This is a genomic window from Sinorhizobium sp. RAC02 (assembly GCF_001713395.1).
GTDB lineage: Bacteria > Pseudomonadota > Alphaproteobacteria > Rhizobiales > Rhizobiaceae > Shinella.
The window spans coordinates 623,756-738,011 of record NZ_CP016450.1 but is presented as its reverse complement, the minus strand read 5'-3'; the positions used below and the strand labels follow the sequence as shown (position 1 = coordinate 738,011).

Here is a 114,256-nt window from a genome sequence, read left to right as displayed (position 1 = left end):
GCGCGCCTCCTTCCAGATGCGCGAATTCGAAGACCGTTTCGTCACGCTCGGCCTGAACTACCGCGTCATCGGCGGCCCGCGCTTCTATGAGCGGCTCGAAATCCGTGATGCCATGGCCTATCTCCGCCTCGTCAGCCAGCCAGCCGACGACCTGGCTTTCGAGCGCATCGTCAACACGCCGAAGCGCGGCCTCGGCGACACGACGATCCGCAACCTGCACGACTATGCCCGCGCCCGCGATATCCCGATGCTGGCCGCCGCCGCCGACATTATCGAGACTGACGAATTGAAGCCGAAGGCGCGCAAGGCGCTTTTCGACGTCGTCACCGATTTCCGCCGCTGGCAGTCGCTGCTGGAAACCATGCCGCATACCGAGCTTGCCGAGCAGGTTCTCGACGAGAGCGGCTACACCGCCATGTGGCAGGCGGACAAGTCTGCCGAAGCCCCGGGACGTCTTGAAAACCTGAAAGAGCTCATCCGCTCGATGGAGGCCTTCGAGTCGCTGCGCGGCTTCCTGGATCACGTGTCGCTTGTCATGGATGCCGAGCAGAACGCCGAACTCGATGCCGTCTCGATCATGACGCTGCACTCGGCCAAGGGTCTCGAATTCGAGACCGTCTTCCTGCCCGGCTGGGAGGAAGGCCTGTTCCCGCACCAGCGCGCGCTCGACGAGGGCGGACGCTCCGGCCTGGAGGAGGAACGCCGCCTCGCCTATGTCGGCATCACCCGCGCCAAACGGCGCTGCCACATCTGGTTCGTCTCGAACCGCCGCATCCACGGCCTCTGGCAATCGACCCTGCCGTCGCGTTTCCTCGACGAATTGCCGGAAGCGCATGTCGAAGTGGCCGAGGTCGAGCAATCCTATGGCGGTTACGGCCGTGGCGGCTACGGCCAGTCGCGCTTCGACAAGCAGGAGCCGTTCCAGAACAGCTATTCGACGCCCGGCTGGCGTCGTGCCCAGACGAACCGCACGGATGCGACCCGAGATAACTGGGGTTCCCGCTCCGGACATGCCGTGGAGCGCATCGGCTATGGTGAGTCCGGGCCGCGCTCGCGCACCATCGACGGCGAACTGGTGGCGAAGTCGACCACCACCGAACCGTCGAAATTTACCGTCGGCGACCGTGTTTTCCACACCAAGTTCGGCAATGGCAATGTGGCGGCGATCGAGGGCAACAAGCTGACGATCGATTTCGACCGCGCCGGCCAGAAGCGCGTGCTGGACGGCTTTGTCGAAAAGGTCTGACGGGACCGCCTGGCGGCCCCTTCATCGGAACATCAGGATGCCCTGCGCATGCCGCCGAGGCGGGCAGTGCGTTCTTCCGGTGTCCAGATTTCGCTTCCGTCGCGGCGAAGGGCACGGCGATTGAGCTGGAAGCGATTCACCAGCTCGCTCAGCGTTATCGCGCCTTCGGCAAGCGACTGGCTGGTGGAGGTGGTGTGCTCCACCATGGCGGCGTTTTCCTGAGTGATGCGGTCCACGTCGCTCACAGCCGCGCTGATTTCCTCCAGCCCGCTCGCCTGTTCGGCGGCAGAGGTCGCGATGGCATCGACATTGTGATCGATCTCTTCGACGAAGCTTCCGATTTCACGCAGCGCCCGGCCGGTCTCGCCGACAAGACGCACGCCATCCTGAACCTCAGCGCTGGAATTGGTGATCAGCGTCTTGATCTCGCGGGCCGCCTTGGCCGAGCGCTGGGCGAGTTCACGCACTTCCTGGGCCACGACGGCAAAGCCACGCCCCGCCTCACCTGCCCGCGCTGCCTCGACGCCGGCATTGAGTGCCAAGAGGTTGGTCTGGAAGGCGATTTCGTCGATGACGCCGATGATCTGGCTGATCTCGCTCGAGGCGGACTCGATCCGCTGCATGGCGCTGACCGTGTCGTTCACGACATTGGCAGAGGTGTTGGCGGAGGCACGGGCATCCTGCACGAGCTTGCGGGTTTCCCGTGTGCGATCGGTCGAGGAGCGCACGGCGACGGTCGCCTGCGTCAATGCTGCAGCCGTCTCTTCGAGGGCGACAGCCTGCCGGCGGGTACGCTCGGAAAGGTCCTCGGCAGCCTTGCGCATGTCCTGGCCACTGCGGTTTTGCATATGCGTCTGGTCCAGCACCTGCGAGAGGGTTTCCTGGAACGCGCTGATCGAGTTGTTGAAGTCGCGGCGCAGCGGCTCGAATTCGGGCACGAACTGGTTGTCGATCGTCATGCGGATATTGCATTCGGCAAGCCGCCCAAGGCCCGCACCGATCTCCTCGATTGCCCGCACCCGCTGCGTCATGTCGGTGGCGAACTTCACCACCTTGAACACCTTGCCGTCGGCATCGAAGATCGGGTTGTAGGAAGCATGGATGTGGACCTTGCCACCACCTTTGGCGATGCGGGTGAACTGGTCGGAAACAAAGTGGCCTTCGGCCAGCCTTTGCCAGAAATGTTTGTATTCCGCGCTCGCCACATAGTCCGGCGCGCAGAACAGCGAATGGTGGCGACCGACGATCTCGGACAGGTCGTAGCCGAGCGCCGACAGGAAGTTCTGGTTCGCCGTCAGGATATCGCCCTTCGGCGAGAATTCGATAACCGCCTGCGCGCGGCCAAGGGCCGTGAGCTTGCCCTCGTCCTCCAGCGCTTTCCGCTTCGCCGCGGTGATATCGGTCGCGAACTTCACCACCTTGTAGGGCTTCTTGCCGCGGAAGACCGGATTGTAGGATGCCTCGATCCAGATCTCGCGGCCGCCCTTGGCGATGCGCTTGTACTGGCGCCGGTCGAAATGCCCCTCGGCAAGGCGGCCCCAGAAGGCGGCATAGTCCGCCGATTTGGCCTCGGACGGTTCAACGAAGATGCGGTGATGCTGACCGACGATCTCCGAAAGCTGGTAGCCGACGGCTTGCAGGAAGTTCTCGTTGGCATGCAGGATTTTGCCCGTCAGGTCGAATTCGATGATCGCCTGAGAGCGTTTCATCGCAGCAAGCACGGCGCGGGCATCCATTCCAAAGTCGAAAGCGGTCACGTGTCATCCCCAGCAGGAAACAGTCACAGAGCCGGCCAATCCGGCAGTCCTATTAGAATTGGCTGAAAATTCTTAGCAATTGCTAAACCAAACTGGTGTTCGGCGTAACATTCAGAAAAAAATCATATGAATGCGCGCTGGAAAGAGCGCGCATAAAAAAACCGGCGCACACGGCGCCGGTCTCATCACAAATATCCGTAAATCTCAGGCGCCCGCCTTGCGGTAGAGCGCCGCGAGCCGTGTGCGCGACGACGGCAGTTCCGGTACCACGACCATCATGGTGATGTGGCCACGCTTGAAGGCATTGAGGAACGGCTCGTAGTTCTGGAAGGCGACGCAGCCGTGCGAGCCCTTCTGACCGCGCAGCAGGTTGGTGTGCGTCAGCAGTCCCGTGCGGTTCTTCGGGTCGCGGCCGTCGATCGATGTCATGCGGATCGCCTCGACGCCATGGAAGCGCCGCTCGCGCATCTTCAGGCGGTAGATGCCAGCCGGCGTCGGGCCGGTCATCTTGACGTGCTCGTAGTCCGGATTGTCACGCATCTTGCCGATGCCGGAATGGGCGCGCAGCTTCGTGCCGTCGGGCATGTAGACGGTCGCGTTGGAGACGTCATAGATCGCCACCCGGGTGCCCTTGCCCGGCCAGCCGGTTGCGCTGCCCTTGCTCTTGAAGAAATCGTTGAACAGCGAGCGCTCCGGCTTCGCGATGGCGACGTCTTCCTTGTCGTCCTGTTTTTCGCGCCGCGTGCGGGCGACCGGCTTTTCTTCCACCGGCTTGCGCTCGATGGTGACGGTCTCAAGCGCCGGCTTGGCTTCCGGCAACGGAATTTCGCTGAGGATGCTCTCCTCGTCGGTCTCCGGCTTCTGCATGACGAGGCCGAAGGGCTGGATATTCTTGCGGGCGGATTCGTCGGGAAGCAGCGCCGTCACCATGGTCGGCTGACCGGTGATCGCCTTTTCCTGCTCGACGGAGCGCTCGGCGCGCGCAACGGCCGCCTCGATGAGCGCCGCCTTGGCCTTCTCGCGTTTGACGGCTGAGGCCAACTGGATGGAAATGCGGCGCTGGTGCGCGACCTGGACCGCTTCGGCGGTCAGCTGCTTCTGGCGGCGTTCGCTTTCAGAAGGCTGCGAAAGCCGGGAGAACTTTGCGATCTTCACCGTGCGCTCGGCACGGTTCCTGTCGGTGACTACGGACTTGCCGTGAAGGGACGCGGCAATCGCCTTCTTGCCTTCCGAAAGCGAGGACACCGCATCCTGCATCGCGCCGAGCGTGGAGACGACGGCCCAGGCGGACCCGGCGATGACGCCGCAGGCAAGCAATGCGCTGAGAAGGATACCCCCGGAACGACCCCGACGGGATTTGGACGCGGAACGCGCGGACTCGTACACAGACGCCATGATACTCGTTACCCGAAACTCGTTACTCGACGCGGCCGCGGAAATGACGCTCCGAAAGCCGTTACGCTGGCGGCGAGCGGCGCGACCTGCGCCGGACCTCTGCCGAACGAGCAAAGAATGACGAAATATGGTAAGCAATTCCTAAACGGCGCCTCGTGTTTTTGAAGGAATCCGCCGGAAGGTCCTCAACATCCGGCAAGGCTGCCTGTCACGAGAATGCGGCAATGACGTGTCGGACCGCCCCGCCTCCCTAGAATTGGGGATGCTGGCCAAGCCAGTCGGTCGCCTTTTCGTAGCTTGCCGCCGCTGCAAGCACGTCACGGTCAGCCCGCGCCCGGCCGATGATCTGGATGCCTGCCGGCAGTCCATTCGCGCCGAAACCGGCCGGCATAGCGGCGACGGGAAGCCCCGCCAGCGTCGGGCCGATCACCACTTCCATCCAGCGGTGATAGGTATCCATCGCCCGCCCGTCGATGGCCTTCGGCCAGTCCAGCTCCGCGTCGAAGGGGAAGACCTGCGCCGACGGCAGGATGAGGAAATCGTAAGTCTCGAAGAGGCCGGCGACATGGCGATGCCAGTCGCTGCGTGCCAGCGAGGCGGCATAGACGTCGTTGGCGGACAGCTGCTGACCGTTCTCGACCTCCCAGATCATCTCCCGCTTCATGCGTGCGCGCCGCGCCGGATCGGCATAGTCCTCCGCCTGCCCGTTGGCGACGAGGAAATGGCGGAGCGTGCGCCAGGTCTGCCACAGCCGCGCCATGTCGAAGCCGGGCGCGACCTCCTCGACCGTGCAGCCAAGCCGGCGGAAGACGTCGAGCGAGGCGCGGCACAACTCCAGCACGCCAGGCTCGAAGGGCAGATAGCCGCCGAAATCGCCGAGCCAGCCGATACGGGCGCCGGAAAGGTCGCGATGCGCATTCAATGAAAGGCTTTCGTCGGTCAGCGACAACGGATCGCGCGGATCATGCCCCGCCTGCGTGGCGAACAGTGCCGCGACATCGGCGACGCTGCGCCCAATCGGGCCGTTCACCGCGAGTTGGCCGAGGAAAAGCTCGTTACCCAGCGATGGCACGCGGCCGAAGGACGGGCGGAAACCGACGACATTGTTGAAGCCGGCAGGATTGCGCAGCGACCCCATCATGTCGCTGCCATCGGCGACCGGCACCAGCCGTGCCGCAAGCGCTGCCGCTGCACCACCGGAGGAGCCGCCAGCGCTCTTGCCCGTATCGTAGGGATTGCGGGTAACGCCGAAGACCGGATTGTAGCTGTGCGAGCCGAGGCCCATTTCCGGCGCATTGGTCTTGCCGATGATGATGGCGCCCGCCGCGCGGATGCGCTCGACATGGATGTCGTCATAATCCGGCACGAAATCCGCATAATTCGCCGAGCCGAAGGAGCAAAGGATGCCCTTGGCCTCGGAGAGATCCTTCACCGCAAACGGCAGGCCGTGCAGCCAGCCGCGATACTCCCCCGCCGCCAGCGCCCCGTCGGCCGCCTCTGCCTCGGCCAGAAGGTCTTCGGCGGGGCGGAGGCTGACGATGGCGTTGATGCGCGGATTGATCGCCTCGATGCGGGAAAGGTAGGCCGCCATCACGCTGCGGCAATCGAGCCGGCGTTCGGCAATGGCGGCGGAAAGGGCAAGGGCGGAAAGGGCGGTAATGTCCTGCAAGGTCGGCTCCGGCATTGGTCTGACAGAAGAGCTAGCAGGCCCGACGGAGGAGCGCCAGCCCGCCTCAGAGCCCTTGGCGGAAGGCCAGCGCGAAAAGCCCGACCGCGGCGAGCGAACCAAGCGTGCGCACATGGTTCCACATCGTCCAGACATCGAGATAGCGCTGCCAGAGAGCCGCCTGTTCGGAGCTGCCGGCGGGGGCCGCGGCCAACGCATTGTTAAGCGGCACGTTGAAGACGATCGTAACGCCGATGACAGCAACGAGGAAGATGAGGCCGCCCGCCGCCGCCATCAGCCCGCCGGCCCCGCCCTGCATGAAACCGAGGACAGCCAGCACCAGCGACAGCAGCGCGCCGCCGAAGAAGGCCGAGAAGAACCAGGGGTTCTGGATGACGACATTGATGGCGTTCATCGCCGCAGCCCCTTCCGCCGGCGTCAGGCGCGCGAAGGCGGCCATGATGCAGACGGAGAAGATGAAGAACAGGCCGGCGTTCAGCGCCGTCGCAAGGATGGCGAGGAAGGTCAGGATGGGAAAGGCGCTTGCCATGATCAGGTCCTCCAGAAACCGGTTTCAGCCACGTCGCGGGCGAAATCCGCAAAATCGCGCGGCGGTCGGCCGAGCACGCGCTCGATGTCATGGGTAAGCGCCTCGTTACGGCCGTCGAGCACCGAGCCGAACAGATAGGTGACGAGCCAGATGACATCCTCCGGCATCTGAGCCTCGCGCAGCATGGCAGCATATGCGTCGATCGTGACTGGCGTATAGGTCACCGCGCGCCCGCCGGCCGCGGAAAATTCCGCCGTCGCCTCGCGGAAGGTCATCAGCCGCGGGCCGGTCAATTCATAGGTCTTGCCGGCATGCACCTCCTCCGTCAGCGCCGCCACCGCAACGTCGGCGATGTCGCGCGTATCGATGAAGGGTTCGCGTACCGTCGCCGAGGGCAGGACCAGTTCGCCGGCAAGGATCGGCTCGGCAAACAGGCCTTCGCTGAAATTCTGGAAGAACCAGCTGCCGCGCAGCACCGTCCAGGCGATGCCGGCCTCCTTCATCGCCTCCTCGCTGACTTCCGCGGCATCCTCGCCGCGTCCCGAAAGCAGCACGAGGCGCGTGACGCCCGCTTCCGCGGCCAGGCGAGAGAACCGGCGAATGTCGTCGTCCGAGCCAGGTACGGCGAGGTCCGGCTGATAGGCGATGTAGGCGGCCTCGACGCCCTCCAGTACCGCCGACCAGCCGGAGGCGTCGCGCCAATCGAACGGGATCGCCGCCGAACGCGACCCCATCCGCACCTCATGCCCCTTTTCGCGCAGCCGCTCGGCGATCGGCCGTCCCGTCTTGCCCTCGCCACCCAGAACCAGAATGCGTGTCATCCGTTCATCCTCCAAAATATGAGCAATACTCATGTTTGCAAAATGTGAGGAATCCTCGTATTTGTCAAGCGTGATTTGAATGGGCCGTGGAGAAAGCGATGAACGACACGCAGATGCGCCGCGCGCCGAGCCAGAAGCGCAGCCGCGAACGGGTGGACGCCATCCTTGCCAATGCGACGGGGATGATTGCCGAAACGGGCAGCGACGCGCTGCGCATGAGCGAGCTTGCCCAGCGCACGGGCATCTCGATCGGCTCGCTCTACCAGTATTTTCCGGACAAGAGCGCCGTGGTGCGAGCGCTGGCCGAGCGCTGCAACGAGGACAGCCGCGCCTGCATCGCCGAAGGTCTCGCCACCGTGACCAGCATGGACGATCTCGCCACCGCCTTCGGCGCGCTGATCGACACCTATTACGCGATCTTCCTTGGCGAACCCGTCATCCGCGACATCTGGTCCGCCGTGCAGGCGGACGGTGCGCTGCGCGTCATGGAGGTGGAGGAAAGCCGTCGCAACGGCACGCTGCTTGCCGAACGGTTGAAGGCACTGCAGCCGGCCGGCGATCCGCAGACGATCGACGCAACGGCCCTCCTCGTCATGCATCTCGGCGAAGCGACGATGCGCCTTGCCGTCTCGGTCGCGCGGCCGGAGGGTGATGCGCTGGTCGAAGCCTACAAGCACATGGCGATCCGGCAATTGACGACGCCGTAAGTCGCGCGCCCGGACGCTCGATACGTAGCTAGCCGGGCTTTCGCCCTTCCAGAACCTCCGCCGCTTCGAGCAGCGTGGCGAAGAGATAGGACATCTGGTCGCTGCGCGTTTCGCCATACCATATCTGCGGCACCATCACCCTGAACCGGGTTTCGAGCAGGTCGGCGAGCGCTTCGGTGTCGCCCATCCATTCCAGCGTGTCGGCATAGAGGTTCATCACGCTCGGCGCGGGAAAGCGGGCGAGCAAGTCCTCGAAGCCCCGTTTCACCAGATCGGGATCACACAGCGTATCGGCAAGTTCATGGTCGCCGACATCGGTGTTCGCCTGCTGGATCAGTGCATAGAAGCCGAGGCCGAAACGGTCCTTCGTCCGCTCCGCGGCACGCCGCGCAAAGTCTTCCAGATCCTGTGCGTCGCGGCCGAGCCAGCGCGGCATGATCATGCGGGCATGCGAGCGGCAAAGGTCTATGTTGTAGCGGTCGAGCAGCAAGGCCCGCTCGAAGCGCGCCTTGAATGTTTCGAAATCGCCCTCGTTGGCCGAGCGTCGATAGTCGCTGATCCGCCAGCTGAAATTCTCGGGATCGGCATGGCCGTCGAGCACGTCGTCGGCCTCCTTCAGCAATTCCTCATAGCCCTGCCACTGGTCGGCCCGCACATCGCGCCCCCAGCCGGTGCCGCGCCGCACGAAGGCGGTGACGCGCAGGGCATCGGCATAGGTGGCGGCGGAAAAGGCCGAGGGGCTGCGATGGAAGAAATCCCGGAACGGTTTCAGCATGTCTTCATGCTCCGGCGCAGCCGCCTCATCATCCGGCAGCGCCATGAAAGGCTCGAGGAACCAGTCCTTGACGAGCGAATAGAGTGGCTTGCCGTTGTCCGCGATGACGCCGCTTGCCCGCGCGGCCTCGAAAGCCTGGTGGTAGACCTCGAAATCACCCCTGTGCCAAGCCGCGCGCATGGCATCACGCTGTGGAATGAGGGCCGGCATTTCGTCATGCAGATCGATGAGGTAGAGGTCGTAGTCGCGGACCAATTGCTCTTCCGGGGAGAGTGGCGTTGCCGGTGCGGCGCCTGCGCCTGATATCCTGCTGCGAAACCTGGCAAAAATATCCTTGAAACCCATGTGATCCGTTCTCTGCTCCAAGCGGCAAGCCCTGTTCGGCACCCGCAGTCGCGGGTCATAAGGCAACGGATGCGACCCGCGCACTATTCGCCGGCCATCACCGATTTTTGAAGAGCACGTACCCTTTCCAACCGTCCATCGTGCACCATCTAATGAATGGGATATGCACGGATGGGTGATGGTCATGCTGACGACGCTTGCCTTGCTGATGAGCCTGACGGCTGGTGTCGAGATCGCCGCTACCTCCGCGGAGGAGGTGGATGTCGAACTGGTGCTGGCGGTTGATGTGTCCGGATCCATGGATCTGGAAGAAGCGCAGGTGCAGCGCGCCGGCTATGTGGATGCACTGCGGCACCCCGATTTCGTCAATGCTGTACGCGAGGGCCTGACCGGCCGTATCGCCATCAGCTATTTCGAATGGGCGGGCACGATCCAGGACAGTTCGCACCTGCCCTGGCAGATCATATCCAGCCCCGAGGAAGCCAATGCCTTCGCCGCACGGCTGGAGGCGCGCCCGATCGCCACGCGCCGCGGCACGTCGATCTCGGGGGCCATCGCCTATGGCGCAAAACTGTTCGATGCCAACAGCTATTCCGGCATGCGCCGCGTCATCGATGTTTCCGGCGATGGCCCCAACAATTTCGGCCCACCGGTGACACCGGCGCGGGATGCCGCGACCGCACTCGGCATCATCATCAACGGGCTTGCCATCATGATCCGGCCCTCGGCCGCCTATGGTTCGCTCGACGATTACTACTCCAACTGCGTTATCGGCGGTCCCGGCGCCTTCGTGCTGCCGGTGCAGGAGCCCGAGGACTTCGCCATCGCCATCCGCCGCAAGCTGATCCTGGAGGTCTCCGGCGTCGAACCGCCCGCCCGCGTCATCCGCACCGCCGGTACGGACGCCGATTGCATGATCGGCGAGAAACTGCGGCCGAGCAGTATGGACCGCTACTATCCTGAACTCGACCGATAAAGGCCTGTTCCACCCGAAACAGCGCCGCCCAGTCCCTTATGCGACAGTGAACCTACGGATGAAATGGTTCATCCCTTCACTGGAAGAGAGGAGACTGAAATGCGCAAATTCCTCATGTCCGCCGTTGTCGCGACCATCGCAGCGGTATCCTTCGCAGCCCCGTCGCAGGCCGGCGGCTTCTACTTCGGCTTCGGTGGCGACCACGGCTGGGGCGGTCATCACCGCGGTTATGTCACCCACTACTACGGCCACCACCGCCACTGCTTCTGGAAGAAGATCAAGCGCTATGACAGGTGGGGCAACCTCATCGTTAAGCGTTTGAAAATCTGCCGTTAAGATCAGGCGCCGCCGCGATTTTCCATCGGATATCCGCCCTGCCCCGGCCGCGCTGCGACCGGGGTTTTCCCATTATCGAAGCGGAGTGTTTTCTCAAGCTATTCCTTTTGCACGGAAATCGTGCTTATATTGAATGAACGTTCAGCAAAATAAGGGGAGCACCATGAACGAGATGATCCGCGATATCAGCGTTCCGAATGACTGGGACAGAAGCGGGCTTCCGGGTTGGTGTTATCATAGCCCTGCCCTGCTGGACCTCGAAAAGCAGCATGTCTTTCGCGAACACTGGCAGATCGCCTGCCATGTCTCCGATATTCCGGAGCCCGGCAATTACCTCACCATGGATGCCATCGGCGAACGCGCGCTCATCCTGCGCGGGCAGGACGGCGAGGTCCGCGCTTTCCATAACATCTGCCGCCACCGCGGCTCCCGCCTCGTCGCCGACGACAAGGGAACCTGCCGCAACGCGCTGGTCTGTCCCTTCCACGGCTGGGTCTACAATCTCGACGGCACGCTGCGCGGTGCCGCGCGCCCCAAAAGCTTCCCGCCGCTCGACAAGAACGAGTTCGCGCTGAAATCGCTCGAATGCGAGATCTGGCAGGGTTTTGTCTTCGTCCGCTTCGCGCCCGGCCCGCAGCCCTACGTCGCCGAGCTGATGAAACCGTTCGAGCAGGAGCTTTCCCACTACCGCTCTGAAGACATGGTGCCGGCTGGTGAAATCTGGACGCAGGAGACACCGGTCAACTGGAAGTCGGTGCGCGACGTCGACAACGAGGGCTATCACGTCGCCATGGCCCATCCGGCTTTGCAGGACCTCTACGGCTCCACCTACTATGACGAGCCTTTCATCAATGGTCTTTGCCGCTCTTTCGCGACCTACAATCCTCATGCCGGCCGCCGCTGGAGCGTGCGCAACTATGTGAAGATCTCGCAAGAGAATCCGCACCTGCCGGAACAGTTGCGCAAGGCCTGGATCTATTTCGGCCTCTTCCCGAACTGCGTCATCGCCGTCACGCCGGAGACCGTGCAATTCTATCAGGAATTTCCCGTCGCTGTCGGCAAGACGATGCTGCGCGGTGGCATCTACCGCCACCGGGAAGAGGATCGCGCACATCGCCTCGCCCGCTACCTCGCCTTCCGCATCGATCGCGACACGCAGGCCGAAGACGTACAGCTCACCGTCTGGTCGAACGAGGCCATGACATCAAACGCCTTTGCCGGCTTCTACCTCTCCGACCTCGAATACGGCGTGCGCACCCATCATGACCACCTGCGCAAGGTGCTGCCGGTGATGACCCTGAAGGACGCGCCGGAGGAAAAGGCGATGGCGGAAACCAATGCCGGCCTGAAAAGCCCGGACTAGGTTTTACGAAGGACGGGACTTCGGCAGGGGCACATCCTCAAGATGCTCGCTGGGCCAGGTGGCGATGGTGTGAACCTGCTCGGTTACCCGGTCCTTCAAATAGCTTTCCTGCCCCGGCAGACCCATCGGGTAAAGGGCATCGCGGCTCGCCTCATAGGCCGCACTCTTGTCGGTGCACAGACGAATGCGCATGTCTTCCGGCGCCACACCGGTTTGGTTCTGCAGGCCCTCGACAAGCCCTGCGCCTGCGGGCAGGCGGCCATCGAATGCCTGCGTCAGGTATTGCGCAGAGCGCTCGTTGCGCTCGCGTTCCGTCGTCGCACCCAGGATGACCACCATCATGCGCCGTCCGTTGCGTGTCGCCAGCCCGACAATGTTTCGCCCGGAGGCGCAGATGAAGCCCGTCTTCATGCCGATCGTGCCGTTGAACCGGGTCAGGAGCAGATTGTTGGACTTGATCTCCTTGCCATCGATCGTGACGGAAGAGGCCTGGAAAAAGCGCCTGTATCCGGGAAACACCCGGTCGACCTCCATGCCCAGGATCGCGAGATCCCGCGCGGTCGTATAGTTCGTCTTGTCGAACAGGCCGTTCGGATTGGAATAGTGGGTGCCGGTGAGGCCAAGACGCGCCGCCGTCCTGTTCATCCGCACAACGAAGGACGCCTCATTGGATGCCACGGCTTCGGCAAGGGCTACGGCGACGTCATTGGCCGATGCGGTAATCACGGCATAGAGCGCGTCTTCGAGCGTCATCGTCCGCCCGAAGGTCAGGCCCGACTCGAGAAATGCCTGCTTTGTGGCATTGCGGGTCATCACCACCGGCGTCGACATGGTCACTTCACCGGCTTTCAGCGCTTCGAACACGACGAGCGCCGTCATCAGCTTGGTCGTGGAGGCAGGATACCACGGCGCGCCGGCATCCTCCTGGTAGAGCACCTGGCGGCTGTCGGCATCGACGACGAGAACGGGCGTGGCCTTGGCCGGTGTGGCGGCGGCAAACGGCGCCCACGCAAAAAGCGATGCGATAAGGACCAGTCGCGCCCACGGCCGCCTTGCTGTTGTGTCGTTGCTCATGTGCCATTCTCCGAAGAAGGAGCCCTAATGCCATCATGCGCCGCATGAGCGCAAGCCTTTGCTGCGGCGCCCGAGCCGGCGGGTCGGCCGGTCTCCCTGTGGAAACGGCGCACAAAAAAGAGGCCCGCTTTCGCGGGCCTCAACCGTTTGGACCGGGGAATGGTCGCTCCAAACGTACTTTCTACAGAAGGGCTTAGCCCTTCCAGAGCCCCTCGCGGACAAGATCGTCCATGGTGAGCTCAATGCCCTTGCGCAGGATCGCCGTCATGTCGTCGATCTGCGAAAGCGAGATGGTGAGCGGCGGCGACATCACGCACATGTTAATGAGCGGACGCACCAGGAGGCCGAGTTCCTGGCAATGTTTGTCGATGCGTTTGCCGACTTCGAGGTCGAGTGTCAGCGGATTGTTGCTGGCGCGGTCGGCGACACATTCGACGCAGGCCATCAGCCCGAGACCCCGCACCTCGCCAACCAGCGGCAGGTCCTCCAGCGCCTTCAGGCTTTTCTGGAAGTGGTCCGACATCGCCAGCGTATGCTCCAAAAGCCCGCCCTCCAGAATATCGAGGTTCTTCAGCGCCACGGCGCAGCCGACCGGGTGGCTGGAGTAGGTGAGCCCGTGTGCGAACATCGCTTCGGAATGGTTCGACCGGCGCAGTTCCTCGAAAAGCCGTCCGGCGATCATCACGCCGCCGAGCGGGAAATAGCCCGACGTGACGCCCTTGGCGAAGGTGATCATGTCCGGCTCGATGTCGAAGACATCCTTCGAAGCAAAGACATGACCGAGCCGCCCGAAGGCCGTCACCACCTCGTCGGCGATGAACAGGATATCGTTTGCGCGGCAGAGCGCGTGCATGCGCTTCAGGTAACCGGGCGGCGGCACGATGACGCCGCCGGAAGCCATGACGGGCTCGGCGATGAAGGCGCCGATCCTGTCCGCGCCTCTCTCCTCTATGACCTGCCGGAATTCCTCGACGAGGAAATCGCAGAAAGCCTCGACGCTCATGCCTTCAGGCCGGCGGAAAGGGTTCGGGCAGGAAAGCTTCACGACGAGGTCGGACGCGCTGTCCATCCAGTCATGGTCGCGCGGCCGGCCGTTGAGCGAGGCCGAGAGAAAGGTCGAGCCGTGATAGCCGCCCTGTCGGGAAACGATCAGCTTCTTCTCCGGCCGGCCCTTTACATTGTTGGCGAACTGCATGAAGCGCAGCGCCGTCTCGACCGCCGAAGAGCCGCCCGTCGTGTAGAAGACATGGTCGACACCATCCGGCGCATGCTTCGCCAAGCGCGCCGACAGCACGGCAGAGGGCGTGTTCGTCGTATACCAGGGCGAATTGTAGGAAAGCTCCATGGCCTGCGACGCCATGACGTCGGCCAGCTCCTTGTTGCGGTGGCCGGCATTGACGCACCACATGCCGGCAGGACCATCGATCAGCTTGCGGCCGGCGGCATCTGTCACATAGATGCCCTCACCGGATTCGATGCGCCCGCGCGCCTCCGCGCCGATGGAGCCGGAGACCGGCCAGGGCTGCACCAGATGGCGCTCCGCAAGCCGGGTGAGATCGTCGACCGCCTCGTCAGCCTGCTCGTTCGCCGTCTTCAGAATTGCCGCCATATCCCTCTCCATCATGTGTTTGCGAAAAGATTCTGCGCACAACAATATGAAAGAATTTAAGTTTCCCAATCATATTGAATGTTCGTTCAATCAATATTGCAGAAACAGGGCTTGATTTCAACGGGGATTTGGGCGCATGTTTCGTTTCGGGAACACACCAAGCCGAAAAGGCAGGCGTACATGGAAACGGGAAAGCTCACGCTTTATGAGAGTTGTCGCGGCTGGAGTTCCGCACGATGACGGCGACGGCGTTCGAGAGGATCGACGACGCACCCTCCCCCTCCAGGCGCCGGGCCTGGATGCGGAGCGAAGAGGCCCGCGGCCTCGCCATGGTATCGCCGACCTTCCTCTACGCGCTGGCGCTGCTCTTTCTCCCGGTCCTCATCGTCATCGCCTACAGTTTCTGGACGCAAAACTATCTCGACATCGACCGCACCTTCACGCTGGAAAACTACCGGCAGGCGCTCACCGAGCCGATCTACCGCGACCTTTTCGTCCGCTCGCTCTGGATCTCATTGACCGTCAGCGTCGTGACCGTCGTCTTCTCCTATCCGGTCGCCTGGTTCATTTCCTTCCATGGCGGCGTGCACAAGAACCTCTGGCTCTTCCTCGTCACCGTGCCCTGCTGGACCAGCTATCTTCTGCGTGTCATGTCGTGGAAGATCATCCTGGGCTATGGCGGCGTCATGAACACCGGTCTCATCTCGATGGGCCTCATCGACAAGCCGGTGACCTCGCTGCTCTACAACTCCAATGCCGTCGTCATCACGCTGGTGCACAGCTGGGCCGCCTTCGCCATCCTACCGATCTATGTGTCGCTCCAGAAGGTGGACCGCACATTGATCGAAGCGGCGCGCGATCTTGGCGATAGCCGCATCCGCGCCTTCTTCCGCATCACGCTGCCGCTGTCGCTGCCGGGCGTCATCTCGGCCTTCCTGATCGTGATGATCCCGACGGTCGGCGACTACGTGACGCCGCGCCTCGTCGGCGACAAGGACGGCGTGATGATCGCCACCGCCATCCAGGCACAGTTCGGCAAGGGCGCGAACTGGCCGCTGGGCGCGGCCCTTTCGGTCACGACGATGATCCTCGTGTCGCTCGTGGCGGCCGCCGTGGTTCTCGCCCTGAAGTTCACCGTGCGGAGGATCAAATGAGCCTTCTCACGCAGCGCCTTCGCTTCATTCCCTGGCTGCCGGTCTATGTCGCGGTTTATTTCCTGTTCCTCTACCTACCCATTCTGCTGCTGCCGGTCTTCTCCTTCAACAATGCGGCCACCACCACCTTCCCGCTCGCCGGCTTCACGACCAAGTGGTACGGCTCGCTCGCCGGCAATTCGGTGATGATGGAGGCAGCCTGGAACAGCCTCGTCGTCGGCATCTCGGTCGCGCTGCTGTCGACCATCCTCGGCATCTGCGCCGCCCGCGCGATCACGCGCTACCGCTTTCGCGGCCAGCGCGCGGCGACAGGCCTCATCATGGCGCCGCTCTTCCTGCCGGAGATCATCGTCGCCGTCTCGCTTTTGATGATCGTGCTGGCAATGGGTGTCGAACTCTCGCTCTTCACCGTCATTCTCGGCCAGACGGTGTTCTGCGTGCCCTATGCCATGTCGGTGCTGGTCTCCGGCTTCGAGGGCTTCGACCGCAGCCTGGAGGAAGCCTCCTACGATCTCGGCGAAACCGCCATCGGCACCTTCCGGCGCGTGACGCTGCCGGTGGTGGCGCCCGCCATCGTCTCCAGCCTGCTCGTCACCTTCACCATTTCGCTCGACGAGTTCATCCTCGCCTTCTTCCTGTCCGGCACCGAGCCGACGTTGCCGGTCTACATCTGGGGCCAGTTGCGCTTCGCCGCCAAACTGCCCGGCGTGCTGGCGCTCGGCACCATCATGCTCGTTGCCTCCATCCTCATGCTGACCCTCGCCGAAATCCTGCGTCGCCGTGCTGAACGCCGCACGCAGATGGCGCTCATGCTGCCCTAGGAGCCATCCATGCCCGACCGCGCGATGATCCAGATCGAAAACGTGTCGAAGTTCTACGGCATCTACAAGGCGCTCGACGACGTGTCGCTGTCGATCGCAGAGGGCGAATTCTTCTCGCTGCTCGGCCCCTCCGGTTGCGGCAAGACCACGCTTCTGCGCTCCATCGCCGGCTTCGAAACGCCGACGGCCGGCGAGATCTATATCGACGGCGTGCCCTCTCTGGCCCTGCCGCCGAACAAGCGGCCGACCAACATGGTGTTCCAGAGCTACGCCATCTTCCCGCATCTCGACGTAGGGGAAAACGTCGCCTACGGCCTGAAACGGCTAAAACTTTCGCCGGAGGACGAGAAGAAGCGCGTCGGTGACGCGCTCGATATGGTGCGCCTGTCGGGTCTCGGCCAGCGCAAGGCGCACGAACTCTCCGGCGGCCAGCGCCAGCGCGTGGCCCTCGCCCGCGCCCTCGTCATGCGCCCGAAGGTGCTGCTGCTCGACGAACCCCTCTCCGCCCTCGACAAGAAGCTGCGCGAGGAAATGCAGGTGGAACTGCGCACCCTGCAAAAGGCGGTTGGCATCACCTTCATCCTCGTCACGCATGACCAGTACGAGGCCTTGGCGCTTTCCGACCGCATCGCCGTCATGTTCGGCGGCCGCATCGCCCAGATCGCCAGCCCCAAGGAAATCTACCAGCGCCCACGCACCCGCAAGGTCGCCGACTTTCTCGGCGGCATGAACTTTTTGAAGGCCAAAGTGCTCGGCGAGCAGGCCGATACCGTCTCCGTCGATGCCGCGCGCTTCGGTGCCGTCAATCTCGTCAAGCCGCAGGGCTTTGCCACCGCCAACGGCCATGTCACCGTCGGAATCCGCCCGGAGCGGCTGTGCTTGCTGTGGGACGACGATCGCGCGCCACACGAACTCACCGGTCGCATCGAGAACCGTGCCTATTTCGGCGAGGTCACCCACCTGACAGTCGGCATTGACGGGCTGGAACAGCCACTCTCCATGGTCGAGACGAACAATTTTGGCGCAGACGACCTGCCTGTCGGCGCAGAAATCCGCCTCGCCTATGATCCCGATGCCTTCGTGCTTCTGGCGGAGGACCCGCCGGTTTCGCGGGTGTAACGCCAGAGCCTACTTTTCGCGCACGAAAACGTCAGCCTCGACGGCTGCGGCGATGAAGGCGTTGCGCGCCTCGGAGGGCGGCTTCCTGCCCTCGAGCACGGCTGCGCAGGTCTTTCGTGCCGCCTTGAGTTGCCGTCCCTTCTGGAGAGGCCAGTCATTCACAAGCGCCCGCACCGCCTCCTGCGTGCTGACGATCGTTCTATACTGGCCAAGATGCGGCGTCTCGAAAGTGATCGGTTTGCTCCAGCGTTTCGGGTCCATGACGCAATACCTCACGCGATATTGAACCGGACTCAACGCAGAGCGCTCCCGGGTCGTTCCGGGAGCGGACGGGCGATCTATGGCAGGGGGCGCTTAAAAGCGCTTAAAAGTCCTCAATAGCCCGATTTGATCTTCTCGAACTCGGCGATCATCTTCTGCCGCAACTCCGTCGGGATCGGCGCCTGGAAGAGCGTGTTGGCGACGAATGAGTCGACATCCGCATAGCCCTTGGCGGCAAGGATCTTCGGGTCGACGACAGCCATGCCCTTGGCATTGGAATGGCCATACCCCCAGCTTTCGACCATATAGGCGGCGACGGCAGGGTCCGTGACGGCGTTCAGATAATCATAGGCAAGATCAGGGCTGCCTTCGGCACCCTTGAGCCGCGAGTAGCCGCAAACCCAGGTGGAAAGCCCCTCCTTCGTGTCCTTCTTGATGGCGACCGGCTGGCTTTCCGCCTGCAAAGTGGTCGCCGTCTCGTTCCAGGCCCAGGCGAGATCGACTTCGCCGCTGGCGAGCGCCTGGCTGAGATCCGTGTTGTCCGTCCAGTAGAGCCGTACGTTCTTGTGCACCTCGCGCAGAAACGCCGAGGCCTCCTGGAACTGCGCGTCCGTCATCGCCGTCAGGTCCTTGAGGCCGATGGCGAGGCCCGCCAGCGCATAGGCGTCGTCGACATTGTCACCGATCGACACGCGGTCCTTGAACTTCGGATCGGCAAAGGCTTTGAGCGAGGCGATTTCTTCCGGCTTCACCGTATCCGTGCGGTAGGTCAACACCGTGTTGCCCCACTCGAAGGGAAGGAACCACGCCGTGCCGTCTTCCGACGTCATCAGGTTCTTCATCGTCTTGAAATTCGGCAGCATGTCGTTCCACGACGTCAGCTTCGACGTATCCAGCGGCTCCAGCAACCCGGCCTCACGCCATTTCACGATGCTCTGCGCGCAGGGATGCGCGATATCCGCCTTGAAGCCCGACCGTAGTTTCTGGAACGCTTCTTCTTCATCGCCGAAGAACGAGAAATCCGGCGAACCGTTGTGTTTCTCCGTATATTTGGGATGAAAAGCGGGGTCCTCGTAGCCGGACCAGTCGAAGACGGTGAGCGTATCGGCGGCGAAGGCAGGGAGTGCGGTTCCGAGAGCGAGGAAGGCGGCCAATGCCGTCGTGGTGTACCGCTTGGCCGTGTTTGTTGTCGTCATGCCGTGCTCCTTCCCCGTTTTCGGGTTCCCTATTGTGGTTTTGGTCCTTGCAAAGTCAGATGGTTCGGGAAAACCGTGACGACGAAGGCGATTGCCGCCTCCAGCGCCTTCTCCCGCGTGGTGCCGTCGCCCATCATCAGGCGAAGCCACAGGCCCTCCAGCATGGCGCAGAGCGATAGCGCCATCGGCTCCGGTTCATAGGCATAGCCGCCCTCCACCTTCAGCTCGGCGCAGAGCGCGATCACGGTTTCCTGGTATTTGACGTCGCGCGCACCGCACAGCGCCTGGTAGGTCGGGCGCGACTTCGCCTCACCCCAGAAGGCGCACCAGGCGGCAAGTTTGCGCTTGGTGCAGATCTTGCGGTCGAAATCGGCATGCACGACGGCCCAGATGCGGCTCGCCACGCTTGGGCCGGCTTTTTCCAGCGCCGCATTCCAGTGGTCGCCATACTCTTCCGACATGAATTGCAGCGTGGCGACGAGCAGGTTTTCCTTGCTCTCGAAATGGAAATTGACGATGCCACGGGAAAGGCCAGCACCATCCGCCACATCTGCCAGCGTGGTATCGGAATAACCGCGCTTGGCGAGCGAATCGATTGTCGCCTCGATGAGCTGCTGCCGTCTCGTTTCCTTGGAGGCCTTGCGGCCCCGCTTCTCGCCATCACCCGAGCCCTGTTCAGCCCCGCCTGCCCGCATCTTCACCGTCACCTTGCCTTTGGGATTTTTCATGAGCACGGTCACGGGCGTTCTCCCGCGGCCGGCTTGTTTGCGCGCAGATGAGTGGGACAATGCTCCCCGCTGTCAAGAACCTTCTGCATGGCGGTCCAGGTGCGGATATTCTTCTCGACATAGGCCTCGCCGACAGCTGCGACAGCCTCGTCATAGAGCGGACCTTTCAGACGTGCCAACTCACCGCGCGCCACCTCGCGATACCAGCCGTTGCGGCTCTCGGCGGTGCAATCGACGAACCCCGCCGTCGCCATGGCCCTCAGATAATGGCGCGACGAGGCCATGCCGAAGCTCAGTCCCTCGGCGGCGATGTAGTCCTTCATGTCGGGGCTCGGCTCACCGTCATGGCCGATCAGCCAGTCGGATGCAGCGAAGACGCCGCCGGGTTTCAGGACGCGGAAGAGTTCGGCAAAGAGCGCCTGCTTGTCCGGCACATGGATCATCGCATCCTTGGAGAACACGGCATCGAATTCATCAACATCGAACGGCAGACTACCCGGCGAACTGGAAACGAAACGCACGATGGAGGAAAGCCCCTGCGTCACCGCCGCCGCCCTCGCCCGTTCGATGACAGGCTGCTCGACATCATAACCGACGATCTCCGCAGGCCCTTGAGTCCTGGCAATATGGAGGGTTATGCCGCCGGCGCCGCAGCCGAAATCGAGAACGCGTCGCCCCTTGAGATCGACACCCGCCAGCACGCGATCGACCTCTGCCGGCCCGCCGGGCGAAAGATAGCCCTCGCCCCACAACACGCCGAGGAAACGGATCGCCGCCTCGTCATATTCCGGCTCTGACGCCGTACCATCCCCGTCTGTTGCCACCATGGCAATCCCTGCTCCAGCGGCCACAGAACCGGCGCGCTTGTCCATAGGTCGAAATTCTAGCGCATAATCAGGCGATTGCAAGATACTTGCTGAATGATCATTCAGAATATCTGGACAACATTTTGCTTTTGATGCAGCTTTTAGAAACAAGGGAGACATCAAAAATGCAAAAGTACGATGCCCTGATCGTCGGTGGCGGCCACAACGGGCTGGTCACGGCGTGTTATTTGCAGCGCGCCGGCCTCAAGGTCGTGGTGGTGGAAAAGAACGGCTGGGTCGGGGGTGCCGCGACCAGCCGGGAGTTGACGCCCGGCTTCCTCTATTCCAACTGTTCCTATGTCTGCTCGCTGTTTAGGCCCGAGATCATGCGCGATCTCGAACTGCCAAAACACGGCCTCCAGGTCATCGCCTATGAGGGCGGCGCGGTCTTCACCCGCGATGGCGACTACCTCGCCTCCTACCGCGACCACGACAGCCACCGCCGCGAATTCGCCCGCTATTCGAAGCGCGACGCCGAGGCTTACGAGCGCTACGCCCGCGACGTGACGCGCCAGTGCCGCTTCATCCAGCCCCTCTTGATGCGCACCGCGCCGGATCCGTTCGGTTTTCGCCCGCGCGACATTTCGGAGTTCCTCTACCTCGCCAAGAAATTCGGCGAGTTCAGCCCGCACGAAATGGCCGAGACGCTGCGCTTCTGGACCATGTCGATTTCCGATTATCTCGACGAATATTTCGAGACGGACGTCATCAAGGCCTATCTCGCGCTCTCCGGCATCATCGGCACGGCGCTCGGCCCGATGTCGCCGGGCACGGCCTACGTCCTGCTCCATCACTACATGGGCGAAGTGGACGGCTCCGTCGGCGCCTGGGGCTATGCGCGCGGCGGCATGGGCGCGGTGACGCAGGCGCTCGCCCGCTCCTTCGAGGCCGTGGGTGGCACGATCCGTACCGATGCCGAAGTCTCGAAAATCCTCACCCGCGGCGGGCGCACCACCGGTGTCGTGCTGGCGAACGGAGACGAGATCCGCGCCGACCTCGTCGTCTCCAATGCCGACGTGAAGCGCACCTTCCTGAAACTCGTCGACGAGGACGCCCTGCCCGGCGAATTCGTCCACCGGGTCAAGCACTTCAAGATGCGCGGCTCGTCGGGCAAGGTGAACATCGCGCTCGACAGCCTGCCGGAATTTCCGGCCCTGCCGGCAGGCTCTTCCTGCATGCGCGGCGACATGCACTTCACCGATTCCATCGAGCGTATGGAGCGCGCCTATGACGACTGGAAGGACGGGCGATGGTCGGCCGATCCGTTCCTCGACATGGTGATCCCGACGACACTCGACCCGACCATGGCCTCGCCCGGCAAACATTTCATGAGCTGCTTCGTGCAGTACTGCCCGCCGAAAGTGGAGGGCCGCGACTGGACGGATGCCGACCGCGACGCCTTCGCCGAAACCGTCATCAGCCAGATCGCCGACTATTCGCCCGGCTTCCGCGACCGCATCGTGCATATGGAAGTGCGCACGCCACGCGAGATCGAAAATGAGGTGGGTCTCACCGAGGGCAACATCTTCCAGGGTGAGCTCACCTTCGACCAGCTTCTCTTCAACCGGCCGGTGCCGGGCTACGCCCAGTATCGCAGCCCCATCCACGGGCTCTACATGTGCGGCTCCTCTACCCATCCGGGCGGGGGCGTGATGGGCGCACCCGGCCGCAACGCCGCCGCCGAAATCCTGCGCGACCTGAAGCGCACCCCCGAACAGATGAGCAAAGCCCATGACGTCATTTGATGCGATCGTTATCGGCGCCGGCCACAACGGGCTCGCCGCCGCCACCCGCCTCGCCAAGGGCGGCCGCAAAGTGCTGGTGCTGGAAGCGGCGAATGCTCCGGGCGGCGCGACGCGCGGGCATGAATTTGCCCCCGGCTTCCGCTCCGCCGGCCTTGCGCATCTCGTCAACCGGCTCGATGCGGACGTCGCGCGTGATATTGGCCTCGACCTCACCGGCGACGGGACGCTGCTGCCCACGACCGTGCTCGATGGCTCCGGCAAGGCCATCACGCTGCATGGCGCCTACGGCGAGAGCATCGCCGGTGTCTCCGCCGAGGAGGAAGCAGCGTTCGCAGCCCTGCGCAAAAAACTCATCTTCCAGGCCGGCATCCTGAAGCGCTTCCTGCGCCGCCCGCCGCCGCAGATCGGCGCGATCTCGCTTGGCGATCTCTCCACCTTCGCCGCCGCCGGCTTCGGGCTGATCCGCAAGGGACGCAGTGAAGGCCGCGATTTCCTGCGCATGCTGCTGATGAACGTCGCCGACGTTTCGGACGAATATCTGAGCGACGACCGGTTGAAAGGGCTGCTCGCCTTCGATGCAACGCTTGGCATCCATCTCGGCCCCCGCTCACCGACCTCGCTCCTTGGCCTCTACTATCGCCTGACAGGTGACGTCGCCGGCGAGATCGGCGGCCAGTTCGTGCCATCAGGCGGCATGGCAAGCGTCGCGCCCGCCTTCGTGCACGCCGCGGAAAAAGCCGGCGTCACCGTCCGCTGCGGCACACCCGTCGGCCGCATCCTGGCCGATCGCGGCAGGACGAGCGGCGTCGTCACGCGTGACGGCACGGAGATCACCGCCCCGATCGTCGTCTCGGCGATCCATCCGCAGACGACCTTCCTCAACCTCGTCGACCCCGCGGAAAGCGGCACCGGCTTCGTGCGCTCGGTGAAGAACGTGCGCAGCTATGGCAATGTCGCCAAGCTCGACCTTGCACTCGATCGCATTCCGAACTTCGAGGGCCTGCCGGTGGATGCCCGCACCGGGCGCATCGTGCTGGTGCGGTCGATGGAACAGGTCGAGCGCGCCTTCAACCCCGCGAAATATGGCGAATTCTCTCCCGATCCGGTGATGGAATTGACGCTGCCGAGCCTTGTCGACCCGTCGCTTGCGCCCGCGGGCGGCTGCACGCTTTCCGCGCTCGTCCAATACGCCCCCTATCGCCTCAAGGCAGGATGGGAGGCCGGCAAGCCGGCATTCCTGAAGATCATCCTGGAAACCTTGGAGCGTCACGCCCCCGGCATCGGCAAATCCGTCGTTGCAGCCAACCTGATGACGCCCGTCGATATCGAGGCGGAGTACAATCTGCCCGGTGGCCATTGGCATCATGGCGAATTGCAGGCCGACCAGTTGCTGATCAACCGGCCGACAAGTGCCGCCTCCGGCTACACGACGCCAATCGAGGGCCTGTATCTCGCCAGCGCCGGCGCGCATCCGGGCGGCGGCATTTCCGGCCTGCCGGGCTGGAATGCGGCCCGCCACATCCTTTCGGGAGCGAAAGCATGAACGCCATGACGAAATCCGCCGCCGAACTGCGCCGCGCCGCCCGCGACCATATCCTCGCGCCTCGTCTTGAAACGCCGTTCCATGACCGACTGATGGCGCTGAGCGAGGTCAACGACTGGTACAATTGGGCCGGCTACAAGGCGCCGCATTCGCTGTTCGACAGCGAACTCGAATATTTCGCCATCCGCTCCACCGCCGCCCTCTTCGACATATCGCCGATGGTGAAATACCGCATCACCGGCCCGGATGCCGAACGCTACTTCAACCGCCTGACGCTGCGCGACGTGCGCAAACTCGGCGTCAACCGCGTGCAGTACACCGCCTGGTGCGACGACCATGGCCATGTTCTGGACGACGGCACGCTCTTCCGCCTTGGCGAGCAGGAATTCCGCCTGTGCTGCCAGGAGCGCCACCTCCCCTGGCTGCTCGACAGCGCCTTCGGCTTCACCGTCGATATCCGTGAGGAAACAGAGGAAATCGCAGGCCTCGCTTTGCAGGGTCCGACCAGTTACGCCGTACTGCGCGACGCTGGCTTTGCGGGCGCGGAAAGGCTGAAACCCTTCGATATCGCCACCTTCCCGCATGAGAATGGCGAGGTGACGATTTCCCGAACCGGCTTCACCGGTGACCTCGGTTACGAACTCTTCGTGCCGCGTGCCAAGGCGCTCTCGCTGTGGGATCGCTTGTGGGCCGCCGGGCAGGAGCACGCCATACGCGCCATCGGCTATGGCGCGCTCAACCAGACACGCATCGAAGCCGGCTTCATCGTCGCCAATGCGGATTTCGTTACCGCCGAAGGCTCGCTTCGCGCCCAACGCGTGCGCATGCCCGACGAAATCGGTCTCGACTGGCTGGTCAATCCGGACAAGCCGAACTTCAACGGGCGCCGGGCGATCCTCGATGCACGTCGGAATCAAACTCTTAAGCACATCCTCGTCGGCCTTGAAATCGAAGGAAATATTCCCGCCGAGCATGCCATCGTCTATCATCGAAAAAAGCACGAGGCGGGCCTCGTCACCGCCGCGATCTGGTCGCCGACGGCCAAGCGCAACATCGCCATCGCCAGCCTCGAACGACCCTACGGTTCAAAATTCACCGATGACCTCTGGGTCGAAATCTATGCAATGCGAGAGCTGAAGTATCAGAAGATGATGAAGCGCGCGAAGATCGTGCCACGGCCCTTCGTCAAGCTCGCGCGCCGCACGGTAACGCCGCCCGGCCTGACATAACATGGACGAGGAAACGCGCCGCAACTGGGAGATCATCACCACGCCACCCGGCACCGAATGGTCCGGGCGCGCGCGCTATGCGGCGGCGATGTATTTCTGCCAGCGCGGCGACATGGCGGCGGAGGTACTGGAAATCTACCGCATCTGTTCGAGGCTCGATGCGGAAGATCCGGTTTCGGTGCTGAGGCGGTGGAAGCTCGGCGAAGAGTGGATCGCGCGGCTGGAGGCTTTCCGCAAGGGATCAGGTTGACGCCGCGGGCGTGCCATAGGTGGCGAACAGGCGGTGAAGGGCGTCCTTGCCTTCGCTGGCGATGTCGAAGCGACGGCCGAAGAGCAGCCACTCCGAGCACAGGCCCTTGATCACCCAGCGCAACGTGGAGGCGGCCGAGCGCGGCGTCCAGGCTCCGCCAAGCTTGCCCTGCCCTTGCGCCTTCAAGAAGGCCGCTTCCAGCGCCTGCATGTGCTCGTCGTCGATGTCGTTCTGGCGTTCGGAGATGACGGCGAATTCGCCGGTATTGTCGCAGCGCAGCAGGATCGAGAGGATACGCTGGCGGTGCTCGTCCGTTGCGAGCATTTCGAGCCATTCCCGGCCCACCCGTTCGAGCACGCCGAAAACGTCGGCATTCTCGGCTTCCAGTTCGCGGGCTATCAGCTCTTCCTGCGGCATGGGAAGCGAATTGTAGAGTTCCAGCACGAGGTCCGCCCGGTTGGCGAAGTGCCAATAGATGGCGCCGCGGGTAACCCCCGCGGCGCGCGCCACATCCTCCATCGAGGCATGGGCGACACCCTTTTCGTAGAAGACCTTTTCTGCCGCCAGCAGGATCTGCTGGCGGGTTTCCTTGGCCTCTGCCTTCGTCCGGCGCATGGTGCCTACTCCGCCGGGCTGGTTGCCGCCGAAGTCGGCTCCTCCTTCTTTTTCCCGTAGCCGAACAGCTTCATCACGAAGACGAAGAAGACCGGAACGAAGAAGATCGCGAGCACGGTGGCGGTGATCATGCCGCCCATCACGCCGGTACCGATGGCGCGCTGGCTGCCCGAGCTTGCACCCGTCGCGATCGCGAGCGGCAGAACGCCAAGCGTGAAGGCAAGCGAGGTCATCAGGATCGGGCGGAAGCGCAGGTGGCAGGCCTCGATCGTCGCATCGATCAGCGACTTGCCGTCCTCCATCAGTTCCTTGGCGAACTCGATGATCAGGATCGCGTTCTTCGCCGACAGGCCGATGATCGCGATCAGGCCCACCTTGAAGTACACGTCGTTCGACATGTCGCGCATCGTCACCGCAAGCACGGCGCCGATGACACCGAGCGGCACCACGAGGATGACCGCGAACGGGATCGACCAGCTTTCATAGAGCGCTGCAAGGCACAGGAACACCAGGAGGATCGAGAGACCGACGAGGATCGGCGCCTGCGAACCGGACTGGATTTCCTGCAAGGACTGGCCCGTCCACTCGTAACCGAAGCCTGGCGGAAGCTGGGAGGCAAGCCGCTGCATCTCGGCAATCGCATCACCGGATGAGAAGCCCGGCTTCGTATCACCGCTGAAGCGAACGGACGGATAGCCGTTGTAGCCGACCGTCTGGGTCGGCGCCATCGTCCACTCCGCGGTCGCAAAGGCCGAGATCGGCACCATGCCACCGTTCGCATTGCGCACGTTGAGGTTCAGGAGATCGGCCACCTGCATGCGTTCGTTCTGGTCCGCCTGGACCGTCACGCGCTGCATGCGCCCGGCATTCGGGAAGTCGTTGACATAGGTCGAGCCGAGATTGGTCGAGATCGTCGAGTTGATGTCGGCGAAGGTCACGCCGAAGGTATTGGCCTTCTCGCGGTCGATGATGACATTGACCTGCGCCGCATCCGGCATGCCTTCAACGCGCACGCCCGCCACGACATTGCTCTGGGCCGCCAGGCCGAGAAGCTGGGCACTTGCAGCCGAGAGCGCCTGCTGGCCGAGGCCGGCACGATCCTGCAGACGGAACGAGAAACCGCCCGTCGTGCCGAGACCCTGGATCGGCGGCGGCGACAGCGCGAAGCTGATCGCATCCTTGATCTGGCTCATCGCCATGCTGGCGCGTCCGGCAATCGCCTGCGCCGAGTTTTCCGGCCCACGCTCGCTCCAGTCCTTCAAAGTCACGAAGGCAAGACCGGCGTTCTGACCCGAACCGAAGAACGAGAAGCCGTTGATGCCGACGATCGTCTCCACGGCCGGTTCCTGGCCGAAGATGTGCTCGACCTGCGACAGCACCTCGTCGGTGCGGTGTCCCGTCGCTTCGGAGGGAAGCTGCATCATGACGATGGCAAAGCCCTGGTCTTCGTCCGGCAGGAACGACGACGGCAGCTTCATGAACAGGTAGCCGAGGCCGGCGAGGATGGCGAGGTAGATCACCATGACCCGGCCGGTGCGCCGGATCAGCCAGCTGACGCTGCCGCTATACTTCCTCGATGTCTTGTCGAAGCCGCGGTTGAACCAGCCGAAGAAGCCACGCTTGACCTGGTGATGCCCCTTCGGAACCTGCTTCAGGAAGCTACCGGCAAGCGCCGGTGTCAGCGAGAGTGCAAGGAAGGCCGAGAACAGGATCGAGACGACCATGGTCAGCGAGAACTGCTGGTAGATGACGCCCACCGCACCCGGGAAGAAGCCCATCGGAATGAACACCGAGGCGAGCACCAGCGTGATGCCGATGACGGCGCCGGTGATCTGCTTCATCGCCTTGCGGGTCGCCTCCTTCGGCGGCAGGCCCTCTTCCGACATGATGCGCTCGACGTTCTCCACGACGATGATTGCATCGTCGACGAGAATGCCGATGGCGAGCACCATGGCGAACATGGTCAGAACGTTGATCGAGAATCCCATGGCGAGCATGACGGCACAGGTACCGAGCAGTGCGACCGGAACGACGAGCGTCGGGATGATCGTGTAGCGGATGTTCTGCAGGAACAGGAACATCACGAGGAACACGAGGCCGACGGCTTCGAGCAGCGTGTGCAGAACCTTCTCGATCGACACTTTCACGAAAGGCGAGGTGTCATAAGGCGTCGAGTATTCGATGCCCGGCGGGAAGAATTTTGACAGCTCTTCCATGCGAGCCTTGATCGCCTCGGACGTCGCCATGGCGTTGCCCGTCGGCGAAAGCTGCACGGCAACGGCTGCCGAAGGCTGGCCGTTGAGGCGCGTCGAGAACGAATAGCTCTCGCCGCCCACTTCGACCCGCGCGACGTCGCGCAGGCGCACGGCCGAACCGTCCGCATTGGCGCGAAGCACGATGGCGCCGAACTCTTCCGGCGTCGTCAGCTGGCCCTTGATGTTGACGGGAGCCGCAACCTGCTGGGTGATCGGGTTCGGCTGCGCGCCAATCGAACCTGCGGCGATCTGGGCGTTCTGTGCCCCGATAGCGGCATTGACGTCCGCGGCCGTCAGGTTGAGGCCGAGCATCTTGTCCGGATCGAGCCAGATGCGCATGGAACGCTGGGTGGCGAAGAGCTGCGCACGGCCGACGCCCGGCACGCGCTGGACTTCGCTGAGGATGTTGCGGTTGACGTAGTCACCGAGGCTGATGGCATCCATCGAACCGTCGGTGGAGGTCAGCGCGACGATCAGGAGGAAGCCGGAACCGGCCTCTTCGACCGTCACGCCCTGGCGACGAACCGCATCGGGAAGACGCGGTTCGACGCGGCTGACGCGGTTCTGCACGTCGACCGACGCCTGGCTCGGATCGGTGCCCGGCGCGAACGTAATGTTGATCTGCGCGGACCCTGCGGCATCGGAGGTCGACTCGAAATAGAGCATGCCCTCGACGCCGTTCAGCTCATCCTCGATGAGCTTGGTGACACTCTGGTAGGTATCCTGCGAGGATGCGCCGGAATAGGATGTCGACACCGTGATCTGTGGCGGCGCGACGTCCGGGTACTGCGCGATCGGTAGAAGCGGGATGGCGATGGCGCCGGCGATCATGATGAAGATCGCGACGACCCAGGCGAAAATCGGCCTGTCGATGAAAAAACTGGGCATCGTTCAGATCCTTACTTCGCCTGTTCGGTCTGTTCGGTCTTTGCAGCACCCTCGCCGCCTGCGGCCTTGTCAGCTTCGCCGGTCTTTGCAGCACCGTCGCCACCCGCAGCCTTGTCGGCCTCGCCGGTCTTGGCAGCACCTTCACCGCCTTCGGCCTTGCCAGCCTCGCCCTCGGCGGCTTTGGCCACTGCATTCGGGTCCCAGTCGGTCGGCACGACTTCACCGCCCGGCTGAACCTTCTGGAAGCCTTCGACGATGATCTTCTCACCGTCCTTCAGGCCGTCCGTGATGACCCAGCGCGTGCCGGCTGCGCGGCCGACGCGAACGTTGCGGGTGCCGGCCTTGTTGTCAGCGCTGACCACGTAGACGAGCGCGCCGCCGGCGCTGTCGCGCTGCACGGCCTGCTGCGGCACGAGCACTGCGTTGCGTTCGATGCCCTGCACGATCTGCACGCGCACATACATGCCCGGCAGAAGATCGCCGTCCGGGTTCGGGAATTCGCCGCGCAACGTCACCTGGCCGGTCGTCTCGTCGACGGCGGCTTCGGAGAACAGCAGCTTGCCCGAATGCGGATACTCGGAACCGTCATCGAGCATCAGCTTGACGTCGGCGGAATTGTTTTCGGCCATCAGATCGCCGTCCTCCAGCGCCTTGCGCAGGCGCATCAGGTCGGTCGCCGACTGGGTGAAGTCGGCATAAACCGGGTCGAGCTGCTGGATCGTCGCAAGGTTTTCCGTGCCGTTGGCCGAAACCAGCGCGCCCTCGGTAATGAGCGCGCGACCGATGCGGCCGCTGATCGGCGCCTTGACGTCGGTATAGGCGAGATTGAGCTTGGCCGTCGCGAGGCTGGCCTCTGCGATGGCGACATCGGCATCAGCCTGTGCGAGCTGAGCAACGGCGTCGTCATAAGCCTGCGCGGAGGCGACATTCGACTTGCGCAGCTGCTCCTGGCGATCGGCCGTGTTGCGCGCCTGGGCCTGGACGGCCTTGGCACGACGCAGCGTCGCCTCGGCGCTGTTGACCTGAACCTGGAACGAGGCCGGGTCGATGCGATAGAGCACGTCGCCTTCCTTGACCTGCGAGCCCTGCTCGAAGATGCGCTCGATGATGATACCGGTCGCCCGCGGACGGACCTCCGCGGTGCGGGTCGCAGCAATGCGGCCCGGCAGGTCGTTGGTGATCGGCACATCCTCGGCCTTCACGGTGGTGACAGACACTTGCGGCGGCGGAAAGGCAAAGCCCGCCTGGGGCGCCTGCTCGTCCTGGCAGCCGGCGAGAATCAAAAGGGCGCCAAAGGTCACAATCGAAATCGGTCTCGTGAAACGCATGGGTTCTTCCATAGGCAATGCCGGCTGGGATGGCGGCAGGGTGCAAAAAACGAGTCGATGCGGTGATCGCAAGACCACCGCATCGCAACATACAAACATCGCTGTATGTTAGTTTCTGACGTTTGACAACCGTAGACCACAGCGTGATTTGCTGCAATCCACTCCGATCACGGACTTGTTATGAGGGGCCTCAACGTATTGCCTGGCCATTCGCATCGAAGCGATGGGTCTGGCCGGCCGCCGGCGTGGCGAAGACGATGTCGTCCACCGCATAGTGATGCTCGCCGAACAGGCGGACCGTCACCAACCCTATCTTTTCCGATTCGAGATAGACGATGGTGTCAGCGCCAAGATGCTCGACATGCACCACCTTACCCTGCCACTCGCCACTCTCGCGCGACAACGTCAGGTGTTCCGGCCGCATCCCGATGGTCTTCGCATCCGTCACGCCGACCCGACCCGCGTCGATGAAGTTCATGCTTGGCGAACCGATGAATCCGGCGACGAACAGGTTGGCCGGACGGTTATAGAGTTCCATCGGCGAGCCGATCTGCTGGATGACGCCAGCATCCAGCACCACGATCTTGTCCGCCAGCGTCATCGCCTCGACCTGGTCGTGCGTGACGTAGATCATGGTGGCCTTCAACTCCCGATGCAGCCGGGCGATCTCAAGGCGGGTGTTGACGCGAAGCGCCGCATCGAGGTTCGACAGCGGCTCATCGAACAGGAAGAGTTTCGGTTCGCGCACGATGGCGCGGCCGATGGCGACGCGCTGGCGCTGGCCGCCGGACAGTTCCGCCGGGCGACGGGCCAGGTATTTTTCCAGCGACAGCATGGCCGAAGCCTTGTCGACGCGCTGCTCGATCTCCGCCTTCGGGGTGCCTGCCTGCTTGAGGCCGAGACCCATATTGTCCTTCACCGTCAGGTGCGGATAGAGCGCGTAGGACTGGAACACCATGGCGATACCGCGCTTGGCCGGCGGCACGGTCACGACTTCCGCGCCATCGATGGTGATCGAGCCGGATGTCGCATCCTCGAGGCCGGCGATGATGCGCAGCAGCGTTGACTTGCCGCAGCCCGAGGGGCCGACGAAGATGACGAATTCACCGTCCTTCACGTCGAGATCGATGCCCTTGATCACGTCGACGGTGCCGAAGGACTTGCGTATGGATTTAAGTTGAAGAGAGCCCACCTGATTTCCCCTTAAAGCTTGACCGTTTGACCGGTTCTGACACTTTCGTCGGCCGCCAGGCAGATCCTCAGCGACTGCACTGCATCGTCCATGTGCCGCGAGAGGTCGATGTCCTCACGGATGGCTTTCAGCACGAAGGCCTGCTCCCGGTCGCAGAGTTCCTGGTGGCCGGGTTCACCCGCCATTTTCAGGTCCTCGTCCGCTGACAGGAACTTGCCGTCCGGCCCCGTCGCCGCGTTGTGAACGCGGATAACCGCCGTCTTGGTATGCGTGTCGATGTCGTCTGACTTGGCATTCGGATCCATGACGATCGAAACCGAGCCGTTCGGCGACATGACATCCTTCACGAAAAAGGCCGTTTCGGAGATCATCGGGCCCCAGCCCGCCTCGTACCAGCCGAGCGAACCATCGTCGAACAGCACCTGGAGATGGCCGTAATTGTACATGTCCGGCGCAATCTCGTTGGAAAGCCGCAGGCCCATGCCACGCACCTCGACCGGCTTGGCGTCGGTGATCTGGCACATCACGTCGACATAGTGCACGCCGCAATCGACGATCGGCGGGGTGGTGTGCATCAGCGCCTTGTGGGTCGCCCAGGTCGGTCCGCTCGACTGCTGGTTCAGGTTCATGCGGAACACGTAGGGACCGCCGAGCTTGCGGGCCTCCTCGATGAGCCGCACCCAGGACGGATGATGGCGCAGGATGTAGCCGACGACGAGCTTGCGGCCGTTGGCTTTCGCGCAGGCCACGACCCGCTCGGCATCCGCCACGGTCGTCGCCAGCGGCTTTTCGAGGAAGACATGGGCGCCGGCTTCCATCGCCGTAATCGCGTATTCGGCATGGCTGTCCGAATAGGTGCTGATCGAGCAGAGTTCCGGCTTGAACTCGGTCAGGGCATCCAGGAACGACGGATGGATCTCGTAGCCTTCCAGGCCAGCCGGCACCGGAACCTTCGAACGGTTGACGAGCCCGACGATCTCGAAACCCGGATTTTCATGATAGGCGAGCGCGTGGCTGCGGCCCATATTGCCGAGGCCGGCGGACAGGACGCGGATTGGGGTATTGGCAGAACTCACTTGACTGCTCCCGAGGTAATGCCGCGGATCAGCTGCCGCGAGAAGATGAAATAGAGGATGAGCACGGGCAGGATCGCCAGCGAGAGCGCCGCGAGCACCGCATTCCAGTTGGTGACGAACTGGCCGATGAAGATCTGCGAGCCCAGCGTCACCGTCTTGGTCGCCTCACTCGGCGCCAGGATCAGCGGGAACCACAGGTCGTTCCAGATCGGGATCATCGTGAAGACCGCAACCGTCGCCATGGCCGGCCGCACCAGCGGCAGCACGAGGCGGAAGAAGATCGAATATTCCGAAAGCCCGTCGATGCGCCCGGCATTCTTGAGGTCGTCGGAGACGGTCCGCATGAATTCCGACAGGATGAAGACCGCGAGCGGAATGCCCTGCGCCGTATAGACCAGCACCAGTGCGGTCAGTGTGTTGACGAGACCCGTCGCCACCATTCCCTGCAGGATTGCCACCGTGCCGAGGCGGATCGGGATCATGATGCCGATGGCAAGGTAAAGCCCCATCAGCGTGTTGCCGCGGAAGCGGTATTCCGAGAGCGCGAAGGCAGCCATGGCACCGAACAGCAGCACCAGCGCGATGGAGACCACCGTCACGACAAAGCTGTTCTGGAAGTAGGTGGCGAAATCACCCTGCCCCAGCACCGTGTAGTAGCCGACGAGATCGAAGGTCTTCGGCGTCGGGATCTGCATCGGGTTGCGAAAAATCGCGTTGCGATCCTTCATCGAGTTGATGAGCGTCAGGAACACCGGGAAGATCGAAATCGCCGCGTAGCTGAGGAGCGCCAGGTGGACGAGCCCCGTGCGGGTCAGCGAAGTGCGTGCTTTAGACATGTCAGCCCCTCCCGATCAGAACTGGTAGCGGCGGATACGCCGCTGGATGACGAAGAGATACAGCGAGACGCCGGCGAGGATGATGAGGAACATGACCGTCGCGATCGTCGCGCCCATCGAGCGGTCACCCAACTGAAGCTGGAAACCGAAGAAGGTGCGGTAGAGCAGCGTACCGAGGATGTCCGTCGCCCCGTCCGGCCCGGCAAGCGCGCCCTGCACGGTGTAGACCAGGTCGAAGGCGTTGAAGTTGCCGACGAAGGTGAGGATCGAGATGATGCCGATGGCGGGCAGGATCAGCGGCAGCTTGATCTTCCAGAACTGGCTCCAGCCGGTGACACCGTCACATTCGGCCGCCTCGATCACCTCTTCCGGGATGTTGAGCAGCGCGGCATAGATCAGCATCATCGGGATGCCGACATATTGCCAGACGGAGATCAGCGAGACGGCGATCAGCGCCGAGTTCGGCTTGCCGAGCCACGGTGCGAAGAGCGACTTCAGGCCGACGAGGTCCATCAGGTAAGGCGAGACGCCCCAGATCGGCGAAAGGATGAGCTTCCAGATGAAGCCGACGATCACGAAGGACAGTAGCGTCGGCAGGAAGATCGCCGTGCGATAGGCGGCGGCAAAGCGCAGCTTCGGCAGCGACAGCATGGCGGCGAGCGCCACGCCCATCGGGTTCTGCACCAGCATGTGGATGATGAAGAAGATGACGTTGTTCTTCAGCGCATTCCAGAAGTCGTCCGCCCAGCGCTCGTCGCCAAACAGCACCTGGAAGTTGCTGAGCCCCACGAAGGTCGACTGGCCGTCGACCGTGTTGAACAGGGACAGGCGCAACGTCTCGATGAGCGGCAGGATCATGACCGCCGAGTAGACGATGAACGCCGGCAGCAGGAAAACACCGATATGCCAGCGCGTCGGGCGTTTGATCGGCCCTGTCGCTTCATGGGTGGAAGGTATGTCGCTCATGGCCCAGCCTGCCCCTCTGATGGTTGTTCGTTTAAATCCGCATACGCGAACGCCTTGCGCGGCGGCTTCACCGCACATGACAATTTCAGCATACACATTAGTAACGGGGTCGCGCCCCGAATTTGCCCTTCGGCACCCTCTGTCCACCGGGACAAGGAGGGATATGGCATGCGCCGGTCATTTCAAGCCGCGCCGCCTAAAGTCCCTCCCCCCGGAATGGTGCGGGGAGAGGACCGGAGCAGGGAAACCCTGCTCCTGAAGCAGAATTCAGCGACTGGAACCGGCGCTTACTTGGCCGGCTTGTACCAGCTGTCGAGACCCTTCTGGAGCTTCTCGGCAGCCACTTCCGGCGTATCGGTGCCGTTGATGACGTTGGCCGATTCGGTCCAGGTCTCGTTTTCAAGGTTCGGCGTGCCGCGCGACAGGATCTGGTAGGTCGAGCGGATCGTCGGCTTGCACTTTTCACGCCAGGAAACGAATTCCTGCGCCAGCGGATCGGCCATCTTCACCGCGGTCGAATTCAGGCTGAAGAAGCCCGGCAGCGAGTTGGCGTAGATGTCGGCAAATTCCGGCGAGGCAATGAAGGTCAGGAGCTTCTTTGCTGCTTCCGGATTGGCGCCCTTTGCGTTGAGGCCAACGCCGATATCGTTATGGTCCGAGATGTAGCAGGTGTCACCGGCATTCTTGACCGGCGGCGGAAAGGCACCCATCTTGAACTGCGCCTGCGTGTTGAACAGGCCGATTTCCCACGAGCCGGCCGGATAGATGGCAGCGCGGCCGAGCGTGAAGAGGTTCTGGCTGTCCGGATAGGTCTGGGCTTCGAAACCGTCGCCGAGATAGTCCTTCCACTTGGCGAGAACGCGGAACGGCTCGACCCAACCCTCGTCGGTCAGCTTCTGCTCGCCCTTGATCAGCGCCTTACGGCCTTCCTCACCCTTCCAGTAGGTCGGGCCGATGTTCTGGTAGGCCATGGTTGCGGCTTCCCAGAGATCCTTCGTGCCCATCGCCATCGGGATGAAGCTGCCTTCGGCCTTGATCTTGTCGAGGGCTGCGAAGAATTCGGCTTCCGTCGCCGGAACGGTGATGCCGAGCTGGTCGAAGGCATCCTTGTTGTAGATGAAGCCGTGGATAACCGAGGCCATCGGTACGCAGAACGCCGTCGCACCGTCGTCCGTCGTCCAGGCGGCCTTTGCCACGTCGGAGAAGTTCTCCATGCCCGGCAGATCGTTCAGGCTGGCAAGGTGACCCTTGTTGAAGAGTTCCAGCGACGCGTCGAACGGACGGCAGGTGATGAGATCGCCTGCGGAGCCGGCGTCGAGCTTGGCGTTCAGCGCCGCGTTGTATTCGGTCGGCGCGGTCGGCGCGAAGACGACCTTGATGCCGGGGTTCTTGGCTTCGAAGGCCGGGATGATCTTTTCCTGCCAGATGGCAAGATCGTCATTGCGCCAGCTTTCGACGGTCAGTGTGACGTCCTGTGCCTGGGCAAACCCGGCCGTGCCGAGGATGCTCGAAGCAAGGAGCAGGCCCTTGATTGCGTTGCGTGTCATGTCATTCTCCCCTTTTATGCGCCGCAGCGCGTTTTGAGACTTTTTATCCGAGAGCCTTGAGGGCGCGCCGGAGACTTTGCCCCGACCGGTCCAGCGCCGCCTGAGCGGCACCGGCATCCTCGGCTCCCGCAGCGAGCAGCACGGCCGCCTTGACCGACCCCTCGGAGCGCGCGAGAAGGCGCTCCGCCTCGTCGAGCCCGACACCGGAAATGTCGGAGACGATACGGCAGGCACGCCCCTTCAGTTTGATATTGTCGGCCTTGAGATTGACCATGTGGCCATCGTGCACATGGCCGAGATGGATGCCGACCAGCGTGGAAAACATGTTAAAGGCGATCTTCTGCGCCGTGCCCGCGCCCATGCGCGTCGAGCCGGAAATCACCTCCGGCGGCGTCTGCAACAGGATCGCGACGTCGGCACCGTCAAACAGCCGGGCACCGGGATTGTTGGCGAAGGAAACGACGTTTGCGCCCTTCTCCTTCGCGTAAGCCGCGATGGCGAGCGCATAGGGCGTGCTGCCGCTGGCGGAGACAGCAATCACGCAGTCGCCGGGGCCGATACCGGCCTGCGAGGCATCGGAAACCGCCAGGTCGCGGTCATCTTCATATCCGCCTGCAAGGTCTTCGAGGCTCGCGGCACCGCCGGCGAGCAAAATGACGATGCGATCTCGCGAAATGCCATAGGTACCGGGAAGCTCGAGCGCGTCGGCCATGGCCATCAGGCCGGAACTGCCGGCGCCCACATAGACAAGGCGGCCGCCGGAGAGCAACGCATCGGCGGCAAGACGGGCAGCAGCGGCAATATCGCCAAGCGCGCCGTCGACCACGGCGGCCGCGGCCTTCTGCCCATCCGCAAGCACTTTCAGTACATCCACGGGCTGACGTTCGTCGAGCCCGCTTGCCTGATCGTGCCTGCCTTCAGTCTTGCCTGCAGCCATCGTTGTGTCTCCTCTGCTCGAAATTAATGCCAAAAAAATACCAATTGTCCATAGGAAATTAATTTTTGAGACCACTTTTTTGCAGTTCAATATTTTTATATCGTAAAATCAATAATATAGAAGAAAGCTTATTTTCGATACCACCATACCCCTTGGTTAATGGTATTTTTTTGGTATCGTTGCTCATGGAGGTGCCCATGACGGATTACATTCTCGGTATCGACGGCGGAGGGACGAGTTGCCGTGCGGCGGTCGCAAGACCGGACGGCACGATCCTCGGGCGCGGCAAGAGCGGCGCGGCCAACATCCTGACCGACCCCAACAATGCGATCATTTCCATCACGGAAGCCGCCAAGGCCGCCTATCGCGACGCCGGGTTCGATGAGGCCAGCGTCAATGGCGCCTCGGCGTTTCTCGGTCTTGCCGGCACCAATGTCGGCGACCTCACACGCTATGTGCACGACCGCCTGCCCTTCCGTCACACCGACATCGATTCTGATGGCCTGATCGCCCTGCAGGGCGCGATCGGCGACGAGGACGGCGCTGTGGCGATCCTCGGCACCGGCTCCATCTACATGGGCCGCAAGAACGGCACCGTGCGCTATATCGGCGGCTGGGGCTTTACCGTCGGCGATCTCGGCGGCGGCGCGCGCATCGGCCACGCCCTCTTGCAGGAAGCCCTGCTCGCCCATGACGGCGTGCACGCACGCTCTCCGGTCACCGAGGCCGTGCTGGAAGAGTTCAAACACGATCCGCGCGGCATCGTCGAATTCGCACGCCTCTCGAAGCCCGGCGATTTCGGCCGGTTCGCGCCCCTCGTCTTCGATCATGCGCGCCAGGGCGACCCACAGGCCATCGCCATCGCAAAGGCGGGGGCAACGGCGGTCAACGAATCCCTCGATGCCATCATGGCGCAAGCCGGCGCACCGCGCCTCTGCCTGCTGGGCGGGCTGGCGCCGCTCTATCCGAACTGGCTGTCCGAGCACCATCGCGCCATTCTGGTTGAAGCCCAGGCCGACGCCCTGACCGGCGCCGTGGCGCTCGCCGCCAACCGCCGCAGGGAACGAACGGGAGCCGCCGCATGACCACGCCGCTCACCACGATCCTTTCGCCCGAAAGCCTGCAATCCGGCGTGCCCGGCCCGCTTTACGTCAAATTGCGCCAGACGCTGGAAGAAGCGATCACCTCCGGCAAGCTCAATTACGGCGATGCCCTGCCGGCCGAGCGCGATCTCGCCGACCACGCCCATGTCAGCCGCGTCACCGTGCGCAAGGCGGTTGATGATCTTGTCAAGGACGGCCTGCTGGTGCGCCGCCATGGCTCCGGGACCTTCGTCGCAAAGCCTGTCTCCAAGGTGCAGCAATCGCTCTCGCGCCTCACCTCGTTTACCGAGGACATGGCGCGGCGCGGGCTCACCACCCGCGCCGAATGGCTCGACCGCGGCCTGTTCCACCCCTCGCCGGACGAGATGATGATGCTCGGCCTGCCGCCGGATGGGCTCGTCGCCCGGCTCGGCCGCCTGCGCGTTGCCGACGACATGCCGCTCGCCATCGAGCGCGCCTGCATTTCCTCCGAGTTCCTGCCGGATCCGATGCAGGTGCAGGGATCGCTCTATGCGGCGCTGGAAAAACATGGCTGCCGGCCGGTGCGCGCCGTGCAGCGCATCTCCGCCTACAACATGAAGGATCCGGACGCCGCCATGCTCGGCGTTCCCGCCGGCTCCGCCGGGCTCTCCATCGAGCGGGTATCCTATCTCCGTACCGGCCGGGTGGTGGAATTCACCCGCTCCATCTATCGCGGCGACGCCTACGATTTCGTCGCCGAACTCACGCTCTCCGAGACGTGAGCGCCAACCGCAAAGGGACTTCCATGCAGACCAACATGCGCAAAGAAATCAAAGAGATCCCCGAAGCGGCTGCCCGGCTGCTGAGCGGCTCGGCAAGCGCCATTGCGGCCGCCGGCAAGGCGCTGCGCGAACGGGATCCGCAATTCTTCGTCACGGTCGCGCGCGGCTCCTCGGATCATGCCGCACTCTTCCTGAAATACGCCATCGAACTGACCGCCGGCCGGCCGGTCGCCTCGCTCGGCCCGTCGCTCGCCTCGATCTACGGCGCCAAACTAAAGCTCGGCGGCGGCGCTGCCATCGCCATCTCCCAGTCGGGAAAAAGCCCTGATATCGTTGCCATGGCGGACGGTGCGACGAAGGGCGGCGCGGTCTCGATTGCGCTCACCAACACCTTGCCCTCGCCACTTTCGGAGGCCTGCTCGCATTCGCTCGACCTGTCCGCCGGTCCCGAACTCAGCGTCGCCGCAACAAAATCCTACGTGAACTCCATCGTCGCCGGCCTCGCCGTGCTGGCAGAATGGACGGGCGACGACGCGCTCGACCGCGCGGTGAAAAACCTGCCGGAACAGTTCGCCAAGGCCGTCGCCCTCGACTGGTCCGAGCTTGCCGGCGATCTCAAGGACGCCCAGTCGCTTTACGTGCTCGGCCGCGGCCCCGGCCTTGCCATCGCCAGCGAAGCCGCGCTGAAGTTCAAGGAAACCTCCGGCATGCATGCCGAGGCCTATTCCTCGGCGGAAGTGCTGCACGGCCCGGTCGCCCTCGTCGGCCCATCCTTCCCGGTTATAGCGCTTGCCGCCCGGGATGCTGCGGAAGCTTCCGTCACCGGCATGGCAGATAGCCTGGCCGAGCGCGGCGCCTATGCCTGCGTCACCGGCGCCGGCGCGAAAAGCGCGCGAAAACTGCCCTTCGTCGCCACCGGCCATCCGATCACCGATGCGCTCGCCCTCATCGTGCCCTTCTACGGCTTCGTCGAAGCCTGGTCGCGCGGCAAGGGCCTCGACCCCGACAAGCCGGTCAACCTCAAGAAAGTGACGGAAACCCGATGACAGCGCTCACCGCCATTACCGGCGCCCGCATTTTCGACGGCGATCTCTGGCACGAGAACAGCGCGCTGCTGATCGATGACGGCAAGGTCGCCGCCATCGTACCGCGCCGTGGCGCACCGGCCGATGCCCGGGCCGTGCCGATGGACGGCCTGTCGCTGGTCCCCGGCTTCGTCGATTTGCAGGTCAATGGCGGTGGCGGCGTGCTGCTCAACGAGCAGCCCGACCTCGAAGGCATCCGCACCATCTGCGCGGCCCACGCCCGCTTCGGCACGACCGGGCTGCTGCCGACGCTGATCACCGACAACCGTGCTGTGACGACGCAAACCATCACCGCCGGCCTCGCCGCACAAAAGGCGGCGGTTCCGGGTTTTCTCGGCCTCCACCTCGAAGGCCCGCATCTCTCCGTCGCGCGCAAGGGCGCACACGACCCGGCGCTCATCCGCCCGATGGAGGACGCCGACCTCTCCCGCACCATCGACGCCCGCAAGGGCCTCGACGCCCTGCTGATGACGCTCGCGCCGGAAAACGCCACCAACACGCAGATCGCAGCGCTCCATGCGGCAGGCGTCACCGTCAGCCTCGGCCATTCCGATTGCGGCTATGACATCGCGGCCGCCGCAGTCGAGGCAGGCGCGCGCATGATGACCCACTTGTTCAATGCCATGAGCCCGCTCGGCCACCGGGAGCCCGGCATGGTCGGCGCGGCACTCGATCTCGGCCATCTCAATGCCGGCCTCATCGCCGACGGTTTCCATGTCCACCCGGCCTCTATTGCCGCAGCCCTACGGGCCAAGCGTGGCCCCGGCCGCATCTTCCTCGTCACCGATGCCATGTCGACCATCGGAACGGACATGACGAGCTTCTTCCTCAACGGCCGCGAGATTTTCCGCGAGGGCGGCCGCCTGACGCTCGCCGATGGCACGCTCGCCGGCGCCGATATCGATATGGCCTCCTGCATCCGCTACATGCGCGATCATGTCGGTCTCGACCTGGAAGAAGCGCTGCGCATGGCGTCGCTCTACCCGGCCGAAGCGATCGGCATGACGGGCCGCAAGGGGCGCCTGACCCACGGCCACGATGCCGACTTCGCCGTCATCGACGACGACGTCAACGTCCTCTCCACCTGGATCGGCGGCACGCCGGTCTTCGCCGCCTGACGAGGACGCCACGGTCCTTGCAGGCCGCGGCGGAATCGGCTCTACCGGCCGGGCAAGGATAGGAGCGACACATGCAATTGATCTTCGACGGCCACAACGACGTTCTCCTGCGCCTGTTGGAAAACGCGCGAAAGGGCGCCGATCCGGTCGCCGAATTCGTGGACGGCACCGACAAGGGCCATATCGACGCCCCGCGCGCCAAAAAAGGTGGCCTCGCCGGTGGTTTCTGCGCCATGTTCATCCCGCCGAACGAGGACTACCCCGCTCGTGAGGTTGACGAGAACGGCCATTACAATATCCCCATGGTCGGCCCGCTGGAACAGCCCGCAGCCCTCAACACCGCCATCGAAATGGCCGCCATCGCCTTTCGCCTGGAACGCGTCGGGGCACTTGCCATCTGCCGCTCCACTGCGGACATCCGCTCCGCCATGGCGGCCGGCCGCTTCGCCGCCGTGCTGCATATCGAAGGCTGCGAGCCGATTGCCGAAGACCTTTCCACGCTGGAGGCGTTTTACGCAGCCGGCCTGCGATCGCTCGGCCCGGTCTGGAGCCGCCACAATCGCTTCGGCCACGGCGTGCCCTTTGCCTATCCCTCCTCGCCCGACACCGGCCCCGGCCTCACCGATGCCGGCGTCGAACTGGTCAAGGCCTGTGATCGCCTCGGCATCATGATCGACCTTGCCCACATCACCGAGCAGGGCTTCTGGGACGTCGCAAAAACCAGCACCCAGCCGCTCGTCGCCACCCATTCCAACGTCCATGCCCTGACGCCGATCTCGCGCAACCTCACCGACCGCCAACTCGACGCGATCCGCGAGCGCAAGGGCATTGCCGGCCTCAACTACGCCACCACCATGCTGCGCGCGGACGGGCTCGAAAACGCCGACACGCCGCTGTCCGACATGGTGCGCCACGTCGACCACATGGTCGAACGCATGGGCATCGATTGCGTGGCGCTCGGCTCGGATTTCGACGGTGCAACGATCCCTGCCGCCATCGGTGATGCCGCCGGCAGCCAGGCGCTGGTCGAAGCACTGCGTTCTGCCGGCTATGGCGAAGAGGATCTTGCAAAGCTCTGCCGCGAAAACTGGCTGCGGCTCCTGAAAACCGTCTGGCGCGAAGCCTGACCAAACTGCGGAAGCGACCATGACCAAGCCCCTCATCGAACTCTGCGTCGAAGGCATCGACGGTTTCCTCGCCGCCCAGGAGGCGGGTGCCGACCGCGTGGAACTGTGCGCGAGCCTCGTGGAGGGCGGCCTGACGCCGAGCCTCGCAACCATCCGCGCCGCGGTAAAGGCGGCAAAGATCCCTGTCCATGTCATCATCCGCCCGCGCGGCGGCGACTTCCTCTATTCGGACACCGAGTTCGAAACCATGGTCGAGGACATCAAGGCGCTGCGCGACGAGGGTGTTTCGGGCGTCGTCATCGGCTGCCTGACGCCGGATGGCAGGATCGACGAGCTGCGCACGAAAGCACTGGTCGAGGCCGCGGGGCCGATGTCTGTCACCTGCCACCGGGCCTTCGACATGACGGCGGACGCCCGCGAGGCGCTGGAAGCGCTGATCCGTTGCGGCATCGACCGCGTGCTCACCTCCGGCCAGCGCGACACCGCTGTCGAAGGCGTCGCAATCCTGAAGGCAGCCGTGGAACAGGCCGACGGCCGCATCGTCATCATGGGCTGCGGCGCGCTCGATGCGGGCAACATCCAGACAGTCCGCGACGAGACTGGCCTCACCGAAATGCACTTCGCGGCACTTACGACCGTTCCAAGCGGCATGGCCTTCCGCAACCCGCATGTCGGCATGGGCGGCAGCGAGAAGGACCGGGAATACGAACTGACCCTGACCGACAAGGACGCCGTGCGCGCAACCATCACCGCCGCAAAATCCTGACGGACGTCTTGCAAGCTGCCGGCGGTCCCTTACGTGTAAGCGAAACAAGGAGTTCCGCCATGCCGCTCAAGCCATCCGTTCTCCGCCTGCGCACGCTCGTCGCCGCCGGCCTTCTGGCGCTCGCCGCCCTGCCGGCCGCCGCCGAAACCGTTGGCAAGGTCGGCGTCGACTGGATCGGCAACGATATCTATATCGACGCGGTGACCGATCCGGAGGTCTCCGGCGTCACCTGCCACGTTACCTATTTCGACCGCAGCGTCATCGATCGCCTGAAGAAGGGCAACTGGTTCGAGGATCCGTCGAACAATGCCATCTCCTGCCAGCAGACCGGACCGATCACCATCGGCGACATCGAACTCGACCGCGAAGGCGAGGAAGTCTTCAAGTCCGGCCTGTCGCTGATCTGGAAGTCGCTGATCGTCACGCGCGTCTACGACAAGAAGAATGACACGCTGATCTATCTCGCCCACTCGCGCGAATTGACGGAGGGGTCCGCAAAAATGTCGATCTCCACCGTACCGCTCTACGGCGAAACCGTCACCTGGACCAACGGCAAGCCATAAAAAATGCCCCGGCACCTGAAGGTCCGGGGCATCTTTTTGCGGTGAATGGCGGCTTACTTAACGTAGACAATCTTGCCGCCCGTTGCAGATGTCTTGATTTCGACGACGTTCTGAAGCTGGACGTCCTTGGATGCCAGCGTCTCAAGCAGGGCCGGGTCTGACTGCAATTCAGTCTGGACCTTCTCCATCTGCGAAGGATCGTTTGCCTTCAGCTTCAGGCGCTCGGCCTCGGCGGTCTCCGTTTTGTCATCCTCCAGGGTGGAAATCTGGACGATGCTCACATCGGCGGCGGCAATTGCGCCGGTCGCCAGACCATCCGAGGTCATGGGCGCTGTGGCGTCCTGAGCATAGGCGATGCCCGCAACCGGCGACACGGCAAGAAGCGAAGCAAGAGCGATAGTAACAGTCTTCTTCATAACGTTTCTCCAATGTTTCTCTTACGGGAAGCATGGGTAAAACGGTAACGTCTTCGGTTGGTTCCGAATAAAATGGCACGTTGGCGCGCGCCGCAGATGCTTGATATACGATAGTGCCCTGAAAAAGAGCTTTAGACAGCCGAAAGCACCCGGCCGAAAATCGGCCAGGTGCTCAAACCCGAATTCCGTCCCTGCCCGCGAATTAGGCGGCCTGGGCGAGTTCGTCGGCGATGACGGTGTCGAGGTTGAGGAAGCAGACCATCGACTTTTCCAGCGCCACGATGCCGCGGCAGAAGGCGCGCTGGGCTTCCGGAATGATTTCCGGCGCCGGCTGCAGGGCCTCGCTCTTGATGGTCATCATGTCGGAAACCTGCTCGACCAGCAGACCGACCAGCTTGCCGGCAATGTCCGTGACGATGATGGCGGAGCGCTCGGACGGCTCCGTCATCTTCATGCCGAGGCGGCAGGCCATGTCGATGACCGGGATCACCGCGCCGCGCAGGTTGATGAGACCGAGAACGTAGGGCGGCGTATGCGGCATCGGCGTCACCGGCGCCCAGCCGCGGATTTCGCGGATGGCCATGATGTCGATGCAGAATTCCTGCTCCGCGAGGTGAAAGGAAACGATTTCGAGATAGGCGCCGGACTGCTTAATGGCGTTGGACATGTCAGAATTCTTCCCAGTTTTCTGCGACGGTAAGGGAGTTCCCCTTCACCGCGGCATTGCTTTTGAAGGCCCCGGCAACCTTGGAGACAAGGTTTCTTGCCGGAGACGGGGCGGGACGGGAGGCGGCGGAGGCCGCCCTCGGGCTACCGACGGAGGCGCGCACGCCCTCGTGGATCTGGAACTGGCCGACGAGACGGGTAAGGTTTTCCGCGTCCTGGGCCAGCGTATGGCTTACGGCATTCGACTGCTCGACCATCGCGGCATTCTGCTGCGTGACATGGTCCATCTGGTTGACGGCGACGTTGATTTCCTGGAGGCCGCTCGCCTGTTCGCGGGCAGCGGTAACGATGGAAGCCATGTGCTCGTGGATACGCACCACATCGCCGCCGATGCGGCCGAGCGACTGGCCGGTCGCCTGCACAAGGCGCGAGCCGGTCTTCACCTCTTCCGAAGAGCGGGTGATGAGGCCCTTGATATCCTTGGCGGCGCCGGCGGCGCGCTGGGCAAGCTCGCGAACCTCCTGGGCCACGACGGCAAAGCCCTTGCCGGCCTCCCCTGCCCGTGCCGCTTCGACACCGGCATTGAGCGCAAGCAGGTTGGTCTGGAAGGCGATTTCATCGATGACGTTGATGATTTTGCCGATTTCGCTGGAGGCACCTTCGATGCGCTCCATCGCCGACATGGCGTCGCTGACGATGCGTTCGGATTCCACCGCACTTGCCTTGGTGGAATCGATCATCTGGCCGGCCTCTTCGGCGCGGGCGGTCGCCGTGCGCACGGTCGTCATGATCTCTTCGAGTGCGGCGGAGGTCTCTTCGAGCGAGGCCGCCTGCTGCTCCGTGCGTTTTGCCAGATCGTCTGCCGCCGCCCGCATCTGGCCGCTGTTCGACTGGATGGAACCCGTATTGTCCTTCACATCGGCCATGACGTTGCGCAGGCGTTCGACGGTGTTGTTGAAGTCGATGCGCAGTTGTTCGAGGTCGGTGCGGAACGGATCGAGCAGCGCGACCGTCAGGTCGCCTTCGGACAGACGGTTGAGGCCACGACCGAGCGCTTCGACGGCCACGCGCACCTGCCGCTCGTCCTCGTGGGCCGCGGTCTCGCGACCATGCCGTTCGGTTTCGATGCGGGTGCGGCTGTCTTCGTTCGCCTGTTCCAGGGCGCGCTTTTCGACGGCGGCTTCGCGGAAGGCTTCTGCGGACCGGGCCATCTCGCCGATCTCGTCGCCCCGTTCAGTCGCGGCGACTGGCGTATTCACGTCGCCGGAAAGGATGCGCTTCATGCTATCGCGAACCGCGTAGATACCATCGCGCAGTTTCTTGCCATGATAGACGATCAGGCCAAGCAGCATGATCATGCCGAGAAGGCCGATACCGATCTGGTATTGCAGGGACTGTGCGGACGCGAGCTGCGCATCGTTGACGCGCGCTTCGAGCAGTCCGGAGCCTTCTCCGGCGAGCGTTGCCAGTGTTGCCGTCATACGTTCGCCGCCACCGTCGATGGCGTCGTCAAGTGCTGCGAAGGCCTCGAACGGCGCACCATCCTCGATCATCTTCTTGAGATCGACGGAAATCGCCTTCTCGACCTGCTGCAGATCCGCCTCGAACGAATCGAGCATGGTCGGCTTGCCAAGTTCGACGGCCAGCGCCTTGGCTGGGCCTGCGCCTTCCTTCAGCGTCTTCAGGGAGCCTTCGATGATCTTCAGCCGCTCCGGCTGGATGGCCTTTTCCTCGCGGTCGATGATGCTGTCCATCGCGACCAGGACGAGATCGACATTCGCCAACCGCATCGCCTGAACGACATTGACCTTGGTCTGGATGCCGACGGCGGCCTCGGAGGCGCCGCGGATCGTGGCGCCGCCGTGCCAGCCGGCCGTGAGCATCGTGCCGAAGCCGAGGAAGGCGGCAGCGCCGAGAGTTGCGAGACGGGAACTGACGGAAAGGGTCCGACCCTTTGCTGAATTTTCGTGAGACATGATGCGGTTCGCCCGATCGAGCCCGGCCCTCGCCGCGGCATCCCTTCTGGATCCTGGGTGAAATACGCTTCTCGCCGTCTCCCCCGGTCGGCGGACATCATGTCCGGTGAGCCGATTCCGGCCCTTTTGCGTGTTCGAACCGTGACAAAGAGAGATTAAACAAAACCTAAAGATATCCCGACCAACCGCGCATTTTAGCAAAATTTGATGAATTCCGCGCCGCCGGAATACCTGACGTTGCAGGAGGCAGCCCCCGTTCCAAAACCAGCCGTTTCATGTTATGCTCAGTGTATGGACAAACGCCGCCGATATACGACCCTGCTCGCCGCGCTGATTGCGCTCGGCCTCGGCGTTCTCGCCGCCCGAGCCGCCTTTGCCGGCTGGCTTGAGCACGGTCCGGCGATCTTTCTGAGCCTTGCCGAGTCCGGCATGTCCTGGTGCTTCTGATCACAATCCCGCGAGCCGACCAGCTTGCCTGCCGTTGCGGCAATTGGCGCGTTTGCGCGACCCGGCACGAAGGACTATGAAACCGGCAAGCGGCGACAGCCGCACCGTGCTCTCGAAGGACTGCCATGAAGACCCTGCGCCTCGTACTCTGGATCGCCGTCGCCCTCGTTGCGGCCCTGCTCGGCTGGCTGACCCTGGAAATGACAAGGAACAAGGACCAGGTCGCCGGCGGCCCGTTCGGCGTGCCCTTCGAACTCGTCGCACAGGATGGAAAGCCGATCACCGAGAAGGCGTTTACCGGCAAGCCGACCGCCCTGTTCTTCGGCTTCACCCATTGCCCGGAAGTCTGCCCGACGACGCTGTTCGAACTCGACGGCTGGCTCGCCAAGGTCGATCCTGACGGCTCCAAGCTCCAGGCCTATTTCGTCACCGTCGATCCGGAACGCGACACGCCGGAACTCATTGGCCAATATGTCGGCAACGTGTCGAAGCGCATCACCGGTATTTCCGGCGCACCGGACAAGGTGCTGGAAATGGCAAAGGGGTTTCGCGTGTATTACCGCAAGGTGCCGCTCGACGAGAAGAAGCCCGACGGCGACTATACGATGGATCACTCGGCCTCGGTCTTCCTGCTCGACGCCGGCGGGCGCTTCATCGGCACGATCGCCTATGGCGAGAACGCCGAGGTTGCCGAAGAGAAGCTTGCCAACCTGATCAAGAGATAAGCGCCAAGGCAGATAAGCATGAAGGCGGGCAATCCGCCTTTGCCCTCGGCTTTCGGACATGCTAGGCGGACCTGAAACAACAGGGACCCGAGCCGTGGCCGAAATCCGCCTCTATATCTCCACGACCGAGAAGCGCTCCGAGATCGCGCTTTCGCTGATGAGCGACGCCTTCGAAGAAGAAGGCTACGCTATCGCGACGATGGAGGTCGATGAGAAAAACGATATCTGGGAAGCCTCCGTCTACATGTTCAAAGAAGACGAGGCGGAGATCCATGACCGCTTCGCCGCCCTGCTCGCCGCGGATTTTCCCGATGCGGCGATCGAGCGCGAGGTACTGCCGGATATCGACTGGATCGCCAAGTCGCTGGAGGGCCTGAAGCCCGTGCGTGCCGGCCGCTTCATCGTGCATGGCTCGCATGATCGCGGCACCGCCCGCCCCGGTGAAATCGCCATCGAGATCGAAGCCGGGCAGGCTTTCGGCACCGGTCATCACGGTACGACGGCGGGCTGCCTTGAGGTGATCTTCAGCGTGATGCGGTCACGCAGAGTCAAGCGCGTGCTTGACCTTGGGACAGGCAGCGGCGTGCTGGCGATCGCCGCGCGCAAGCTCGCACCCGCCCGCGTTCTCGCCACGGATATCGACCCGATCGCCACCCGCGTCGCGCGCGAAAACGTGCGCCTCAACGGCATTGCCTCCGGCGTCACGCTGGAAACCGCACCCGGCTTCCATTCCACCGCCTTCCGCCGTCACGGCCCCTTCGATCTCATCATCGCCAACATCCTCGCCCGCCCGCTGATGCGCATGGCGCCGCAGCTTGCCGCCCAGCTCGCACCGGGTGGCGATGTCATCCTGTCGGGCATCCTCGCCTCGCAACGCTGGAAGGTGCTGGCCGCCTATAACGGCGCGGGCCTGCGCCATGTGCACACCATCTGGCGCAACGGCTGGGTGACGATCCACCTCGACAACAGACGATAGGCCGATGATGGCAGCGGGATGGTCACATTCCGCTGTCAGGTGCCGGAAAAGCGGGCAAAATAAAAGGCGGTGCCAGAGGCACCGCCTAGGGGTCGGCAAGCCGACCTGCCCGCGAGCTTGAGGAGGAGGAGCGCTCAAGCGGGCCTATGTGTTCCGAGCGCCTTCCCGGAGGAGGGAGGAGGAGTGACCGGCAAGACGCCTGATCGGAACACCTAGCTGTTTGCGATTCGAAGGACTGGAGGAACGTTCACTTCATTTCGCTTGAAGCGCGTTTTACGTTCGCTTCGTTGGCGCCGCTTATAATCGATTCGGAAATTCGAGAAAGCCGTCTTGGCACATGGGTGCCATGCGCAAAGTGCATAAGTCCAATTCCAGACCTCTTTGAACCCTCCCGAGGCGACTTGGCCATGGCTGCGATCATCATCCCTCTCCTCGCTCTGGCTGTCATCCTCTTCGTGCTCTGGACGGCCATTCGTGCCACGATGGCTTCGGGCAAGCCGCCGCTTCACAGCGATAACACGACACAGTCGGAGGAGGAACGTCATCGCATCGCCGTTTCGCTGCGCGACCGGCTGAGCCGCGAACCGCTTGGCGGGCCGCTTGCCGAACACGTCTGGCGCAAGCTGCTTGATGAAACGCCCGGCAACGGCGTGATCTACGACCATCACCGGGATTTCTGCGGCCACGGCCTCATCCGCACGCAGGACGGCGTCATGCTTGCGGACGTGCAGGACGGCGGCCTGTATTTCGGAGCGCCCATCGCCGTATGGACCACAGAGCCGGATTTCGTCACCTTCCTCGCCCGCCAGTCGGATTTTTCGATGAGCGGCTGGGATAGGGCAGAGCCGGCATTCTTCACCGAGGATGACTGGTATCGCAACAATCAACGCCTCACCCGCGCGGTGCTGGAACGCTACCTCTCCCGCCTTTGACGCGGGGGTCCGATGGGCTAAGTTACCATCGCGATTCATTACATCATCGAAAGCCTTCCCATGTTCCAGAGTTTCGACGTCAAATCCACGCCCCAGTTCGGCCGCGAGCGCGCAGACGCGCTGCGTGCCGCCTTCGATGTTCTCGGCATTGACGGCTTTCTCGTGCCCCGTGCCGACGAATACCAGGGCGAATATGTGCCGGCGTCCGCCGAGCGCCTGTCGTGGCTGACCGGCTTCACGGGCTCGGCGGGCGTGGCGCTCGTCATGCGCAATCAGGCGGTGGTTTTCGTCGATGGTCGCTATGTGACGCAATTGGTCGAGCAGGTGGACGGCAGCGTCTTTACCAGCGGCGACCTTGTCGGCGAGCCGCCGCATCTCTGGCTGCAGAACCACGCCCCGAAGGGCTTCAGGCTCGGCATCGACCCGTGGCTGCACACAGGTGCCGAAGTTCGACGGCTGGAGAAGGCGCTGTCGGGCGTTGGAGGCGCGCTCGTCCTGCTGCCCCACAATCCGCTCGATCGCATCTGGACCGACCGTCCGGCTGAGCCGCTCGGCCGCGTCGTCATCCAGGCCATCGACCAGGCCGGGGAACTCGCCAGGGACAAGCTGGCGAAGATGGCTGAAGCGACGGCTGTCGCTGGCGCCGATGTCCTCGCCGTCACCGACCCCTCTTCGATCGCCTGGATCTTCAACATCCGCGGCAGCGACGTGCCCCACACGCCGCATCCGCTGGCCCGCGCCATCATCCCGGCAGATGGCCGCCCGCTCCTCTTCCTCGACAAGCGCAAGACCGGCATCGAACAGGAAGCCTACCTCACCCAGCTTGCCGACCTCGTTCCGCCGTCGCAGTTCGACGAGCGCGTCGCCACGCTGGCGGCCGCGGGCAAACGCATCCTTATCGACCCCGACCAGGCCCCCTTCGCACTCGCCGAGATCGTGCGCGCGAAGGGCGGCACGCTGGTGGAAGCCATCGATCCGGCCCGCTTGCCCCGCGCCTGCAAGAACGCCGTGGAGCTTCAGGGCTCGGCCCGTGCCCATCTCCAGGACGGCGCGGCGATGGTCGAGTTCCTGGCGTGGCTCGACAGCACGACACCCGGTTCGCAGACCGAGATAGCCGTCACGAGGAAGCTGGAGGAGGTTCGCCGCAGCGTCGGTGAGCGCCAGCAGAACCCGCTGAAGGACGTCTCCTTCGACAGTATCGCCGGCGCCGGCGCGCATGCCGCCATCATGCACTACCGCGTGACGACCGATAGCGATGCGACCATCGAGCCCGGCACGATGTTCCTCATCGATTCCGGCGCGCAATATATCAACGGCACGACGGACATTACCCGGACCGTCGCCATCGGCGCGGTGCCGGAGGAGCAGAAGCGCTTCTTCACGCTGGTACTCAAGGGCATGATCGCCATCAGCACGGCGCGCTTCCCCAAGGGCACGCGCGGCTGCGATCTCGATCCGCTCGCCCGCATCGCGCTCTGGAAGGCAGGGGCCGACTACGCCCACGGCACGGGCCACGGCGTCGGCTCCTATCTGTCCGTGCATGAGGGCCCGCAACGCATTTCGCGGCTTTCGACGCAGGAGCTGCTCGAAGGCATGATCCTCTCGAACGAACCGGGCTATTATCGTCCGGGCGCATTCGGCATCCGCATCGAGAACCTGATCCACGTCCTGCCGGCCGCGCCGGTGGAGGGTGGCGACATCGATATGGCGAGCTTCGAAACGCTGACTTTCTGCCCGATCGATCGCCGCCTCATTCTGACGGCACTGCTGACGGACGAGGAACTTGCCTGGCTCAACGCCTATCACGCGCAAACGTGTGAAAAGCTCCTGCCGCTGCTGTCGGATGACGCAACGAAAACCTGGCTCGAAAAGGCGACGGCTGCAATCAGCCGATGACGTGACGCAGGACCATGACGACGATCCAGCCGACGCCCAGCATCGGCAGGAGCGAAAGGCGCAGGCCGACGAGGAAGGCAATCGCCATCGTCAGGCTCACGTCGAGTCCACCCGTTACGGCAGCCGGCGCCACCAGCGTGGTGAGCACGGCGGCCGGAACGGCGTTCAGCGCCGCTTCCGCCCGTGGCGGAATGCGCTTCATGCGCGTGATGAAGACATAGCCGCCCACGCGGGTCAGGTATGTCGCGATGGCTCCGGCCGCGATGATCAGGAGCGTCTGCATGTGGAACATGTCTTCCATTTTCACGCCTCCCCTTCTGCCGTCTTGCCGACCGGTGTTTCAGTCTCCTTGCCGTCGAGCGGCATGAGAGCGGCCACGAGGACTCCAGCGAGCGCGCCCAGGCTGACATGCCAGGGCGAGCCGACGAAATGCATGGCAAGGATAGAGCCCGCCGCCGACGCGATCACCACGGGCAGCCAGTTCGCCCGGCTGCGGAAGCCGAGCACGAGACCCATGAAGTAGATCGGCAGCAGCACGTCAATGCCGATCGCCTTCGGGTCGCCGATAAGGTTGCCGAGGAAGCCGCCGACGATCGTCAGGCACAGCCACGGCACATAGACGCTGAGGCCGAGCACCATGGACCAGACATAGCTGACGCGGATGCCCGCATCGGCGCGGCGCTCGGTTTCGGCGAATTGCGGATCGGTGAGCAGGAAGAGCGAGGTCGCCTTCTGCCAGAAGGTCAGGTGGCGGATATGAGCGGCAATGGCCGCCGAATAGAGCACATGCCGGAAATTGACCGCGAAGATCGACAGCACCACCAGCCACGGTGCGACATTGTGGTTGAAGAGTTCGACACCGACGAGCTGGCTCGCGCCGGCATAGAGTGTGGCGCTCATCAGCGCCGCTTCGGCGATGCTCAGCCCGTTGTCGACAGCGACCGCGCCGAACAGCACGGCAAACGGCGCCGCTGCGATCGCGACGGCAATGCCACGCCGGAAGGCGTCGCGGATTTCATCTTTGGTGGCGGGGGTCATGGGTCTGCTCTGTGTTGCAACGGCGCAGCCATAGAGCAGCAACGGTCCACCGGCAAACCAATATGGCTGATGGACCGTTCAGTATCATTGATCGATCAGCGCCGGTCGTCGCCTGGCGCTGATCGATAATCAGCCTTTCTTGAGCTGGAACGTGTGCTCCGGTGCCGGGAAGGTACGCGCCTTCACCTCTTCGGCATAGGTCGCGAAGGCTTCGCTCATCACGGGTGCCAGATTGGCGAAATGCTTGACGAAACGCGGCTTGAAATCCGTGAAGATGCCGAGCACGTCGTCCACCACGAGCACCTGACCGTCACAGGCCGGCGATGCGCCGATGCCGATGGTCGGTGCCTTGACCTTGCCGGTGATCTCGCGCGCCAAAGGCTCGACCGTGCCCTCGATGACGATGGCGAAGGCGCCGGCATCGTCGATGGCGGCAGCATCGCGGCGGATCTTTTCGACTTCCTTGTCATTGCGGCCGAGCGAGCGATAACCGCCGGTCGTGTTGATGAGCTGCGGCATGAGGCCGACATGGCCCAGAACCGGAATGCCGCGCTGGGTCAGGAAATCGACCGTCTCGGCCATTTCCGCCCCGCCTTCCAGCTTGATGGCAGAACAGCCGGTTTCCTTCAGCACGCGGGCGGCCGTGGTGAAGGCCTGTTCCTTCGATGTCTGGTAGGAGCCGAACGGAAGGTCGACGACGACGCAGGCGTTGGACGAGCCGCGCATGACGGCCTGGCCATGCGCGATCATCATCTCGATCGTCACGCCGACGGTGGAATCGAGGCCGTAGAGCACCATGCCGAGGCTGTCGCCGACCAGCATGAAATCGACATGCGGGTCCATGAGCTTGGCAACCGGCGTCGTATAGGCGGTGAGGCTGACAATGGGGCGTTCACCCTTGAGGGCCTTGATGTCGGACGGCGCCAGACGGCGTTTCGCAGTGTGTACGCTCATGTCACGCTACCTTTGCAGTTTTCACGTTTTTTGGGTCGATGACCCGGTTATCGAGGAGTTTCGTGCCCCCAAAGCGCACGAAAAGCAACAAAAGAACCGGCTTTTCGCCGATCGTGTCGATTTCGGCCAGTGTTTCCGGATCGCGGATAGCAACCACTTCCGGCCTGGCCAGCGGCTCGGAGCGGATGAAGGCGGTTACCCCCTCCTCCACTGCCTTCGTGGTGGTTTCGCCCGCAGCAATCAGCCGTTCGGCCTCGTCCAGCGCACGCGGCACGATGGCCGCGGCGGCCCGCTCTTGGGCCGAGAGATAGACATTGCGCGAGGAACAGGCGAGCCCGTCCGCCTCGCGCACCGTCGGTACGCCGATCACCTCGACGGGCTGGGCGAGGTCTGCGACCATGCGGCGGATGATGGTGAGTTGCTGGAAATCCTTCTCGCCGAAATAGGCGCGGTCCGGCCCGGCAATGTTGAAAAGCTTGGTGACGACCGTCGCGACGCCCGCAAAATGGCCGGGGCGCACGGAACCTTCCAGCTCGGCGCCAAGCGTCGGCACGTCCACCACGGTTTCCATCGGCCGCGGATACATGTCCGCAACGCCGGGGGCGAAGAGATAGTGCACGCCTTCCGCTTCCAGCATCGCCTGGTCGCGGGCGAGATCGCGCGGATACCGCGCAAGGTCCTCGTTCTGGCCGAACTGCAGCGGATTGACGAAAATGGTGGCGACGACGATGTCGTTGTCGGCACGCGCGCGGCGGGCAAGCTCCATATGGCCGACATGAAGATAGCCCATGGTGGGCACAAGGCCGATCGTGCGGCCGTCGAGGCGGTGCGGCGCCAACGCCGCGCGCAAATCCGCGATGGTGGTGAAAGTCTGCATCGACGGCTCCTCCTTGCTCTCGCCCTCTCCCGCTGGCGATGCCACCCACGCGGTCTCTGCGGACTGCTTCAAGGGGCGCCGTTTTCTATCTTGTGCAGCGCAAAAAGACAATCGGCAAACGGTTTTGTCACCTATCACCCAAGCCGCTGGGCAGCTTTGCGTTTTGCACACTGTACATTTCACCCAATCCCGAGTAGAGAGCGCGTCAGCACACCCGATACGAACGGGCGCAGAGTGCGGCGCCAGATCGCCGCGGAACCCGAATTCCGAAAGACCCCATATGACGAGTTTTGCAGGCCTCGCTCCGGCGATGGCAAAGGCGTTGGACAAACGCGGCTATACCACTTTGACGCCGGTGCAGATCGCCGTCTCCGATCCGAAGATCGGGAATACCGATGCGCTGGTGTCCGCCCAGACCGGTTCCGGCAAGACCGTCGCCTTCGGCCTCGCCATTGCCCCGACGCTGCTTGAGGGCGAGGAGCGCTTCGATCGCGCCGCAAGCCCGCTTGCCCTCGTCATCGCCCCGACCCGCGAACTTGCCATGCAGGTCAAGCGCGAGCTGGAATGGCTCTATGAAATGACCGGCGCCATCATCGCCTCCTGCGTCGGCGGCATGGACGTGCGCAACGAGCGGCGTGCGCTGGAACGCGGCACCCACATCATCGTCGGCACGCCGGGTCGTCTTCGCGACCATATTACCCGGGGCAACCTCGATCTCAGCGCCATTCGCGCCGTGGTGCTCGACGAGGCCGACGAGATGCTTGACCTCGGCTTCCGCGAAGACCTTGAATTCATCCTCGAAGCAGCGCCCGAAGATCGCCGCACGCTGATGTTCTCGGCCACCGTGCCGAAGGAAATTGCAGCACTCGCGAAAAACTACCAGCGCGACGCCATGCGCATCTCGACGGCCGCCGAGCGCGAACAGCATGTCGACATCGAGTACCGCGCCCTGCTCGCCGCCCCGGCGGACAGAGAAAACGCGATCATCAACGTGCTGCGTTTCTACGATGCGCAGAACGCCATCGTCTTCTGCTCCACCCGTGCGGCCGTGAACCACCTGACGGCCCGCTTCAACAATCGCGGCTTCTCGGTCGTCGCTCTTTCCGGCGAACTCAGCCAGAACGAGCGCACCCACGCGCTCCAGGCGATGCGCGATGGCCGCGCCCGCGTCTGCATCGCGACCGACGTCGCCGCCCGCGGCATCGACCTGCCGAACCTGGAACTCGTGGTCCACGCAGACCTGCCGACCAATCCGGATACGCTGCTGCACCGCTCCGGCCGTACGGGCCGCGCCGGCCGCAAGGGCGTCAGCGCGCTCATCGTGCCGCTCAGCGCCCGCCGCAAGGCAGAACGCCTGCTCCAGATGGCAAACCTCAAGGCAGACTGGGCAAAGCCGCCGTCAGCCGAGGACATCCTGCGCCGCGACGACGAGCGCCTGCTGGCCGACCCGATGCTGACGGATACGATCAGCGAAGACGAGATCGAAACCATCGACGCCCTCGTCGCGCGCTTCGATGCCAAGCAGCTCGCCGCCGCCGTCGCCCGCTTCTTCAAGGCAGGCCGTTCGGCCCCGGAAGACCTGATCGAAGTCTCGCTTGAACAGCGCAAGCCGCGCGAGCGCGGCAACGACTTCATTCCGACGGAAACCAAACGCCCACGTGATTCTTTCGGCTCCAGCGTCTGGGTCTCCGTTTCGGTCGGCCGCAAGCAGCGCGCCGAACCGCGCTGGCTGATCCCGATGCTTTGCCGCAACGGCAACATCACCAAGAACGAGATCGGCGCAATCAAGATGCAGCCGGAGGAGACCTATGTCGAGATCTCCGCCGATGCCGCCGATGGCTTCCTCGGCGCCCTCGGCCCGGCCAGCATGCTGGAGCGCGGCATCCGCGTGACCAGGCTGGAAGGCCAGCCCGACCTCGCGCCACAGCCCTATAGCCGCACGCCCGGCGAGAAGACGCAGCGTTATGACAAGCCGGTCCGCAGCGAAGAGCGCCGCGCCGACTGGAAGCCCAAGGGCGAATTCGAGAAGAAGGGCGGCTTCGACAAGAAGCCCCGCTTCGAGAAGAAGCGCGACGGCGACAAGCCGGACGGTGCAGCGGCAGCAAAGCCGCACTGGAAGGACCGCGACGACAGCGCCAAGAAGCCCGCAAAGCCCTTTGCCGGCGCAAAGCCCTTCAAGGGCAAGCCGGGGGAAAAATTCGCCAAGCCGGAAGGCGGCCCGAAAAAGCCGAAGACCAAGAAGCCGGACCGCTTCTGACAACATCCGTGGCGCGGAACTTTAATCTCCGCGCCACGTTACCCTCGCGCTTCTGCGGGGGATTTCATGGCACGAGATGCGGCGCGCGCCATCGGCGACAGATCGGGCGACGGCAAGGACGAATTCAATCGCTTCGTGACCGGCCTCGGCCGGGGTGTTGCCGGCGCGCTCTTTCTGGCGCTGCCCATGCTGATGACCATGGAAATGTGGTATCTCGGCTTTTACATGGCGCGCGAACGCCTGCTGTTTCTGCTCCTCCTCAATATCCCCCTGCTTATCCTGCTTGCCCATCGCATCGGCTTCGAGGAAACGTTTACCTGGCGCGAAGCGGTCCGCGACGCGATCATCGCCTATGGCATCGGCATCGTTACCAGCCTCGTGGTTCTGACAGCGCTCGGCCTCCTGCGCGGCGGCATGCCGGCGAGCGAACTCGTCGGCAAGGTCGCGCTGCAATCGGTGCCTGCCAGCATCGGCGCCATGCTGGGCCGCAGCCAGCTCGGCCATGACGACGGAGATCGAGACGACGCAAGGGAGACGCGCTATCACGGCGAACTGCTGATGATGGCCGCAGGCGCGCTCTTCCTGTCACTCAACATCGCCCCGACCGACGAGATGATGGTGCTCGCCTACAAGATGACGATCTGGCATGCGCTTGTCGTCGCCCTACTATCGATGGCCCTCATGCACGGCTTCGTCTATGCGGTTTCCTTCATCGGCGGGCATGAGCTGTCGCCGGAAACGCCCTGGTGGCACGCCTTCGTGCGCTTCACGCTGCCGGGCTACGTCATCGCGCTGTCGATCAGCATTTTCACGCTCTGGATTTTTGAGCGCCTCGGCGGCAGTTCCGCCGTCGAGATCATGCTGTCCGTCATCGTGCTCGGCTTTCCCGCCGCCCTCGGCGCGGCTGCCGCGCGACTGATCCTGTGAGGCGACCATGACAAAATCCGAACAGGGCCGCCATCGCGAACGCCACGATCCGCACTGGATCGAATGGCTGACGGGCATCGTCTCCGCCCTCCTCGTCGCCGGCCTACTCGGCTGGATCGGCTGGGAAGCCTTTACGCGCGAGGCAACGCCGCCGGACCTCACCATCGCCGTGCTGACGACGGAGAAGACCGGCGCCGGCTATCGCGTCGCCTTCGACATCCGCAACGCTGCGACAACCACCGCCGCATCCGTCACCGTCATCGGGCGGTTGATGGACGGCGACCGGGTGGTCGAGGAAAACCACGTCGTCTTCGACTATGTGGCAGCCGAATCCAAAGCGACCGGCGCCATTCTCTTCCGCAACGCGCCGATGGGCCGCACCGTCGATATCCGCGCTGCGGGCTATACCGATCCTTAGAAACGACGGTGAGTTGTGGAAGATGCTCCGGAAAGCGGAACCAATTACGCTGGCGTGGATTGAGCAAAGGTCAAATGCCTGTGTCCAGCGGTGAGGAGGACATGGCTGATCCCGCAAGGTTAGTACCATGGAAATGCCTGTTCTCATCCTGTTGACCACCCAGATCCTCTTGCCGGCCTTCTTCCTGGTCTGGCTCTGGCTCCCACGCCCGGCCGACAGGCTGGGCTGGACGATGCGGGTGTTCTACGGCGCCTGTTACCTCGCCTTCGTCTCCGTTATCGGCCGCTGGGATTTTCTGAGTTCGACGCTGGCGATCGCGCTGCCGGTCGCCTTCATCGCCTGCGCTGCCCTCTCCTTCCTGCGCGTCCACAATCGTCCATGGAATACGTCCACCTCGCTGTTCCGCACGCATGGTTTCACCGCGGCGATGGCGGTCTTCTTTCTGGCGCTGACCGCGCGGGCGCTTTCGGGCTACGGTTATCAGGAAACAGCGGTAAACCTTGCCTTCCCCTTCGGCCCGGGCACCTACTATATCGGCCAGGGCGGCAGCACGACGTCGATCAACCATCATCACACGGACCAGAGCCAGCGCTTCGCGCTCGATATCGTCGCGCTCAATGCGTTCGGCGCCCGGGCCAGCGGCCTCATGCCAAAGAATCTCGCAGACTATGTCGTCTATGATCGGGAGGTGAAAAGCCCGTGCACCGGCGTCGCCATCTCGACCCATGACGGCGTTGAAAACAACCGCATCTCGCAGACGAATACAGAGGAACCGGCGGGCAATTACATCATCCTCGCCTGCGGCACGGCGCGCATCATGCTCGCGCATTTCGAGAAGGGCTCTATCGCCGTTACCGGTGGCGAGATCGTCACGCAGGGGCAATCCCTGGGCCGCGTCGGCAATTCGGGCAACTCCTCCGAACCGCATCTGCACATGCATGCCTATGTCGGAGGGACGATCGACTACAATGCCGGTGAGGGTGTCCCCATGACCTTCGACGACCGCTTCCTCGTGCGCGGTTCCACCGTCACGATCCCTTGATGAGCTCGAACCAGCCGTCCTCGTCGATCACCTCGACATTGAACTCTTTTGCCTTGTCGAGCTTGGAACCCGCGCCCGGCCCCGCCACCACAAGGTCGGTCTTCTTCGAAACAGAACCCGCCACCTTGGCGCCCAACCGCTCCGCCATGGCCTTCGCCTCGTCGCGCGTCATCTTTTCCAGCGAACCGGTGAACACCACCGTCTTGCCGACGACCGGGCTCGAGGTCACGACAACGGCCTCCGCGGCCTCAGGCGTGACTTCCTCAAGCAGCCGAGCCATCACATCGAGATTGCGCGGTTCCTTGTAGAACTCCACCATGGCACGGGCGACGACCTCGCCGATACCGTCGATGCTGTTGAGTTCGTTCCACGCTTCGCCCGTCAGCGGCGCCGAAGCCTTCATCGCCTCCTCGAAAGCGGCGTAAGTCCCATAGGCGCGCGCCAGAAGCTTGGCGTTCGTCTCACCGACATGGCGGATGCCGAGCGCGTAAATGAAACGGTTGAGCGCAATCGAGCGGCGGGCGTCGATGGCATCATAGAGTTTCCGCACGCTGACCTTGCCGAAGCCGTCGATGTTTTCGAGCTTGGTCAGAGAATCGGCCTGCCGCTTCTCCAGCGTGAAAATGTCCGGCGCGGTGCGCACCGCAAGCGACGGGTCCTTCGCCTCGAAGAAGAAATCGATCTGCTTGGCGCCCAGTCCCTCGATGTCGAAGGCGTTGCGCGAGACGAAGTGCTTCAGATGCTCCACGGCCTGCGCCCGGCAGACGAAACCGCCGGTGCAGCGGGTGACGGAATCAAGCCGGCCCGTCTTCTCGTTGCGCTCGCGCACGGCGTGGCTGCCGCAGACCGGGCAGGTTTTCGGGAACTGGTAGCGCTCGGTCTCCGCTGGTCGCTTTTCCATCACCACGTCCAGCACCTGTGGGATCACATCGCCCGCGCGCTGCACGATGATGGTATCGCCGATGCGTATGTCATGGTCTTCCGCGCGAATGCGCTCGCCGCTGTTGCCGATACCTTCGATATAGTCGGCATTGTGCAGGGTCGCGTTGGTGACGACCACGCCGCCGACCGTAACCGGCGTGAGGCGCGCGACAGGCGTCAGCGCGCCGGTGCGGCCGACCTGGATGTCGATCTTTTCGACCGTGGTGAAAGCCTGTTCGGCCGGAAACTTATGCGCAGTCGCCCAGCGTGGCGAGCGGGAGCGGAAGCCGAGGCGCTCCTGAAGCGCCAGTTCATCGACCTTGTAGACGACACCGTCGATATCATAGTCGAGGTCCGGACGGGCGAGGCCGATCTCGCGGTAATGCGCGATGATGTCATCGACGCGCGACAGCCGCTGCGTCATCGGATTGACGGGAAAACCCCAGGATTTCAGCACCTCGATCATACCGAACTGCGTGTTCGCCGGCATCTCGGACATTTCGCCCCAGGCATAGGCGAAGAAGCGCAGCTTGCGGCTGGCCGTCACCGTGGCGTCGAGCTGACGCAGCGAGCCGGCGGCCGTGTTGCGCGGATTGACGTAGGTCTGCTTGCCCTCCGCCGCCATTTTCTCGTTGAGCGCCAGAAAGTCGCTCTTGGCCATGTAGACTTCGCCGCGCACCTCGACGACGGCAGGCGCGCCGGCCGGCAGGCGGTTCGGGATTTCGCTGATCGTCTGGACATTGGCCGTGACATTCTCGCCCGTCGTGCCGTCGCCGCGCGTTGCGGCACTGACCAGCCGCCCGTTTTCATAGCGGATCGACATGGAAAGGCCGTCGATCTTCGGCTCGGCGGTGAAGGCGATCGATTCGTCCGGCAGGCGGCCGAGAAAGCGGTAGACCGAATTGACGAAATCCCGCACGTCCTCGTCGGAGAACGTGTTGTCGAGCGACAGCATCGGGCGGGAGTGGGTGATCGGCGCGAAGGTCGGCAGCGGCGCGGAGCCGACACGCCGCGAGGGACTGTCGTCGCGCACGAGGGCAGGAAAGCGCGCCTCGATGTCTTCGTTGCGCCGTTTCAGCGCATCGTAATCGGCATCCGAAATCTCCGGCGCATCCTGCCCGTGATAAAGCTCGTCATTGCGCGCGATCTCCGCCGCCAGAAAGGCCAGCTCCGCTGCGGCTTCGTCTTCGGTCAGGTTTTCGACAGGGGTTTTCGCGTTCGCCATGACGTGCTCCGGATTCGCATCAGGTTTTAGAGCAAAGCTGGCGAAAGAAAAGATGCGAGCGCCGTACGGTGCTTACAGACCACCGGAAAGCAGCCGCGCCGCCGCCGCCCTTGCCTCGTCCGTCACCGACGCGCCGGCGAGCATGCGGGCGATCTCTTCCGTGCGTGCACCGTCGTCCATGCGGGCGACACGGGTGGCAACTGTCTCGCTGCCTTCGACCGGCCCCTTGGAGATCAGGAGATGGGTTGCGGCGCGTGCTGCAACCTGCGGCGCGTGGGTAACGGAGAGCACCTGCACGGTGGAGGACAGGCGCTTCAGCCGCTGGCCGATGGCATCGGCCACCGCGCCACCGACGCCGGTGTCGATTTCGTCGAACACGAGGGTCGGGGCCGAACCACGATCGGCAAGCGCAACCTTCAGCGCCAGCAGGAAGCGCGACAGTTCCCCGCCCGAGGCAACCTTCATGATCGGACCGGGCCGTGTGCCGGGGTTGGTCTGGACATGGAATTCGACGGTGTCGATCCCCTCCTCCGCGCCGCCATTCGGATCGGTGGTGATCTGGACGGTAAAGCGGGCACGCTCCAGCTTCAGCGCCGGCAGTTCCGCCATCACCGCTGCGGCGAGCGCATCGGCGGCATGGTGGCGCTTTTCCGAAAGCGATCGCGCAGCAATCTCGAAGGCGAGGCGCGCTTCGCTCAGCCGGGCCTGCAGCTGCACCAACCTTTCCTCGCCGGCATCGAGATCGGCAAGATCGGTGATCATCTTGGCGGCAAGCGCCGGCAGGCCGGTGACGGGAACGGAATATTTGCGGGCGGCGGCGCGAAGCGCAAAGAGACGCTCTTCCGTGCGTTCCAGCTCCTTGGGGTCGTATTCCATCTTGCGCAGCGCGGTCTCGACGGCCATCTGGGCGTTGGAAAGCTGGTTCAGCGCCTCGTCGAGCAACTCGACCGTTTCCTCCAGAAGGCCCGGGGCCTCATGGCTCTTGCGCTCCAGGCGGCGGACCAGCGCGGCGATCAGCGGCACGGGCGAGGCATGGCCGTTCAGGAACTCACTCGCCTCGTTGATGTCTCCGGCAATGCGCTCGGCCTTCATCATGCGGGCGCGGATTTCCGCCAGAGCATCCTCCTCGCCGTCCTGCGGCGAGAGCACCTCTAGTTCCTCGACCGAGGAGCGCAGGTAATCGGCCTCACGGGCTGCGGCTTCCACCTTGTCCCGGTGGCGGCGCAGCGTGCGGTCGGCATCCTTCCACTGATGATAGAGCGTGCCGACGTCCCCCGCCGCCTCGCCGAGACCGCCGAAAGCATCGAGCAGCAGGCGGTGCGCATCGGTATCGACGAGCGCGCGGTCGTCATGCTGGCCGTGGATTTCGACGAGAAACTGCCCGGCCTGCCGCATCAGTTGCACGGATACCGGCTGGTCGTTGACGAAGGCCTTGGTTCGGCCGTCCGCGGATTGCTGGCGGCGGAAAATCAGATCACCGTCGTCGTCAATGCCATTGTCGCGCAAAAGCGCGCGGGCGGCATGGCTCATCGGCACATCGAAAACGGCCGTCACCTGGCCACGCTCTATGCCGTGGCGCACGAGAGACCCGTCGCCGCGCCCGCCGAGTGCGAGCGAAAGACTGTCGAGAAGGATGGATTTGCCAGCGCCGGTCTCACCCGTCAGCACGGAGAGACCCGGCTCGAAAGCAAGATCAAGCCGTTCGATCAGGACGATATCGCGGATCGATAGCTGCGCCAGCATGGCCCTGTCATATCTCTTGCGTCAGGCGCCGAGCAGGCTCTTGCCGGCACGCGAAATCCAGGAACCCGAATTTTCGCGCGGCTCGAGACCCTTCGACTGAAGGAGCTTGTAGCTGTCGGCATACCACTGGCTGTCGGGATAGTTATGGCCGAGCACCGCGGCAGCCGTCTGCGCCTCGCTGTCGACGCCCATGGCGTAATAGGTTTCGACGAGGCGTGCCAGCGCTTCCTCGATCTGGTTGGTCATCGGGTACTTTTCGACGACGACGCGGAAGCGGCTCGCTGCCGCGATATATTCCTTGCGTTCCAGATAGTAGCGGCCGACCTGCATTTCCTTGCCGGCGAGCTGGTCGCGGGCAAAACGGATCTTGGTCTGCGCATCCTCGACATATTCCGATTCGGGATACTTTTCGACGACGGCCTGCATGGCCTCCAGCGTCTGCTGCGACGTGCGCTGATCCTGCGTCACGCTCGGGATCTGCTTCCAGTAGGCAAGGCCGATAATATACTGCGCATAGGCCGCATCCGAGGAACCCGGATAGAGATTGAGATAGCGCTTGCCGGCCGTGATGGCCTCTTCGTTGCGGCCCTGGCGGTAATTCGTGAAGGCCGACATGACGAGTGCCTTGCGCGCCTCTTCCGAGAACGGATGCTGGCGATCCACGGCCTCGAACTTGCGGCTGGCTTCGGTCACCTTGCCGGAATTGAGGTTGGCAAGACCCTGATTGTAAAGCACATCGGCGGATTCAGTCTCGCCGGCCAATTTCGAAATATCGATGTCCGGATCCGACTGGCACGCGGAAAGAACGACAGACGACGCCGTAGCGAAAAGCGTAAGATAGACAATGCGCGCCGTCTTCTTCACACCAACAGACCCTGCAACAACCATGTGATAATCCCAGTTCAACGGCGCCCCATGCGGACGGGCCGCACACGCGCCCCGCGTTTTATCTCCAAATGTGTGAAGACCGCAACGCCATGCCGGCGCATTAACGCATTTTTATGGCGGAGGTGCCTGGAAAGAAGCAGGAGAAACCACCCTACAGCGCCGCGCGTCATTTATGACGCGGCGCTGTAGCACTTTGAATATCTTCAAAGAGACCAGGGCGCGAATTCCGGCGCGTTGACGGCGATCAGTTCCCGCTGTCCGACGCGCGAGCGCGGTGCGGCGGCTTCGACGACTTCATAGGCCGTGCGATCGCTGAGCAGCGCCTTCAGCGCATAGGCGTTCATCTTGTGGCCACCGCGATAGGAACGGTAGCAGCCGATGAACTGCGCGCCGGCGAGCGCCAGGTCACCCACGGCATCCAGCGTCTTGTGACGGGCGAACTCGTCCTTGGCGTAACGCAGGCCTTCGACATTGATCACGGTGTTGTCATCGGAAATGACGACCGAGTTCTCCAGCGACGAGCCGAGCGCAAGGCCCGCAGCCCAGAGCCGCTCGACATCCCGCATGAAGCCGAAGGTGCGGGCGCGCGAAATTTCGCTGCGGAAGGTGGCGGGCGACAAATCACCCTTCCACGACTGCCGGCCGATCAGCGGGCAGTCGAAATCGATCTCGACTTCGAAACGCGTGCCGTCATAGGGCGAAAACTCCGCCCAGGAGGCACCGGCTTCAACGCGAACCGGCTTGATGATTCGAATGTAACGACGCTTCACGGCGAGGGGCACAAGGCCCACCTCGTCGATGGCATCGATGAAGGGAGCAGCACTTCCGTCCATGATCGGCATTTCGGCGCCGTGCACTTCGATCAGCACGTTGTCGAGGCCGAGCGCATAAAGCGCGGCCATCACATGCTCGATCGTGGCGATCGACGTTGTCGTGGAGAAGCCGAGCACGGTGCAGAGGTCCGTATTGCCGACCTGCGAAGAGACCGCGCGGTATTCGCTGACGGTGCCATCGTCGTGCAGGCGCTGGAAGACGATGCCGCTGTCGGCCTCGGCCGGATTGAAGGTGATCGACACAGCCGCGCCGGAATGGACGCCCGTCCCGGCAATCGTCACCGGGCTGGAAATCGTCGTCTGGAAACCGAGCGTACCCATCGTCATTTGCTTTCGCCTTGTCTTACTGTCGGCTCATTCATTGCCGACATTCATAGTTCATGGCTCAACGGAGCCCTTGGCCGGACGCGCTGCGTCCGCCGACAAAGTTCGCCCAAACGTCTGTGTGATTTGATGCTCCGGCGATGCCGGCGACCCGAATCCTGACTGGCTCCTGTGCCTAGCCTGAATGTAGTAGGTCCCTCAGTGTCATACAAATCACTGTTTCTTTCGCTTTGTAACGCTTCAATGAGCGACTAACCCATTGAACAAAATGCGAAATAGAAAATGCCCGGACCGAGGTCCGGGCATCCCGTTACAAAGCCGTTTGGCCTGGCGTCAGTTGGACTGGCGACGCAGGAAGGCCGGGATCTCCAGCTGGTCGTCCTCACCGAGCGAACGCGGCTGCGGGTTGGCGCGGCCGTGATCGTCAAGCTGGCCGCGACGCGGTGCGTAGAGGCTGGCTTCCTGCGACAGCGGGCGGCGCTGCTGCTGGGCGGCGGGTGCCGCTTCCTGAGCGACCGGAGCTTCCTCATGGCGGCCGAGCGACGAGGTCAGGCGCTTCAGAAGGCCCATCGGACCACGCTCTTCCTGGTGTGCGACCGGCTGCGGAGCCGAACGGTGGTCGATTTCTGCCTTCACGACCGGGGGAAAGTCCTCGATCTTCGGCATGCGCATGGTCTGCGGTTCCTGGCGGATGATCGGAGCGGCGGGCTCGACGCGCTGCTGCATGACCGGAGCCGGCTGAGGCTGCTGCTGCACCGGAGCCTGACGCTGGACCACCGGCGTTTCAGCCGGAGCCGAGAACAGGCGGTTCTGCAGGCGGGCTTCTTCCTGAACCTGCGCAACCGGCTGTACCGGGAGCGGGCGGCTTGCCGGAATGGCCAGCTCACGCTCAAGGCTTTCTTCCGAGGCGCGGATCGCTTCTGCAATCGGGTCGAAGGCCGGCTGCTGAACGATCGGCTGCTGGAGGACGGGCTGCTGCTGCAGGACCGGCTGCGGAGCAGGCGCGATGGTCTGGGTCGGAACGGCGGCGGACGGACGAACTACTGGCTTGCTCTGGCTGCGAAAGTCAGCATTACGTGCAGCCACCTCCGAGGCCGCGCGGTCGATGCCGGTTGCAACAACGGAGACGCGGATCAAGCCTTCAAGCTCTTCGTCGAAGGTTGCGCCGAGAATGATGTTTGCGTCCGGATCGACTTCCTCGCGGATACGGGTTGCGGCTTCGTCCACTTCGAAGAGCGTGAGGTCACGGCCACCGGTGATCGAGATTAGCAGGCCCTGTGCACCCTTCATCGAGGTTTCGTCGAGCAGCGGGTTGGCGATCGCCGCTTCTGCGGCGGCCATTGCGCGGCCTTCGCCCGAAGCTTCGCCCGTGCCCATCATGGCGCGGCCCATCTCGCGCATCACCGAGCGAACGTCGGCGAAGTCGAGGTTGATGAGGCCTTCCTTGACCATCAGGTCGGTGATGCAGGCAACACCCGAGTAGAGCACCTGGTCGGCCATCGCGAAGGCGTCGGCGAAGGTGGTCTTATCGTTGGCGATGCGGAAGAGGTTCTGGTTCGGGATGACGATCAGCGTGTCGACCGACTTCTGCAGCTCCAGGATACCCTCTTCAGCAAGCCGCATGCGGCGACCGCCTTCGAAGTGGAACGGCTTGGTGACGACGCCGACGGTCAGGATGCCCTTGTTGCGGGCTGCCTGTGCGACGACTGGAGCAGCGCCCGTACCCGTGCCGCCGCCCATGCCGGCGGTGACGAAGCACATATGCGTGCCGTTCAAGTGATCGATGATCTCGTCGATGCACTCTTCAGCGGCTGCACGCCCGACTTCCGGCTGCGAACCGGCGCCAAGACCTTCGGTGACCGCGACACCCATCTGGATGATCCGCGTTGCCTTGGTCATGGAAAGCGCCTGGGCATCGGTGTTGGCGACGACGAAATCAACGCCTTCGAGGCCGGCGGTGATCATGTTGTTGACAGCATTGCCGCCGCCGCCACCGACACCGAAGACGGTGATGCGGGGCTTCAGCTCAGTGATGTCCGGCTTCTGCAGCTTGATAGTCATTCCAGTGTTCCTTTCGTTTCCGGCCGCTTCGCCCAGCCGGTCTATTCACAAAACTCAGATGTCGGTCTCTCCCGGCGGCTGGCCGCCGGGAAACCCGTCAGAAACTTTCCTTCAGCCACAGGCCCATACGGGCTATGCGGCCGCTGCCACCTGTCAGCTGCGAGAGCATGCCGCCCTGCGCAGCGTGTTCTTCCAATTCCGCGACCTGCGGATAGATCATCAGGCCGACTGCCGTCGAAAAGGCCGGGCCCTTCGCCGCCGTCGGCAGGCCGGATACGCCAAGCGGGCGGCCGATGCGGACGTTGCGGGCGAGGATGCGGCGGGCGACTTCCGGCAGGCCGGTCAGCTGGCTGCCGCCGCCTGTCAGAACGATCCGCTTGCCTACGATCGGCGAGAAGCCGGAGCGCTGGATGCGGTCGCGAATGAGTTCGAGCGTCTCTTCGATGCGGCACCGCACGATGCGCGACAGCAGCGCGCGCGGCACATGGGTCGGCTGGTCGCGGTCGTCCTCGCCGATCGGCGGGACGGTGACGATATCGCGCTCGTCGACGGCGTTCGGCAGCGCAGAACCGTGCACGACCTTCAGGCGTTCGGCATCCTCGATGCGGGTCGAAAGACCACGCGCGAGGTCGGTGGTGACGTGGTGGCCGCCAAGCGAGATCGCATCGGAATGCACCAGCTTGCCTTCCGCAAAGACCGATATCGTCGTCGTGCCACCGCCCATGTCGATGCAGGCGCAGCCGAGTTCGACTTCATCGTCGACAAGCGCCGACAGGCCGCTGGCATAAGGCGTCGCGACCATGCCCTCGACGGAGAGATGCGCGCGGTTGATGCAGAGTTCGAGGTTCTTCAGCGCCGCGCGTTCGGCGGTCAGCACATGCATGTCGACGCCGAGCACGTCCCCGAACATCGAGAGCGGATCGCGGATGCCGCGCTCACCATCCAGCGAGAAGCCGGTCGGCAGCGAATGGAGGATGGCACGGTCCTGACGCAGCGACTGCTGTCCTGCGACGGCGAGCACCTTGCGCAGATCGTTGGCATCGACTTCCTGGCCACCGAGATCGATGGTGGCAGTGTAGACGTCGCTCTGCAGGCGGCCTGCGGAAACGTTGACTATGAGGCTTTCAATGGTGAGGCCGGCCATGCGCTCGGCGGCATCGACGGCGAGGCGCACGACGCTCTCGACGGCATCGAGATCGGTGATGACGCCGTTCTTCACGCCGCGCGACTTCTGGTGGCCGATGCCGATGACGTCGACATTGTGCGTGCGGCCCGGCAGGAGTTCACTCTCGGCACGCGGCGTCAGCCGGCCGATCATGCAGACGACCTTGGTCGAGCCGATGTCGAGGACCGAAACGACGTGAGCCCGCTTGGAGGAAAGCGGCTTCAGACGCGGCAGGCCGAAATGGGACGAACCAAAAATACTCATGTGCGCTTCGCTGCCTTCTTGAGGTCCTTTGCCCTTTGCTCGACCGCCGCATTGCGGCGTTCCAGCGCGCCTTCCGTCAGGCGGACCGTGGTGCGATCCTCCAGGCGGAGATCGACAGCGGCGACATCCCGTTCCAGAAGCCCCTGCTCCGCCTCCAGCGTCGCCAGCACGTCCATGGCGCGCGGCACATTCAGCTCCGGCAGCTTCACGACGATGCCGTTGTCGAGGCGCAGATCCCAGCGCCGTCCGGCAACCCGGATATAGGCCTTCACCCGCGACTTGATTTCCGGCCAGTTGTCGAACTCGTCGGCAAAACCGGCGGCGGCAGTCTCGGCATCGCGGCCGACGAAAAGCGGCAGCTTGGAGAATTTGTTGTCACGCAGCGGCGCGATGACGCTGCCGTTCTTCTCGATCAGCGACAGGTCGGTGCCATGCTGCCAGATGGCGAAGGCCTCACGCTCCTTCAGCGCGATCTCGATCGTGCCCGGATAGATCTTGCGAACGGAGACGTCCTCCACCCAGGGAAGATCCGAAAGCTTCTGGCGCGCTTCCTTGACATCGAGGGCGACCAGCGAGGTCGTGCCGTCAAGGCCGAGGCGCTCGAGTATATCGATTTCGGAGGTTTCGCGGTTGCCGGAGACTTTTACGTCCTCGATGGCAAAGCCGATGGCCGTCGTCGACGCCTGTGCAAAATCCTGCGAATGGCCGCCGAGCGACATGCCATAGAGGCCCGTCGCACCGAGAAACAGGACAGTCGCAACGCTGCCCGAATGGCGCGCGATATGAACGCGGCCGGCCGCAAGGCTGACCAGGAAACGGACGATCCGACGCAACGGGCGCGGCAGCACGCGGCCAGCTTCCGTGTCCGGAAGCCCGACGGGGCGCAGCCTGCTCTTCTTGGCGCTCAACGCAAACACGACGCGTCCTCCACCATCCACCTCAAGAATTCACCAAACGAATGGCCGGCATGGACGGCCATTTCGGGCACCAGAGAGGTAGGGGTCATGCCGGGCTGGGTGTTGACCTCCAGCCATACAAGCTCGCCAGTCTCGGAGAAACGATCGTCGTAGCGGAAGTCGGAACGGCTGACGCCACGGCACCCGATCGCTTGATGCGCCTTGAGGGAGAGTGTTTGTATTTTTTGGTAAATATTTGGTGAAATTTGCGCCGGAATGACGTGTTTCGAGCCGCCTTTCACATATTTGGAATCATAGTCATAGAAGGCGTGTCCTTGCGGCACCACTTCCGTGACACCCAGCGCCACATCGCCCATGACGCCGCAGGTGAGTTCCCGACCATAGATGTAACGCTCGACCATGACGCTGTCGCCGTAGCGCCACTCCGACGAGGTGATGATCTGCGGCGGATGCGACTGCTCTTCCTTGACCATGACGACGCCGAACGAGGAGCCCTCGCGCACCGGCTTCACCACATAGGGCGGCTTCATCGGATGGGCCGAAGTGAAATCGAATCGGTTCATCAGCCGCTGTTCGGCAACCGGAATGCCAGCAGCCTTCGCGATGATCTTCGCCTGCGCCTTGTCCATGGCAAGCGCCGAGGCCAGCACGCCGGAATGGGTATAGGGGATTTCGAGAAATTCGAGGATGCCCTGGATCGTGCCGTCTTCACCGAAGGGGCCATGCAGGGCATTGAAGGCAACGTCCGGCTTCAGTTCGGCAAGCACGCTGGCAATGTCATGGCCGACATCGACACGCGTAACCTGATAGCCCTCGGCCTCAAGCGCGTCGGCGCAGGCATTCCCCGACGAAAGGCTCACCGGCCGTTCCGACGAAAAACCACCCATCAGCATCGCGACATGCTTTACGCTCATAGAACCCCCAACTGTATTCCGCACATTGCCCCTCGTCGCTTGCGCGGACCTGATTTGCTCTGCCGGCCCGACTCGACGAGCGAGATGGGACCACTAGAGCGCCATTAAGGTTAACGAAGCGTTTACTTTCGTTAACCTGACCCGGCTCAGGACAAATTTTCCTGTGCCGAATCAAAACTACACTTCGATTCCTCTTCTGGAATCAGAGAGTTGCAGCTGGCGCAAGAGCAACGGGGAAATTCAGCGACTTCGAATGCGCAATCCCGACAGCAACACCGGGACGCAGCGTTCGTAAACGGCGGGCCTTGCAGCAAGCACGAAAAGTACGATTTTCCGACCATTTGCGTACTTTAGTTGTTTCATTGACCGATAGGTTGACGTATCAGACGCCCGCTGCCTCCCAAGACGGCTTAAGAAAACCAGAAAGGCACCCCCATGAGTGAAACGCTCGCTTCCGGGTCGCCGACCGCACCGCATGCCAACCGCGCCGGGCTCAACTCCCCGGCACGCGTTCTCTTTGCAAGCCTGGTCGGTACGACCATCGAATTCTTCGATTTCTACGTTTATGCGACAGCCGCCGTGCTCGTCTTCCCGACGCTGTTCTTCCCGAACAGCGATCCGACGACGGCACTCCTCGCGTCCTTCGCGACCTTCTCCATCGCCTTCTTCGCGCGTCCGCTCGGCGCCATCGTGTTCGGTCACTATGGCGACCGCGTGGGCCGCAAGACGACACTCGTCGCGGCACTCCTGACCATGGGCGTCTCGACCGTGATCATCGGCCTCCTGCCCTCCTATGAAACGATTGGCGTGCTCGCGCCGCTGCTGCTGGCGCTTTGCCGCTTCGGCCAGGGTTTCGGCCTTGGTGGCGAATGGGGCGGCGCGGTTCTGCTCGCCACGGAAAATGCCCCGCCCGGCAAGCGCAGCTGGTACGGCATGTTCCCGCAGCTCGGCGCACCGGTCGGCCTCTTCCTGTCTTCCGGCGTGTTCTGGCTGCTGCTGCATGTCATGCCGCAGGAATCGCTGCTGGCCTGGGGCTGGCGCGTACCGTTCGTCGCATCGATCATCCTGATCGCCGTCGGCCTCTGGGTTCGCCTGTCGATCACCGAAACGCCGGCGTTCCAGAAGGCCATCGAGAAGCAGGAACGGGTCGAAGTGCCCGTCGTCGAACTCTTCCGCAATCACAAGCGCAGCCTCGTGCTCGGCACGTTCGTGGCGCTCGCGACTTTCGTGCTGTTCTATATCGGTTCGGCCTACCTGCTGTCCTACAACATCAAGGTTCTCGGCATCCCGTTCGTCGAGGCGCTTGAAGTCCAGCTCCTGGGTTCCGTGCTGTTCGGTATCTTCATCCCGATCGCCGGCAAGCTCGCCGAAAAATTTGGCCGCCGCGAAGTGCTCATCGCCACCACGGTGCTGATCGGCATCTTCTCGTTCTTCCTGCCGGCGCTGATGACCAGCGGCGAAACGGCCATCTTCGTCTTCGTCATCCTCGCGATGGCGCTGATGGGCATGACCTACGGCCTGATCGGTACGGCGCTCGCCGCCCCCTTCCCCACCAAAGTGCGTTACACCGGCTCGTCGATCACCTTCAACTTCGCCGGCATCTTCGGTGCGTCGCTTGCGCCTTACATTGCAACATGGCTGCAGGCGAACTACGGCATGACCTTCGTCGGCTACTACCTCGGCATTGCCGCCGTGATCACGCTGGTCTGCATCCTGCTTTCGGGCAAGGACGAGGTCTGAACCGTCAAAGGCGCGAATCAAAAGCCCGCCGTGTTGCCACGGCGGGTTTTTTTATGCGCAGAGATCAATCGTCTTCGCCGACGACCTTCCAGATCACAGCGCCGATGACGGCGCCGACGATCGGAGCAACCCAGAACAGCCACAGCTGCGAGAGCGCTGCCGTATCCGCAAAGAACGCCACACCGGTCGAACGGGCCGGGTTCACCGAGGTGTTGGTGACCGGGATGGACACAAGGTGGATCAGCGTCAGGCCGAGACCGATGGCGATCGGCGCGAAGCCGACCGGAGCGCGGCCGTGGGTGGAACCGAGGATAATGATGAGGAAGAACGCCGTCAGCACCACTTCGGCGACGAGCGCCGCCGTCAGCGAATAGCCGCCCGGTGACAAGTCACCGTAGCCGTTCGAAGCGAAGCCACCCGCCTGAAAACCAGCCTTGCCGGAGGCAATCAGGTACAGCACGGCAGCCGCCACAATCGCGCCGACGACCTGCGTCACGATGTAGGGCACGAGGCTCGATGCCGGGAACTTCCCGGCGACCGTCAGGCCCACGGAAACGGCCGGATTGAAATGACCGCCGGAAATGCCGCCGACCGTATAGGCCATGGTGAGCACGGTCAGGCCGAAGGCAAAGGAGACCCCGAGAAAACCGATCCCGAGTTCCGGGAAGCCGGCGGCGAGAACGGCACTGCCGCAACCACCGAAGACGAGCCAGAACGTACCGAGAAATTCGGCAGAAAGCTTTTTGAACATGAATGCCCCCTGATCAAAAACCCCGCTGGAGCGAGGCTGAGTCGCGCAACTATCGCGCGATCGAACATAGCATGCTCTAAATTTCCTTGAATGGAGGCTGAACGAAATTTCAAATATGCGAAATCCCTAACAAAAAGGTAGATTTCCTTTCGCGGCGGCCGCCTCTTTGCGCCTCCGGTCAATCGTTTTCGCCGACCACCTTCCAGATCAGTGCGCCGATGACGGCGCCGAGAATCGGCGCCAGCCAGAACAGCCAGAGCTGCGACAGCGCCGCCGTATCGGCGAAGAATGCGACACCCGTCGAGCGGGCCGGGTTCAACGACGTGTTCGTGATGGGGATCGAAACGAGGATGATCACCGTCAGGCTGAGGCCGATGACAACAGGCGCAAAGTCCGTAGGAGCGCGACGATGGGTCGAGCCGAGAATGATGAAGAGGAAAAGCGTCATCAACACCACTTCGGCGACAAACCCCGCCGTCAGCGAATAGCCGCCCGGAGACAGGTCGCCGTAGCCGTTCGAGGCGAAGCCGCCTGCCTGGAAACCCGCCGTGCCGGACGCAACGAGATAGAGCATGGCGCCCGCCGCAGTCGCGCCCGCAACCTGCGCCACCACATAGGGCAGGATGCTGGAGGCAGGAAACTTTCCGGCAACCGCCAGGCCAACGGAAACAGCCGGGTTCATATGCCCGCCGGAAATGCCGCCGATTGCATAGATCATGGCCATCAGCGCGAGGCCGGCGGCCAAGGACACGCCCACAAGGCCGATGCCGGCCTCCGGGAGGGCAGCGGCCAGCACGCCGCTGCCACAGCCGCAAAAGACGAGCCAGAACGTGCCGATAAACTCGGCGGAGAGTTTTTTGAACATGAATACCCCATCCACCCCGCGCCGCAGGGTTTCGTCGCGCAGCGATGGCGCGATCTCACACAGTTTTTGAGAAACTTGCCTGATGGGGGAGAGGGAGTGGCGCGACGTCCGGAGACGCCCGCGAACTCCCCAGCAAGAAGACGATGATCAGGCCGTTGCGCGGCCCAGAAATTCCTTAACCTGGTAGCCCGGCATGAAAGTGCCGAGGCGCTTGATTTCCCATTGCAGCACGATGCCGGAATGCTCCAGCACGCGGCTGCGTACCGTCTCACCGAGATATTCGAGCTCGTAGCCCGTTGCCTGCCCGGTGTTGATCATGAAGTTGCAATGCATCGGCGACATCTGCGCGCCACCGATCATCATACCGCGGCAGCCGGCCTCGTCGATCAGCTTCCAGGCGGAATGACCTTCCGGATTCTTGAAGGTCGAGCCGCCGGTCTTCTCGCGGATCGGCTGGACGGTTTCGCGATGCTGACGCACCGCATCCATCTTGGCGCGGATCTCGGTCTTGTCGCCGGCCTCGCCCTGGAAGACGGCATGGGTGAAGATGAGGTCCTTGGCGGCCGTGGATTGGCGGTAGCTATAGCCCATGTCCGCATTGGAGAGCACAAGCTGGTTGCCCTTGCGGTCGACGGCATGCACCTCGACGACAAGATCCTTCGTCTCGCCGCCGTTGGCGCCGGCATTCATGCGCAATGCGCCGCCGATTGCGCCGGGAATGCCGTAGTAGAACTCGAAGCCGGCAATGCCGTGATCGAGCGCCATGGCGGCGATGTTCTTGTCCGGGCAGATGCCGCCGGCCTTGATGCGGTTTTCGCCGACGAGCTCGACATCGCCGAACCCCTTGGCCGACAGGCGAATCACGATGCCTGGAATGCCACCATCACGCACCAGCAGGTTCGAGCCGACGCCGATGACCGTGAGCGGAACGTCTTCCGGAACGATTTTAAGGAATGTGGCGAGGTCATCGACGTCATGCGGATGGAACATCAGCTCGGCAAGGCCACCGGCCCGGAACCACGTAACGCGGTCCATCGGCGCATCAGGCGTCAGGCGCCCGCGGACCTGCTTGATCCCCTCACCCAACGACGCCAGAAGTTTCTCACCATCGACCTGCTTCATGCTACCTGCCCCGAAATGCCCGCCAGTTCCTTCGGCAGCGTCTGCGCCCAATACGTGATACTGCCAGCCCCCAAGAGAACCACAAAGTCACCAGGCTTTGCAATGCCGGCGACGATCCCAGCCAATGCTTCTGGCGCGGGCAGCAAACGCGCGTCGCGGTGGCCGCCGGATTTGATTCGCGAAACCAGCTCTTCCGCCGTCACGCCGTCGATCGGATCTTCACCCGCCGCATAGATCGGCGCAATCAGGATCGTGTCTGCATCGTTGAAGCAGCCGGCGAATTCCTCGAACAGGCTCGCCACGCGGCTGTATCGGTGCGGCTGGTGGACGGCGATGATTCGGCCAGAGCACGCTTCACGCGCCGCGCGCAGCACGGCCTTGATCTCGACCGGATGGTGGCCGTAGTCGTCATAGACGCTGACGCCATTCCAGGTGCCGGTGAGCGTGAAGCGGCGCTTGACACCGCCAAAGCCCGCCAAACCCTTGGCAATCGCCTCCGGCGACATGCCGAGGCGCTGCGCGACGGCGATGGCCGCGGTGGCATTGGACACGTTGTGGCGGCCCGGCATCGGCAGGCGCAGGTCCTTCATCGAGATCACCTGGCCGGTGCGGCGGCGGCGGATCTCCACATCGAAGATCGAGGTCGCCCCATCCATGCGGATATTGCCGAAGCGCACGTCGGCCTGCGGGTTCTCGCCATAGGTAATGACCTTGCGGTCCTCGATGCGACTGACCATCGCCTGCACTTCCGGATGGTCGAGGCACATCACGCCGAAACCGTAGAACGGCACGTTCTCGACGAACTGGCGAAAGGCCGCGCGCACGGCGTCGAAATTACCGTAATGGTCGAGATGCTCGGGGTCGATATTGGTGACCACGGCGATATCGGCAGGCAGCTTCAGGAAGGTGCCGTCCGATTCGTCGGCCTCCACCACCATCCACTCGCCCTCGCCCATGCGGGCATTGGTGCCGTAGGCGTTGATGATGCCGCCATTGATGACGGTTGGGTCGAGGCCGCCGGCTTCGAGCAGCGTCGCGACCATCGAGGTCGTCGTCGTCTTGCCATGCGTGCCGCCGATGGCGATGGCATTGCGGAAGCGCATCAGTTCGGCCAGCATTTCGGCCCGGCGCACGACCGGCAGCAGCTTTTCACGCGCCGCGATGAGCTCCGGGTTGTTCTTCTTGATGGCCGTCGAGACGACGACGACTTCCGCCTCGCCCAGGTTTTCTGCCATGTGACCGACGAAAACCTCGATGCCCTTCTCGCGCAGGCGCTGCACATTGGCGCTGTCTGCCTGATCGGAGCCCTGAACCTTGTGGCCAAGATTGTGCAGCACCTCGGCAATGCCGCTCATGCCGATACCACCAATGCCGATGAAATGAACGAGCCCTATGCTCTGCGGCATCTTCATGGTCGTTCTCCCTTGAATTGTGCGATCGTCTTTCCGCCCGCAATAGCCTCAACCATCAAGGCGAGCAAGCGCGCGGCATCCGGTTTTCCCGCCTTTCTGGCATTCGCGGCCATGGTCGCCATGCCCGCCGGATCGTGCATCGCCTTGGAAACGATCTTCGCCAGACGCTCCGTCGAAAGCTCCGCCTGCGGGATTACCTTCGCCCCGCCGCCGGAAGCCAGTGCCGCAGCATTCGCCGCCTGGTCATGATCCAGAGCATAGGGATAGGGCACGAGAATGGCCGGGCGGCCGATCACCGAGACTTCGGAAACAGTCGAGGCACCAGAACGGCTGATGATGAGATGCGCGTGGCCGATTCGGGACGCCATGTCGGTGAAGAAGGGCGAAACGTCGGCAGGAATGCCGAGATCGGCATAGGTGCGAACGACCTCGTCGTTATCTTCCGGCCGCGCCTGCTGGGTGATCTTCAGCCGTGCACGGTCCGCGGGTTCCATCGCGGCGATCGCCGAGGGAATGGCCTTGGAGAAGAACTGGGCGCCCTGGCTGCCGCCGAAGACGACGAGGCGGAATTCGCCATCCGTCGAGGCCTCATAGGCAATATTGGCAGCCTCAAGCACGGCCGGGCGCACCGGGTTGCCCGTGGTCACGGTCTTTGCCGCATATTGCCCGCCGGTTTCCGGCAGGAAGCCGCCGGCAATCGCCTTGACGCGATTGGCGAGCGCCTTGTTGGCACGGCCCATCACGGCGTTCTGCTCGTGGATCATCGAGGGGATGCCCATGCCCGTCGCGGCGAGAAGCGGCGGCACGGTGGGATAACCGCCAAAGCCGACGACGACCTTCGGCTTCAGCCGCGCCATCAGCTTGCGGGCGGCACGAATGCCTTTCCACAGCGTGAAAAGCGACCGCGCGACGCTGACCGGGTTCTTCGAGCCGATCGTCGCGGAGGGAACCACATGGATTTCGTCGGCGGGGAATTTTCCGGCAAAACGCTCGGCGCGGCTGTCGGTGACGAGATGCACGGACCAGCCGCCGGCCTTCAGCTCATGCGCCAACGCCTCTGCGGGAAAGAGATGGCCGCCGGTACCACCGGCGGCGAGAAGAACGATGCCTTTGTCCATTCGGACTCCTTATTCGGCTGGCGCGACGATACCACCGCGGAAGAGACTGCGCTCCGAGGCGCGCTTTTCCGGGCGATGGCGTGTCAGCGCCAGGATGAAGCCGGCCGTGACGCAGATCGCGATCATCGACGAACCGCCATAGGAAATCAGCGGCAACGTCATGCCCTTGGCCGGCAGCAGTTCGAGGTTGACGCCGATATTGATCATCGACTGCGTGCCGAGCTGCAGCACGAGACCCGCAACGGCAAAGCGCGTGAAATCATTGCGCTCCTTGAAGGCATGGTTGAGGCCGCGCATCACCACGAAGGCGAAGATCATGACGATAACCATGCAGAAGAGGATGCCGAACTCTTCCGCCGCGACGGAGAAGATGAAGTCGGTATGGCTGTCCGGGATGATGCGCTTGACCGTGCCCTCGCCCGGCCCTTGGCCGAACCAGTCGCCGCGGATGATGGCCTCGCGCGCCGTATCCATCTGGAACGTGTCGCCCTCGCCGGTCATGAACTTGTCGATACGACCCGCCACGTGCGGCAGGAACGTATAGGCCGTCAACAGGCCGCCGACGGCAGCGCCGCCGAGCACGATGATCCAGAGCCAGGGCATGCCGGCCATGAAGAACATGCCGCCCCATACGGCCGCCGTGAGGATCGTCTGGCCAAGGTCGGGCTGCGCCACAAGCAGGGCCGCGACGATGCCGAACAGGATGATGGCGAAGAGATTGCCGGGGATTTCCGGCTGGCGGGCATGCTCGGCAAACAGCCAGGCGCAGATGACGACGAACGCCGGCTTCATGAACTCGGAGGGCTGGATGGAGAAGCTGCCGATCGAAATCCAGCGCCGCGAACCCTTGACCTCGACACCGAAGAACAGCGCCAGCACCATGGCCGCAAGCGAAATCACCAGCAGGATCATCGCCGCACGGCGCACCTGCCGCGGCGACATGAAGGAAATGCCGAACATGATGGCGATGGCCGGCAGCAGGAACACCGCATGGCGCTTCACGAAGTGGAAGCTATCGAGGCCGAGGCGCTCGGCCACCGGCGGGCTTGCCGCAAAGGACAACATGAAGCCCAACCCCATCAGCAGGATGAAGGCTGCGAGGAAGAACCGGTCTATCGTCCAGAACCAGTCCGCCAATGCACCACGTTCGGCACGACTAACCATGTCTCTTTCCTCTGTTTCCTTGCAATTCCGGGCGCAAACCGCCGCATGCGTGAGCCGGAACCGCGCTCGTCTAAACCTCGACCAGCATGGACATGCCGGGCAGTGCCGCGACATGTTTCACGAAGGCGTCGCCTCTGACTTCAAAGTTCTTGTACTGGTCGAAGCTTGCGCAAGCCGGGGACAGGAGAACGGCGACGGGGCCGGTTCCATCCTTCTCGGCATCTCCCGCCGCGTCCTGAACAGCTCGCTCCAGCGTGCCCGACATCTCGAAGGGCACCGTCTCGCCGAGCGTCGCCGCAAAGTCGGGCGCTGCCTGGCCGATAAGGTAGGCCTTGGCGATCTTCGGGAAGAACTCGCCGAGCGTCGAGATGCCGCCCTCCTTCGGAACGCCGCCGGCGATCCAGTAGATACGCTCGAAGCTGGAGAGCGCAGGCGCTGCGGCATCCGCATTCGTCGCCTTGGAATCGTTGACGAAGAGCGCATCGCCCTTGCGGCCGACCGGCTGCATGCGATGCTTCAGGCCGGGGAACGAGGCAAGGCCGGCGCGGATGTCCGTCTCGTTGACGCCAACCGCGAGGCAGGCGCCGACGGCTGCGGCCGCATTCTGCGCATTGTGGCTGCCGCGCAATGTCTGGATCGACGAGAGGTCGGCGATTTCGCGCGTCGCACCCGCCTGCGCCAGGATGAGGCGGGCACCCTCGGCATAGATGCCATCGGCCAGCGCGGTGCGCTTTGAGATGCGCACAACCTTCGTGCCCGCCCGCTCGACGCGATCGGCAATCCGCTCGCAAAAGGTGTCATCGACGCCAACAATGGCTGTACGGCTCGCAGCGACCAGCCGTTCCTTGACCTCGGCATAGTGCTCCATGGAGCCGTGGCGATCGAGATGGTCGGGCGTCAAGTTCAAGAGGATGCCGGCCGATGGGTTCAGCGTCGGTGCCAGATCGATCTGGTAGGACGAGCACTCGACCACATAGAAGCGGCCGGCCTTCGGCGGATCGAGCGTCAGCACGGCCGTGCCGATATTGCCGCCAAGCTGCGTATCGCGCCCACTCGCCTTGAGGATATGGGCGATCAGCGCCGTGGTGGTCGACTTGCCGTTCGTGCCGGTAATGGCGATGAACGGGCAATTCGGAGCATGTGCGCGACGCTCGCGCGCAAAAAGCTCGACATCACCGATCACTTCGACCCCGGCGGCGCGCGCGAGATCGGCGCTCCAATGCGGCTTCGGATGGGTGAGCGGCACGCCCGGTGACAACACCAGCGCATCGATGCCCGTCCAGTCGAGATTACGCAGGTCGCCGGTCTTCACACCGGCAGCAGCGGCATTCTCGACGCTCGCCGCACTATCGTCCCAGGCGGTGACATCTGCCCCGCCGGCGGCAAGCGCCAGCGCCGTCGCAAGGCCTGATCCGCCAAGCCCGAAGAGCGCGACGGTCTTTCCCTTGAGCGAAGTGACGGGGATCATCGAGGCCTCACCGCAGCTTGAGCGTGGAGAGACCGACCAGCGCCAGCACGACGGCGATGATCCAGAAGCGCACGACGACCTGGCTTTCCGTCCAGCCCTTCTTTTCGAAATGGTGGTGGATCGGCGCCATCAGGAAGACGCGCTTGCCCGTGAGCTTGAACGAGCCGACCTGGATGATGACCGACAGCGTCTCGATCACGAAGAGACCGCCGATGATCGCCATGACGATCTCATGCTTGGTGGCAACCGCGACCGTGCCGATCAGGCCGCCAAGCGCCAGCGAGCCTGTGTCGCCCATGAAGATGGCGGCGGGCGGCGCGTTGAACCACAGGAAGCCGAGGCCAGCGCCGATGACCGCGCCAAGCACGACGGCAAGCTCACCCGTGCCGGGCACGAAATGGATCTGCAGGTAGTTCGAGAAGACCGCGTTGCCGGCGAGGTAGGCGATCACGCCGAAGGAGGCGGCGGAAATCATCACCGGAACGGTGGCGAGGCCGTCGAGACCATCCGTCAGGTTCACCGCGTTTCCGGCTGCGACAATGACGAAGCCACCGAAAAACACGAAGAAGAAGCCGAGATTGAGCAACAGGTCCTTGGCAAACGGAAAGGCGATCGAGGAGCCAAAAGTCGAGCCGTGGGGTCCGGCCGAAAGCGAGGCGCGCATCATGAAGTAGGTTGCAGCGCCCGCGATGAGGAATTCGAGGGCGAGACGCGCCTTGCCGGAAAAGCCCTTGTCCGTCTGCTTCGTCACCTTGAGGTAGTCGTCGTAGAAGCCGATCGCACCGAAGCCGAGCGTCACGAGCAGGGTCGCGACGACATAGACGTTGGAGAGGTCCGCCCAGAGCAGCGCGCTGCCGACGATGCCGGCCAGGATCATCAGGCCACCCATGGTGGGTGTGCCGGCCTTCTTGAAATGGGTCTGCGGACCATCGGCGCGGATCGGCTGGCCCTTGCCCTGACGGATGCGCAGCGAGGCGATGATCATCGGGCCGAACAGGAAGACGATCGTTGCCGAGGTGAACAGCGCAGCGCCGGTCCGGAAGGTAATGTAACGAAACAGGTTGAACACCTGAACGGTGTCAGCCAGCTCGACGAGCCAAAGCAGCATTGTCACCCTTTCCCCAAAAGGTTCCCCAGGTCACCGCGGCGTGACAGGCCGGCGGACAGAGAAGAAAATTCCATAAAAGAGAAGGTCCGGCGGACGTCTGCCCGGCCGAACCCCTCTCAACTCTCGCGTTCCCTCTCGGAGAACGCCGGATATTTGTCAAGCAGGGCCGCCACGATGCGGCTGAATCCCGTGCCTTTCGACGATTTCACGACCAGAACGTCGCCCGCGCGCACCGCGGCAAGCGCAAAAGCGGCAAGCGCGTCCGCCGTGTCGCGGTATTCCCTCTCCACCCCTTCCGGCAGCGCATCCCTCAGCGCCGCCATGTCGGGACCACCGAGCCAGACGTCGCCGATGCCCGCTTCGATCAACGGTTCGGCAAGGTCGGCGTGAACGGCTGGCGAATGTTCGCCCATTTCCAGCATGTCGCCGAGCACGGCGATGCGCCGGCCACCGTCCTGCGGTTCGGCATCGCGCAGAAGCGCGATCGCGGCCCGCATCGAGGCGGGATTGGCATTGTAACTCTCATCGATCAGCGTGAACCAGCCGCCGTCCTTGGCAAGCCTGTAGCGCCGGCCACGGCCCTTTTCCGCCTGCATGGTGGCAAGCCCGGCCATGGCCTTTTCGATGTCGCCACCAGCAAGGTGTACGGCGCCGAGGACGGCAACGGCATTTTCGGCAATGTGCCGGCCAGGTGCGCCCATCGGCACTTCCAGCGTCTGCCCACCGACTGCCGCCCTGAGCAGCCTGCCCTCATTGCTCGCGATGAAATCGAGTAGCCGGAATTCAGCGCTCGGATCAGCACCGAAGCTATGGACATGCGACACGCCGGCCACATGCGCCGCTTTCTCCAGGAAAGCGAACTGTTCGTTGTCGCGGTTGAGAAGCGCATGGCCACCCGGCACGACACCCTCGAAAATCTCCGCCTTGGCCGCGGCGATTTCTTCTAGGTCGCGGAAATTGCCGAGATGGGCAGCGGCAATCGTAGTGACGATCGCCACATGCGGGCGCACCATGGCGACCAGCGGGCGGATCTCGTTGGCATGGTTCATGCCGATTTCGAAGATGCCGTAGTCGGTCGTTTCCGGCATGCGGGCGAGTGTCAGCGGCACGCCCCAATGGTTGTTGAACGAGGCGACCGAGGCGTGCACGCTGCCGGAGGGCGCGAGTGCCTGGCGCAGCATCTCCTTCGTCGTCGTCTTGCCGACGGAACCGGTGACGGCGATGATTCGCGCTGCCGTGCGGTCACGCGCAGCACATCCGAGATTGACGAGCGCCTCCAGCACATCCGGCACCACGATCATCGACGTCACGAGACGGCCGAGCGCCGGCAGCTTGCCTTCGCTGACGACAAGCAGTGCTGCGCCATTGGCGACGGCAAAGCTTGCGAAATCATGGCCGTCGACGCGGTCGCCCTTGATGGCGAAGAAGGCTTCACCCGGCGCAATCGCGCGGCTGTCGATGGAAATCCCGGTCACGCCCTGCGGCAGGTTACCGATGGGCCGGCCATGCAGGGCCGCTACGAGATCACCGCTGGTCCAGAGCCATTTCACTGGTCGAGTTCCTCCAGTGCCTTGCGCAGTTCCGCATGGTCGGAAAACGGCAGCGTCACAGTGCCGACAGTCTGCCCCTCTTCGTGCCCCTTGCCCGCGACGATCAACGTATCCCCGGACTGCAACATGCCCACGGCGCTGCGGATTGCCTCCGCACGATCGCCGATTTCGGTCGCCCCGTTGGCGGCAATCATAATCTCAGAGCGGATGACTTCGGGAACTTCGGAGCGCGGATTGTCGTCGGTAACGATGACGACGTCGGCCAATCGCGTGGCGATCTCGCCCATGATCGGCCGCTTGCCCTTGTCGCGGTCGCCACCGCAGCCGAAAACCACGATGACACGGCCGGTCGTGAAGGGACGCACCGAGGTCAGCACGTTTTCCAGCGCATCCGGCTTGTGGGCGTAATCGACATAGGCGAGCGCGCCATTCTTGGCATGGCCAACCAGTTCGAGCCGGCCGGAAGCACCGATAAGCTTTTCAAGCGCCGCCATGGCGACGGCAGCGGGAACGCCGGTCGACATTGCAAGACCCGCCGCGACCAGCGCATTCGCCACCTGGAAATCGCCGGCGAGCGGAATGTGCACTTCATAGATGTCGTCGCCGACATGGACTTCGGCGGTCTGCTTGTGGCGGAAATGCTCGACGCGTTTCAGCGCGAGATAGTCGCCCTTGCGCCCAACCGTGCGCACGTCGAGCCCGGCCTTGCGCGCGGCTTCGATCGCCACGCCGGACCATTCGTCGTCAGCATAGATGACGGCGGGTGCCCCCTTCGGCAGCAGCCTGTCGAACAGCCGCATCTTGGAGGCCATGTAGTGCTCGACCGTCGGATGATAATCCATGTGGTCGCGGCCAAGATTGGTGAAGGCAGCGGCGGCAAGCTTCACGCCATCAAGGCGAGACTGGTCGAGGCCATGGCTGGACGCTTCCATCGCGGCATGGGTAACGCCGGCATCGGCAAGTTCAGCCAGCAGTTCATGCAGCGAGACCGGATCGGGTGTCGTCAACGAACCGTAGTCGTTGCGGCCGGGAGCCACGACACCGGTGGTGCCGATCATCGCGGCCGCATGACCGGCATGCGCCCAGATCTGACGGGTGAAGGAGGCGACGGAGGTCTTTCCGGCGGTTCCGGTGACGGCCACCATGGTTTCCGGTTGGCGGCCGTAGAAATGGGCAGCGGCAAGCGCCAGGAAGCGGCGCGGTTCGGCAACGGCAATGACCGGAACGGCGGCCTCGACAGAGGCACCCTCGGCAACGACGACGGCCGCGGCGCCCCGGGAAACGGCATCGGCAACGAAGGCGCTGCCATCGGCCTTGGTGCCAGAGAGAGCAACGAAGAGGTCGCCCGGCTTCACCTTCCGGCTGTCACTCGCAATGCCGCTTACGTCTATCGTGGCTGCGGCGTTCGAGGGGTCGATTTCGGGTCCGGTGAGGTCGCTGATCTTCATTTTCGCTCTGCTGCTTTCTGTTGGCAGCCGGTTCGTTTCCGAATCGGCGTCCCGTCTTCTCCATTCAATAAGACACAAGCAAGGCGGACCCGTCCTCACCAAATTTCGGCTTTACACCAAGAAGGGATGCCGAACGGCGGATGATCTCGCCGACCATCGGCGCGGCGTTGAGGCCGGCGGTGCGGCCACCACCCTCGCCCGTCTGCGGCGCATCGATGAAGGTGAGAACCACATATTTCGGATCATCGATCGGGAAAGCGGACAGGAAGGCGTTGAAATTCTGTGTGTTGGAATAGCGGCCGCCGACGACCTTGTTGGCCGTGCCCGTCTTGCCGCCGACATTGAAGCCCGGAACCAGCGCGCGCCGGCCGGAGCCGTCGTTTGCGTTGAGCTTGAAGAGGTAGCGCATCTTGTCCACGGTGTCGGGATTGACCACGACCTTGGCGATCTCGTTCGCCTCTTCGGCCGTGCGCGGCAGGAAGGTCGGGTTGATGAGCCGGCCGCCGTTCATGAGGGCCGCCGCCGCCACTGCCGTCTGCAACGGCGTCGTGGAAACACCGTGGCCGAAGGAAATGGTGATCGAGTTGATCTTCTTCCATTCGCGCGGCTGCGACGGCGTCTTCACTTCCGGGAGTTCCGTCTCAAGCCGGGTCAGCAGGCCCATGCGGGTGAGGAATTCCTTGTGGCCGGCAATGCCGATGACGTCGGCCATCTTGGCCGTGCCGATGTTCGACGAATACTGGAAGATTTCGGGCACGGTCAGCACGCGGTGCTTGCCGTGAAAGTCCTTGATGGTGAAGCCGCCGATGCGGATGGGTGCGCGGGCGTCAAAACTGTCGGTGATCTTCACCTTGCCCGAATCGAGCGCCATCGCGGTGGTGAAGGTCTTGAAGGTTGAGCCCATCTCAAACGTGCCGTTCGACATGCGGTTCATCCAGCCATCCTTGGCGCCGGCGGCCGGGTTGTTCGGGTCGTAATCCGGCACGGAGGCCATGGCGAGAATCTCGCCGGTATTGACGTCCATCACGACGGCACCGGCGGCGAGCGCCTTGTACTTCTCCATGCCCGTCGCCACGACGTCACGCACGATCGCCTGCACGCGCAGATCGATGGAAAGCCGCACCGGCTCCATCTTGGCATCGCTCGTCATGCCGATCGCGGCAAGGTCGGCGAGACCCTGGCTGTCGATATAGCGCTCCATGCCGGCAATGCCGCGGTTGTCGATGTTGACGTGGCCGACGACGTGAGACGCGGTGACACCGCCCGGATAGAAGCGGCGCTTCTCCGGCCGGAAGCCGACGCCGGGAATGCCAAGCGCCAGGATACGGCTCTGCTGCTTGGGCGTCAGCTGGCGCTTCAGCCACTGGAAACGGGATTTCGAGGTCAGCTTGCGGTAGATGCCGCGCCGGTCGAGGTCCGGCATCACGGTCGCGAGCATTTCGACGGCCTCGTCAGCATCGACGATCTTGTGCGGCTCGGCATAGAGCGAAACGGTACGGATGTCGGTCGCGAGGATTTCACCGTTGCGGTCGATGATGTCGGGGCGGGATGCCATCAGGTGATCGGCAGGGCCGATCGAGGAAACGGTTTCCGGCGAGGCCATGCCGTATTGCACGAGGCGGCCGCCGATGACCGCATAGACCATGCCGAAGCAGCAGATGATGACGGCAACGCGGCTGCGGGCCTGCGAGCCCGAGCGCTTGCGCGTGCCTTCGAAGACCTGCCCGTTGGCGCCGGTCCGGTTGTTGTTGCCGCCGGCGCTGAAATGCGCCTTGCTTTTGAGGTCCATGATGCGGGAGAGAAACGACATCAGTTTGCCACCGATCCGGTTTGGATTGCGTCCGTGCCCGAGGCCTTCTTCTTGTTCTTGGCGACCTTCTCGTCCTTCTTGCCGTCCTTTTCGGGCTCCAGCGCCGGCAGTTCGGCCATCGGCATCGGCAGTTCGTTCGGCTGCGCCAGCTGGGTCGATTCGGTCGGCACGAGCTTCAGGTCGGCTTCGAAGGTCTTGACGAGACGGTTCAGGCGGTTCGGCTGGGTGAGAAGCGCCCAGTCGGCCTTGAGCAGATCGATCGTGTCTTCCTCGAGCTTGATCTCGGAATCGAGCTTGCGCACCACCTCAAGCTTGTTCTCGGCCTGATGCTTGATCGAATAGGTAACGGTGGCTGCTGCGGTCATGACGGCGATCATCACGACATCAAGGGTACGGAACATCACTCAGCTTCCCATCTTCTCAAGGGCGGCAAGGTTGGGCAGGTTGAAAATGGACAGATCATCCGTCCCGGCAGGGGCGCTGGTGCGCTCGCCTGCCCTCAGCTTCGCGGATCGGGCACGCGGATTGACCGCACTCTCCTCGTCGCTGGCCGCCACCATAGGGCGCCCGACTGGTGCGAAGGTTGCGGCCTTATCGTGCACTTCCGGCAGATGGCGCGATCCGGCGGCCTTTCCGGAGCGATCCTGGAAGAATTTCTTGACGATGCGATCTTCCAGCGAATGGAAGCTGACAATGACCAGACGACCGCCCGGCTTCAGCGCGCGCTCGGCGGCAAACAACGCCTCGGCGAGTTCGCCCAGCTCATCGTTGACAAAAACGCGCAGCGCCTGGAAGACGCGGGTCGCCGGGTGGATCTTGTCCTTGGCCTTGCGCGGCGTCGTCAGCTCGATGAGGTTTGCAAGCTGGCGCGTCGTGGTGAAGAATTCCTTCTCGCGCGCCTTCTCGATGGCGCGGGCGATGCGGCCGGCCTGCTTCTCTTCGCCGAGAAAGCCGAAGATGCGGATGAGGTCGGAGACTTTTGCGCGGTTGACCACGTCGGCTGCCGAAACGCCGGACGCGGACATGCGCATGTCGAGCGGGCCGTTCTTCTGGAACGAAAAACCGCGCTCGGCCTCGTCGATCTGCATGGAGGAAACGCCGATATCGAGCACGACGCCATCGAGCCCGCCCGCGGGTGCATGCTCGGCAAGTTCGGAAAAGCGGGAATGGATGAGCGTCAGACGCCCGCCGGATGATTCGACCAGTTCCTGACCGCCGGCAATGGCGTTCGGATCACGGTCGAGCCCGATGACGTTTGCGCCTTCGGCGAGGATGGCGGATGTGTAGCCGCCTGCCCCGAAGGTACCGTCAAGAATGACCTGGCCGGGTTTCGGCGCGAGCGCCGCGATGACCTCGGAGAGAAGAACCGGAATGTGACGGACCGGTCCGCCATCGGCATCAGAAAACCCTCCGCCAAGATCCGCCGTCATTCCGATTCTCCGTCTTACCCCGAGCCCAGACCTCGCAACCTGAACTCTTCCCGGGCCGCCGCCTGCGTGGCTTCGAATGCCTGCGGTGCCCAGAGCTGAAAATGATCCGCCCGACCGACAAAGGTCACGTCCGTGGTGATGCCCGTATAGTCCCGGATAAAATCCGTGACCGGCAGGCGCCCTTCCGAATCGAGCTTCATGAAGACGCCGCCCCCGTGAATGAGGAGCGACATCCGATTGGCTTTCGGCGAAAACGCATCCTCGCTGGCGATCTGGCGCTCGAAACGATCGAGCAAATCCAGCCCACCGACGCTGATCGCCGGAAACATGAAATCCTGGAAGCAGTACAGCTCCCGGATGTCGCGTTGCGACAGGACGGATCGAAAAGCCGAAGGAACGGAAACCCTTCCCTTGGCATCGATCCTGTTCGTCGCATTCGACAGGAACCGGTTCATGACACGATACAGCCGTTTCCCCTACCCCGACGCTGTGCATCCGTCCGGGCAAATCCAACACAACACCACGCGCACGAACCAGCCTTGACGCAGCGCGTTCGCGCCACACCGTCCCCAGCCGGTTTGCCTCAAAGCTTTGCGATGATCGGACGCTCATGCGTCCTCGTGCAGTGTGATTTTGGGATACCATGGGACCATATGGGCGTCAATGGGAAGAGACCTCATCCCCCGTGTTCAGACCGTCAAACGTTTATAAGGCGTTAAGTTTAACAAAAGGTTAGGAAAGGCCTGCCAACGCCTTGTATTTGCAAGATGTGAAACACCACTCGCGTGCGTTTCAGCACACAGCAAGGCATGCGCGAACCCCAAGGAATTCAGCGCATTAGAGCGTCGTAAAAAATCGTCTTCCGGAGAAAGATTTTTGCCAGTTGGCCTGTAAGCCGGGTTCTGTATGGCCCCGGTTTGCACCGGAACGTGGCAGCCATTCATCTGGGACCGGACTTGCGCCCGGCCTCTTGCAACCCACCCGGATGACCGGCCCGGAAACGGGCTGAAACGCTTGCGCGTTTCGCGTCATCCCTATTCGGTTTTGCTCCCGGTGGGGTTTGCCTTGCCAGCCCTGTTGCCAGGACCGCGGTGGGCTCTTACCCCACCCTTTCACCCTTACCTTCCAAGGAAGGCGGTTTGCTTTCTGTGGCACTTTCCCTAGGGTCGCCCCCGCCGGACGTTATCCGGCACCGTGTTTCCGTGGAGCCCGGACTTTCCTCACCTTGCGGTCTTTCGACCCTTGCAAAGCGCGGCTGCCCGGCCAACTGGCAGGCGCTGACTAGCTGATACCGACGGGAAAGACCAGAGACAAACGTGGCTTAGCGGAAATGAACCGCAAAATCCGTTGCGTAGTCCGGTTCGTCGAGCCGGCCGCGAATCACCAGGTCGGCGCCGATGCGACCGATCTCGTCCGAACTCTTCGCCGCCGCCCCGTTGCCGCCCGTCAGCAGCGCCACGCGGTCACTCTCGACGAAGCCGGCATAGGGATAGCCGTGCGGCGTATAGGTCGTAATGCAGGGAATGGAGATCAGCCGCACCGGGTCGAGGTCCGGGATGGCGCGCGCAAGCAAATGCTTGAGATGCACGATCGCCTCCGGACGGCCTTCGCCACGGAACCAGTCGCGGACAGCCTGCTCGTCCTCGATCTCGACTTCGGTCGGGTCACCGCCGATCTTGAGATAGGTCTGGCCGTCCGGGTAGACGATGGGCGGCAGGAAATAGAAATGGTCGGCAGGATCGGTGCTCTCGTCGATCCACGACGGCATATCGCGATAGGCCTCCGCCTGCGCCGGCGTCAGCTGCGCCAGCACGACGGTGCGCGCCTTCACAACGAGGGCCGGCACCTTCGGCAGCAGCCCCGGCGCCCGCGAAAAACCGCCGGTCGCAACGAGTACGCGCCCGGCGGTGACAGTAGCTCCCGATTTCAGGGACACGGACCCGCGACCGCCGGCGTCGGTGACCGAAACCGCATCGTCGAGGATGGAAACGCCGCCGGCCTTTTCCATGCAGACAACCTGCGCCGAAACGAGCTTGCGCGGATCGACATAACCCGCATTCGTCGCCTCGAAGACACCCGCCGAGGTTTCAGGCAGGTCGAACCACGGAAAGCGGCTTCTCAGAGCAGCGCGATCGAACAAGGGCGCATCCAGCGCATAGCGCCTGGCGACGGATTCGACATTGTTGAGAAAATCGCCGCCCGCCGCACCCGTGATCAAGCAACCGGTCTCGCCGTAGAAGGTGATGCCGCTTTCCGCTTCGATGTCTCGGTAGCGGGCGATCGAGCGGTTGGCGAGCAACGCCCAGTCCGGGTTCTGGTCAATGGTTCGGGTGATGCGGCCGCTGTCGTAGTGGCTGGAGAAGACGCCGTCGTGGTTCTTCCAGTCGGCGGGCTCTCCCCGTCCAACGAGCGCCACGGAGGCGCCCGTTTTTGTGAGGTGGCGCGCCGCTGCCGCCCCCATCATGCCCCTGCCTACAACGACGAAATCGAAATGCCGATCCATGCTTCACCCTCACGTTTCAGGGATGGCATAGCAATTCCAGGAAAAGTGTGAAGCGGTTTTCCGTCTGGAATTGCCTAAAATCAGACAGGGATGGCCGCGGGCCGGTTCCAGCCCGCGAAAAATCGCCCATCGGCATGATCAGTCGATGATGCTCTGGATCTTGCCGCAATAGCGCTTCGAAACAGGGTTCATGCGCTTGGCGCCATGGCCGGCATTGTACTTCAGGATGGTGCCGCAGGTCGTGCCGCCGCTCAGGTCATGCGCCACGGCGAGGTACTTCATGCCGAACTTGATGTTGGTTTCCGGATCGTAGAGCCCCTTGGCGCCGCCACGGTAACCCATCATGCGCGCCGTCGCCGGCTTGATCTGCATGAGGCCGATCTCGCCGGCACTGCCACGGGCACGCGGATTGAAATTGCTCTCGACGCGAACGACGGCATGCGCCAGATTGCTCGGAACACCGTAAGCCTTCGCATAGGATTGGATGAGGCTGGAATAACCCGCGGCCTTCACGCCCGTCGCCAGCGGATTCTCCGCCTTGGGGTAACCGGTCGTGCTCTTGAAGGTCTTCAGCTTGCCGACGACGACGCCGTCCTTGTTGATCCCAGCCTTACGCTTGTTGCGCTTGCTGGAAACCTTGCGGGGTTTTTCCTTCGCAGCGACGTCCTTCTTGGCGGAGGTCTCGAACAGATATCGTTTCTTGGCCGGGCCGTTCTTGGCTTCGGCATGCGCCATGCTGGCGGAAAATACGGACACACAAAGGCAGGCCGCGCTGATGGCAGCAAGAAGTCTTCTCATCTAGTTCCAGTCTCCAAAAAGCGCAAAGGCAGGGCCCTGGGCCGCAGCAGCTACAGCTGCGCACCCTGCGCTGACGTCTCGATCCATGTTGAGTGCGATCAGGCCCTGACCGCATGTTGCGCTGCAACGAACGCAGTCGGAAAAGACATGGCCAATCGGGTCAGGATGTGGCGAAACGGTAAACTTCTGTTACAGACTGTAATATTATAATATTCGGATAGCCTGTCAGGCGGCCAGCCGCGGCAGCGCGGAAAGCAGGCGGTGCAGCGTGTCGATGGTCGAAAAATCGGCTATCCCATCGACCCGTTCCGGCCGGAAATGACGCTGGAAAGCAGCAACGTCGCCTTCCGTTTTTTCCGAGTAATATCCATTGATTTCCGTACCATAGCCGTAGAGCGACAGCATGGTCTGGAGCGCCTCCACCGGCTGGCCGGTGTCGCCTTGCTGGAAGAACCGCCCACCGGCAATCGGTGATGGCTCCACCCAGTGCCCGACACCCGCCGCGTGCAGGCGGTTCCACGGGAATTTTTCACCCGGATCGACCTTGCGAATCGGGGCCACATCCGAGTGAGCAAGCACCCGTTCAGGGGTGATTTTCCACCTTCGGCCACAATCGAGACACAATTCGACGACCGCGTTCACCTGCGCTTCAGGGAAATCCGGCAGCCCGCCGGGATGGCCGGCATTGGCAATCTCGACACCGATCGAGGCCGAGTTGATGTCGGCCTCACCCTTCCACAGGCTTTTCCCGGCATGCCAGGCACGATCCGCCTCGCGCACGAGTTGCTCGACGCGTCCGTCCTCGTGCACGAAGTAATGACACGAGACCTGGCTTTCGGGCGCACGAAGCCATTTCAGCGCGCCGTCCGCCGTTTCCATGCCGGTATAATGCAGGAGGATGATGTCTGGTTCCCGGCCGCCAGCGCGTTCGCCAAAGTTCGGCGACGGCGCGGCGGTCGCACCGAGATAATCACATGTGAATGCGCTCATGCAGCGCAGCGTTCCTTCTCGATCGCCTCATAGGCAGCGTTGAGCGCGGCCATGCGGTCGTTCGCAATCTGACGGAACTCGGCCGGCACGCCACGCGCCACCAGCCTATCAGGATGGTTCTCCGAGGCAAGCACGCGATACCGCTTGCGGATCTCGGTGAAATCGTCGCTCGGCTTCACACCGAGCACCTTGTAGGGGTCGCGCCCACTGACATGGACGTGACGCGCGATGATCTGTTCGAAGCGCTCCTCGACCATGCCAAAGATTTCCGCGACGCGGCCCAGGAAGGCCATTTCCTTGTCGTGGATCAGCCCATCCGCCTTGGCGATATGGAACAGGCCGTCGACGATATCCTCAAGGATCGGGCAGTTCTTCTCGCAGGACACGCAGAGCGCCATCATCTTCTCGGCATAGGCCTCGTAGCCGGCAACGTCCTGCCGCGCGAGGTTATAGAGCCGCGCGACATTGGCCGCCTGGTTGTCCGGGTACTTGAAGATGTCCTTGAAGGCATCGACCTCGGCGGTCGTGACGATGCCGTCGGCCTTCGCCATCTTGGCGGAAAGCGCGATCATCGCGACGGAAAACGCCACCTGCTTGCGGGTTTCCGGATCGCCTTCAAACAATGTGCGCACCGCCTCGACCACGCCGGACAGCACATTGCTGGCGGCATCGGAGACCATGCCGACGAGACGATCCCACACGGCACTGATGAAGCAACTGGGCGAATTCTGGAACATAAGGTGATTTTGATCAGACAATTGCAGGGAAAGCAAGGCATGAAGCCGCCATTTCGCCCCGAATGACAAAATTTTGATGGCCCTCATGAAGTGGCGCCATCGAAATATATTGCGACCAAATTTTCGCCTGCCGGGCATAGCAGACAATCCGTCATGGAATGCGGATAAGTTCGCCGCGCCGTTCCCCTTCCGGGGAATTTGCGCTACGAGCAACTCCAGCAAAAGTGCGAAGCGGTCTGGCGTCCGGAGTTGCTAAAACAAAGACCAGAACGCCCGCTATAGAGACTGTGGAAACCGAGGAGGAATTATGGCCAAGCAGAAAGTCGCAATGCTGACCGCCGGCGGGCTCGCGCCCTGTCTGTCGTCCGCTGTCGGGGGCCTCATCGAGCGCTACAGCGACATCGCACCGGATATCGAGCTCGTCGCCTATCGCTCCGGCTATCAGGGCCTGCTCCTTGCCGATCGCATCGAAATCACCAAGGACATGCGCGAGAAGGCGCCCCTCCTCCATCGTTATGGCGGCTCGCCGATCGGCAACAGCCGCGTCAAGCTGACCAACGCGGCCGATTGCGTGAAGCGCGGCCTCGTCAAGGAAGGTGAAAATCCGCTGCGCGTCGCGGCCGAACGTCTTGCCAAGGACGGCATCACCATCCTGCACACGATCGGCGGCGACGACACCAACACCACGGCAGCAGATCTTGCCGCCTATCTGGGTGCGAACGGCTACAACCTGACCGTCGTCGGCCTGCCGAAGACCGTCGATAACGACGTCGTGCCGATCCGCCAGTCGCTCGGCGCCTGGACGGCTGCAGAAGTCGGCGCCGGCTTCTTCGACCATGTCAGCAACGAGCAGAGTGCCGCGCCGAAAACCCTCGTCGTGCACGAAGTGATGGGCCGCCACTGCGGCTGGCTCACCGCCGCCACGGCGCGCGCCTATATTCAGAAGACCAACGGCAACGACTATGTCGACGGCTTCATGATGAACAAGCAGCTGAAGAACATCGACGGCCTCTACCTGCCGGAGCTGGACTTCAACCTGGAGACCGAGGCCGAGCGGCTGAAGGCGATCATGGACCGCGCCGGCTTCGTGACGCTCTTCGTCTCGGAAGGCGCCTGCCTCGACGCCATCGTCGCGGACCGGGAAGCGGCCGGCGAAACCGTCAAGCGCGACGCCTTCGGCCATGTGAAGATTGACACGATCAATGTCGGCAACTGGTTCACCAAGCAGTTCGCCGCCCTCCTCGGCGCCGAACGCTCCATGGTGCAGAAGTCGGGCTACTACGCCCGCTCCGCCCCCGCCAACCGCGACGACCTGCGCCTTATCCAGAGCATGACCGACCTTGCCGTAGAAAGCGCGCTGAACAAGGTGTCCGGCGTCACCGGCCATGACGAGGGCCAGGGCGGCAAGCTGCGCACCATCGAGTTCCCGCGCATCAAGGGCGGCAAGCACTTCGACACCTCGGCCAAATGGTTCGGCGACGTGATGGACGTCATCGGCCAGAAGTGGAAGCCCGCGGCCTGACGCGTACCGCGGTTTTGCGCGACACGCGCGAACATCGGGCTTGACGCGCAAAATTCGTGATGGCTTGCTCCCCGGATTGCACTCGATCCGGGGAGTTTTTCATGTCCTTCGAACACTGGCTTGCCTTCGCCGCCGCATCCGCCGTGATGCTGGCCATTCCAGGCCCGACGATCCTCCTCGTAATCTCCTATGCGCTCGGCCATGGCCGCCGCACGGCCGGCGCCACCGTCGCCGGCGTGGCACTCGGCGATTTCACAGCGATGACGGCTTCCATGCTGGGCCTTGGCGCCCTGCTCGCCACATCCGCGGCGATCTTCACCGTCCTCAAGTGGGTGGGCGCTGCCTATCTCATCTGGCTCGGCATCAAGCTGTGGCGCGCACCGGTGTCGGCTGGCGTAGAAGGCGAGGCTCCGGCAGAGGAAAAACCCTTCCGCATCTTCGCCCACACCTATGTGGTAACGGCGCTGAACCCGAAGAGCATCGTCTTCTTCGTCGCCTTCCTGCCGCAGTTCCTCGACCTGTCGCAGCCGATGCTGCCACAGATGGTGATCTTCGAAATCACCTTCCTCGTGCTCGCGACGCTGAACGCCTTTTCCTACGCCCTGCTTGCCTCGGCCGCGCGCAAGACGATCCGCAAACCGTCCGTCCAGAAGGCCGTCAACCGCACCGGCGGCACACTGCTGATCGGCGCCGGATTGCTGACGGCGGGGCTCAAACGGGCGACGGCGTGACGCACCGCGAAGCCTACGGGTTGCCGCGTCCCGTCTGATCGGTTAATGACGGGACACGGCCACGGCCGGTTGATTTGCAAAACGCCCGGGCGTCAGACGCCCCCGCACCCCGGCAAACCGAGAACGACGACCATGGCTGACACTTCCGCTCCCCGTCCGGCACGCATCGCAGCGCTTGCCTGCGCAGGCCTTCTTGCAACGCTTGCAGGCTGCGCCAGCGTCGCCGACGATGCGACGACGGCGAAGACCGTGACGCCCACTTCGGCGACGACGGACATTGCCGCAGCGGATGGCACGACCACGGAAGTCGCCTACGCCGCCATGCCTGCGGCCAAGCCCGGCACGGAGAACACGCCGGAAGCATTGCCGACACCGATCGTTGCTGCAGGTGAGATTGCCGGCGCCGCCGTTCCGGTCTCGGCCCTCGCCGAGGCGAAGCCGGTCACCGGCGCTGCCGCCGCCACCGCTGCCCTTGCCGGAAATACGGTCGAGACGGCCAGCGCGACAACCGGCATGCAGCAGGGTTATGACACCGTCATCGGCGTCTCGGTGATGGAACCGGGCTTCGACAGCGGCGAACCGGAAGGCCTCGAACAGCTCGTCGCCAGCCGCAAGATCGTGCCGATGGCAAAACCCGCCCTGATCAGCAATGCAGTCTTTACCACCGAAACACGCCTGATGGTTCCGCAGGTCGAGCAGCCGTTCAAGAAATCCGGCACGCCGATCGACGCGTTGATCACCAAATATGCAGCTCTCTACGGCATCCCGGAATCGCTTTTGCACCGTGTCGTGAAGCGTGAAAGCACGTACAATCCCAGGGCTTTCAATCGCGGCCACTATGGCCTGATGCAGATCAAGTATTCCACAGCCAAGAGCATGGGCTTCGAAGGCCCGGCCGAAGGCCTGTTCGACGCCGAGACGAACATCAAATATGCCGGCAAGTACCTACGCGGTGCCTGGATGGTTGCCGATGACAAGAACGACGGCGCCGTGCGCCTCTATGCCGCCGGCTATTACTATCACGCCAAGCGCAAGGGCCTGCTCGACGAGACCGGCCTGAGATAAGCCGGCCTCCGGGTCAGCGCGCCGGCTTCAGCCAGAACGACATCGGTTTTTCCGTCTCGTCCGTCTCGCCAATATCCTGCCAGGCAAGCATCGTTCGCAAATCGGTGCGATGCGCGTAACCGCGTCTCCCCCAGAATTCATCAAGCGGCACATAGTCCGCCGGGCGGAGCGGATGATCCTTCGGCCGTTCTACGGCGCAGAATGCGCACCAGTCGAAACGCCCGAGGCGACGCGCATAGCTCTCCCGCTCCTCGAAGAAGCGCACACCGAGCCCCCTGCCCCGATAGCTGGAAAGCAGCACGGACTCGCCGAAATAGAAGACCGTCTCCGGTGCGATGCCGGCCTTAACGAACGGCGCCCTGAAAACATCCGAGGCATCCGTCATCGGCACGCCCGTCGAGGCGCCGACGATCCGCTCGCCATCGAGCGCCAGCACGAAAAGGCTTTCCGGCGATTGCGCATAGGTCGCAAGATAGGAGGCCTCATAATCCTCGCTCCCCTCGTAGAGATAGGGAAAGGCGCGAAAGACCTCGGTGCGCAGGCGCGCAAGATCCGCGATATGGGGCGTCACGGCGTCGCCGTGGACAATCTTGACCTGCATGATCCTTGAATGTTCCCAAAGGTTTGAGCAATGTTATAAGGCGATCGGGTTCGCCCGTTCGACAACAGTTGAGGGATGGCATGCCAGCAAAAGAGACGATCCGCGCCTATTACGATGCTTTCAACAGGCAGGACATGGAAACCTTCTTCGATCTCCTGCATGACGATGTCGTGCACGACATCAACCAGGGCGGCCGGCAGGTCGGCAAGGCCGCGTTCCGCGATTTCATGGCGCACATGAACCGCAGCTACCGCGAGACGCTGACGGACATCGTCATCATGTCAAGCGAGGATGGCCGGCGCGGTGCTGCGGAATTCGTCGTCAACGGCCAGTATCTCGCCACCGACGAGGGCCTGCCGGAGGCGAACGGCCAGACCTATGTGCTGCCGGCCGGCGCCTTCTTCGAGATTCGCGACGGCAAGGTCGCGCGCATTTCCAACACCTACAACCTCAACGACTGGATCGCTCAGGTCGGCGCCTGACCGGCCTGAAGGTCGTCCGCATCCAAAAGATCGAGGATGCGCTTGATCAGCAATTGGGGCTGATAGCCGAGTTTCGACGGCGTCAGCCCCAATCGGATAAACGCAAGCTTGCGCGAGGGAACAATCGCCGCAAACTGGCCGTCGTGCCCGCGCAGCCAGAACGTATCGGCCGGCAGGCCATGCTCCGCATCGGTTTTCCGCCCTGGCCCCCGGAGCCAGGTTTGCATGTGGCTGTAGGTGCCGTTCGAGGCTTTCGTCGGCGTCGCCATGGCAGAAACGAAACCGTCGGGCAGCAGCCGGTTTCCCTTCCAGACACCGTCGTTCAACAGCAGAAGCGAGAAACGCGCCCAGTCGCGCGCCGTCGCATAGAGATAGGACGAGCCGACGAAGATGCCGGTCTCATCCACTTCCATCACAGCGCTCGCCATGCCGAGCGGCATGAAGAGCGCGCGCGCCGGGAAGGACAGCGCCTGGCTTCGCCCACTAAGCGCGCCCATCCAGATCCGCGACAGCAGCACGGCGGTGCCACTCGAATAATTGAAGCTCTCGCCGCGATTGGCCTCGAGCGGTAGCGACAGCACGAAGCGCGACATGTCCGGCTCAAGGAAGAGCATGCGCGTGACATCCGTCACCTCGCCGTAATTCTCGTTGAAGACCAGCCCGCTTTCCATGGCGAGCAGGTCGCCGAGCGTTATCTCAGCCCGCGCATCACGACGCCATTCGGGGAAAAGTCCCTTCATGTCGGGCGAGAGCGCGCCCGCCTGCATCAGGCGTCCGATCAGCGCCGCGTTGACCGACTTGGTCATCGACCAGCCGAGCAGCGGGGTCGTTGCGGAAAATCCCTCGCCGTATGCTTCGGCAACAATGCGGCCGTCATGCACCACCACGATTGCCCGCATGCCGGGGCCGGTCAGTGCGCTATCGGCCAAGAGCGCGGAGAACCGCTCATCCGCCGCCACGGCCTCGCCATCAGGCCAGGTGACAGCAGGGTCCCCCGACGGGATTTTGGGAATCGCCACATCCGAAACGGCCTGCCGCGCGGCCTGGAAATCGCCATCCGGCGCACCGGAGCAGCCAAAGCCCTCATGCCAGACGGCATAGCCGGGCGCGAAGAGGCCGAGCAAACGAACCGTCACTGTCTTTTCGGAGAGATCGACGTCCTGCCGCATCAGTTTCAGCAGCGGATGGCCGGGGGCCTGGACGTCTTCGGCAAGCACCTGCTGTGCATCGCGGCCGGAGACGAAGACATTCGAGCAGACGATCTTGGCGGCGTAACCGGATCCGACGCTCAGCAGCGCAGGCGGCGATACGATGAGCCAGCTTGCCCCCACGATGAGGACAGCGACAAGGACGGAAAGCGTCCAGGCGGCCAGCTTGTAGAATCGTCTCATCGTGGCCTCTCCTTCCACCCGGGAAGACAATCAGGATTTGACTGTCATGGAAAGGTTTTTCGCGCGTGTGACAGGTTTCAGGCCGACATCCGGTTTTCCGCCGGAGCAAGAAAGCGCCCGACCTCCGACGCGGCCACCGGTGCGGAAATCAAATAGCCCTGCGCCTCGGAGGCGCCGCGCTGGCGAATGAATTCGAGCTGGCTCTCGCATTCTATGCCCTCGACGGTCGTCGTCACCTGGAATGTCTGGCCAAGCTTGAGGATGATGTCGACGAGATCCGCGTCCCGCTGGCTCTCCATCATCGCCCTTGCAAAGGAGCGGTCGATCTTCAGCTGGTCGATCGGAAAGGCCCTGAGATTGTTGATCGAGGAAAAGCCGATGCCGAAATCATCGAGTGCGACGCGCACGCCGTGGCTGCGCAGGTCGCTGAGGCTTTCGCGGATCACCGTCTCATCGACGGAGAAGACGGATTCCGTCACTTCGATCGTCAAGCGCCCTGGCGCCAGCCCCGCTTCGGCAAGGCACTGCTTCACATAGTCGACGAAGTCGCGGTCCTTGAACTGATCACCAACCACGTTGACGGCGACACCGGCCGGCCCGGGCCATTTTGCTGCCTCGAGGCAGGCCGCGCGCACCACCCATTTGCCGAGCGGCAGGATAAGGCCGGTCTTTTCCGCGGCCGGAATGAAGAGGTCCGGCATGATCCGTCCCCTCTCCGGATGCCGCCAGCGCAGCAGCGCCTCGAACGAGCGCACAATGCGGCTCTCGACACCGACGATCGGCTGGTATTCGAGGAAAAATTCATCCGCCGCGATTGCCCGCGCAAGGTCATGTTCGATCACGGCCCGTTCCTGCACGTCCGCAGCAAGCGCCGCATCGAAGAAGCGGAAGCCGCTGCCCGGCGTCTCCTTCGCCGCGTAGAGCGCGACGTCGGCGCGCTTCAGAAGCTCGGACATCGAGATATCGTCCGCCTCCATGAAGGTCACGCCGATGCTGCAGCCGCTGGCAATGCGGGTCCGCTTCAAGTCGAACGGGTCTTCGAAGAGACCGCAGACCGTGCGGCAGACGTCCTCGACCTTGCCGGCAGAGGGGCGTCCGCAAATCGTGACGACGAACTCGTCGCCGCCGAGCCGGTAGACACGAGCCGTTGCCGCAAGACCGCGGCGCAGGCGCTCGCCGATCGCCGTCAGCAATTCGTCGCCCGCATCGTGGCCAAGGCTGTCGTTGACGAACTTGAAGCGATCGAGATCGAGCAGCAGCAAAGCCGGACGATTGTCGTCGTCCCGCGCCTCTACGACCGCCTGAATATCCCGTTCCAGGCAGAAACGGTTTGCAAGCCCGGTCAGCCGATCATGATAGGCGTCGTGGGTCAGTTGCTGCTCGGTCTGCCGGCGCTGGTTGAGCTCCTCGAGCAATTGCGCCTTCGAGCGCCCGATCTGGTAGAAGCCGACGCCGAAGAAGACCGGCATGAGCGCCAGGGCCGTCGCGGTGGGGGCGGAAAAGCCGAAGAGACTCGCTTGCGCATTGTCGCGCAAAAGCTGGTCGGCGGCGATGCAGATGGTCGGCAGGAAAGCTCCGAAAATCGATCCCGTCAGCGCATAACGCTGCTCGGTCTTCGGCAACAAGGTCTTCAACATCATGTAACCCTAAACCGTTGTTATCATGACAACAGGGCGCAGCGGCCGGGTATCGGCCTGTCGATGTTCTAGAGGACAAAGAATGACAGAGTGTTAAGGGAGCGTTCGCGCCCGCCCCCCAGAATCAACGGGATTTATTGTTCCCGGAACCATGGCCCGTTTCACGCGTTGAGGCGGTTGTTGTCATTCGTGCGTGGGGCTTCGCGCGTCTATCGAGTGGGAAGGACCATCAGATGAAATCCATGATTTTCGGTGCCGCAGGCATTCTCGTCACCGCCGGGACGCTTCCGGCTTTTGCAGCCGACATGACCATCTCCGAACCGCCTGTGGAAACACCGATCGTCGAAACGGCGGCCGGCGTCTACGACTGGGGCGGCTTCTATGTCGGCGTGAACACCGGCTACGCCTGGACCAATGCGAGTTCCGACGGCCCGGCCCCCGCGATCGACCAGGGTCTCGACGGCTTCGCGCTTGGCGCCTTCGCCGGTTACAATATCTACAACAATGGTTGGGTCTACGGTGTCGAAGCCGACATCAAGCACGACTTCAACAATGACCGCTTTACCTCCGGCGGTACGAGCTACGAGGCGGAGACGAACTGGGGCGGCTCGGTCCGCGCCCGTCTCGGGTATGCTTTCGACCGCACGCTGATCTATGCGACGGGCGGTTGGGCCTTTACGCGGGCCGAACTCGAAAACGAAGACACCGGTGTGCGGGAGAAGGATACCGCGCATGGCTGGACGATCGGCGCCGGCGTCGAGCAGGCCATCACCGACACCGTGGCCGGCCGTCTTGAGTATCGCTACACGGACTATCGCAACTCCGACATCTTCAACGCTGCCGGCCGCGATGGCGATCTTGATTCGCATTCGATCATGCTCGGCGTCAGCATGAAGTTCTGATGCTGAAGCCGGGCGGTTCACCCGCCCGGCTTAACCGGCCGCTAACCATAATTTTACGCAAATATGCGAGAGGTCGAGACCCTGTCTCGTGCGCTCCCCTTTACGGCCCGCCTCGTTCAAGGCAGGATTAGGAAACGCGCGAACAACGGGACCCCCATGCGTCGGCTCATTCTGGCTCTCCTGCCCCTCGCCCTTCTCGCCACGTCCTGTTCCACCACCGACTACGACCTCGTATCCACCGCGTCGGTTCCGCCGCGTTTCGAGGACAAGGATCCGCAGGATTTCGGGGCCCGCACGCCGCATCGCCACCAGGTGCACGGCATCGACGTGTCGAAGTGGAATGGCGATATCGACTGGCCGGCCGTCAAGAACGGCGGCGTCTCCTTCGCCTTCCTGAAGGCGACCGAAGGCACCGACCGGCTGGACAGCCGCTTTGCCGAATACTGGCGCGGTGCGCGCGCGGCCGATGTCGCCCATGCGCCCTATCACTTCTATTATTTCTGCTCGACGGCGGATGCACAGGCGGACTGGTTCATCGCCAATGTGCCGAAGGAGGCAGTCCAGCTGCCACCAGTGCTGGATGCCGAATGGAACGCCGCCTCGCCGACCTGCAAGCTCCGCCCGCCGGCGGACGAGGTGCGCGTAGCACTCCAGCGCTTCATGGACCGCCTCGAAAAACACTACGGCAAGCGGCCCATCATCTACACGACGGTCGACTTCCACCGCGAAAACCTCGTCGGGCATTTCGAGGGCTACCATTTCTGGCTGCGCTCGGTAGCGAACCACCCGGAAAACATCTATTCGGCCCGCAAGTGGGCCTTCTGGCAATATACCTCTACCGGCGTGGTGCCGGGCATTTCGACGGACACCGACATCAATGTCTTTGCCGGCTCGGCGAAGAACTGGAAGACGTGGGTCGCCTCGGTTTCCCGCTGACCAAAACAACATTTGCGTGACAAAGGGCGACAGCACGCCGCGGTTGCCTTTTTCTTCTTGCTTCGGTCACATTCATCTGAGACAGCCGGGTCAATCAGAGCGTGTCGCGCAAACGTGTGCAGCAGTTTTGCGATGACGGCATGCTGAAGTCAAAGACAGCAGGGCAACGGGCCCAAGGAGCATTCAAGATGCGGCAGAACCTGAAGACGACACTTGCGGCAGGCCTTGCGGCCTTTCTGCTAGCTGGCAGCGCGCATGCCCAGACGGCGACAGCAACGGCAGCCGCCTGCGGCGGCGATTTCAACGCCTTCCTGCAGGGCGTGAAGGCCGAAGCGTTGACGCGCGGGGTTTCTGCCGATGTCGCCGACCGGGCGCTCGCCGGTGCCGCCATCGACCAGAAGGTCCTGTCGCGGGACCGTGCCCAGGGCGTCTTCCGCCAGACCTTTCTTGAATTCTCCAAGCGCACGGTCAGCCAGTCGCGCCTCGACATCGGCCGCAAGAAGCTGAACGATCTCTCCTCGGTCTTCGCCCGTGCCGAGCAGGAATTCGGCGTCCCCGGCCCAATTATCGCCGCCTTCTGGGCCATGGAAACCGATTTCGGCGCGGTGCAGGGTGATTTCAACACCCGCAACGCACTGGTGACGCTCTCGCACGACTGCCGTCGTCCCGAACTCTTCCGCCCGCAGTTGATCGCCGCCGTCGAAATGGTCGGCCATGGCGACCTCGATCCGAACGGCACGACGGGCGCTTGGGCGGGCGAAGTCGGCCAGGTGCAGATGCTGCCGAAGGATATCATCGAATTCGGCGTGGACGGCGACGGCGACGGCCATATCGACGTGAAGAAAAGCGCACCCGACGCGATCCTGACCGCCGCGAAGTTCATCCAGCATCTTGGCTTCACCAAGGGCCAGCCGTGGATCCAGGAAGTCTCGGTGCCGGACGTCCTCCCGTTTGAAAAGACAGGCCTCCAGCCCGGCATGAAGGCCGCCGACTGGTTCGCGCTTGGCGTCAAGCCCCGCGACGGCGACACGTCCTTCGGCAATCTCGAAGCCTCGCTGGTGATCCCGCAGGGCCGCAAGGGTCCCGCTTTCATCACCTATCCGAACTTCAACATCTATCTCGAATGGAACCAGTCCTTCATCTACACGACGTCGGCCGCCTATTTCGCGACCCGTCTCGCCGGCGCCCCGCCCTATGAGCGCGGCGTACCGGAGGAAGGTCTTTCGGAAGAAAGCATGAAGCAGCTGCAGACCAAGCTGCAGGGTCTGGGCCATGACGTCGGCAAGGTCGACGGCATTCTGGGGTCCGGCACGCGCGCCGCGATCCAGAAGGAACAGCTCCGACTTGGCCTTCCGGCGGACGGCTGGGCGACGCAGGCGCTGCTTTCCTCCCTCTGACGGAAATCGGGTGGCTGGACGCCTCCGGGGTGCTATAGGCACAAAGAGACCCAGAGCGGCATGCCCAGGTCAGGACCGGGATGCCGCTCTATCTTTTTCCCCTGCCGCATTTCTGGCGCAGGAGGCCTTGGGAGGACAGGATGGAGCAGACCGTATCGGCACCAGCACGCATGAGCGCACAGACCTGGGGTCTGCTTGCGCTGCTCGGCATGATCTGGGGCGGTTCCTTCTTCTTCGCGCGCGTCGCCGTCGCCCATGTGCCGCCGGCAACGCTTGTGCTGCTGCGCGTCGGCATCGCCGCGCTGGCCCTGCACATCTATATCGCCGGCCGTTTCGACATCTACCCGACGCTGCGCGCCCGATGGCGTGAATTCCTGCTGCTCGGTCTCGTCAACAACGCCGTGCCGCATATGCTGATCTTCCTTGGCCAGACGCAGATCGGCGCCGGCCTTGCTTCCATCCTCAACGCGACCACGCCGATCTTCACCGTGCTCATCGCCAACCGGATGACCGCCGACGAAAAACTCTCGTCCAAGAAAATCGCAGGCTGCCTCATCGGCCTCGCCGGCACCGCCGTGCTGATCGGCCCGCGCGCACTGGCGCCCTTTACCGGCGACAGCGGCCCGCCGCTCTGGGCTGTCCTCCTGCCGGTGCTTGCGGCCGTCTCCTACGGTTTTGCCGCGACTTACGGCAAACGCTTCCGCGGCGTTGCCCCACCGGCTATCGCCGCCGGCCAGCTCACCGCCTCGACGCTGCTGATGCTGCCCGTCTCCTTCGCGCTCGATGCGCCCTGGCAGCTTCCCCTGCCCCCGCTGAGCGCGATCCTCGCCGTGCTCGCGCTGGCGCTCCTCTCGACGGCGTACGGCTATATCCTCTTCTTCCGAATCATGGCAGCGGCCGGCGCAACCAACACATCGCTCGTCACCCTTCTCGTGCCGCCGAGCGCGATTCTCGCCGGCATGCTCTTCCTCGGAGAACAGCTGACACCGCTCGGCATGCTCGGCATGGCGCTCGTTTTGCTGGGCCTCGTGGTGCTCGACGGCCGGGTTTTCGCCCGTTTCCAGGCCTCCTGAAGAAAATCAGGAACAAAATGCCTTCCCGGTCGTTTCAAGACGATACGCCGGATTGCGGCGCCGACATTTCGCCACACTGGTAAATGCACACTGTCGGCATTCGTCATTTGGTAGGGATTGTGAATTTTTTGTGGCATGCATAATAGCGTAGGAAATTCAGTAGATTAGCACTGTGAATAACCATCCGGCGAAGACCGGATGTTGCAATGCAGCAACAAAATACCTTTCCAACCCGCTTTTTTCGGTCGTAATATCCGACCGTCAACGCAAGGAGGTAAGCCGATGGGACTCACACATTCCTTGAATGTTCTGATGATCAGTGCAGCATTCCTCTTCGTCGCAACGATGATCTTCATCTAAGGCGACCAAAGCGAAGCAGAGAGAGGCCAGGGACAAGATCAAGAAACCCTGCCGAAGCTCATTATAGAAATGCATGGCCCCGGAGACGGCGCCATGCATTTTTCGTTTCCAGCTGAAAGAATGCGAGATCAGGCGGCGGCGCCCGTCGCACGCTGACGGTCGATCCGCGCAAAACCGACACCATCGCAGACCGCCGAAACCATGGTCGCCCGGTTCATCGTGTAGAAGTGGAACTCGCTGATGCCACGGGCGATGAGGTCGCTGACCTGGCGGATGGCCAGCTCGACCGCCACGGCCGTCCGCTCCTGCGGCCGGTCATCGACCGGGCCGAGGCGATCGGCCAGCCAGCCGGGCACGGAGGCGCCACAGAGGCCGGCGAATTTCTGGACCTGCGCGAGATTGTGCACCGGAAGGATGCCCGGCACGACCGGAATGGTGATGCCCGCCTTGCGCACGCGCTCGAGATAACGCTCGAAATCGTCGTTCTCGAAGAAGAACTGCGTCAGCGCGCGCGTCGCGCCCGCATCCACCTTGCGCTTCAACATGTCGATATCGGCGGCGACATCCGCGCTCTGCGGATGTTTTTCCGGATAGGCCGAGACGGAGATCTCGAAATCGGCAAGACCATGCAGGCCGGCGGTAAGCTCGGCCGCATTGGCATAGCCGTCAGGATGCGGCTGATAGGCCGCACCGACACCGCCCGGCGGATCGCCACGCAGCGCCACGAAATGCTTGACCCCGACGGCCTGGAACTCGGCGACGACGGCATGAACCTCTTCCTTGGTCGCGCCGACACAGGTGAGATGCGAGGCGGCCGGCAGGCCCATGGTCAGAAGCTGGCGCACGGTCGCCAGCGTCGGCGCCTTGGTGGAGCCGCCAGCACCGTAGGTGACCGACATGAAACCCGGCGCATACGCAGAAAGCGCTACCGCCGTCTCCCAGAGCTGGCCTTCGGCCTCCGCCGATTTCGGCGGGAAGAATTCGAAAGACAGGCGGATGTCCTTGCGGCTCAAGCTTGCGGTCGCCGGGTTCATGTCAACTCCTCCTGCGGATTGCGATAGGGTCGGCCGCCTGTTCGCGCTGGTCGCGGGCAAGCCAGATGGTGACGGTCAGCGCATCGGCGGTCGATGGCGCGGGTTTCAGGTCGACGACCTCTTCAACGGCCAGCCCCGCCTTCTCCAGCCATTCGGAGAGGGTCTGGTGCGAGAAGCCGAGACGGATATGGGCGTGCTCGTCGCGCAGGTGCTCCAGGGCATGAGGCGCAAGGTCGATGATGGCGAGCCGGCCGCCAGGCGCCAGCATGCGGGCCGCCTCGCCGACCGCCGCTTCCGGCTCCTCGAGGAAGTGCAGCACCTGGTGGATCGTCACCACGTCGAATTCGTCACGCTCCAGCGGCAGGTTGAAGATGTCGCCGTGGCGGATCGAGGCCTTGGTGATACCGGCCCGGTCGAGATTGGCGCGGGCGACCGCCAGCATGTCGCGGCTGGCATCGACGCCAACGCCGCGCCGGTAAAGCCCCTCGAACAGCTGGAGGATGCGCCCGGTGCCGGTGCCGAGATCCAGGAAGGCATCGACCGGCGCGGTGCCGATCATCGCGGCGAGCTTCGCCTCGACCTCTGCCTCGCTGACATGGAGGCGTCGCATCGCGTCCCAATCGGCCGCGTTGCGACTGAAATAGGCCTGCGCCTTGTCGGAACGGATTTTCTTGAGCGCCCGCAGCCGCTCGTCGTCGCGGGCAAAAACCGCATCAGCCGGATCGGCAGCATCGAGAAGCCGGCGGACAAGGCTCACGGCCGGGCCGCCTTGGCTTAGCCGGAAGAACGCCCAGGCACCCTCCTGGTAACGATCGACGAGGGCTGCTTCCGCAAGCAGCTTCAGATGGCGGGAGATGCGCGGCTGCGACTGGCCGAGGATATCGGTGAGGTCCGTCACGGTCAGGTCGCCGTGGAACAGGAGCGCGAGCAGGCGAAGGCGCGTCGGCTCGCCCGCCGCCTTCAGGATCTCCACGATATCATCCAGTCCGAGTTTCTGCGTGTCGCCCATGACCAATCCAATCAAGACATAAAGATATGTTTATGTGATTACCCTTTGTCGCGCAAGGGCAAATCCGTGTCGCCGATCTTCCCATTAACAGCCCCAAAGAAAAACCCCGGCAAGCCGGGGTTTTTCAGATGATGCGAATGAGCGGTCGGATATTTCCGCGGCCTCAAATGCCTATCGCGTCAGGCGCTTGTAGGACTGGCTGCCGGGGTTGAGGGCATCGGGGCCGAGACGACGGATCTTGTCCTCCTCGTAGTCCTCGAAGTTGCCTTCGAACCATTCGACATGGCCATCGCCTTCAAAGGCCAGGATATGCGTCGCCAGGCGGTCGAGGAACATGCGATCGTGGCTGATGATGATGGCGCAGCCGGCAAAGTTCTCGAGCGCGCTTTCAAGCGCACCCAGCGTTTCCGTGTCAAGGTCGTTGGTCGGTTCGTCGAGCAGCAGCACATTGCCGCCGGCCTTCAGCATCTTGGCAAGGTGAACGCGGTTGCGTTGGCCACCGGAGAGGTTGCCGACCTTCTGCTGCTGGTCGCCGCCCTTGAAATTGAAGGCGCCGCAATAGGCTCTGGAGTTCATGTCGAACTTGCCGAGCTTGATGACTTCGGCACCGCCGGAGATTTCCTCCCAGACGGTCTTGCTGCCGTCGAGCGCATCGCGGCTCTGGTCGACATAACCGAGGTGAACGGTGTCGCCGATGCGGATCGAACCGGCATCGGGCTTTTCCTGACCGGTGATCATCTTGAACAGCGTCGATTTGCCGGCGCCGTTCGGGCCGATGATGCCGACAATGCCACCCGGCGGCAGCTTGATCGACAGGTCGTTGATCAGCGTGCGGCCGTCAAAGCCCTTCGTGACGCCTTCCAGCTCGATGACCACGTTGCCGAGGCGTTCTGAAACCGGGATGATGATCTGCGCGTCGCCGGGCCGGATGTTTTCGGCCGCGTCGACCAGCTGCTCGTAGGCCTTGATACGCGCCTTGGACTTCGCCTGCCGCGCCTTCGGGCTGGACGCGATCCATTCCTGTTCGCGCGACAGCGCCTTCTGGCGGCCGGCTTCTTCGCGGCTTTCCTGCTTCATGCGCTTGGCCTTGGCCTGCAGGTAAGCGGAGTAATTGCCTTCGTAGGGAATGCCGCGGCCGCGGTCGAGCTCGAGAATCCAGCCGGTCACGTTGTCGAGGAAGTAGCGATCGTGGGTGATCATCATCACGGCGCCCGGATAGTCGCGCAGGTGCTTTTCCAGCCAGGCGATAGTCTCGGCGTCGAGATGGTTGGTCGGTTCGTCGAGCAAAAGCAGGTCCGGCTGCGACAGCAGCAGGCGGCAGAGCGCGATGCGGCGGCGTTCGCCTCCCGACAGCAGCGTGACGTCGGACTCCTTCGGCGGGCAGCGCAATGCCTCCATCGCCATCTCGACCTGCTGCTCCAGATCCCAGAGGTTCTGGCTGTCGATGATGTCCTGGAGCTTGGCGCCTTCATCCGCCGTCTCGTCGGAATAGTTCATCATCAGTTCGTTGTAGCGATCGATGATGGCGGTCTTGTCGGCGACGCCGACCATGACGTTCTCGAAGGCGTTCTTGGTCGGATCGAGGTGCGGTTCCTGCTCCAGGTAGCCGACGGTCGCGCCTTCGGCGAGCCAGGCTTCACCGGTATATTCCTTGTCCTGACCGGCGATGATGCGCAGCACGGTCGACTTACCGGCGCCGTTCGGGCCGAGGATACCGATCTTGGCGTCAGGATAGAAAGACAGGTTGACGTTTTCGAGGATTTTCTTGGCGCCGTAGGACTTGTTGAGCCCCGACATGTGATAGATGAACTGACGTGCCATTAAGCGTGCTCCGCATGGAAATTTGCCCGCTATGTAGGCGAATTCTGCCGCCGCGGCAATCACGGAAAGCCGCAGTTGAACAAGGGGACGCAAGGCCGCCGGAATCTTTCCGTCTTCCGGCCTTTCCCTATTGCAAGGCAGCGTCATCGATGCGGAAGAGCTGAAAGCCGGATTCGTGCGGCGGTTTCATGCGCACGAGGCCCGGCCAGTCCCTTCCCGCCGACAAGGCGGCGTAAAGCGGCGCGCGCTTCGGGTCGGCCTCCACTGGAGACCGGCACACCGCGACATAGTCGAAGGGTGCCAGCGCAGCCCGGCGGATGGCGGGATCGCTGGACAGAAATGCCTCGTACATGCGCTTCATGCCGGGCGACGCCCGATGGAACGGCAGCGCCGAGACCGAAAATCCATCCGGCGCGGTGAACAGGATCGACATGCCGACGCCGCTCGGCGCAGCGATCCGCCCCGGCGTGGCCGTAGCAAGTACGGAGAAATCCTGCCCTGTGCATTGATCGCTCGCCATGAAATCGACGGCATCGGCCTCTGGTTGGAAAGGCGGCACGAGAAAGAACAACCCGGCCAAAATCGTCCAGCAAAGGGCTATGGCCCCAATCATCGCGCGACGGCCGTAGTTCCGGTCGGTACTATCAGTCGCCCAGCCAACCAAAACCGGCAGGAAGAGCGGCACCAGCGTAATGGGAAAGCGGATATAGCGCGTTTGCACGACGGTCAGGGCGAGAGCGAGGACGGCCAGGCCATAGACAATCAGCCACGGCGCAAAGGCGGAACGGGCCTGCCGCACCGCCAGAGGCGCTACGGCCAGCAACACGGCCGCCAGTAAGGCAAACAGCACGATCAGGCTATATCTTTCACCTACATAGAAATACAGGATGCTGTGCTCCTGCCATATCCTGTCAAACCAGTAGGCCTGCGACAGCGGGTCGATCACGGTATAGGGGCCGGCAAGGCAGGCCGGGAAGTTGAAGCCGATGACCCCGGAGAGAGCGACCGCCGGCACGGCCAAGGCAGCGAGGCGCACGACGGCATTGCCGCGCACCATAAGAATGCACAGCCCGAGAATAGTGGAGAACCCGAGCATCAGAACAATATAGGGTGCAGAAAAGGCATCGCATTGCACCGAGAGGACGCCGGGAATGCCGAGAAACGCGACGGCACCGAATATCGTCGCGGCAAACATGCCGAGCGACGCCGCCCACAACACCTCGCGGGCACCGCGAACATCAAGGACAAAGGCACCGACAAGCGCAGCATAGGCAAAGGCAACAAACGGCAGGCCCTCGAGACCGACGATGAGAGACGCGGCACTTGCAAGGCCGATCAGCATTCCGCCCACCCGATCCCACCGGCAGACACCGAGAGCGATCGCAAGCAGCGCGAGGATCTGCACATTGTGGTGATCAATGCGCCCAGGTACGAATTCCAGAACCGCGATCGCCATGAACATGGTCATCAGGGCGAGCGCGATCATCCGCGTGCGCTGGGGCAGCGCTGTTGCACCAAACAACCGCGTCGCAAGCGACGTCACGAGCAGGCTGAAAATCGCCAGCATGACCAGCGGCCAGATCCAGAACGCCGCCTGCAGCGCCTGGCCCGCCGGCATTACAAGCGACAGCCCCTTGGCGATCGCGACATAGGGAAGATCGACGAGACGCGACCAGGGGGAAAGATAGGGTTCCGGCATCGCGATGAAAGGCAGCGTCGGATCGTACCAACTCCCTTTTTCCGACAGCAGGAACCGGATCTGCAATTCGCGAAGCCGGTCATCGACATCGACATTGAAGAGGCTGCCGTCCGCAAAATCCATGAGCACGATCAGAAGGCTGGTAGCAAAGACGACACCGAAGGATCGCATCGCGGAGGCGGCATCCAGCGTGCCGGCCCCAATTTCCGCTTCGGAAACACTCTCCGCCATCGCCTTGCCCCGCATCTCTTGCGATCCGGACGATAGGGTGGGTCCGCTTAAAATTGCGTTGCCAGCTCCGCGTCCTCCCGCCGTTGCCTGATGCAACGACGCCTTCGCAGAGACCCAGACCCGGGCAAGGCTAGCCGGCCTGCCCCATGCCCAGGTCCCCCTCGGTGCAGCGCGACTTCGTTGGCGATGAACCATCGATCAAGTTCTCAAGCTTACCCTCGCCCGCTGCAAGGCCGATCGTCAGGCCGACAATGAGGGTCTTGTCGCCAGCCTTGCGGCAGCTGAGCCGCACCCGTTCGCCGGCGCCTCGGCCAAAGGCCTGGTCGAAAGCGGCGCGGACGTCCGTAAGCGACAGGGTTCCGCCGGCCTTTTGCGTAAACAGCGCCCGCACCGGAGAGGCATTCAGTTGATCCATGAGGTCCAGCGAACGGCTGTAATACACCTCTGCCGAGGCGGCGACGCAGCTGCCGCTCCTCAGCCATTGCTGACGGTCGAGGCCAAGGCGTGCGGCAGGCATGGCCGCGAGCAGGCGCTCTTTGGTGCCTGACGCGAGCACGATCTCCGGCAGATCCGTCCATTTGCCCTTTCGCGCCTTTTGCTTGAGGTCGGCTTCGATACCGCAATAGCTCTTGCGCACCTGGAAGCGGCTGAGCAGCGAAAGCTGCCGGGCAGCCGGCGAGGTCGCCGAAAAATCCGCACAGCCGCGGCTCTTCGGTCGCGCCGCGCAATAGCCGGGCAGCCAACTGACGGCGAGGACTTCCCGTTGGCCGCCACCAGCGGGCGCAGACTGGGCGACGGCAAGGCCAACTCCTCCGACGAGGCAGGAGAGACACATGACGCAAAGGAACAAAACGGTGTTGAAAGTCAGTGCAGCATTCGTCTTCATGACCAGCCTCCGCACGAGAACAAAACAAGATCATATGCAACCAAAAATCAGGAAAATGCAACCAGGAATCTGAAAAATCGCGAAAAACGGGAGGCGCACAAAAAATACACGTCGCATCCCATTGTCTTTGCACGGCAAATCGCGTTGACCTTTTGGAAACGGGAGGAACAGCCGTGTTTTCAGAGGCCGAAACGCTCAAAAGCCCGAGCGGGGCGACGCTTGCGCTGCGACACGAAGCCGCCCGCGGCGAGGCACGCGGCATCCTCCTCATCAGCCATGGCCTTGCCGAGCACAGCGCACGGTACGCCCGTTTTGCCGCGCAAATGGCATCGCAAGGTTTTCACGTCTATGCGCATGACCATCGCGGCCATGGCTTCACCACAGCGCCGGATGCACCCCTCGGGCAGTTTGCCCCACGCGACGGCGTGAGCCGTGTCCTCGCCGACATGCGCACGGTGCGCGACCATGCGGTCAGCCGGCATTCGGGTCTGCCCGTCGTGCTCTTCGGCCATTCTATGGGCGGGTTGTTTGCCCTCGCCTTCGCCGAGGCCCATCCGAGCGCTATCGACGGGCTCGCCGTCTGGAACTCGAACCTGGAACCGGGACTGGCGGGACGCCTCGCGCAAACCGTGCTGGCGGCGGAGCGCATGCTGAAAGGCTCGGACGTTCCCAGCGGCGTGCTACCGCGCCTTACCTTCGATACCTGGGGCAAATCCATCACCGGGCGACGCACGACGTTCGATTGGCTGTCGCACGACCCCGCCGAAGTCGATGCCTATATTGCCGATCCGCTCTGCGGCTTCGACGTCAATGTCTCGATGTGGATCGATATCTTCGCCGTCACCTTCTACGATGCCTCCGCCGCCGGGCTCGCCCGTCTCCCCAAGCGACTGCCGATCCACCTCGTCGGCGGCGCCGAGGATCCCGCGACCGATCTCGGGCGCGCAACCCTGGCTTTTGCGGAGCGGCTGAAAAAATCGCGGCTTGAGGACGTAACCACGATCGTCTATCCCGGCATGCGCCACGAAACGCTGAACGAAAGCCCGGTGTTGCGCGACCCCGCCATCGAAGCCTTTGCCGGCTGGTGCCGGCGCGTCGCAGGCGAAAGACCCCGAACCCCGGAACACGCATGACCATGTCCGCCATCACGCCGCTGCGCCACGAGGTCAGTCTCGGGCTTTTCCTCATGGTGCTTTCGGTGCTGATCTCGCCGATCATCGACATTTTTGCCAAGCTCGCGGTCACCACGGTGCCCGCGACCGAAATCACCTTCGTGCGCCTGCTCTTCCAGATGACGGTGCTTGTACCGATCTGTCTGATGCGTGGCACGCTTTTCGACGTGACCTGGAAGAAGATGGGCCTGCACGCCACCCGCGGCCTGCTGATGGCCATCACCATGATCACCTTCGTGACGCCGCTCGCGGTAATGGAAGTGGCCGATGCCATCGCCATCTTCTTCGTCGAGCCGATCATCCTGACGATCCTCGGCTCGATCTTTTTGAAAGAAACCATCGGCTGGCGGCGCTATACGGCCTGCGGTGTCGGCTTCTTCGGCTCCTTGCTCGTCATCCAGCCAAGCCTGCAGGAAGTCGGCCTGATCGCACTGCTGCCGGTCGTTTCGGCCTTCTCGCTTGCGCTCTTCTTCATGCTGACGCGGCTCGTCGCGCAGAAGGAGGACCCCTGGTCGATGCAATTCTATGCGGGCCTGTGGGGTGGGCTGTTCTCGGGCGCGCTGCTCCTCGTCGGCAGCAGTGCCGGCATTTCTTTCCTGACCCCCGTCATGCCGGACATGACGAATATGCTCTACATTGCAGCTGCCGCCGTCGCCGCCACCATAGCCGGCGTGCTCGGCGTCTATGCCTATCGCGCAGCACCCGCCTCCACGCTGGCCCCGCTGCAATATCTTGAGATCGTTTCGGCCACCATTCTCGGCTGGTGGGTGTTCGGCCACCTGCCGGATGCAGTGAAGTGGCTTGGCATCGCGATCATCATCGCCTCCGGCCTCTACGTCATCTGGCGCGAGCGGCAGCTGAACAAGACAGCGACGACACCACCCGTCTCCATGCCGATCTGAAGAAAGCAGGCATCATGTCAGTCTCAGCCGTCATGATGTCCTTCTCCCCTCCCGCTATCGTGCCCGCCGGCTTTTTGTTATCCAGAGTGAAAATGGGCGAAAAGCCCGGCGGCGTGCCCGGCACCCGTCGAGGAGGGAGTGCACGATGGAGAAAACGAACCTGCCGCTTGCCGGTATCCGGGTCATCGAACTGGCGCGGGTTCTCGCCGGTCCCTGGGCCGGCCAGATGCTGGCCGATCTGGGCGCGGACGTCATCAAGATCGAAAACCCTGATGGCGGCGACGATACACGCGCCTGGGGGCCACCCTTCGTGATGGGCAAGGACGGTGCAAACCTGTCTGCCGCCTACTACCACTCCACCAACCGCGGCAAGCGCTCCATCGCCGTCGACCTCAAGACGGAGGAAGGCCGAGATACCGTCCACCGGCTGATTGCCACCGCCGATGTGGTCATCGAGAATTTCAAGGTCGGCGGCCTCGTGAAATACGGGCTCGACTACCAGAGCCTCGCCCAAAAGCACCCCAAACTCATCTATTGCTCGATCACCGGCTTCGGCCAGGACGGTCCCTACGCGGCCCGCGCCGGCTACGACTATATCGTGCAGGGCATGTCCGGCTTCATGTCCGTGACGGGCGCCCCGGACGGCGAGCCGATGAAGGCGGGTGTCGCCATCGCCGATATCTTTACCGGCATCTATGCCGTCACCGCCATTCAGGCTGCCCTCATCCATGTCATGAAGACCGGCGAAGGCCAGCATGTCGACATGGCGCTGCTCGATGTGCAGTCGGCCGTCATGGCGAACCAGAACATGAATTTTCTCGCCTCCGGCAAGGCGCCGAACCGGCTCGGCAACGCGCATCCGAACATCTCGCCCTACGAGGTCGTGCCGACATCCGACGGGCACATCATCCT

The 114,256-nt window shown here is 63.2% G+C and carries 103 protein-coding genes and 1 other RNA gene (2 of these 104 cut by a window edge); 40 read left to right on the top strand and 64 right to left on the bottom strand.

Features of this window, described 5'->3' with window-relative positions; translation table 11 throughout:
• A protein-coding gene (locus BSY16_RS03435; RefSeq protein WP_069061343.1) for an ATP-dependent helicase crosses the window boundary here: on the top strand, window positions 1-1,246 show its 3' portion. The gene continues 1,214 nt to the left of window position 1, outside the view; 1,246 of the gene's 2,460 nt are visible here — the last part of the coding sequence; its start codon lies beyond the left edge, outside the window; the stop codon is at window positions 1,244-1,246.
• 32 nt (window positions 1,247-1,278) lie between these two features.
• On the opposite strand, the gene BSY16_RS03430 is transcribed toward BSY16_RS03435, so the two are convergent.
• The 5 genes from BSY16_RS03430 to BSY16_RS03410 form a co-directional block, all read right to left on the bottom strand.
• Window positions 1,279-2,982, bottom strand: coding sequence for a methyl-accepting chemotaxis protein (locus BSY16_RS03430; RefSeq protein ID WP_069058377.1), 1,704 nt, complete (start codon window positions 2,980-2,982; stop codon window positions 1,279-1,281).
• A 225-nt stretch (window positions 2,983-3,207) separates the two neighbouring features.
• On the bottom strand, window positions 3,208-4,398 hold the full coding sequence (locus BSY16_RS03425; protein WP_083242817.1) for a DUF2778 domain-containing protein: 1,191 nt from the start codon (window positions 4,396-4,398) through the stop codon (window positions 3,208-3,210).
• 250 nt (window positions 4,399-4,648) lie between these two features.
• Window positions 4,649-6,067 (bottom strand): amidase, encoded by a 1,419-nt coding sequence (locus tag BSY16_RS03420; protein WP_286157177.1) that lies wholly within the window; start codon window positions 6,065-6,067, stop codon window positions 4,649-4,651.
• A 64-nt stretch (window positions 6,068-6,131) separates the two neighbouring features.
• The gene (locus BSY16_RS03415; protein WP_069058374.1) at window positions 6,132-6,614 is read right to left on the bottom strand and encodes an anthrone oxygenase family protein; all 483 of its coding nucleotides are present in this window, start codon (window positions 6,612-6,614) and stop codon (window positions 6,132-6,134) included.
• Between the two features lie 2 nt (window positions 6,615-6,616).
• The gene (locus BSY16_RS03410) at window positions 6,617-7,435 is read right to left on the bottom strand and encodes a Rossmann-fold NAD(P)-binding domain-containing protein (RefSeq protein WP_069058373.1); all 819 of its coding nucleotides are present in this window, start codon (window positions 7,433-7,435) and stop codon (window positions 6,617-6,619) included.
• 98 nt (window positions 7,436-7,533) lie between these two features.
• Between BSY16_RS03410 and BSY16_RS03405 the strand changes: the two genes are divergently transcribed.
• On the top strand, window positions 7,534-8,142 hold the full coding sequence (locus BSY16_RS03405) for a TetR/AcrR family transcriptional regulator (RefSeq protein WP_069058372.1): 609 nt from the start codon (window positions 7,534-7,536) through the stop codon (window positions 8,140-8,142).
• A 28-nt stretch (window positions 8,143-8,170) separates the two neighbouring features.
• Here BSY16_RS03405 and BSY16_RS03400 read toward each other — a convergent pair whose 3' ends face one another.
• Entirely contained in the window at window positions 8,171-9,262 is a 1,092-nt protein-coding gene (locus tag BSY16_RS03400; RefSeq protein ID WP_150129860.1) for a hypothetical protein, read from the bottom strand.
• A 184-nt stretch (window positions 9,263-9,446) separates the two neighbouring features.
• Between BSY16_RS03400 and BSY16_RS03395 the strand changes: the two genes are divergently transcribed.
• From BSY16_RS03395 to BSY16_RS03385, 3 genes are all read left to right on the top strand, one after another.
• Complete coding sequence (locus tag BSY16_RS03395; RefSeq protein WP_069061342.1) at window positions 9,447-10,238, top strand: DUF1194 domain-containing protein; 792 nt, start codon at window positions 9,447-9,449, stop codon at window positions 10,236-10,238.
• 99 nt (window positions 10,239-10,337) lie between these two features.
• Window positions 10,338-10,574 (top strand): hypothetical protein, encoded by a 237-nt coding sequence (locus BSY16_RS03390; RefSeq protein WP_069058370.1) that lies wholly within the window; start codon window positions 10,338-10,340, stop codon window positions 10,572-10,574.
• Window positions 10,575-10,737: 163 nt separating this feature from the next.
• Window positions 10,738-11,937 carry an aromatic ring-hydroxylating oxygenase subunit alpha gene (locus tag BSY16_RS03385; protein WP_069058369.1) on the top strand — a complete coding sequence of 400 codons (1,200 nt, stop codon included), beginning with the start codon at window positions 10,738-10,740 and terminating at the stop codon, window positions 11,935-11,937.
• Window positions 11,938-11,940: 3 nt separating this feature from the next.
• Here the strand turns inward: BSY16_RS03385 and BSY16_RS03380 are convergent, their stop codons facing one another.
• Both BSY16_RS03380 and BSY16_RS03375 read right to left on the bottom strand, forming a co-directional pair.
• Window positions 11,941-13,011: a D-alanyl-D-alanine carboxypeptidase family protein gene (locus tag BSY16_RS03380; protein WP_069058368.1), complete on the bottom strand. Its 1,071-nt coding sequence runs from the start codon at window positions 13,009-13,011 to the stop codon at window positions 11,941-11,943.
• A gap of 193 nt (window positions 13,012-13,204) precedes the next feature.
• Window positions 13,205-14,620, bottom strand: a complete 1,416-nt coding sequence (locus BSY16_RS03375) for an aminotransferase (RefSeq protein WP_069058367.1) — start codon at window positions 14,618-14,620, stop codon at window positions 13,205-13,207.
• A gap of 236 nt (window positions 14,621-14,856) precedes the next feature.
• Between BSY16_RS03375 and BSY16_RS03370 the strand changes: the two genes are divergently transcribed.
• Genes BSY16_RS03370 through BSY16_RS03360 form a run of 3 tightly spaced genes read left to right on the top strand, consistent with a single transcriptional unit; the run spans window position 14,857 to window position 17,714 of the window.
• Window positions 14,857-15,774, top strand: coding sequence for an ABC transporter permease (locus BSY16_RS03370; protein ID WP_069061341.1), 918 nt, complete (start codon window positions 14,857-14,859; stop codon window positions 15,772-15,774).
• Window positions 15,771-16,595, top strand: coding sequence for an ABC transporter permease (locus BSY16_RS03365; protein ID WP_069058366.1), 825 nt, complete (start codon window positions 15,771-15,773; stop codon window positions 16,593-16,595). The genes BSY16_RS03370 and BSY16_RS03365 overlap by 4 nt, the downstream gene beginning before the upstream one ends.
• Window positions 16,596-16,619: 24 nt before the next feature.
• The gene (locus BSY16_RS03360; protein WP_069061340.1) at window positions 16,620-17,714 is read left to right on the top strand and encodes an ABC transporter ATP-binding protein; all 1,095 of its coding nucleotides are present in this window, start codon (window positions 16,620-16,622) and stop codon (window positions 17,712-17,714) included.
• A gap of 9 nt (window positions 17,715-17,723) precedes the next feature.
• On the opposite strand, the gene BSY16_RS03355 is transcribed toward BSY16_RS03360, so the two are convergent.
• From BSY16_RS03355 to BSY16_RS03340, 4 genes are all read right to left on the bottom strand, one after another.
• Window positions 17,724-17,975 carry a DUF982 domain-containing protein gene (locus BSY16_RS03355; RefSeq protein ID WP_069058365.1) on the bottom strand — a complete coding sequence of 84 codons (252 nt, stop codon included), beginning with the start codon at window positions 17,973-17,975 and terminating at the stop codon, window positions 17,724-17,726.
• 113 nt (window positions 17,976-18,088) lie between these two features.
• Window positions 18,089-19,171: an extracellular solute-binding protein gene (locus BSY16_RS03350; RefSeq protein ID WP_069058364.1), complete on the bottom strand. Its 1,083-nt coding sequence runs from the start codon at window positions 19,169-19,171 to the stop codon at window positions 18,089-18,091.
• A gap of 29 nt (window positions 19,172-19,200) precedes the next feature.
• A complete protein-coding gene (locus tag BSY16_RS03345) occupies window positions 19,201-19,866 on the bottom strand; it encodes a TetR family transcriptional regulator C-terminal domain-containing protein (protein ID WP_069061339.1) in 666 nt (221 codons plus the stop codon).
• 41 nt (window positions 19,867-19,907) lie between these two features.
• Window positions 19,908-20,726, bottom strand: coding sequence for a class I SAM-dependent methyltransferase (locus BSY16_RS03340; protein ID WP_069058363.1), 819 nt, complete (start codon window positions 20,724-20,726; stop codon window positions 19,908-19,910).
• Between the two features lie 164 nt (window positions 20,727-20,890).
• On the opposite strand from BSY16_RS03340, the gene BSY16_RS03335 reads away from it, so the two are divergent.
• Genes BSY16_RS03335 through BSY16_RS03320 form a run of 4 tightly spaced genes read left to right on the top strand, consistent with a single transcriptional unit; the run spans window position 20,891 to window position 25,532 of the window.
• A complete protein-coding gene (locus BSY16_RS03335) occupies window positions 20,891-22,510 on the top strand; it encodes a phytoene desaturase family protein (protein ID WP_069058362.1) in 1,620 nt (539 codons plus the stop codon).
• Window positions 22,497-24,053: a phytoene desaturase family protein gene (locus tag BSY16_RS03330; RefSeq protein WP_069058361.1), complete on the top strand. Its 1,557-nt coding sequence runs from the start codon at window positions 22,497-22,499 to the stop codon at window positions 24,051-24,053. The genes BSY16_RS03335 and BSY16_RS03330 overlap by 14 nt, the downstream gene beginning before the upstream one ends.
• A 5-nt stretch (window positions 24,054-24,058) precedes the next feature.
• Window positions 24,059-25,282 (top strand): aminomethyl transferase family protein, encoded by a 1,224-nt coding sequence (locus BSY16_RS03325; protein WP_069061338.1) that lies wholly within the window; start codon window positions 24,059-24,061, stop codon window positions 25,280-25,282.
• A gap of 1 nt (window position 25,283) precedes the next feature.
• Complete coding sequence (locus BSY16_RS03320) at window positions 25,284-25,532, top strand: hypothetical protein (protein ID WP_069058360.1); 249 nt, start codon at window positions 25,284-25,286, stop codon at window positions 25,530-25,532.
• Here the strand turns inward: BSY16_RS03320 and BSY16_RS03315 are convergent.
• The 10 genes from BSY16_RS03315 to BSY16_RS32660 form a co-directional block, all read right to left on the bottom strand.
• On the bottom strand, window positions 25,524-26,147 hold the full coding sequence (locus BSY16_RS03315) for a TetR family transcriptional regulator (RefSeq protein ID WP_069058359.1): 624 nt from the start codon (window positions 26,145-26,147) through the stop codon (window positions 25,524-25,526). The two genes, BSY16_RS03320 and BSY16_RS03315, sit on opposite strands and share 9 nt — an antisense overlap.
• A gap of 5 nt (window positions 26,148-26,152) precedes the next feature.
• Window positions 26,153-29,290, bottom strand: coding sequence for a multidrug efflux RND transporter permease subunit (locus BSY16_RS03310; RefSeq protein WP_069058358.1), 3,138 nt, complete (start codon window positions 29,288-29,290; stop codon window positions 26,153-26,155).
• Between the two features lie 11 nt (window positions 29,291-29,301).
• Window positions 29,302-30,618, bottom strand: coding sequence for an efflux RND transporter periplasmic adaptor subunit (locus tag BSY16_RS03305; RefSeq protein ID WP_069058357.1), 1,317 nt, complete (start codon window positions 30,616-30,618; stop codon window positions 29,302-29,304).
• A gap of 190 nt (window positions 30,619-30,808) precedes the next feature.
• Entirely contained in the window at window positions 30,809-31,810 is a 1,002-nt protein-coding gene (locus tag BSY16_RS03300; protein ID WP_069058356.1) for an ABC transporter ATP-binding protein, read from the bottom strand.
• An 11-nt stretch (window positions 31,811-31,821) separates the two neighbouring features.
• Window positions 31,822-32,886, bottom strand: coding sequence for a Gfo/Idh/MocA family protein (locus BSY16_RS03295; protein ID WP_069058355.1), 1,065 nt, complete (start codon window positions 32,884-32,886; stop codon window positions 31,822-31,824).
• The gene (locus BSY16_RS03290; protein ID WP_069058354.1) at window positions 32,883-33,722 is read right to left on the bottom strand and encodes a carbohydrate ABC transporter permease; all 840 of its coding nucleotides are present in this window, start codon (window positions 33,720-33,722) and stop codon (window positions 32,883-32,885) included. The genes BSY16_RS03295 and BSY16_RS03290 overlap by 4 nt, the downstream gene beginning before the upstream one ends.
• A gap of 15 nt (window positions 33,723-33,737) precedes the next feature.
• A complete protein-coding gene (locus BSY16_RS03285; protein ID WP_069058353.1) occupies window positions 33,738-34,688 on the bottom strand; it encodes a carbohydrate ABC transporter permease in 951 nt (316 codons plus the stop codon).
• Between the two features lie 287 nt (window positions 34,689-34,975).
• Window positions 34,976-36,235 (bottom strand): ABC transporter substrate-binding protein, encoded by a 1,260-nt coding sequence (locus BSY16_RS03280; protein ID WP_069058352.1) that lies wholly within the window; start codon window positions 36,233-36,235, stop codon window positions 34,976-34,978.
• Between the two features lie 43 nt (window positions 36,236-36,278).
• The gene (locus tag BSY16_RS03275) at window positions 36,279-37,172 is read right to left on the bottom strand and encodes an N-acetylmuramic acid 6-phosphate etherase (protein WP_069058351.1); all 894 of its coding nucleotides are present in this window, start codon (window positions 37,170-37,172) and stop codon (window positions 36,279-36,281) included.
• 58 nt (window positions 37,173-37,230) lie between these two features.
• Window positions 37,231-37,359 (bottom strand): hypothetical protein, encoded by a 129-nt coding sequence (locus BSY16_RS32660; protein ID WP_286157176.1) that lies wholly within the window; start codon window positions 37,357-37,359, stop codon window positions 37,231-37,233.
• A 10-nt stretch (window positions 37,360-37,369) separates the two neighbouring features.
• Between BSY16_RS32660 and BSY16_RS03270 the strand changes: the two genes are divergently transcribed.
• The 7 genes from BSY16_RS03270 to BSY16_RS03240 all read left to right on the top strand — a co-directional run bounded on the left by BSY16_RS03270 (window position 37,370) and on the right by BSY16_RS03240 (window position 43,677).
• Window positions 37,370-38,257, top strand: coding sequence for a glucosamine kinase nucleotide-binding domain-containing protein (locus BSY16_RS03270; protein WP_069058350.1), 888 nt, complete (start codon window positions 37,370-37,372; stop codon window positions 38,255-38,257).
• Window positions 38,254-39,018, top strand: a complete 765-nt coding sequence (locus tag BSY16_RS03265; protein WP_069058349.1) for a GntR family transcriptional regulator — start codon at window positions 38,254-38,256, stop codon at window positions 39,016-39,018. The genes BSY16_RS03270 and BSY16_RS03265 overlap by 4 nt, the downstream gene beginning before the upstream one ends.
• A gap of 23 nt (window positions 39,019-39,041) precedes the next feature.
• The gene (locus BSY16_RS03260) at window positions 39,042-40,064 is read left to right on the top strand and encodes an SIS domain-containing protein (protein WP_069058348.1); all 1,023 of its coding nucleotides are present in this window, start codon (window positions 39,042-39,044) and stop codon (window positions 40,062-40,064) included.
• Complete coding sequence (nagA, locus tag BSY16_RS03255) at window positions 40,061-41,221, top strand: N-acetylglucosamine-6-phosphate deacetylase (RefSeq protein WP_069058347.1); 1,161 nt, start codon at window positions 40,061-40,063, stop codon at window positions 41,219-41,221. The genes BSY16_RS03260 and nagA overlap by 4 nt, the downstream gene beginning before the upstream one ends.
• Window positions 41,222-41,292: 71 nt before the next feature.
• A complete protein-coding gene (locus BSY16_RS03250; protein WP_069058346.1) occupies window positions 41,293-42,348 on the top strand; it encodes a dipeptidase in 1,056 nt (351 codons plus the stop codon).
• Between the two features lie 19 nt (window positions 42,349-42,367).
• Window positions 42,368-43,114 carry a copper homeostasis protein CutC gene (locus BSY16_RS03245; protein ID WP_069058345.1) on the top strand — a complete coding sequence of 249 codons (747 nt, stop codon included), beginning with the start codon at window positions 42,368-42,370 and terminating at the stop codon, window positions 43,112-43,114.
• A gap of 59 nt (window positions 43,115-43,173) precedes the next feature.
• Window positions 43,174-43,677 carry a CreA family protein gene (locus BSY16_RS03240; RefSeq protein ID WP_069058344.1) on the top strand — a complete coding sequence of 168 codons (504 nt, stop codon included), beginning with the start codon at window positions 43,174-43,176 and terminating at the stop codon, window positions 43,675-43,677.
• 53 nt (window positions 43,678-43,730) lie between these two features.
• On the opposite strand, the gene BSY16_RS03235 is transcribed toward BSY16_RS03240, so the two are convergent.
• The 3 genes from BSY16_RS03235 to BSY16_RS03225 form a co-directional block, all read right to left on the bottom strand.
• Window positions 43,731-44,093, bottom strand: coding sequence for a hypothetical protein (locus BSY16_RS03235; protein ID WP_069058343.1), 363 nt, complete (start codon window positions 44,091-44,093; stop codon window positions 43,731-43,733).
• Between the two features lie 202 nt (window positions 44,094-44,295).
• Window positions 44,296-44,760, bottom strand: coding sequence for a chemotaxis protein CheW (locus tag BSY16_RS03230; protein ID WP_069058342.1), 465 nt, complete (start codon window positions 44,758-44,760; stop codon window positions 44,296-44,298).
• 1 nt (window position 44,761) lies between these two features.
• Window positions 44,762-46,735 (bottom strand): methyl-accepting chemotaxis protein, encoded by a 1,974-nt coding sequence (locus BSY16_RS03225; protein WP_069058341.1) that lies wholly within the window; start codon window positions 46,733-46,735, stop codon window positions 44,762-44,764.
• Window positions 46,736-47,026: 291 nt separating this feature from the next.
• On the opposite strand from BSY16_RS03225, the gene BSY16_RS32265 reads away from it, so the two are divergent.
• The 5 genes from BSY16_RS32265 (at window position 47,027) to BSY16_RS03205 (ending at window position 51,711) form a co-directional block, all read left to right on the top strand.
• A complete protein-coding gene (locus BSY16_RS32265; RefSeq protein WP_171902379.1) occupies window positions 47,027-47,182 on the top strand; it encodes a hypothetical protein in 156 nt (51 codons plus the stop codon).
• 125 nt (window positions 47,183-47,307) lie between these two features.
• Window positions 47,308-47,907 carry an SCO family protein gene (locus BSY16_RS03220; protein WP_069058340.1) on the top strand — a complete coding sequence of 200 codons (600 nt, stop codon included), beginning with the start codon at window positions 47,308-47,310 and terminating at the stop codon, window positions 47,905-47,907.
• A 94-nt stretch (window positions 47,908-48,001) separates the two neighbouring features.
• Window positions 48,002-48,883 (top strand): 50S ribosomal protein L11 methyltransferase, encoded by an 882-nt coding sequence (locus BSY16_RS03215; RefSeq protein ID WP_069058339.1) that lies wholly within the window; start codon window positions 48,002-48,004, stop codon window positions 48,881-48,883.
• Window positions 48,884-49,290: 407 nt separating this feature from the next.
• The gene (locus BSY16_RS03210; RefSeq protein ID WP_069058338.1) at window positions 49,291-49,815 is read left to right on the top strand and encodes a hypothetical protein; all 525 of its coding nucleotides are present in this window, start codon (window positions 49,291-49,293) and stop codon (window positions 49,813-49,815) included.
• A gap of 60 nt (window positions 49,816-49,875) precedes the next feature.
• Window positions 49,876-51,711: an aminopeptidase P family protein gene (locus tag BSY16_RS03205; protein WP_069058337.1), complete on the top strand. Its 1,836-nt coding sequence runs from the start codon at window positions 49,876-49,878 to the stop codon at window positions 51,709-51,711.
• Here the strand turns inward: BSY16_RS03205 and BSY16_RS03200 are convergent.
• The 4 genes from BSY16_RS03200 to panC all read right to left on the bottom strand — a co-directional run bounded on the left by BSY16_RS03200 (window position 51,701) and on the right by panC (window position 54,580).
• Window positions 51,701-52,012: an AzlD family protein gene (locus BSY16_RS03200; protein WP_069058336.1), complete on the bottom strand. Its 312-nt coding sequence runs from the start codon at window positions 52,010-52,012 to the stop codon at window positions 51,701-51,703. The genes BSY16_RS03205 and BSY16_RS03200 overlap by 11 nt on opposite strands.
• A 2-nt stretch (window positions 52,013-52,014) precedes the next feature.
• Window positions 52,015-52,749 carry an AzlC family ABC transporter permease gene (locus tag BSY16_RS03195; protein WP_069058335.1) on the bottom strand — a complete coding sequence of 245 codons (735 nt, stop codon included), beginning with the start codon at window positions 52,747-52,749 and terminating at the stop codon, window positions 52,015-52,017.
• Between the two features lie 129 nt (window positions 52,750-52,878).
• Complete coding sequence (gene panB / locus BSY16_RS03190) at window positions 52,879-53,703, bottom strand: 3-methyl-2-oxobutanoate hydroxymethyltransferase (protein WP_069058334.1); 825 nt, start codon at window positions 53,701-53,703, stop codon at window positions 52,879-52,881.
• Between the two features lies 1 nt (window position 53,704).
• Window positions 53,705-54,580 (bottom strand): pantoate--beta-alanine ligase, encoded by an 876-nt coding sequence (panC, locus tag BSY16_RS03185; protein ID WP_069058333.1) that lies wholly within the window; start codon window positions 54,578-54,580, stop codon window positions 53,705-53,707.
• Between the two features lie 280 nt (window positions 54,581-54,860).
• On the opposite strand from panC, the gene BSY16_RS03180 reads away from it, so the two are divergent.
• From BSY16_RS03180 to BSY16_RS03165, 4 genes are all read left to right on the top strand, one after another.
• Window positions 54,861-56,837, top strand: a complete 1,977-nt coding sequence (locus BSY16_RS03180; RefSeq protein WP_069058332.1) for a DEAD/DEAH box helicase — start codon at window positions 54,861-54,863, stop codon at window positions 56,835-56,837.
• A 66-nt stretch (window positions 56,838-56,903) separates the two neighbouring features.
• Complete coding sequence (locus BSY16_RS03175; RefSeq protein ID WP_069058331.1) at window positions 56,904-57,764, top strand: TIGR02587 family membrane protein; 861 nt, start codon at window positions 56,904-56,906, stop codon at window positions 57,762-57,764.
• A gap of 7 nt (window positions 57,765-57,771) precedes the next feature.
• Window positions 57,772-58,182 carry a TIGR02588 family protein gene (locus BSY16_RS03170; RefSeq protein WP_069058330.1) on the top strand — a complete coding sequence of 137 codons (411 nt, stop codon included), beginning with the start codon at window positions 57,772-57,774 and terminating at the stop codon, window positions 58,180-58,182.
• 127 nt (window positions 58,183-58,309) lie between these two features.
• On the top strand, window positions 58,310-59,224 hold the full coding sequence (locus BSY16_RS03165; protein ID WP_083242816.1) for a M23 family metallopeptidase: 915 nt from the start codon (window positions 58,310-58,312) through the stop codon (window positions 59,222-59,224).
• Here the strand turns inward: BSY16_RS03165 and ligA are convergent.
• The 8 genes from ligA to BSY16_RS03125 all read right to left on the bottom strand — a co-directional run bounded on the left by ligA (window position 59,211) and on the right by BSY16_RS03125 (window position 70,479).
• Window positions 59,211-61,370, bottom strand: a complete 2,160-nt coding sequence (ligA, locus tag BSY16_RS03160; RefSeq protein WP_069058329.1) for an NAD-dependent DNA ligase LigA — start codon at window positions 61,368-61,370, stop codon at window positions 59,211-59,213. The genes BSY16_RS03165 and ligA overlap by 14 nt on opposite strands.
• 72 nt (window positions 61,371-61,442) lie before the next feature.
• A complete protein-coding gene (gene recN / locus BSY16_RS03155) occupies window positions 61,443-63,113 on the bottom strand; it encodes a DNA repair protein RecN (RefSeq protein ID WP_069058328.1) in 1,671 nt (556 codons plus the stop codon).
• Between the two features lie 21 nt (window positions 63,114-63,134).
• On the bottom strand, window positions 63,135-64,001 hold the full coding sequence (locus BSY16_RS03150) for an outer membrane protein assembly factor BamD (protein ID WP_069058327.1): 867 nt from the start codon (window positions 63,999-64,001) through the stop codon (window positions 63,135-63,137).
• 203 nt (window positions 64,002-64,204) lie between these two features.
• The gene (lpxC, locus tag BSY16_RS03145; protein WP_069058326.1) at window positions 64,205-65,161 is read right to left on the bottom strand and encodes a UDP-3-O-acyl-N-acetylglucosamine deacetylase; all 957 of its coding nucleotides are present in this window, start codon (window positions 65,159-65,161) and stop codon (window positions 64,205-64,207) included.
• 330 nt (window positions 65,162-65,491) lie between these two features.
• Window positions 65,492-67,219: a cell division protein FtsZ gene (ftsZ, locus tag BSY16_RS03140; RefSeq protein ID WP_069058325.1), complete on the bottom strand. Its 1,728-nt coding sequence runs from the start codon at window positions 67,217-67,219 to the stop codon at window positions 65,492-65,494.
• 97 nt (window positions 67,220-67,316) lie between these two features.
• Window positions 67,317-68,648, bottom strand: a complete 1,332-nt coding sequence (gene ftsA / locus BSY16_RS03135) for a cell division protein FtsA (protein ID WP_069058324.1) — start codon at window positions 68,646-68,648, stop codon at window positions 67,317-67,319.
• Window positions 68,645-69,565, bottom strand: a complete 921-nt coding sequence (locus BSY16_RS03130) for a cell division protein FtsQ/DivIB (protein WP_069058323.1) — start codon at window positions 69,563-69,565, stop codon at window positions 68,645-68,647. Before BSY16_RS03130 ends, ftsA begins: the two co-directional genes overlap by 4 nt.
• Entirely contained in the window at window positions 69,553-70,479 is a 927-nt protein-coding gene (locus BSY16_RS03125; protein WP_069058322.1) for a D-alanine--D-alanine ligase, read from the bottom strand. Before BSY16_RS03125 ends, BSY16_RS03130 begins: the two co-directional genes overlap by 13 nt.
• Before the next feature lie 435 nt (window positions 70,480-70,914).
• Between BSY16_RS03125 and BSY16_RS03120 the strand changes: the two genes are divergently transcribed.
• Entirely contained in the window at window positions 70,915-72,219 is a 1,305-nt protein-coding gene (locus BSY16_RS03120) for an MFS transporter (RefSeq protein WP_069058321.1), read from the top strand.
• Window positions 72,220-72,283: 64 nt separating this feature from the next.
• Here BSY16_RS03120 and aqpZ (BSY16_RS03115) read toward each other — a convergent pair whose 3' ends face one another.
• The 19 genes from aqpZ (BSY16_RS03115) to BSY16_RS03025 form a co-directional block, all read right to left on the bottom strand.
• Window positions 72,284-72,970 (bottom strand): aquaporin Z, encoded by a 687-nt coding sequence (aqpZ, locus tag BSY16_RS03115; RefSeq protein ID WP_069058320.1) that lies wholly within the window; start codon window positions 72,968-72,970, stop codon window positions 72,284-72,286.
• Window positions 72,971-73,148: 178 nt separating this feature from the next.
• Window positions 73,149-73,835 (bottom strand): aquaporin Z, encoded by a 687-nt coding sequence (aqpZ, locus tag BSY16_RS03110; protein WP_069058319.1) that lies wholly within the window; start codon window positions 73,833-73,835, stop codon window positions 73,149-73,151.
• Between the two features lie 147 nt (window positions 73,836-73,982).
• Complete coding sequence (gene murB, locus BSY16_RS03105) at window positions 73,983-74,957, bottom strand: UDP-N-acetylmuramate dehydrogenase (protein WP_069058318.1); 975 nt, start codon at window positions 74,955-74,957, stop codon at window positions 73,983-73,985.
• Window positions 74,954-76,369 carry a UDP-N-acetylmuramate--L-alanine ligase gene (murC, locus tag BSY16_RS03100; protein ID WP_069058317.1) on the bottom strand — a complete coding sequence of 472 codons (1,416 nt, stop codon included), beginning with the start codon at window positions 76,367-76,369 and terminating at the stop codon, window positions 74,954-74,956. The genes murB and murC overlap by 4 nt, the downstream gene beginning before the upstream one ends.
• On the bottom strand, window positions 76,366-77,487 hold the full coding sequence (murG, locus tag BSY16_RS03095) for an undecaprenyldiphospho-muramoylpentapeptide beta-N-acetylglucosaminyltransferase (RefSeq protein ID WP_069058316.1): 1,122 nt from the start codon (window positions 77,485-77,487) through the stop codon (window positions 76,366-76,368). The genes murC and murG overlap by 4 nt, the downstream gene beginning before the upstream one ends.
• A 9-nt stretch (window positions 77,488-77,496) precedes the next feature.
• Window positions 77,497-78,651: a putative lipid II flippase FtsW gene (ftsW, locus tag BSY16_RS03090; protein ID WP_069058315.1), complete on the bottom strand. Its 1,155-nt coding sequence runs from the start codon at window positions 78,649-78,651 to the stop codon at window positions 77,497-77,499.
• Window positions 78,652-78,721: 70 nt separating this feature from the next.
• The gene (gene murD / locus BSY16_RS03085) at window positions 78,722-80,119 is read right to left on the bottom strand and encodes a UDP-N-acetylmuramoyl-L-alanine--D-glutamate ligase (protein ID WP_069058314.1); all 1,398 of its coding nucleotides are present in this window, start codon (window positions 80,117-80,119) and stop codon (window positions 78,722-78,724) included.
• Between the two features lie 7 nt (window positions 80,120-80,126).
• Window positions 80,127-81,227: a phospho-N-acetylmuramoyl-pentapeptide-transferase gene (mraY, locus tag BSY16_RS03080; RefSeq protein ID WP_069058313.1), complete on the bottom strand. Its 1,101-nt coding sequence runs from the start codon at window positions 81,225-81,227 to the stop codon at window positions 80,127-80,129.
• 116 nt (window positions 81,228-81,343) lie between these two features.
• Window positions 81,344-82,777, bottom strand: a complete 1,434-nt coding sequence (locus BSY16_RS03075; protein ID WP_069058312.1) for a UDP-N-acetylmuramoylalanyl-D-glutamyl-2,6-diaminopimelate--D-alanyl-D-alanine ligase — start codon at window positions 82,775-82,777, stop codon at window positions 81,344-81,346.
• Complete coding sequence (locus BSY16_RS03070; RefSeq protein ID WP_069058311.1) at window positions 82,774-84,225, bottom strand: UDP-N-acetylmuramoyl-L-alanyl-D-glutamate--2,6-diaminopimelate ligase; 1,452 nt, start codon at window positions 84,223-84,225, stop codon at window positions 82,774-82,776. Before BSY16_RS03070 ends, BSY16_RS03075 begins: the two co-directional genes overlap by 4 nt.
• A 64-nt stretch (window positions 84,226-84,289) precedes the next feature.
• The gene (locus BSY16_RS03065) at window positions 84,290-86,035 is read right to left on the bottom strand and encodes a peptidoglycan D,D-transpeptidase FtsI family protein (RefSeq protein ID WP_069058310.1); all 1,746 of its coding nucleotides are present in this window, start codon (window positions 86,033-86,035) and stop codon (window positions 84,290-84,292) included.
• Window positions 86,035-86,436: a cell division protein FtsL gene (gene ftsL / locus BSY16_RS03060; RefSeq protein ID WP_069058309.1), complete on the bottom strand. Its 402-nt coding sequence runs from the start codon at window positions 86,434-86,436 to the stop codon at window positions 86,035-86,037. Before ftsL ends, BSY16_RS03065 begins: the two co-directional genes overlap by 1 nt.
• Window positions 86,437-86,439: 3 nt before the next feature.
• Window positions 86,440-87,465: a 16S rRNA (cytosine(1402)-N(4))-methyltransferase RsmH gene (gene rsmH, locus BSY16_RS03055; protein ID WP_069058308.1), complete on the bottom strand. Its 1,026-nt coding sequence runs from the start codon at window positions 87,463-87,465 to the stop codon at window positions 86,440-86,442.
• A gap of 14 nt (window positions 87,466-87,479) precedes the next feature.
• Complete coding sequence (gene mraZ / locus BSY16_RS03050) at window positions 87,480-87,920, bottom strand: division/cell wall cluster transcriptional repressor MraZ (protein ID WP_069058307.1); 441 nt, start codon at window positions 87,918-87,920, stop codon at window positions 87,480-87,482.
• 420 nt (window positions 87,921-88,340) lie between these two features.
• Window positions 88,341-88,736, bottom strand: an RNA gene (gene rnpB / locus BSY16_RS03045) — RNase P RNA component class A.
• A 50-nt stretch (window positions 88,737-88,786) separates the two neighbouring features.
• Entirely contained in the window at window positions 88,787-89,968 is a 1,182-nt protein-coding gene (locus tag BSY16_RS03040; RefSeq protein WP_069058306.1) for an FAD-dependent oxidoreductase, read from the bottom strand.
• Window positions 89,969-90,106: 138 nt separating this feature from the next.
• The gene (locus BSY16_RS03035; protein ID WP_286157175.1) at window positions 90,107-90,766 is read right to left on the bottom strand and encodes a lytic transglycosylase domain-containing protein; all 660 of its coding nucleotides are present in this window, start codon (window positions 90,764-90,766) and stop codon (window positions 90,107-90,109) included.
• 225 nt (window positions 90,767-90,991) lie between these two features.
• Window positions 90,992-91,756: an N-acetylmuramoyl-L-alanine amidase gene (locus tag BSY16_RS03030; protein WP_069058305.1), complete on the bottom strand. Its 765-nt coding sequence runs from the start codon at window positions 91,754-91,756 to the stop codon at window positions 90,992-90,994.
• A complete protein-coding gene (locus BSY16_RS03025) occupies window positions 91,753-92,493 on the bottom strand; it encodes a J domain-containing protein (RefSeq protein WP_069058304.1) in 741 nt (246 codons plus the stop codon). The genes BSY16_RS03030 and BSY16_RS03025 overlap by 4 nt, the downstream gene beginning before the upstream one ends.
• 307 nt (window positions 92,494-92,800) lie before the next feature.
• Between BSY16_RS03025 and BSY16_RS03020 the strand changes: the two genes are divergently transcribed.
• The 3 genes from BSY16_RS03020 to BSY16_RS03010 all read left to right on the top strand — a co-directional run bounded on the left by BSY16_RS03020 (window position 92,801) and on the right by BSY16_RS03010 (window position 95,811).
• Window positions 92,801-94,015, top strand: coding sequence for a pyrophosphate--fructose-6-phosphate 1-phosphotransferase (locus tag BSY16_RS03020; RefSeq protein ID WP_069058303.1), 1,215 nt, complete (start codon window positions 92,801-92,803; stop codon window positions 94,013-94,015).
• 101 nt (window positions 94,016-94,116) lie between these two features.
• Entirely contained in the window at window positions 94,117-94,746 is a 630-nt protein-coding gene (locus BSY16_RS03015) for a LysE family translocator (protein ID WP_069058302.1), read from the top strand.
• Window positions 94,747-94,878: 132 nt separating this feature from the next.
• Window positions 94,879-95,811 carry a lytic transglycosylase domain-containing protein gene (locus tag BSY16_RS03010; protein ID WP_069058301.1) on the top strand — a complete coding sequence of 311 codons (933 nt, stop codon included), beginning with the start codon at window positions 94,879-94,881 and terminating at the stop codon, window positions 95,809-95,811.
• A 13-nt stretch (window positions 95,812-95,824) separates the two neighbouring features.
• Here the strand turns inward: BSY16_RS03010 and BSY16_RS03005 are convergent, their stop codons facing one another.
• Window positions 95,825-96,412: a GNAT family N-acetyltransferase gene (locus BSY16_RS03005; RefSeq protein ID WP_069058300.1), complete on the bottom strand. Its 588-nt coding sequence runs from the start codon at window positions 96,410-96,412 to the stop codon at window positions 95,825-95,827.
• Between the two features lie 80 nt (window positions 96,413-96,492).
• Here BSY16_RS03005 and BSY16_RS03000 point away from each other — a divergent pair, with 80 nt between their 5' ends.
• Window positions 96,493-96,894, top strand: a complete 402-nt coding sequence (locus tag BSY16_RS03000) for a ketosteroid isomerase-related protein (RefSeq protein WP_069058299.1) — start codon at window positions 96,493-96,495, stop codon at window positions 96,892-96,894.
• On the opposite strand, the gene BSY16_RS02995 is transcribed toward BSY16_RS03000, so the two are convergent.
• On the bottom strand, window positions 96,879-98,285 hold the full coding sequence (locus tag BSY16_RS02995) for a serine hydrolase domain-containing protein (protein WP_069058298.1): 1,407 nt from the start codon (window positions 98,283-98,285) through the stop codon (window positions 96,879-96,881). The two genes, BSY16_RS03000 and BSY16_RS02995, sit on opposite strands and share 16 nt — an antisense overlap.
• Before the next feature lie 77 nt (window positions 98,286-98,362).
• Window positions 98,363-99,922 (bottom strand): putative bifunctional diguanylate cyclase/phosphodiesterase, encoded by a 1,560-nt coding sequence (locus BSY16_RS02990; protein ID WP_171902378.1) that lies wholly within the window; start codon window positions 99,920-99,922, stop codon window positions 98,363-98,365.
• A 233-nt stretch (window positions 99,923-100,155) separates the two neighbouring features.
• Here BSY16_RS02990 and BSY16_RS02985 point away from each other — a divergent pair, with 233 nt between their 5' ends.
• The 4 genes from BSY16_RS02985 to BSY16_RS02970 all read left to right on the top strand — a co-directional run bounded on the left by BSY16_RS02985 (window position 100,156) and on the right by BSY16_RS02970 (window position 104,230).
• Window positions 100,156-100,824 (top strand): outer membrane protein, encoded by a 669-nt coding sequence (locus BSY16_RS02985; protein ID WP_083242815.1) that lies wholly within the window; start codon window positions 100,156-100,158, stop codon window positions 100,822-100,824.
• Window positions 100,825-100,980: 156 nt separating this feature from the next.
• Entirely contained in the window at window positions 100,981-101,760 is a 780-nt protein-coding gene (locus BSY16_RS02980; protein WP_069058296.1) for a glycoside hydrolase family 25 protein, read from the top strand.
• A 188-nt stretch (window positions 101,761-101,948) separates the two neighbouring features.
• Complete coding sequence (locus tag BSY16_RS02975) at window positions 101,949-103,157, top strand: lytic murein transglycosylase (protein ID WP_069058295.1); 1,209 nt, start codon at window positions 101,949-101,951, stop codon at window positions 103,155-103,157.
• Window positions 103,158-103,297: 140 nt separating this feature from the next.
• The gene (locus tag BSY16_RS02970; protein WP_069058294.1) at window positions 103,298-104,230 is read left to right on the top strand and encodes a DMT family transporter; all 933 of its coding nucleotides are present in this window, start codon (window positions 103,298-103,300) and stop codon (window positions 104,228-104,230) included.
• A gap of 488 nt (window positions 104,231-104,718) precedes the next feature.
• Here BSY16_RS02970 and metF read toward each other — a convergent pair whose 3' ends face one another.
• From metF to BSY16_RS02940, 5 genes are all read right to left on the bottom strand, one after another.
• Window positions 104,719-105,624 (bottom strand): methylenetetrahydrofolate reductase [NAD(P)H], encoded by a 906-nt coding sequence (gene metF / locus BSY16_RS02960; RefSeq protein ID WP_069058292.1) that lies wholly within the window; start codon window positions 105,622-105,624, stop codon window positions 104,719-104,721.
• Window position 105,625: 1 nt separating this feature from the next.
• Window positions 105,626-106,633, bottom strand: a complete 1,008-nt coding sequence (locus tag BSY16_RS02955; protein ID WP_069058291.1) for an ArsR/SmtB family transcription factor — start codon at window positions 106,631-106,633, stop codon at window positions 105,626-105,628.
• Between the two features lie 171 nt (window positions 106,634-106,804).
• A complete protein-coding gene (ettA, locus tag BSY16_RS02950) occupies window positions 106,805-108,454 on the bottom strand; it encodes an energy-dependent translational throttle protein EttA (protein ID WP_069058290.1) in 1,650 nt (549 codons plus the stop codon).
• 127 nt (window positions 108,455-108,581) lie between these two features.
• The gene (locus BSY16_RS02945; RefSeq protein ID WP_286157174.1) at window positions 108,582-110,399 is read right to left on the bottom strand and encodes a hypothetical protein; all 1,818 of its coding nucleotides are present in this window, start codon (window positions 110,397-110,399) and stop codon (window positions 108,582-108,584) included.
• A gap of 115 nt (window positions 110,400-110,514) precedes the next feature.
• Entirely contained in the window at window positions 110,515-111,270 is a 756-nt protein-coding gene (locus tag BSY16_RS02940; RefSeq protein WP_069058289.1) for a ribonuclease T2 family protein, read from the bottom strand.
• 173 nt (window positions 111,271-111,443) lie between these two features.
• On the opposite strand from BSY16_RS02940, the gene BSY16_RS02935 reads away from it, so the two are divergent.
• The 3 genes from BSY16_RS02935 to caiB all read left to right on the top strand — a co-directional run.
• A complete protein-coding gene (locus tag BSY16_RS02935; protein ID WP_069058288.1) occupies window positions 111,444-112,403 on the top strand; it encodes an alpha/beta hydrolase in 960 nt (319 codons plus the stop codon).
• Window positions 112,400-113,344 (top strand): DMT family transporter, encoded by a 945-nt coding sequence (locus BSY16_RS02930; protein ID WP_069058287.1) that lies wholly within the window; start codon window positions 112,400-112,402, stop codon window positions 113,342-113,344. The genes BSY16_RS02935 and BSY16_RS02930 overlap by 4 nt, the downstream gene beginning before the upstream one ends.
• Before the next feature lie 145 nt (window positions 113,345-113,489).
• Window positions 113,490-114,256 carry the 5' portion of a succinate--glutarate CoA-transferase gene (gene caiB / locus BSY16_RS02925; RefSeq protein WP_069058286.1) on the top strand. 430 nt of this gene lie beyond the right edge of the window, so 767 of the gene's 1,197 nt are visible here — the first part of the coding sequence; the start codon lies at window positions 113,490-113,492; its stop codon lies beyond the right edge, outside the window.

Excerpts from the sequence above, each read along its gene's own strand:
- BSY16_RS02995 (WP_069058298.1), bottom strand. The coding sequence starts at position 98,285 with ATGAGACGATTCTACAAGCTGGCCGCCTGGACGCTTTCCGTCCTTGTC.
- BSY16_RS02980 (WP_069058296.1), top strand. The coding sequence starts at position 100,981 with ATGCGTCGGCTCATTCTGGCTCTCCTGCCCCTCGCCCTTCTCGCCACG.
- BSY16_RS03280 (WP_069058352.1), bottom strand. The coding sequence starts at position 36,235 with ATGACACGCAACGCAATCAAGGGCCTGCTCCTTGCTTCGAGCATCCTC.
- BSY16_RS03335 (WP_069058362.1), top strand. The coding sequence starts at position 20,891 with ATGCAAAAGTACGATGCCCTGATCGTCGGTGGCGGCCACAACGGGCTG.
- BSY16_RS03175 (WP_069058331.1), top strand. The coding sequence starts at position 56,904 with ATGGCACGAGATGCGGCGCGCGCCATCGGCGACAGATCGGGCGACGGC.
- BSY16_RS03150 (WP_069058327.1), bottom strand. The coding sequence starts at position 64,001 with ATGGTTGTTGCAGGGTCTGTTGGTGTGAAGAAGACGGCGCGCATTGTC.
- BSY16_RS03370 (WP_069061341.1), top strand. The coding sequence starts at position 14,857 with ATGACGGCGACGGCGTTCGAGAGGATCGACGACGCACCCTCCCCCTCC.
- BSY16_RS02945 (WP_286157174.1), bottom strand. The coding sequence starts at position 110,399 with ATGCGGGGCAAGGCGATGGCGGAGAGTGTTTCCGAAGCGGAAATTGGG.
- BSY16_RS03120 (WP_069058321.1), top strand. The coding sequence starts at position 70,915 with ATGAGTGAAACGCTCGCTTCCGGGTCGCCGACCGCACCGCATGCCAAC.
- BSY16_RS03410 (WP_069058373.1), bottom strand. The coding sequence starts at position 7,435 with ATGACACGCATTCTGGTTCTGGGTGGCGAGGGCAAGACGGGACGGCCG.
- BSY16_RS03200 (WP_069058336.1), bottom strand. The coding sequence starts at position 52,012 with ATGGAAGACATGTTCCACATGCAGACGCTCCTGATCATCGCGGCCGGA.
- BSY16_RS03325 (WP_069061338.1), top strand. The coding sequence starts at position 24,059 with ATGACGAAATCCGCCGCCGAACTGCGCCGCGCCGCCCGCGACCATATC.
- BSY16_RS03360 (WP_069061340.1), top strand. The coding sequence starts at position 16,620 with ATGATCCAGATCGAAAACGTGTCGAAGTTCTACGGCATCTACAAGGCG.
- BSY16_RS03375 (WP_069058367.1), bottom strand. The coding sequence starts at position 14,620 with ATGGCGGCAATTCTGAAGACGGCGAACGAGCAGGCTGACGAGGCGGTC.
- BSY16_RS03395 (WP_069061342.1), top strand. The coding sequence starts at position 9,447 with ATGCTGACGACGCTTGCCTTGCTGATGAGCCTGACGGCTGGTGTCGAG.
- BSY16_RS03285 (WP_069058353.1), bottom strand. The coding sequence starts at position 34,688 with ATGAGCGACATACCTTCCACCCATGAAGCGACAGGGCCGATCAAACGC.
- BSY16_RS03010 (WP_069058301.1), top strand. The coding sequence starts at position 94,879 with ATGGCTGACACTTCCGCTCCCCGTCCGGCACGCATCGCAGCGCTTGCC.
- ettA (WP_069058290.1), bottom strand. The coding sequence starts at position 108,454 with ATGGCACGTCAGTTCATCTATCACATGTCGGGGCTCAACAAGTCCTAC.
- BSY16_RS03305 (WP_069058357.1), bottom strand. The coding sequence starts at position 30,618 with ATGCGTTTCACGAGACCGATTTCGATTGTGACCTTTGGCGCCCTTTTG.
- panC (WP_069058333.1), bottom strand. The coding sequence starts at position 54,580 with ATGCAGACTTTCACCACCATCGCGGATTTGCGCGCGGCGTTGGCGCCG.
- BSY16_RS03400 (WP_150129860.1), bottom strand. The coding sequence starts at position 9,262 with ATGGGTTTCAAGGATATTTTTGCCAGGTTTCGCAGCAGGATATCAGGC.
- BSY16_RS03380 (WP_069058368.1), bottom strand. The coding sequence starts at position 13,011 with ATGAGCAACGACACAACAGCAAGGCGGCCGTGGGCGCGACTGGTCCTT.
- BSY16_RS03330 (WP_069058361.1), top strand. The coding sequence starts at position 22,497 with ATGACGTCATTTGATGCGATCGTTATCGGCGCCGGCCACAACGGGCTC.
- BSY16_RS03000 (WP_069058299.1), top strand. The coding sequence starts at position 96,493 with ATGCCAGCAAAAGAGACGATCCGCGCCTATTACGATGCTTTCAACAGG.
- BSY16_RS03250 (WP_069058346.1), top strand. The coding sequence starts at position 41,293 with ATGCAATTGATCTTCGACGGCCACAACGACGTTCTCCTGCGCCTGTTG.
- BSY16_RS32265 (WP_171902379.1), top strand. The coding sequence starts at position 47,027 with ATGGACAAACGCCGCCGATATACGACCCTGCTCGCCGCGCTGATTGCG.
- BSY16_RS03405 (WP_069058372.1), top strand. The coding sequence starts at position 7,534 with ATGAACGACACGCAGATGCGCCGCGCGCCGAGCCAGAAGCGCAGCCGC.
- BSY16_RS03350 (WP_069058364.1), bottom strand. The coding sequence starts at position 19,171 with ATGACGACAACAAACACGGCCAAGCGGTACACCACGACGGCATTGGCC.
- BSY16_RS03195 (WP_069058335.1), bottom strand. The coding sequence starts at position 52,749 with ATGACCCCCGCCACCAAAGATGAAATCCGCGACGCCTTCCGGCGTGGC.
- BSY16_RS03310 (WP_069058358.1), bottom strand. The coding sequence starts at position 29,290 with ATGCCCAGTTTTTTCATCGACAGGCCGATTTTCGCCTGGGTCGTCGCG.
- BSY16_RS03385 (WP_069058369.1), top strand. The coding sequence starts at position 10,738 with ATGAACGAGATGATCCGCGATATCAGCGTTCCGAATGACTGGGACAGA.
- BSY16_RS03275 (WP_069058351.1), bottom strand. The coding sequence starts at position 37,172 with ATGGCTGCAGGCAAGACTGAAGGCAGGCACGATCAGGCAAGCGGGCTC.
- BSY16_RS02975 (WP_069058295.1), top strand. The coding sequence starts at position 101,949 with ATGCGGCAGAACCTGAAGACGACACTTGCGGCAGGCCTTGCGGCCTTT.
- BSY16_RS03225 (WP_069058341.1), bottom strand. The coding sequence starts at position 46,735 with ATGTCTCACGAAAATTCAGCAAAGGGTCGGACCCTTTCCGTCAGTTCC.
- murB (WP_069058318.1), bottom strand. The coding sequence starts at position 74,957 with ATGAAGCAGGTCGATGGTGAGAAACTTCTGGCGTCGTTGGGTGAGGGG.
- BSY16_RS03070 (WP_069058311.1), bottom strand. The coding sequence starts at position 84,225 with ATGAAGATCAGCGACCTCACCGGACCCGAAATCGACCCCTCGAACGCC.
- BSY16_RS03020 (WP_069058303.1), top strand. The coding sequence starts at position 92,801 with ATGGCCAAGCAGAAAGTCGCAATGCTGACCGCCGGCGGGCTCGCGCCC.
- murG (WP_069058316.1), bottom strand. The coding sequence starts at position 77,487 with ATGGACAAAGGCATCGTTCTTCTCGCCGCCGGTGGTACCGGCGGCCAT.
- BSY16_RS03165 (WP_083242816.1), top strand. The coding sequence starts at position 58,310 with ATGGAAATGCCTGTTCTCATCCTGTTGACCACCCAGATCCTCTTGCCG.
- aqpZ (WP_069058320.1), bottom strand. The coding sequence starts at position 72,970 with ATGTTCAAAAAGCTTTCTGCCGAATTTCTCGGTACGTTCTGGCTCGTC.
- BSY16_RS03030 (WP_069058305.1), bottom strand. The coding sequence starts at position 91,756 with ATGAGCGCATTCACATGTGATTATCTCGGTGCGACCGCCGCGCCGTCG.
- BSY16_RS03025 (WP_069058304.1), bottom strand. The coding sequence starts at position 92,493 with ATGTTCCAGAATTCGCCCAGTTGCTTCATCAGTGCCGTGTGGGATCGT.
- nagA (WP_069058347.1), top strand. The coding sequence starts at position 40,061 with ATGACAGCGCTCACCGCCATTACCGGCGCCCGCATTTTCGACGGCGAT.
- recN (WP_069058328.1), bottom strand. The coding sequence starts at position 63,113 with ATGCTGGCGCAGCTATCGATCCGCGATATCGTCCTGATCGAACGGCTT.
- mraZ (WP_069058307.1), bottom strand. The coding sequence starts at position 87,920 with ATGAACCGGTTCCTGTCGAATGCGACGAACAGGATCGATGCCAAGGGA.
- BSY16_RS03040 (WP_069058306.1), bottom strand. The coding sequence starts at position 89,968 with ATGGATCGGCATTTCGATTTCGTCGTTGTAGGCAGGGGCATGATGGGG.
- BSY16_RS03235 (WP_069058343.1), bottom strand. The coding sequence starts at position 44,093 with ATGAAGAAGACTGTTACTATCGCTCTTGCTTCGCTTCTTGCCGTGTCG.
- BSY16_RS02930 (WP_069058287.1), top strand. The coding sequence starts at position 112,400 with ATGACCATGTCCGCCATCACGCCGCTGCGCCACGAGGTCAGTCTCGGG.
- BSY16_RS02990 (WP_171902378.1), bottom strand. The coding sequence starts at position 99,922 with ATGTTGAAGACCTTGTTGCCGAAGACCGAGCAGCGTTATGCGCTGACG.
- aqpZ (WP_069058319.1), bottom strand. The coding sequence starts at position 73,835 with ATGTTCAAAAAACTCTCCGCCGAGTTTATCGGCACGTTCTGGCTCGTC.
- BSY16_RS03230 (WP_069058342.1), bottom strand. The coding sequence starts at position 44,760 with ATGTCCAACGCCATTAAGCAGTCCGGCGCCTATCTCGAAATCGTTTCC.
- BSY16_RS03015 (WP_069058302.1), top strand. The coding sequence starts at position 94,117 with ATGTCCTTCGAACACTGGCTTGCCTTCGCCGCCGCATCCGCCGTGATG.
- panB (WP_069058334.1), bottom strand. The coding sequence starts at position 53,703 with ATGAGCGTACACACTGCGAAACGCCGTCTGGCGCCGTCCGACATCAAG.
- BSY16_RS03340 (WP_069058363.1), bottom strand. The coding sequence starts at position 20,726 with ATGGTGGCAACAGACGGGGATGGTACGGCGTCAGAGCCGGAATATGAC.
- BSY16_RS02970 (WP_069058294.1), top strand. The coding sequence starts at position 103,298 with ATGGAGCAGACCGTATCGGCACCAGCACGCATGAGCGCACAGACCTGG.
- BSY16_RS03260 (WP_069058348.1), top strand. The coding sequence starts at position 39,042 with ATGCAGACCAACATGCGCAAAGAAATCAAAGAGATCCCCGAAGCGGCT.
- BSY16_RS03365 (WP_069058366.1), top strand. The coding sequence starts at position 15,771 with ATGAGCCTTCTCACGCAGCGCCTTCGCTTCATTCCCTGGCTGCCGGTC.
- BSY16_RS03315 (WP_069058359.1), bottom strand. The coding sequence starts at position 26,147 with ATGCGCCGGACGAAGGCAGAGGCCAAGGAAACCCGCCAGCAGATCCTG.
- murC (WP_069058317.1), bottom strand. The coding sequence starts at position 76,369 with ATGAAGATGCCGCAGAGCATAGGGCTCGTTCATTTCATCGGCATTGGT.
- ftsZ (WP_069058325.1), bottom strand. The coding sequence starts at position 67,219 with ATGACTATCAAGCTGCAGAAGCCGGACATCACTGAGCTGAAGCCCCGC.
- ftsW (WP_069058315.1), bottom strand. The coding sequence starts at position 78,651 with ATGGTTAGTCGTGCCGAACGTGGTGCATTGGCGGACTGGTTCTGGACG.
- ftsA (WP_069058324.1), bottom strand. The coding sequence starts at position 68,648 with ATGAGTATTTTTGGTTCGTCCCATTTCGGCCTGCCGCGTCTGAAGCCG.
- BSY16_RS03345 (WP_069061339.1), bottom strand. The coding sequence starts at position 19,866 with ATGCGGGCAGGCGGGGCTGAACAGGGCTCGGGTGATGGCGAGAAGCGG.
- BSY16_RS03415 (WP_069058374.1), bottom strand. The coding sequence starts at position 6,614 with ATGGCAAGCGCCTTTCCCATCCTGACCTTCCTCGCCATCCTTGCGACG.
- BSY16_RS02940 (WP_069058289.1), bottom strand. The coding sequence starts at position 111,270 with ATGAAGACGAATGCTGCACTGACTTTCAACACCGTTTTGTTCCTTTGC.
- murD (WP_069058314.1), bottom strand. The coding sequence starts at position 80,119 with ATGATCCCCGTCACTTCGCTCAAGGGAAAGACCGTCGCGCTCTTCGGG.
- BSY16_RS32660 (WP_286157176.1), bottom strand. The coding sequence starts at position 37,359 with ATGAGCAACGATACCAAAAAAATACCATTAACCAAGGGGTATGGTGGT.
- BSY16_RS03035 (WP_286157175.1), bottom strand. The coding sequence starts at position 90,766 with ATGAGAAGACTTCTTGCTGCCATCAGCGCGGCCTGCCTTTGTGTGTCC.
- BSY16_RS03355 (WP_069058365.1), bottom strand. The coding sequence starts at position 17,975 with ATGGACCCGAAACGCTGGAGCAAACCGATCACTTTCGAGACGCCGCAT.
- mraY (WP_069058313.1), bottom strand. The coding sequence starts at position 81,227 with ATGCTGCTTTGGCTCGTCGAGCTGGCTGACACCGTTCAGGTGTTCAAC.
- BSY16_RS03205 (WP_069058337.1), top strand. The coding sequence starts at position 49,876 with ATGTTCCAGAGTTTCGACGTCAAATCCACGCCCCAGTTCGGCCGCGAG.
- BSY16_RS03210 (WP_069058338.1), top strand. The coding sequence starts at position 49,291 with ATGGCTGCGATCATCATCCCTCTCCTCGCTCTGGCTGTCATCCTCTTC.
- BSY16_RS03425 (WP_083242817.1), bottom strand. The coding sequence starts at position 4,398 with ATGGCGTCTGTGTACGAGTCCGCGCGTTCCGCGTCCAAATCCCGTCGG.
- lpxC (WP_069058326.1), bottom strand. The coding sequence starts at position 65,161 with ATGACGATGGGTACGCTCGGTTTCCAGACGACGATTTCCAGCCCGGTG.
- BSY16_RS03245 (WP_069058345.1), top strand. The coding sequence starts at position 42,368 with ATGACCAAGCCCCTCATCGAACTCTGCGTCGAAGGCATCGACGGTTTC.
- BSY16_RS03270 (WP_069058350.1), top strand. The coding sequence starts at position 37,370 with ATGACGGATTACATTCTCGGTATCGACGGCGGAGGGACGAGTTGCCGT.
- BSY16_RS02985 (WP_083242815.1), top strand. The coding sequence starts at position 100,156 with ATGAAATCCATGATTTTCGGTGCCGCAGGCATTCTCGTCACCGCCGGG.
- BSY16_RS03125 (WP_069058322.1), bottom strand. The coding sequence starts at position 70,479 with ATGAGCGTAAAGCATGTCGCGATGCTGATGGGTGGTTTTTCGTCGGAA.
- BSY16_RS03390 (WP_069058370.1), top strand. The coding sequence starts at position 10,338 with ATGCGCAAATTCCTCATGTCCGCCGTTGTCGCGACCATCGCAGCGGTA.
- BSY16_RS02955 (WP_069058291.1), bottom strand. The coding sequence starts at position 106,633 with ATGGGCGACACGCAGAAACTCGGACTGGATGATATCGTGGAGATCCTG.
- BSY16_RS03320 (WP_069058360.1), top strand. The coding sequence starts at position 25,284 with ATGGACGAGGAAACGCGCCGCAACTGGGAGATCATCACCACGCCACCC.
- ftsL (WP_069058309.1), bottom strand. The coding sequence starts at position 86,436 with ATGTTCCGTACCCTTGATGTCGTGATGATCGCCGTCATGACCGCAGCA.
- rsmH (WP_069058308.1), bottom strand. The coding sequence starts at position 87,465 with ATGACGGCGGATCTTGGCGGAGGGTTTTCTGATGCCGATGGCGGACCG.
- BSY16_RS03430 (WP_069058377.1), bottom strand. The coding sequence starts at position 2,982 with ATGGATGCCCGCGCCGTGCTTGCTGCGATGAAACGCTCTCAGGCGATC.
- BSY16_RS03220 (WP_069058340.1), top strand. The coding sequence starts at position 47,308 with ATGAAGACCCTGCGCCTCGTACTCTGGATCGCCGTCGCCCTCGTTGCG.
- ligA (WP_069058329.1), bottom strand. The coding sequence starts at position 61,370 with ATGGCGAACGCGAAAACCCCTGTCGAAAACCTGACCGAAGACGAAGCC.
- BSY16_RS03265 (WP_069058349.1), top strand. The coding sequence starts at position 38,254 with ATGACCACGCCGCTCACCACGATCCTTTCGCCCGAAAGCCTGCAATCC.
- BSY16_RS03290 (WP_069058354.1), bottom strand. The coding sequence starts at position 33,722 with ATGTCTAAAGCACGCACTTCGCTGACCCGCACGGGGCTCGTCCACCTG.
- BSY16_RS03065 (WP_069058310.1), bottom strand. The coding sequence starts at position 86,035 with ATGTCGTTTCTCTCCCGCATCATGGACCTCAAAAGCAAGGCGCATTTC.
- BSY16_RS03180 (WP_069058332.1), top strand. The coding sequence starts at position 54,861 with ATGACGAGTTTTGCAGGCCTCGCTCCGGCGATGGCAAAGGCGTTGGAC.
- BSY16_RS03240 (WP_069058344.1), top strand. The coding sequence starts at position 43,174 with ATGCCGCTCAAGCCATCCGTTCTCCGCCTGCGCACGCTCGTCGCCGCC.
- BSY16_RS03170 (WP_069058330.1), top strand. The coding sequence starts at position 57,772 with ATGACAAAATCCGAACAGGGCCGCCATCGCGAACGCCACGATCCGCAC.
- metF (WP_069058292.1), bottom strand. The coding sequence starts at position 105,624 with ATGAACCCGGCGACCGCAAGCTTGAGCCGCAAGGACATCCGCCTGTCT.
- BSY16_RS03005 (WP_069058300.1), bottom strand. The coding sequence starts at position 96,412 with ATGCAGGTCAAGATTGTCCACGGCGACGCCGTGACGCCCCATATCGCG.